97 protein-coding genes (2 of these 97 running past the window's edge) are annotated in these 115,343 nt (G+C 56.7%); 53 read left to right on the top strand and 44 right to left on the bottom strand.

Annotated features, from left to right (window positions below; genetic code table 11):
• From V6L79_RS11760 to mtnA, 18 genes are all read right to left on the bottom strand, one after another.
• Positions 1-880: the 5' portion of a glycosyltransferase gene (locus V6L79_RS11760; RefSeq protein WP_338580263.1), read on the bottom strand. The gene continues 218 nt to the left of window position 1, outside the view; only the first 880 of its 1,098 coding nucleotides appear in the window; the start codon lies at positions 878-880; its stop codon lies beyond the left edge, outside the window.
• Positions 873-1,667, bottom strand: a complete 795-nt coding sequence (locus V6L79_RS11755; RefSeq protein WP_321836756.1) for a glycosyltransferase family 2 protein — start codon at positions 1,665-1,667, stop codon at positions 873-875. The genes V6L79_RS11760 and V6L79_RS11755 overlap by 8 nt, the downstream gene beginning before the upstream one ends.
• Positions 1,668-1,680: 13 nt before the next feature.
• On the bottom strand, positions 1,681-2,898 hold the full coding sequence (locus tag V6L79_RS11750) for an oligosaccharide flippase family protein (protein WP_338580262.1): 1,218 nt from the start codon (positions 2,896-2,898) through the stop codon (positions 1,681-1,683).
• Position 2,899: 1 nt separating this feature from the next.
• A complete protein-coding gene (locus tag V6L79_RS11745) occupies positions 2,900-4,144 on the bottom strand; it encodes a hypothetical protein (RefSeq protein ID WP_338580261.1) in 1,245 nt (414 codons plus the stop codon).
• 114 nt (positions 4,145-4,258) lie between these two features.
• Positions 4,259-4,807 (bottom strand): dTDP-4-dehydrorhamnose 3,5-epimerase, encoded by a 549-nt coding sequence (gene rfbC / locus V6L79_RS11740; protein ID WP_338580260.1) that lies wholly within the window; start codon positions 4,805-4,807, stop codon positions 4,259-4,261.
• Positions 4,804-5,700 (bottom strand): glucose-1-phosphate thymidylyltransferase RfbA, encoded by an 897-nt coding sequence (gene rfbA / locus V6L79_RS11735; protein WP_261741675.1) that lies wholly within the window; start codon positions 5,698-5,700, stop codon positions 4,804-4,806. The genes rfbC and rfbA overlap by 4 nt, the downstream gene beginning before the upstream one ends.
• 161 nt (positions 5,701-5,861) lie before the next feature.
• Positions 5,862-6,389 (bottom strand): transcription/translation regulatory transformer protein RfaH, encoded by a 528-nt coding sequence (rfaH, locus tag V6L79_RS11730; RefSeq protein WP_321836097.1) that lies wholly within the window; start codon positions 6,387-6,389, stop codon positions 5,862-5,864.
• A gap of 108 nt (positions 6,390-6,497) precedes the next feature.
• Entirely contained in the window at positions 6,498-7,955 is a 1,458-nt protein-coding gene (locus tag V6L79_RS11725) for an MBL fold metallo-hydrolase (protein ID WP_338580259.1), read from the bottom strand.
• A gap of 530 nt (positions 7,956-8,485) precedes the next feature.
• Entirely contained in the window at positions 8,486-8,737 is a 252-nt protein-coding gene (locus V6L79_RS11720; RefSeq protein ID WP_261741672.1) for a LapA family protein, read from the bottom strand.
• Between the two features lie 24 nt (positions 8,738-8,761).
• Positions 8,762-9,058 carry an integration host factor subunit beta gene (ihfB, locus tag V6L79_RS11715; RefSeq protein ID WP_003447108.1) on the bottom strand — a complete coding sequence of 99 codons (297 nt, stop codon included), beginning with the start codon at positions 9,056-9,058 and terminating at the stop codon, positions 8,762-8,764.
• A 325-nt stretch (positions 9,059-9,383) separates the two neighbouring features.
• Positions 9,384-11,078: a 30S ribosomal protein S1 gene (gene rpsA, locus V6L79_RS11710; protein WP_019826775.1), complete on the bottom strand. Its 1,695-nt coding sequence runs from the start codon at positions 11,076-11,078 to the stop codon at positions 9,384-9,386.
• Between the two features lie 123 nt (positions 11,079-11,201).
• Positions 11,202-11,888 carry a (d)CMP kinase gene (cmk, locus tag V6L79_RS11705; protein ID WP_395247222.1) on the bottom strand — a complete coding sequence of 229 codons (687 nt, stop codon included), beginning with the start codon at positions 11,886-11,888 and terminating at the stop codon, positions 11,202-11,204.
• A complete protein-coding gene (locus V6L79_RS11700) occupies positions 11,888-14,119 on the bottom strand; it encodes a bifunctional prephenate dehydrogenase/3-phosphoshikimate 1-carboxyvinyltransferase (RefSeq protein WP_261741670.1) in 2,232 nt (743 codons plus the stop codon). The genes cmk and V6L79_RS11700 overlap by 1 nt, the downstream gene beginning before the upstream one ends.
• Positions 14,120-14,123: 4 nt before the next feature.
• The gene (gene hisC / locus V6L79_RS11695; RefSeq protein ID WP_261741669.1) at positions 14,124-15,236 is read right to left on the bottom strand and encodes a histidinol-phosphate transaminase; all 1,113 of its coding nucleotides are present in this window, start codon (positions 15,234-15,236) and stop codon (positions 14,124-14,126) included.
• A gap of 11 nt (positions 15,237-15,247) precedes the next feature.
• Positions 15,248-16,342 (bottom strand): prephenate dehydratase, encoded by a 1,095-nt coding sequence (gene pheA / locus V6L79_RS11690; RefSeq protein ID WP_016780245.1) that lies wholly within the window; start codon positions 16,340-16,342, stop codon positions 15,248-15,250.
• Entirely contained in the window at positions 16,342-17,427 is a 1,086-nt protein-coding gene (gene serC, locus V6L79_RS11685) for a 3-phosphoserine/phosphohydroxythreonine transaminase (protein ID WP_261741668.1), read from the bottom strand. The genes pheA and serC overlap by 1 nt, the downstream gene beginning before the upstream one ends.
• A gap of 203 nt (positions 17,428-17,630) precedes the next feature.
• Positions 17,631-20,294: a DNA gyrase subunit A gene (gyrA, locus tag V6L79_RS11680; RefSeq protein WP_261741667.1), complete on the bottom strand. Its 2,664-nt coding sequence runs from the start codon at positions 20,292-20,294 to the stop codon at positions 17,631-17,633.
• Positions 20,295-20,637: 343 nt separating this feature from the next.
• The gene (mtnA, locus tag V6L79_RS11675; protein WP_338580258.1) at positions 20,638-21,714 is read right to left on the bottom strand and encodes an S-methyl-5-thioribose-1-phosphate isomerase; all 1,077 of its coding nucleotides are present in this window, start codon (positions 21,712-21,714) and stop codon (positions 20,638-20,640) included.
• Positions 21,715-21,821: 107 nt separating this feature from the next.
• Between mtnA and V6L79_RS11670 the strand changes: the two genes are divergently transcribed.
• From V6L79_RS11670 to V6L79_RS11655, 4 genes are all read left to right on the top strand, one after another.
• On the top strand, positions 21,822-23,153 hold the full coding sequence (locus V6L79_RS11670; protein ID WP_338580257.1) for a TRZ/ATZ family hydrolase: 1,332 nt from the start codon (positions 21,822-21,824) through the stop codon (positions 23,151-23,153).
• Between the two features lie 63 nt (positions 23,154-23,216).
• The gene (ubiG, locus tag V6L79_RS11665; protein ID WP_261741664.1) at positions 23,217-23,915 is read left to right on the top strand and encodes a bifunctional 2-polyprenyl-6-hydroxyphenol methylase/3-demethylubiquinol 3-O-methyltransferase UbiG; all 699 of its coding nucleotides are present in this window, start codon (positions 23,217-23,219) and stop codon (positions 23,913-23,915) included.
• A gap of 3 nt (positions 23,916-23,918) precedes the next feature.
• Positions 23,919-24,590 (top strand): N-acetylmuramic acid 6-phosphate phosphatase MupP, encoded by a 672-nt coding sequence (mupP, locus tag V6L79_RS11660; protein ID WP_261741663.1) that lies wholly within the window; start codon positions 23,919-23,921, stop codon positions 24,588-24,590.
• 42 nt (positions 24,591-24,632) lie between these two features.
• Positions 24,633-25,373 (top strand): YciK family oxidoreductase, encoded by a 741-nt coding sequence (locus tag V6L79_RS11655; RefSeq protein ID WP_261741662.1) that lies wholly within the window; start codon positions 24,633-24,635, stop codon positions 25,371-25,373.
• Positions 25,374-25,455: 82 nt separating this feature from the next.
• Here V6L79_RS11655 and V6L79_RS11650 read toward each other — a convergent pair whose 3' ends face one another.
• The 7 genes from V6L79_RS11650 to V6L79_RS11620 form a co-directional block, all read right to left on the bottom strand.
• Entirely contained in the window at positions 25,456-26,241 is a 786-nt protein-coding gene (locus V6L79_RS11650) for a TenA family transcriptional regulator (protein WP_261741661.1), read from the bottom strand.
• Positions 26,242-26,287: 46 nt separating this feature from the next.
• Complete coding sequence (locus V6L79_RS11645; RefSeq protein WP_338580256.1) at positions 26,288-28,747, bottom strand: EAL domain-containing protein; 2,460 nt, start codon at positions 28,745-28,747, stop codon at positions 26,288-26,290.
• A gap of 155 nt (positions 28,748-28,902) precedes the next feature.
• A complete protein-coding gene (locus V6L79_RS11640; RefSeq protein WP_338580311.1) occupies positions 28,903-30,699 on the bottom strand; it encodes an ABC transporter ATP-binding protein in 1,797 nt (598 codons plus the stop codon).
• Between the two features lie 10 nt (positions 30,700-30,709).
• Positions 30,710-31,345 (bottom strand): DsbA family protein, encoded by a 636-nt coding sequence (locus V6L79_RS11635; protein ID WP_321836094.1) that lies wholly within the window; start codon positions 31,343-31,345, stop codon positions 30,710-30,712.
• 1 nt (position 31,346) lies between these two features.
• The gene (locus V6L79_RS11630; RefSeq protein ID WP_261741658.1) at positions 31,347-32,285 is read right to left on the bottom strand and encodes a rhodanese-related sulfurtransferase; all 939 of its coding nucleotides are present in this window, start codon (positions 32,283-32,285) and stop codon (positions 31,347-31,349) included.
• A gap of 99 nt (positions 32,286-32,384) precedes the next feature.
• Positions 32,385-32,681: a BolA family protein gene (locus tag V6L79_RS11625; RefSeq protein ID WP_338580255.1), complete on the bottom strand. Its 297-nt coding sequence runs from the start codon at positions 32,679-32,681 to the stop codon at positions 32,385-32,387.
• Between the two features lie 11 nt (positions 32,682-32,692).
• The gene (locus tag V6L79_RS11620; RefSeq protein WP_261741656.1) at positions 32,693-33,208 is read right to left on the bottom strand and encodes a DUF2059 domain-containing protein; all 516 of its coding nucleotides are present in this window, start codon (positions 33,206-33,208) and stop codon (positions 32,693-32,695) included.
• A gap of 192 nt (positions 33,209-33,400) precedes the next feature.
• Here V6L79_RS11620 and V6L79_RS11615 point away from each other — a divergent pair, with 192 nt between their 5' ends.
• Positions 33,401-34,792: a class II fumarate hydratase gene (locus V6L79_RS11615; RefSeq protein WP_261741655.1), complete on the top strand. Its 1,392-nt coding sequence runs from the start codon at positions 33,401-33,403 to the stop codon at positions 34,790-34,792.
• A gap of 173 nt (positions 34,793-34,965) precedes the next feature.
• Here the strand turns inward: V6L79_RS11615 and pap are convergent, their stop codons facing one another.
• On the bottom strand, positions 34,966-36,471 hold the full coding sequence (gene pap, locus V6L79_RS11610; protein WP_338580254.1) for a polyphosphate:AMP phosphotransferase: 1,506 nt from the start codon (positions 36,469-36,471) through the stop codon (positions 34,966-34,968).
• Positions 36,472-36,610: 139 nt separating this feature from the next.
• On the opposite strand from pap, the gene mnmC reads away from it, so the two are divergent.
• A complete protein-coding gene (gene mnmC, locus V6L79_RS11605; RefSeq protein WP_338580253.1) occupies positions 36,611-38,590 on the top strand; it encodes a bifunctional tRNA (5-methylaminomethyl-2-thiouridine)(34)-methyltransferase MnmD/FAD-dependent 5-carboxymethylaminomethyl-2-thiouridine(34) oxidoreductase MnmC in 1,980 nt (659 codons plus the stop codon).
• 528 nt (positions 38,591-39,118) lie between these two features.
• Here the strand turns inward: mnmC and V6L79_RS11600 are convergent.
• Entirely contained in the window at positions 39,119-40,366 is a 1,248-nt protein-coding gene (locus V6L79_RS11600; RefSeq protein ID WP_338580252.1) for an NEL-type E3 ubiquitin ligase domain-containing protein, read from the bottom strand.
• Here V6L79_RS11600 and V6L79_RS11595 point away from each other — a divergent pair.
• The 7 genes from V6L79_RS11595 (at position 40,365) to V6L79_RS11565 (ending at position 47,370) form a co-directional block, all read left to right on the top strand.
• Positions 40,365-40,607: a hypothetical protein gene (locus V6L79_RS11595; RefSeq protein ID WP_338580251.1), complete on the top strand. Its 243-nt coding sequence runs from the start codon at positions 40,365-40,367 to the stop codon at positions 40,605-40,607. The two genes, V6L79_RS11600 and V6L79_RS11595, sit on opposite strands and share 2 nt — an antisense overlap.
• Positions 40,604-40,774: a hypothetical protein gene (locus V6L79_RS11590; protein ID WP_338580250.1), complete on the top strand. Its 171-nt coding sequence runs from the start codon at positions 40,604-40,606 to the stop codon at positions 40,772-40,774. Before V6L79_RS11595 ends, V6L79_RS11590 begins: the two co-directional genes overlap by 4 nt.
• Complete coding sequence (locus V6L79_RS11585; protein ID WP_338580249.1) at positions 40,771-41,163, top strand: hypothetical protein; 393 nt, start codon at positions 40,771-40,773, stop codon at positions 41,161-41,163. Before V6L79_RS11590 ends, V6L79_RS11585 begins: the two co-directional genes overlap by 4 nt.
• 254 nt (positions 41,164-41,417) lie before the next feature.
• On the top strand, positions 41,418-42,602 hold the full coding sequence (locus V6L79_RS11580; protein WP_261741621.1) for a site-specific integrase: 1,185 nt from the start codon (positions 41,418-41,420) through the stop codon (positions 42,600-42,602).
• Between the two features lie 35 nt (positions 42,603-42,637).
• Positions 42,638-44,410, top strand: a complete 1,773-nt coding sequence (locus V6L79_RS11575; protein ID WP_338580248.1) for an N-acetylglutaminylglutamine amidotransferase — start codon at positions 42,638-42,640, stop codon at positions 44,408-44,410.
• A gap of 3 nt (positions 44,411-44,413) precedes the next feature.
• Positions 44,414-46,159, top strand: a complete 1,746-nt coding sequence (gene ngg / locus V6L79_RS11570) for an N-acetylglutaminylglutamine synthetase (protein ID WP_261741619.1) — start codon at positions 44,414-44,416, stop codon at positions 46,157-46,159.
• 23 nt (positions 46,160-46,182) lie between these two features.
• Positions 46,183-47,370 carry an osmoprotectant NAGGN system M42 family peptidase gene (locus V6L79_RS11565; RefSeq protein WP_261741618.1) on the top strand — a complete coding sequence of 396 codons (1,188 nt, stop codon included), beginning with the start codon at positions 46,183-46,185 and terminating at the stop codon, positions 47,368-47,370.
• Between the two features lie 110 nt (positions 47,371-47,480).
• On the opposite strand, the gene cysG is transcribed toward V6L79_RS11565, so the two are convergent.
• From cysG to ftsK, 6 genes are read right to left on the bottom strand one after another with little or no spacing between them, the layout of a single operon-like run.
• Complete coding sequence (gene cysG / locus V6L79_RS11560; protein ID WP_261741617.1) at positions 47,481-48,875, bottom strand: siroheme synthase CysG; 1,395 nt, start codon at positions 48,873-48,875, stop codon at positions 47,481-47,483.
• A complete protein-coding gene (gene serS / locus V6L79_RS11555) occupies positions 48,876-50,156 on the bottom strand; it encodes a serine--tRNA ligase (RefSeq protein WP_261741616.1) in 1,281 nt (426 codons plus the stop codon).
• A gap of 16 nt (positions 50,157-50,172) precedes the next feature.
• A complete protein-coding gene (gene crcB, locus V6L79_RS11550) occupies positions 50,173-50,547 on the bottom strand; it encodes a fluoride efflux transporter CrcB (protein WP_261741615.1) in 375 nt (124 codons plus the stop codon).
• On the bottom strand, positions 50,544-51,869 hold the full coding sequence (locus tag V6L79_RS11545; RefSeq protein ID WP_261741614.1) for a replication-associated recombination protein A: 1,326 nt from the start codon (positions 51,867-51,869) through the stop codon (positions 50,544-50,546). The genes crcB and V6L79_RS11545 overlap by 4 nt, the downstream gene beginning before the upstream one ends.
• A gap of 28 nt (positions 51,870-51,897) precedes the next feature.
• Entirely contained in the window at positions 51,898-52,518 is a 621-nt protein-coding gene (lolA, locus tag V6L79_RS11540) for an outer membrane lipoprotein chaperone LolA (RefSeq protein WP_133078174.1), read from the bottom strand.
• Positions 52,519-52,568: 50 nt separating this feature from the next.
• A complete protein-coding gene (gene ftsK, locus V6L79_RS11535) occupies positions 52,569-55,013 on the bottom strand; it encodes a DNA translocase FtsK (protein ID WP_395247450.1) in 2,445 nt (814 codons plus the stop codon).
• 351 nt (positions 55,014-55,364) lie between these two features.
• Here ftsK and aat point away from each other — a divergent pair, with 351 nt between their 5' ends.
• From aat to V6L79_RS11505, 6 genes are all read left to right on the top strand, one after another.
• Positions 55,365-56,045 (top strand): leucyl/phenylalanyl-tRNA--protein transferase, encoded by a 681-nt coding sequence (aat, locus tag V6L79_RS11530; protein ID WP_261741612.1) that lies wholly within the window; start codon positions 55,365-55,367, stop codon positions 56,043-56,045.
• A gap of 54 nt (positions 56,046-56,099) precedes the next feature.
• Positions 56,100-56,807 (top strand): arginyltransferase, encoded by a 708-nt coding sequence (locus tag V6L79_RS11525; protein ID WP_261741611.1) that lies wholly within the window; start codon positions 56,100-56,102, stop codon positions 56,805-56,807.
• Between the two features lie 98 nt (positions 56,808-56,905).
• On the top strand, positions 56,906-57,124 hold the full coding sequence (infA, locus tag V6L79_RS11520) for a translation initiation factor IF-1 (RefSeq protein WP_002553999.1): 219 nt from the start codon (positions 56,906-56,908) through the stop codon (positions 57,122-57,124).
• Positions 57,125-57,660: 536 nt separating this feature from the next.
• A complete protein-coding gene (locus tag V6L79_RS11515; protein WP_321836084.1) occupies positions 57,661-57,900 on the top strand; it encodes a hypothetical protein in 240 nt (79 codons plus the stop codon).
• Between the two features lie 228 nt (positions 57,901-58,128).
• A complete protein-coding gene (gene mgtA / locus V6L79_RS11510) occupies positions 58,129-60,843 on the top strand; it encodes a magnesium-translocating P-type ATPase (RefSeq protein WP_338580247.1) in 2,715 nt (904 codons plus the stop codon).
• Positions 60,844-60,938: 95 nt separating this feature from the next.
• Positions 60,939-62,585, top strand: coding sequence for a Na/Pi cotransporter family protein (locus V6L79_RS11505; protein ID WP_338580246.1), 1,647 nt, complete (start codon positions 60,939-60,941; stop codon positions 62,583-62,585).
• 52 nt (positions 62,586-62,637) lie between these two features.
• Here the strand turns inward: V6L79_RS11505 and clpA are convergent, their stop codons facing one another.
• Positions 62,638-64,908 (bottom strand): ATP-dependent Clp protease ATP-binding subunit ClpA, encoded by a 2,271-nt coding sequence (gene clpA / locus V6L79_RS11500; protein WP_261741607.1) that lies wholly within the window; start codon positions 64,906-64,908, stop codon positions 62,638-62,640.
• 29 nt (positions 64,909-64,937) lie between these two features.
• Positions 64,938-65,300: an ATP-dependent Clp protease adapter ClpS gene (clpS, locus tag V6L79_RS11495; RefSeq protein WP_261741606.1), complete on the bottom strand. Its 363-nt coding sequence runs from the start codon at positions 65,298-65,300 to the stop codon at positions 64,938-64,940.
• 226 nt (positions 65,301-65,526) lie between these two features.
• Here clpS and V6L79_RS11490 point away from each other — a divergent pair, with 226 nt between their 5' ends.
• Positions 65,527-65,805: a cold shock domain-containing protein gene (locus V6L79_RS11490; RefSeq protein ID WP_261741605.1), complete on the top strand. Its 279-nt coding sequence runs from the start codon at positions 65,527-65,529 to the stop codon at positions 65,803-65,805.
• A 75-nt stretch (positions 65,806-65,880) separates the two neighbouring features.
• Here V6L79_RS11490 and icd read toward each other — a convergent pair whose 3' ends face one another.
• The gene (icd, locus tag V6L79_RS11485; RefSeq protein ID WP_261742398.1) at positions 65,881-67,137 is read right to left on the bottom strand and encodes an NADP-dependent isocitrate dehydrogenase; all 1,257 of its coding nucleotides are present in this window, start codon (positions 67,135-67,137) and stop codon (positions 65,881-65,883) included.
• Between the two features lie 463 nt (positions 67,138-67,600).
• Between icd and V6L79_RS11480 the strand changes: the two genes are divergently transcribed.
• The 22 genes from V6L79_RS11480 (at position 67,601) to nuoN (ending at position 93,567) form a co-directional block, all read left to right on the top strand.
• Entirely contained in the window at positions 67,601-69,826 is a 2,226-nt protein-coding gene (locus tag V6L79_RS11480) for an NADP-dependent isocitrate dehydrogenase (protein WP_261741604.1), read from the top strand.
• 196 nt (positions 69,827-70,022) lie between these two features.
• Positions 70,023-70,469: an NUDIX hydrolase gene (locus V6L79_RS11475; protein WP_261741603.1), complete on the top strand. Its 447-nt coding sequence runs from the start codon at positions 70,023-70,025 to the stop codon at positions 70,467-70,469.
• A 59-nt stretch (positions 70,470-70,528) separates the two neighbouring features.
• Positions 70,529-71,662, top strand: a complete 1,134-nt coding sequence (mnmA, locus tag V6L79_RS11470; RefSeq protein WP_261741602.1) for a tRNA 2-thiouridine(34) synthase MnmA — start codon at positions 70,529-70,531, stop codon at positions 71,660-71,662.
• A complete protein-coding gene (hflD, locus tag V6L79_RS11465) occupies positions 71,659-72,282 on the top strand; it encodes a high frequency lysogenization protein HflD (RefSeq protein ID WP_261741601.1) in 624 nt (207 codons plus the stop codon). The genes mnmA and hflD overlap by 4 nt, the downstream gene beginning before the upstream one ends.
• A gap of 126 nt (positions 72,283-72,408) precedes the next feature.
• Positions 72,409-73,779, top strand: a complete 1,371-nt coding sequence (gene purB, locus V6L79_RS11460) for an adenylosuccinate lyase (protein WP_261741600.1) — start codon at positions 72,409-72,411, stop codon at positions 73,777-73,779.
• A gap of 83 nt (positions 73,780-73,862) precedes the next feature.
• Entirely contained in the window at positions 73,863-75,029 is a 1,167-nt protein-coding gene (locus V6L79_RS11455; protein ID WP_261741599.1) for a cupin domain-containing protein, read from the top strand.
• Positions 75,022-75,444 carry a GNAT family N-acetyltransferase gene (locus V6L79_RS11450; protein ID WP_338580245.1) on the top strand — a complete coding sequence of 141 codons (423 nt, stop codon included), beginning with the start codon at positions 75,022-75,024 and terminating at the stop codon, positions 75,442-75,444. The genes V6L79_RS11455 and V6L79_RS11450 overlap by 8 nt, the downstream gene beginning before the upstream one ends.
• A 207-nt stretch (positions 75,445-75,651) precedes the next feature.
• The gene (locus V6L79_RS11445; RefSeq protein ID WP_338580244.1) at positions 75,652-76,395 is read left to right on the top strand and encodes a secretin N-terminal domain-containing protein; all 744 of its coding nucleotides are present in this window, start codon (positions 75,652-75,654) and stop codon (positions 76,393-76,395) included.
• Between the two features lie 231 nt (positions 76,396-76,626).
• Entirely contained in the window at positions 76,627-77,952 is a 1,326-nt protein-coding gene (gene aceA / locus V6L79_RS11440; protein ID WP_003446991.1) for an isocitrate lyase, read from the top strand.
• Positions 77,953-78,625: 673 nt separating this feature from the next.
• The gene (locus V6L79_RS11435; protein WP_003446990.1) at positions 78,626-79,039 is read left to right on the top strand and encodes an NADH-quinone oxidoreductase subunit A; all 414 of its coding nucleotides are present in this window, start codon (positions 78,626-78,628) and stop codon (positions 79,037-79,039) included.
• Between the two features lie 10 nt (positions 79,040-79,049).
• Complete coding sequence (locus V6L79_RS11430) at positions 79,050-79,724, top strand: NADH-quinone oxidoreductase subunit B family protein (RefSeq protein ID WP_019828514.1); 675 nt, start codon at positions 79,050-79,052, stop codon at positions 79,722-79,724.
• A gap of 73 nt (positions 79,725-79,797) precedes the next feature.
• Positions 79,798-81,582, top strand: coding sequence for an NADH-quinone oxidoreductase subunit C/D (gene nuoC / locus V6L79_RS11425; protein ID WP_261741596.1), 1,785 nt, complete (start codon positions 79,798-79,800; stop codon positions 81,580-81,582).
• Between the two features lie 2 nt (positions 81,583-81,584).
• The gene (gene nuoE / locus V6L79_RS11420) at positions 81,585-82,082 is read left to right on the top strand and encodes an NADH-quinone oxidoreductase subunit NuoE (RefSeq protein ID WP_261741595.1); all 498 of its coding nucleotides are present in this window, start codon (positions 81,585-81,587) and stop codon (positions 82,080-82,082) included.
• Entirely contained in the window at positions 82,079-83,434 is a 1,356-nt protein-coding gene (nuoF, locus tag V6L79_RS11415; RefSeq protein ID WP_261741594.1) for an NADH-quinone oxidoreductase subunit NuoF, read from the top strand. Before nuoE ends, nuoF begins: the two co-directional genes overlap by 4 nt.
• 132 nt (positions 83,435-83,566) lie before the next feature.
• Positions 83,567-86,281: an NADH-quinone oxidoreductase subunit NuoG gene (gene nuoG / locus V6L79_RS11410; protein WP_338580243.1), complete on the top strand. Its 2,715-nt coding sequence runs from the start codon at positions 83,567-83,569 to the stop codon at positions 86,279-86,281.
• Positions 86,278-87,285 (top strand): NADH-quinone oxidoreductase subunit NuoH, encoded by a 1,008-nt coding sequence (nuoH, locus tag V6L79_RS11405; RefSeq protein WP_060691357.1) that lies wholly within the window; start codon positions 86,278-86,280, stop codon positions 87,283-87,285. Before nuoG ends, nuoH begins: the two co-directional genes overlap by 4 nt.
• 12 nt (positions 87,286-87,297) lie before the next feature.
• Positions 87,298-87,846, top strand: a complete 549-nt coding sequence (gene nuoI, locus V6L79_RS11400; RefSeq protein WP_016780194.1) for an NADH-quinone oxidoreductase subunit NuoI — start codon at positions 87,298-87,300, stop codon at positions 87,844-87,846.
• A gap of 9 nt (positions 87,847-87,855) precedes the next feature.
• A complete protein-coding gene (nuoJ, locus tag V6L79_RS11395) occupies positions 87,856-88,359 on the top strand; it encodes an NADH-quinone oxidoreductase subunit J (RefSeq protein ID WP_261741592.1) in 504 nt (167 codons plus the stop codon).
• A gap of 1 nt (position 88,360) precedes the next feature.
• Positions 88,361-88,669, top strand: a complete 309-nt coding sequence (gene nuoK / locus V6L79_RS11390) for an NADH-quinone oxidoreductase subunit NuoK (protein ID WP_019412103.1) — start codon at positions 88,361-88,363, stop codon at positions 88,667-88,669.
• Positions 88,666-90,519 (top strand): NADH-quinone oxidoreductase subunit L, encoded by a 1,854-nt coding sequence (gene nuoL / locus V6L79_RS11385; RefSeq protein WP_261741591.1) that lies wholly within the window; start codon positions 88,666-88,668, stop codon positions 90,517-90,519. Before nuoK ends, nuoL begins: the two co-directional genes overlap by 4 nt.
• Before the next feature lie 38 nt (positions 90,520-90,557).
• Complete coding sequence (gene nuoM, locus V6L79_RS11380; RefSeq protein ID WP_261741590.1) at positions 90,558-92,090, top strand: NADH-quinone oxidoreductase subunit M; 1,533 nt, start codon at positions 90,558-90,560, stop codon at positions 92,088-92,090.
• 7 nt (positions 92,091-92,097) lie between these two features.
• Positions 92,098-93,567, top strand: coding sequence for an NADH-quinone oxidoreductase subunit NuoN (gene nuoN / locus V6L79_RS11375; protein ID WP_261741589.1), 1,470 nt, complete (start codon positions 92,098-92,100; stop codon positions 93,565-93,567).
• A gap of 554 nt (positions 93,568-94,121) precedes the next feature.
• Here nuoN and V6L79_RS11370 read toward each other — a convergent pair.
• A complete protein-coding gene (locus tag V6L79_RS11370) occupies positions 94,122-94,391 on the bottom strand; it encodes a short-chain dehydrogenase (RefSeq protein ID WP_338580242.1) in 270 nt (89 codons plus the stop codon).
• A 432-nt stretch (positions 94,392-94,823) separates the two neighbouring features.
• Here V6L79_RS11370 and V6L79_RS11365 point away from each other — a divergent pair, with 432 nt between their 5' ends.
• Positions 94,824-96,911 (top strand): TonB-dependent receptor domain-containing protein, encoded by a 2,088-nt coding sequence (locus tag V6L79_RS11365; RefSeq protein ID WP_338580241.1) that lies wholly within the window; start codon positions 94,824-94,826, stop codon positions 96,909-96,911.
• Here V6L79_RS11365 and V6L79_RS11360 read toward each other — a convergent pair.
• Positions 96,908-97,990, bottom strand: coding sequence for an AI-2E family transporter (locus V6L79_RS11360; protein ID WP_338580240.1), 1,083 nt, complete (start codon positions 97,988-97,990; stop codon positions 96,908-96,910). The two genes, V6L79_RS11365 and V6L79_RS11360, sit on opposite strands and share 4 nt — an antisense overlap.
• A 180-nt stretch (positions 97,991-98,170) precedes the next feature.
• Between V6L79_RS11360 and V6L79_RS11355 the strand changes: the two genes are divergently transcribed.
• From V6L79_RS11355 to yegQ, 9 genes are all read left to right on the top strand, one after another.
• On the top strand, positions 98,171-99,466 hold the full coding sequence (locus V6L79_RS11355) for an OprD family porin (protein WP_261741585.1): 1,296 nt from the start codon (positions 98,171-98,173) through the stop codon (positions 99,464-99,466).
• 178 nt (positions 99,467-99,644) lie between these two features.
• Positions 99,645-100,472 carry an NAD(P)-dependent oxidoreductase gene (locus tag V6L79_RS11350; protein ID WP_321836076.1) on the top strand — a complete coding sequence of 276 codons (828 nt, stop codon included), beginning with the start codon at positions 99,645-99,647 and terminating at the stop codon, positions 100,470-100,472.
• Positions 100,473-100,520: 48 nt separating this feature from the next.
• Entirely contained in the window at positions 100,521-101,408 is an 888-nt protein-coding gene (locus tag V6L79_RS11345; RefSeq protein ID WP_338580239.1) for an SMP-30/gluconolactonase/LRE family protein, read from the top strand.
• A gap of 63 nt (positions 101,409-101,471) precedes the next feature.
• On the top strand, positions 101,472-102,455 hold the full coding sequence (locus V6L79_RS11340; protein ID WP_261741582.1) for a TRAP transporter substrate-binding protein: 984 nt from the start codon (positions 101,472-101,474) through the stop codon (positions 102,453-102,455).
• 61 nt (positions 102,456-102,516) lie between these two features.
• Positions 102,517-103,044 carry a TRAP transporter small permease gene (locus tag V6L79_RS11335; RefSeq protein WP_338580238.1) on the top strand — a complete coding sequence of 176 codons (528 nt, stop codon included), beginning with the start codon at positions 102,517-102,519 and terminating at the stop codon, positions 103,042-103,044.
• Complete coding sequence (locus V6L79_RS11330; protein WP_261741580.1) at positions 103,045-104,325, top strand: TRAP transporter large permease; 1,281 nt, start codon at positions 103,045-103,047, stop codon at positions 104,323-104,325.
• A gap of 147 nt (positions 104,326-104,472) precedes the next feature.
• On the top strand, positions 104,473-105,387 hold the full coding sequence (locus V6L79_RS11325; RefSeq protein WP_261741579.1) for a DMT family transporter: 915 nt from the start codon (positions 104,473-104,475) through the stop codon (positions 105,385-105,387).
• A gap of 26 nt (positions 105,388-105,413) precedes the next feature.
• The gene (locus V6L79_RS11320; protein ID WP_338580237.1) at positions 105,414-106,280 is read left to right on the top strand and encodes an aldose 1-epimerase; all 867 of its coding nucleotides are present in this window, start codon (positions 105,414-105,416) and stop codon (positions 106,278-106,280) included.
• Positions 106,281-106,345: 65 nt separating this feature from the next.
• Positions 106,346-107,686, top strand: coding sequence for a tRNA 5-hydroxyuridine modification protein YegQ (gene yegQ / locus V6L79_RS11315; protein WP_261741577.1), 1,341 nt, complete (start codon positions 106,346-106,348; stop codon positions 107,684-107,686).
• Between the two features lie 182 nt (positions 107,687-107,868).
• On the opposite strand, the gene V6L79_RS11310 is transcribed toward yegQ, so the two are convergent.
• Both V6L79_RS11310 and htpG read right to left on the bottom strand, forming a co-directional pair.
• Entirely contained in the window at positions 107,869-108,597 is a 729-nt protein-coding gene (locus V6L79_RS11310; RefSeq protein ID WP_261741576.1) for a dienelactone hydrolase family protein, read from the bottom strand.
• A gap of 58 nt (positions 108,598-108,655) precedes the next feature.
• Positions 108,656-110,560 (bottom strand): molecular chaperone HtpG, encoded by a 1,905-nt coding sequence (gene htpG / locus V6L79_RS11305; protein ID WP_338580236.1) that lies wholly within the window; start codon positions 110,558-110,560, stop codon positions 108,656-108,658.
• A 233-nt stretch (positions 110,561-110,793) separates the two neighbouring features.
• Here htpG and V6L79_RS11300 point away from each other — a divergent pair, with 233 nt between their 5' ends.
• The gene (locus V6L79_RS11300; protein ID WP_261742397.1) at positions 110,794-111,063 is read left to right on the top strand and encodes a hypothetical protein; all 270 of its coding nucleotides are present in this window, start codon (positions 110,794-110,796) and stop codon (positions 111,061-111,063) included.
• Positions 111,064-111,203: 140 nt separating this feature from the next.
• On the opposite strand, the gene brnQ is transcribed toward V6L79_RS11300, so the two are convergent.
• From brnQ to lpdA, 4 genes are all read right to left on the bottom strand, one after another.
• On the bottom strand, positions 111,204-112,517 hold the full coding sequence (gene brnQ, locus V6L79_RS11295; protein ID WP_261741574.1) for a branched-chain amino acid transport system II carrier protein: 1,314 nt from the start codon (positions 112,515-112,517) through the stop codon (positions 111,204-111,206).
• 367 nt (positions 112,518-112,884) lie between these two features.
• Entirely contained in the window at positions 112,885-113,766 is an 882-nt protein-coding gene (gene sucD / locus V6L79_RS11290) for a succinate--CoA ligase subunit alpha (RefSeq protein WP_048358600.1), read from the bottom strand.
• The gene (gene sucC, locus V6L79_RS11285) at positions 113,766-114,932 is read right to left on the bottom strand and encodes an ADP-forming succinate--CoA ligase subunit beta (protein WP_261741573.1); all 1,167 of its coding nucleotides are present in this window, start codon (positions 114,930-114,932) and stop codon (positions 113,766-113,768) included. The genes sucD and sucC overlap by 1 nt, the downstream gene beginning before the upstream one ends.
• Before the next feature lie 226 nt (positions 114,933-115,158).
• On the bottom strand, positions 115,159-115,343 hold the end of the coding sequence (gene lpdA / locus V6L79_RS11280; protein ID WP_261741572.1) for a dihydrolipoyl dehydrogenase. The gene runs 1,252 nt beyond the window's last position; 185 of the gene's 1,437 nt are visible here — the last part of the coding sequence; its start codon lies beyond the right edge, outside the window — the gene reads right to left on this strand; it ends in the stop codon at positions 115,159-115,161.

Genomic DNA, 115,343 nt, shown 5'->3' with positions numbered 1-115,343 from the left:
CCACGATCTTTTCTGAGGCCATTGCCTCGGCAACAACCAAACCAAATCCTTCCCATGCTGAAGAGAGCACATATAAATCAGCTGCATTGTAAACTTCATTAACATCAGATCTGATGCCTAGAAATCTGACGAGGTGAGAAAGAGCCAAAGAGTCAACCAGCTTTGTCAATTCAAGCCTCTCCAGACCCTCCCCCACGATCCACAGCTTTGCGTTCGACCTGCTGTTGGAGAGCACCTTGAAAGCCTGTAACAGGTTCTTATAGTCTTTGGCATCAACCAGTCGGCCAACCGCAAGTACTAATTCATCTTGATCGTCAATACCTTCCGAATGTCTTATCATCGCTCGGGCAACAGGATCAGGCTTAAAGCGCTCAGTATCAATACCATTGGGTATGGCCAACATTGAGCCTACCGGGCAAGCTCTTTTTTGCTCGAAAACACGAACAGCCTCAAGCGTCACATTGGTTGTGACATCAGCTAAAGAGTGCGTTAAACGATAAGCAAGCATTCTTGCCTTGCCACCTTCATTCGTATTATGAGCGGTATTAATCAGCCTTTTAATTGAACAAAAAGGCCTGATAATCCGCGAAAGCAAATTAGCATGAACCATATGAGCATGCACCACATCAGGCGCAAAAGACTTGATGATATGCCTAAGCCTGAAAACACCTTTGATTAAACCAGGAATTGTTTTTACAATATTCAGCCCCAAAAGTTCAATATTTATATTTTCAGGATGTACTAGCGCCGAGCCTGTAAGGTAACAAATTTTGACATCATGCCCTTGCCGCTGAAAACTTTCGGCGAGATCAAGCACCTGTCTTTCAGCCCCTCCGACTCCAAGACCAGTGATGACATATAAAATTTTCATATCAAACATTTCGCCTGTTTTTAAAACCAAAAAACAAACACTGCACATACCGAATTGCGCACTTTAGTTTTCTGATTAAATTTGTTTCTCGACCCATTTGATCTTTATAAAAAACACCAAACCCAACGGGATTTCTCTGCAGATTCTTATAAAAATTAGCAGAATAACCATCCGCTAAATATTCACACAAATAGATCGCTCGATGATGAAAATACAAAACCCCGCCTTCATCAGATACCTTGTTCCAAATCAAGAGTTCAGGTACGAAATTTTCCCCTTCAAATCTAGGGAAAGGGCACTTAATCAAGACGTCTTTTTTGAATATATACGCCAGGTCTCCCCTATACAGCGGGCCTGCCTGAACAGGACTCATTATTGCCGAACTCTCTGGCTCACCAGAGACCACATTACCTATCAGGCGCCCTGAAAAATCAGCCCTCCTGTAACAATAACCTACTAGATCTTTGGAACCGGTATTAGTTAAGTCACTTAAAAAAACCTCAACCGCATCAGGAGTAAGGGCGTCATCACTATCAACCAGAAAAATCCAGCCACGGGTTTCAACAGAGACCCCAGTATTGATTGCCACATGCTTACCTGAGTTTTCCTGCTGTAAAAATCTGATGGGGAACGTCGATTTTTTTTGAAAACCGGCTAATAACTCTAAAGTCTCGTCGGCACTCCCATCGTCAACAACCACCCACTCAAACGATTTATTTGTTTGGCGCTCCAGGCTCTCATATAATCGACTCAATGTGTAAGCACGATTATAAGTCGCCGTGAGTACAGTCAGCATAAACTCCGCCCATCTATTTTATTTTAAAAGCCATAAAAACCAACGATATTGAAAATAGAACCTCAGTCAGCACCAAGCCATAAACAATACCTGCCAAATCATACCAATACGACAAAAAAGCAGCCATACACAAAGAAAGTACAGAAAAAAACATCAGGCACATGCTCAATATTCTATCTTTGCCTAGCGGCATAAATATGGTGAGCCCAATCGATTGATTCATCATACGAAAAGGTATGATCCATACAAAAACCTGCAATATGGGAATAGCCTCTTCGAAGCCGACTCCTAACATTAGATGGATTAAAAAATCACCTGCGAAATAAATTATTGAGGCTCCAGATACACCTGCGAAAAACATAAAAGCAATAATAATACTTGACAGCTTCAAACTATTTCCTGAGGAACTCAACAGCCGCCTACTTAAATAAGGGTATAAACCTATCAGTACCGGACCTACCAGGCCTACTGACGCTTTTATAATTTTCTCAGCAGGAGCAAACTTAGCTACCGACGCCTGCCCACACATAACGCCTACAAGAGCAGGCCCCGCACTCAACATAATATTATTTGAGCTTTTGTATATAAACCCGTGAAACCCTTTTCTAATCTGTTCGATACCAGATTTAAAATCTACAGAAAAGTGACCAACGATTCTATAAGCCAAGTACAGACCCACCAAGGTATTCAATAGCGCGAACGACGACATGATCATCAGCGCCGAATTGATTTCCGCAGAGACAGTCAAAAACTGATATAAAATAAACAGGCCCAAAAATCTTAACAACAGCTCAAACACGACAACAAACGTGACTTTCTCCAACCCCTGAAACAACCAAATATTGCTAAAACTAAACGCCAGGAAATACAGATACCCCCACACAATGGCCTGCGAACTCACCTTCAGATCAGAGAATGAAAGTAACAGCACTGACAAACCAACAATAGAAGCTGCTAACAATATTTTTGCCGACGTAACACCATTATATATATTCGCGAGCAGTGTTTTGTTCTCCACACCACAGACTGCAACCTGCCTGGCCCCACTGAGCGAAAAACCATACTCAACTACTAAAGAGCACAATAGAGCAGTAGCCTGAATGAGCAACACTTGACCGTACTGGTCTACACCGAGGGCTCTGGCCAGAATGGGAATTTCTAAAATAGGTATTAAATAGCTGACCAGTTGAGCCACAAATAGCAAACTTACATTTTTGAATTGCAATCTCATTTTAAACGCCGCTCTCTAGCCTTTCGACTTGTGTGTTAACAGCCAATTGATGCGACACAACCGTGAGCGCGGACGTCATGACTATCCAAATACCCCACTCGGACAACTCAGTACTGAACGGATGGAGCATCAACAACAAAGCAAAACCTAGCGAACCACCATATGCAGCAATCGAATACACGAAAATTTGTTTGACTTTATGCTCACATAATATATAGCGCCCAATCCTTACTGCGTACACTAACAACGGAGAAAACACAAGTACGAACAGGCCTACAAATCCAAGAACCCCCAAATCCCCACCCGATGCAAGAAATGCATTATGCACCACCATGGTTTCGCCATGTGCTTCAGTGGTAGTTGACCCAAAACCACACCCAAAAGGCATACATACTTTAAGCTGTACCAATCCGTCTGCTAACATTTGTACTCTCACTGGATCTCCAGAGAGAAATCTGCCCAGCACAAGAGGACTGTTATCTACGTTCAAAAAAACATAACTGGAACCATAAAAAAATAGCACTACTGTCATCAGTATCAAACAAAGAAAACACAACCACAAAGTCACTCTCGGCCTGATATACAAACTCAATATAAATACAAAAGCCAACTGAAGTAAAAAAACCATAAAACCCGTACGACTTGAGTCCATGACAAGAACATACACAGCCGCCATCAGTACGAACACACTCACCACTTTACTTTTCCCATCAAACAGCATACCCACCATCACAAAACCCGCGAAAAAAGCACATGTCTTCCACAGAACGCCAGGATAGGCAAGCTGACTGCCTTGTCTTCCATCGTCCAACACAACATGCCAGCGTATAAGGTAGTATTTAGTCAAACAAAAAACGAAAAATCCAACACATATTGAAACAGCACTAATGGAGTAATAGTCCCCCTGCGCCAAGCGCAAAGAGTGCATATACACACATAAAAAAACCACACCAATACATAAAATTTTTATCGCTTGGTAGAAAGTACGGAAATCAAAATTAACAATCGAAGACAACAAAAAAGCGACAAACAAAACTAAAAAACCAACAACATAAACATTTAGCTCTCGAGCTAATTTAATTGTCATCTTATCGAAAGCAGATACAAACCCGAGAAAGGTGACCACTCCCCAGAGCATCCAATAGCCTGACGGAGTAATCAAATTTCGCAAATCGCCCAGCACCACCAACACACAAGCAGCTAATACGACGCCATAAGAAACCGTTCTACTTTTGAAACTCTCCATTCGCACCGCCTTTCCCACCATTCGCTTAACAGCTGCAGCTCTCTTAGTTAAATACCAAACCACTAACTACGGATACATGATGGAAAATGTTTTTTACTGCATTTAATTTATATTTTACAACTGAAGCAAAGGCGCGATCTGATCTTTATCATTGACGATATAGGCACCCATATCAGGCCATCTGATAGCCAGTCTATCGTCACTCCAACGCAAACTTCGTTCAGATTCTTTATTATAGTAATTTGTCGTTTTATAAGAAAATCTTGTATTATCTTCAAGCGCAAGAAAGCCATGGGCAAAACCTACAGGGATCCATAGCATCTTTTTATTTTTCGCGCTGAGCTCAAGACCAAACCATTCGCCATATGTAGGCGACTCCAAACGGATATCGACGGCGACATCAAAAGCGGCCCCCTGGCTTACGCTCACCAACTTTCCTTGTGCAAAAGGCTCGAGTTGGTAATGCAACCCACGTAGCACACCTTTACTGGAGCAAGACTGATTATCTTGTACAAAAAACGCAGGTACAGGCAGTCCTAACTGTTGTAAACCGTCTTCGAACTTTCGATGATTAAAGCTTTCCATGAACCAGCCACGTTCATCTTCATAAACGTCCGGCTCAATGATCACGACACCTGGAAGTTGAGCTTCAGTAAATTTCATGGTCCGACTCGCTCAGTCGACAACAGCTTGGCAAGGTATTGCCCATACCCTGTTTTCTTCAACTTTTCAGCCTGCTCTCCCAAGATCTCAGGTGAAATCCAGCCGCTGTTAAAAGCTATTTCTTCCAGGCAAGCCACTTTCAAGCCTTGGCGCTGCTCGATGGTATGCACAAAATGACTGGCTTCCAGCAAGGACTCATGGGTGCCTGTGTCCAGCCAGGCAAAACCGCGGCCCAACATTTCAACAGTTAGAGTCTTTTGCTCAAGATAGGCTCGATTGACATCGGTGATTTCAAGTTCTCCTCGATCGGATGGCTTGATATTTTTTGCAATTTCAACCACCTGATTGTCATAGAAATACAAACCGGTCACTGCATAGTTGGATTTTGGCTTTGCGGGTTTTTCTTCAATACTCAACGCGCGCCCACTGCCATCGAACTCAACCACACCAAAACGCTCAGGGTCTGAGACGTGATAACCAAAAACAGTGGCACCTTTCTCTTGAGACATGGCTGAGCGCAAGTTGTCCGAGAAGTGTTGACCATAAAAGATGTTGTCGCCAAGGATCAGGCAGACCGGGTCTTTGCCAATGAACTCTTCGCCAATGATAAAGGCTTGCGCCAGTCCATCGGGGCTAGGCTGTTCAGCGTAGCTCAACTCAATGCCGTACTGGCTGCCGTCACCCAGCAGTTTTTTGAAGCAAGGCAAGTCTTCTGGCGTTGAGATAATCAAAATTTCGCGCATCCCCGCCAGCATCAATACTGACAGCGGGTAGAAGATCATGGGCTTGTCGTAGATTGGCAGCATCTGCTTGGATACGCCCAGCGTGAGGGGATGCAAGCGTGTTCCCGAACCGCCAGCGAGGATGATGCCTTTACGTTTGAAGGGGGTCATGTTTCAAGCACTTCCTTAACTATTGGGGTGCATCACCCACAACGTCGGCCGGTGATGGCTGAATTCTATTTTAATCAGACACGCTACCGCCCCAGGATTCATCGTCAATTTCCTGAGAACGCGGTTTGCTTTTGTCGCTCTGGCCGTGACCAGAGTTTTACTTAACGATTGGTGATACTCGCCAAAGGCAAACTGATCTCTTGCTGGCGATTCATTAAATTGATAAGCAGAATGACTCTTTCTTCGCCGTCCATGGTCATGAAAATGGACTCAATACCTGCGAAGCCTTGATCAAGGATGGTGACTTTTTCGCCTGGCTTAAACGCAGTGATGATGTGGGTGTCAGCACGAGCCTGGAGTTGCGCTACCAGTTCATGACTGACTGCCAGTGGACGCCCCCCAAAGGCCACAACCCTTGCTACGCCACGAGTTGAGCGCAAGGGAGCCCAATTGGCACCTTGTGGCATGTGTATAAACAGATAGCCCGGAAACAGGGATTCCTGTACATGCTGCATCTGGCCGCGCAGCAGTCGCTCGCGTCGACACGCTGGCCGTGCGCACTCATAACCCTGACGCAGGAGGTTTTCCTCTGCACGCTCGTCCTGTCTTGGCTTGCATTGCACCAAGTACCAGTCACCGGACTTCGATGCGCCTGGTTCCTGGGTGTCTGAGCCGCTTGTTATGTGCATGGGTAGTTCATTTATAGGTTCGTCCGTGTTTTGCCATCGCGCTACGCATGCGCCAATGGCAGCAATTGGGTTCGATCGTAGCTGCTATATAGAGTCGCAGCGGGGCTATTAGTCCGCAGGTATTAGTACCTCGACAGATCTATTGTGTGCTTGATACAGCCCCAGTAGCTTTTTCGCTAATACTCGTTTCGCCTCTATATCGCCATGCACCAAACATATTTTTTCAGGCCAGTGCGCCATACCCGAAACGAAGTTGAGCAAGTCCTGTTGATCAGCATGGGCCGAATAACCGCCCAAAGTGCTAACGCCAGCGCGAATGATACAGCGCTCCCCCTCCATTTCAACAAAACCGCCTTGCGGACCGTACTTTTGTATTGCCGCGCCCGGCGTTCCTCGGGCCTGATAACCGGTAAAAAGCACATTATGCCTTCGGTCACCCAGCAGGGCCTTGAGGTAGTTGACTATGCGACCACTGGCGCACATCCCACCGGCGGCAATTACAATCGCAGGACGGCCTGTACTGGCGAGATAACGTACCGTTTGCATGTGTTGCACATGACTGTCTATGGTGATCATCTGCTTGAAGTGCAGTGGCTTGCGCCCACCTTGAAGGCGACTTTGCGCTGGAGCATCCCAGTAGTCATCCAGTTCACGATAGACACCGGTGAGTCTGCCGGCCAAGGGAGAGTCCAGGATAATCGGCAACTGCGGCCAGTTAACCGGCAACACCTGATCCTTGACGGACAGACCAGGTGGAGGACCCGCAAGCGCCTTGCGATGAAGAATGTCTTCGATTTCGTAGAGCAATTCCTGGGTTCTACCAATGCTGAAGGCTGGAATCAGCAGCGTGCCGTGATCCGCCAGTGCTTTATCAATGGCGTGCTCAAGCCGTGCCTGACGGGTCGTGCGATCTTCATGCACACGATCACCATAGGTGCTTTCAAGGATCAGTACATCGGCACGCTCAGGAGAAACAGGGGCTGGCAACAAGGGCGTATGTGGAGCGCCCAGATCCCCCGAGAAAACGATTCGGCGGTTCAAGCCCTTTTGCGGGTAGTCAAGATCGCACTCCACATATGCGCTACCCAGTATGTGCCCTGCCCTTTGCAAGCGGACGCGTGCATGCAGCGTTTCGGTTTGCTCAATACGAAACCAATGATCAAACGGTAGCGCAATCAGCTGCCGCTTTAAACGCTGCAAGTAGAGTTCGATATGTTTCTTCTCGCGGCTTAACTCAAGCTTGAATGCATCCTCCAGCACCAACGGCAATAACTTTGCAGTCGGCTCACTGCATAAGATCGGCCCTTTAAAGCCAGCAGCAAGCAAATAGGGAATACGGCCAACATGATCCGCATGGGAATGAGTGACGAGCAGAGCTTTAATGCCGCCAAGCGAAAAGTTGATTTCAGGATGCAGGGCGCCAATGGTGCCTTTAGCCGTCAGCTCACTGCCCTGAAACAGTCCACAATCGATTAAAAGGCTGCTATGGGCATTCATCTGTAATTGATGGCATGAACCAGTGACGCCGCTCACGGCGCCATGGTGAATGATGCGGGGATAAGACATCGCCAACTCTCGCTACAGCTCCGTGAGGAAGCTATTAGCCCATAACTCTGGACAGGACAGCACCCCATCATTCGTCAAATTGGCGCCGATTACTTTGCAAGGTTTTTCCGCACTATCTCAGAGCTATCACCCTGTGCGACCCCAACCGCGACACATGGCCAAATACAATCAGAACTACAGCACCGTAATCGCAATATATTTCGGCGTGAACATGAGCGTTACTGCTTGGTAAGCGGGCATGTCTTATAAAGAAGCACAGAAATCTACTTACACAGGCACCTGTTGATTCCAGCCATTAGACGTTACATCAATGCACACCCGAAAAAGCACTAAATAACGGGCAAAGCAAATTGCCAGCTATATGCCATCACGGTAAAAAATCCAAGCTTTCAACTTGTGGGAATTATCCTGAATCACAAGTAAATTTTGATAGCGTACTTTGATTTATCTAGAACACGCATCGCAATCTGGCTGCGCTCTCGTATGGACAGAGGAGGCCTTTCAAATAAACCCAAGAAAGGCCGCCTATCTTAAGACTCGGCCAGCAACTTACGCTTGAGCCTGGCTGCTTTGCGCCTGTAGGCCACAAAACCCATGACAGGTCCAATCGCCATGCCAACCAATAAAGCAGCTATGAGAAACAACGATTCCGGCAGTTCGGGGGAGCGCCAGCCCAAAAATATCAATGCGGTGGGCTGCTGGTTTTCGAGGATAAAAATCACGATCCCGAAAATGACGATCAGAGCAAACACCACTAACACTGCACGTTTGATGCTATGCATCGGCAACTCCTGTTCCCTGAAGGATTAAATGTCGTCTTCCTCATCTTCATTCACTCGGTCCCGCAGCTCTTTGCCCGGTTTGAAATGAGGAACGAATTTTCCATCAAGACTGACCGACTGGCCTGTCTTGGGATTGCGACCTACCCGAGGGGCACGGTAATGCAGCGAGAAACTGCCAAAACCACGGATTTCGATTCGATCTCCGGTCGCCAGACATTGAGACATTTGTTCAAGCATAGTCTTGATGGCCAACTCTACATCCTTGGATGAAAGTAGCCCTTGATGGGTGACAATTCGTTCGATCAACTCCGACTTCGTCATATTTTTCCCTTCTTTTTCAAGCAGCTAGATCAGCGCTCCAAAGGTTTTAGCATGATCGAAAGAATTTGAACAGCCCAGGGATTGACTTATATTTACGAGTCTCCCTACCAGGCAATACACCGTAGAGACGTGATGATAATCACGACCAGCAGGCAGCAGGCATCCACGAGCTCGCTCAGAGATAATGAGCGCTCTGGCGCAGGCTTGGTATCTCGCAACATGAAGCACAAGCAAGCGCGCAACACAGGCGCTTTGCCGCCCCACTCAAATTGCAGGCACAAAAAAGGGCGACCGAAGTCGCCCTTTTTCTATGGTCAATCAGAACTTAGTTCTGTTTTTCCATTTGTGCACGCAGCAGGTCGCCCAAAGTGGTCGGACCAGCAGCGATCTCAGAGGTAGCTGGCTTGTCGCGCAGGCTCTGGATTGCTTCTTTCTCGTCTTCAACGTCTTTCGACTTGATGGACAATTGGATTACGCGGCTTTTACGATCAACGCTGATGATCTTGGCTTCTACTTCTTCGCCTTCTTTCAGAACGTTACGTGCATCTTCGATGCGGTCACGGCTGATTTCGGACGCTTTCAGAGTAGCTTCGATATCGTTGGCCAGAGTGATGATGGCGCCTTTAGCGTCAACTTCTTTCACGATGCCCTTAACGATTGCGCCTTTGTCGTTCTCTTGTACGTACTCGGAGAACGGATCGCTTTCCAGCTGCTTGATACCCAGGGAGATGCGCTCACGCTCTGGATCAACAGACAGGATAACGGTGTCAAGCTCGTCGCCCTTCTTGAAACGACGTACGGCTTCTTCGCCAACTTCGTTCCAGGAAATGTCGGACAGGTGAACCAGGCCGTCGATGCCGCCGTCCAGACCAATGAAGATACCGAAATCGGTGATCGACTTGATGGTGCCGGAGATTTTATCGCCCTTGTTGAACTGGCCAGAGAAATCTTCCCATGGGTTAGATTTGCACTGCTTGATGCCCAGGGAGATACGACGACGCTCTTCGTCGATGTCCAGAACCATAACTTCCACTTCGTCGCCGACTTGTACGACTTTCGAAGGGTGGATGTTTTTGTTGGTCCAGTCCATTTCGGAAACGTGTACCAAACCTTCAACGCCTTCTTCCAGCTCAGCGAAGCAGCCGTAGTCGGTCAGGTTGGTTACACGAGCGGTAACGCGAGTGCTTTCTGGGTAACGGGCTTTGATAGCAACCCATGGATCTTCGCCCAGTTGCTTGAGGCCCAGGGAAACACGATTGCGTTCGCGATCGTACTTCAGAACCTTGACATCGATCTCGTCGCCAACGTTGACGATTTCGGAAGGATGCTTGATACGCTTCCAAGCCATGTCGGTGATGTGCAGCAGGCCATCGACGCCACCCAGATCGACGAATGCGCCGTAATCGGTGAGGTTTTTGACGATACCTTTGACTTGCTGGCCTTCTTGCAGGGATTCCAGCAGAGCTTCACGCTCAGCCGAGTTCTCTGCTTCAAGAACGCTGCGACGCGAAACAACAACGTTGTTGCGCTTCTGGTCAAGTTTGATGACCTTGAATTCCAGCTCTTTGCCTTCCAGGTGCGTGGTGTCGCGCACTGGACGAACGTCAACCAGAGAACCTGGCAGGAACGCACGGATGCCGTTAACGTCGACAGTGAAGCCGCCTTTAACCTTACCGTTGATAACGCCCTTGACCACTTCTTCTGCTGCGAAGGCTGCTTCCAGAACGATCCAGCATTCAGCGCGCTTGGCTTTTTCACGGGACAGTTTGGTTTCGCCAAAGCCGTCTTCGACCGCGTCCAGCGCAACGTGAACTTCATCACCGATGTTGATGTTCAGTTCGCCAGCGTCGTTGTGGAACTGCTCCAGCGGGATGAGGCCTTCAGACTTCAAACCAGCGTGAACGGTAACCCAACCAGCTTGGTAATCGATATCAACGATGATCGCGGTGATGATCGAGCCAGCCTGAAGATTCAGGGTTTTTAGGCTTTCTTCAAAGAGTTCTGCAAAGCTTTCGCTCATTTTAATTCCTGTTAATCAAGGGCGAAGGAATACGCCCATCTGCCACATTCCAGACAATGTGGGTTACGTTCATATAAAAGAAGGCATGCAGGACTATTTCTGGTCTCCTGCACGCTTTCTTGGTCATCCAGCAATATCGCGAAGCGCGATTTCACTCATGATGCGTTCAAGCACCTGGTCGATGGACAACTCCGTAGAGTCCAGCTGTATGGCATCAGCCGCCGGTTTGAGCGGGGCTATTGCACGCTGCGTGTCACGTTCATCACGGGCACGAATCTCATCTAGCAGACCCGAGAGACTAACATCATCGCCCTTGGCCTTCAACTGCAAGTAACGGCGGCGGGCCCTTTCCTCGGCGCTAGCCGTCAGAAATACCTTCAACGGAGCCTCAGGAAATACCACCGTGCCCATATCACGACCGTCCGCAACCAAGCCCGGCGACTCCTGAAACGCACGCTGACGCTGCAGCAAAGCATCACGAACAGCTGGCAAAGCCGCGACTTTCGAGGCTCCAGCAGCCACACCCTCACTGCGGATGGCGTGAGTCACTTCGTCGCCTTCCAGAATAATGCGCGCAGACTTGCCATCCGTCGCCCCGATGAACTGCACATCAAGATGCGCAGCCAATTTTGCCAGCAAGGCTTCGTTATCCAGAGCAACACCATGGTTAACCGCCGCGAAAGCCAGCAAACGGTACAAAGCACCGGAGTCCAGCAAATTCCATCCCAGACTCTTGGCCAGGATGCCCGCAACGGTGCCTTTCCCGGAACCGCTAGGACCATCGATGGTAATAACCGGCGCTGAAATCATCACGAGTTAACCTCTTGAGCAACGCGCATGCCCACTTGCTTGCACAATGCCAGGAAGTTCGGAAACGATGTCGCTACGTTGGCGCAATCGTGAATACGGATCGGAGCAGTTGCCCGCAACGAAGCCACACTGAAAGCCATCGCAATACGGTGGTCGCCGTGCCCATGGACTTCACCACCGCCAATCGTGCCGCCATCAATGATGATGCCGTCCGGTGTCGGCTCGCACTTGACGCCAAGTGCCAACAAGCCGTCAGCCATCACCTGAATCCGGTCAGACTCCTTCACACGCAGCTCTTCTGCACCACGCAGGATCGTACGACCCTCAGCCACAGCTGCCGCCACGAACAGTACCGGGAACTCGTCAATTGCCAATGGCACCAGCTCTTCGGGAATCTCGATACCCTTGAGTTTGGCAGCCCGCACACGCAAGTCAGCCACCGGCTCGCCGCCCACTTCGCGCTGGTTCTCAAGGGTGATATCCGCCCCCATCAAACGCAAAATATCGATAACGCCAGTACGGGTCGGGTTGATACCCACATGCTCAAGCAGCAGATCCGAACCTTCAGCGATCGAAGCCGCGACCAGGAAGAACGCCGACGAAGAAATATCGCCCGGCACTTCAATATGAGTCGCAGTCAGCTTGTGACCCGACTCAACCGAAGCTGTAGGCCCCTCAACTGTAACCGGGTAGCCAAAGCCTTGCAGCATGCGCTCGGTGTGATCGCGGGTCGGTGCAGGCTCGGTGACCGAGGTCTTGCCTTGTGCATACAAGCCCGCCAGCAACAGACAGGACTTAACCTGAGCACTGGCCATCGGCAAGGTGTAGCTCATGCCTTTAAGCGTGTGACCACCGCGAATGGTCATCGGCGGGCGACCTTCAGCAGCGGTCTCAATCACAGCACCCATTTCGCGTAGCGGATTGGCCACACGATTCATCGGGCGCTTGGTCAGGGAAGCGTCGCCGGTCAACGTGGTATCGAAGCTCTGCGCGGCCAACAGGCCAGACAACAGACGCATCGAAGTCCCCGAGTTACCCAGGTAAATAGGACCCGGTGGCGCCTTCAAACCATGCAAACCAACACCATGAATGGTCACGCGACCATGATGCGGGCCTTCAATCACAACGCCCATATCACGGAATGCTTGCAAGGTTGCCAGAGCGTCTTCGCCCTCAAGGAAACCTTCCACCTCGGTCGTGCCTTCGGCCAATGACCCCAGCATGATCGAACGGTGAGAAATGGATTTGTCGCCTGGTACGCGAATTCGGCCAGTTACTTGACCACCAGGATTTGCCAAAAAAATCAGATCGTTGGAATTCATAGTGTCCACATATGCCCGGCGGGCCAGGATTTTACTGAAATGCTCGCGGGCAACCCGGGCGCGCGTAAAGACGCCCAGCAATTGATGCCCATCCCCTGCATCGACCGCGTCGCGCAAAGCGTCGAGATCGCTGCGAAATGTATCCAATGTGCGCAGCACCGCCTCACGATTCGCAAGAAAAATGTCATGCCACATTACCGGGTCGCTGCCAGCGATTCTTGTGAAATCACGGAAGCCACCCGCAGCGTAACGGAAGATATCCAGATTCTCGTTGCGCTTGGCAAGAGAGTCCACCAACCCGAAAGCCAGCAGATGAGGCAAATGGCTGGTTGCAGCCAACACCTCGTCATGGCGTTCGACCTGCATGTGCTCGACGTCTGCGCCCAGGGCGCGCCACATCGCATCAACCAGGGCCAACGCGTCGGCATCAGTTTCAGCCACCGGGGTCAAAATGACCTTGTGCCGTTCGAACAAACTGGCATTCGATGCCTCGACACCGCTTTGCTCAGATCCGGCAATGGGATGCCCCGGCACAAAGCGCGCGGGCATACCACCAAAGGCCTGCGCCGCAGCACGCACGACATTGCCTTTGGCGCTACCCACATCCGTCAACACTGCCGAGCCAAGAGCCATGCCCGCCAGAAGGCCGAGCATTTTCTCCATGGCCAGAATCGGCACTGCCAACTGAATCAAATCAGCGCCTTCACAGGCCACTGCCAGATCGGCTTCGCAGCGATCAACCACACCCAATTCCACAGCCAAAGCACAGGAATCGGGATCAAGGTCAACACCTACCACTTCCGCACACAGACCGCTTTGGCGCATCCCCTTGGCGAAAGAGCCGCCAATCAGGCCCAGCCCGACAACGACCAAACGACCGATAACCGGTTTTACAGAGTGCACAGACATCACATCAACCACGAGCAAGAACCTTGGTCAGCGCCTCAAGCAGGCGAGTATTTTCCGCCGGCAAACCAATAGTGATACGCAGATGGTTCGGCATCCCGTAGTTGGCCACCGGACGCACGATTACGCCTTCACGCAACAACCCCTGATAGACCGGAGCCGCCACTTGACCGAGGTCCAGCGCAATAAAGTTGCCCTTGGACGCAATCCAGCCCAGGCCCAACTCTCGAAAGCCGTCCTGCAACTGCTGCATCCCGACCTCATTAAGGCGCCGGCTTTGAGCCAGGTAATCCGTATCTTTCAGCGCCGCACAAGCAGCAGCCAAGGCCAGGCTGTTGACGTTGAATGGCTGGCGAACACGATTCAACACATCCGCAACCACTGCCGTCGACAGGCCGTAACCCACGCGCAAGGCCGCTAAGCCGTAGGCCTTGGAGAACGTGCGCGAAACCAGCAGATTAGGATAAGCCGACAGGAACTCCAGCCCATCGGGCAGCTCACCGCCCTCGGCATACTCGATATAGGCTTCATCCAGCACGACCAGCACGTGCTCCGGAACATCCTGCAAGAACTCGTTCAGCGCATCGACGCCAAACCAGGTCCCGGTAGGATTGTTTGGGTTAGCAATGAAAACCACACGAGTATTGCTGTCGATGGCCTCAAGCATGGCAGGCAGGTCATGCCCCCAGTCCTTGGCCGGCACTACCCGCGCCTGCGCGCCCACAGCCTGGGTGACAATCGGATAAACCGCAAACGCATGCTCACTGAACACGGCATTCAGGCCTGGCGCCAGATAGGCACGCGCCACCAGTTCCAGAATGTCGTTAGAACCGTTACCCAACGTCACCTGATCCAGCTGCACAGCGCACTGTTCAGCCAGCAGACTTTTAAGCGCGAAACCATTGCCGTCCGGATAGCGCGTCAGCTCAGCCAGCTCGGCACGAATGGCTTCCAGCGCCTTAGGGCTCGCACCCAAAGGGTTTTCGTTGCTGGCCAGCTTCACGATCATGGCCGGATCCAGATCCAGCTCGCGCGCCAGTTCGTCCACAGGCTTGCCCGGGACGTAAGGCGAAAGTTGTTGCACGCCCGGCTGCGCCAGGGCGAGAAAGTCACCGCTCATGTTTTATCGCCTCAGAGAACCGCTTTCGGGTATGAGCCCAATACTTTAAGTGCTACGGCTTCTTGACTGATTTGCTCCAGGACACTTTTGACCAACGGGTCGCGGTGATGGCCAGCAAAGTCGATGAAAAACACATAGGTCCATTTACCGCTACGCGAGGGACGCGTCTCGATGCGCGTCAGATCGATCCCGTTTTCATGGAACGGCACCAGCAACTCATGCAATGCACCAGGACGGTTGCTCATGGAAACAATGATCGAGGTCTTGTCATCACCGGTCGGCGGCACTTCCTGGCTGCCAATCATCAAGAACCGCGTGGAGTTGTCCGGACGGTCTTCAATTTTCTCGGCCAGTCGGGTCAAACCGTACAAGCCTGCAGCCATATCACCGGCAATGGCGGCAGAGTTCCACTCACCCTTGACCCGCTTGGCGGCCTCGGCATTGCTCGATACGGCAATACGCTCGACGTTCGGGTAATGCGCATCCAGCCACTTGCGGCACTGGGCCAGCGACTGCGCGTGGGAGTAGATACGGCTGATACTGTCAGTCTTGGTGTTTTCACCCACCAGCAGGTGATGGTGGATACGCAGCTCAACTTCGCCACAGATCACCATGTCATGCTCGAGGAAGCTGTCGAGCGTATGGTTGACAGCGCCTTCGGTGGAGTTCTCCACTGGCACCACACCAAAATTCACCGCACCCGCTGCAACTTCACGGAACACTTCGTCAATCGCAGCCATTGGCTTGCTGATGACGGCGTGACCGAAGTGCTTCATGGCAGCCGCTTGGGTGAAGGTGCCTTCCGGGCCGAGGTAAGCCACTTTCAGCGGCTGCTCCAGCGCCAGGCAGGAAGACATGATTTCGCGGAACAACCGCGCCATCTCTTCGTTCCCCAACGGGCCTTTATTGCGCTCCATAACGCGCTTGAGCACCTGAGCCTCACGCTCAGGCCGGTAAAATACCGGCACTTCGCCTTCAGCCAGCGAAGCCATTTTGACTCGCGCCACTTCCTGGGCGCAGCGCGCCCGCTCACTGATCAGCTCCAGGACCTTTTCGTCCAGACTGTCGATACGCAGACGCAGCGCCTTGAGCTCTTGTTCGGACATTAGCCGTGTTCCTTTTCGAACTCTGCCATGTAAGCCACCAGCGCGTTGACCGCATTGATGTCTACCGCGTTATAGATCGAAGCCCGCATGCCGCCCACCGAGCGATGCCCTTTGAGGTTCAGCAGCCCACGCGCTTCGGCTCCTGCCAGGAATGGCTTGTCGAGACGATCGTCCGCCAGACGGAACGGTACGTTCATCCAGGAGCGGTCAGAGATATTGATCGGGTTGCTGTACAAGCCGCTGGCGTCAATAAAGTCGTACAAGGTACGTTTCTTGACTTCATTGAGCTTGCCAATAGCCTCAACGCCGCCCTGCTCTTTCAGCCACTCGAACACCAGGCCAGACAAATACCAGGCCAGCGTCGGCGGCGTGTTGTACATCGAGCCATTATCGGCCGCGACTTTGTAATCCAGCATGGTCGGGCAAATCGAACGTGCCCGGCCCAGCAGGTCTTCACGAATGATGTTGACCACGATACCGCTCGGACCGATGTTTTTCTGGGCGCCAGCGTAGATCATGCCGAAGCGGGAAACATCAACCGGACGCGACAGAATGTCCGAGGACATGTCAGCGATCAGCGGCACATCGCCAGTTTGCGGAATCCAGTCGAACTCCAGGCCACCGATGGTTTCATTTGGCGCGTAATGAACGTAGGCCGCATCTTTCGACAGGTTCCACTCATTCTGACCAGGAATTGCAAAGTAATCGTAGGGCTTGGCGGTAGCTGCCACGTTGATGTGACCGAAACGCGAACCTTCTTCAATAGCCTTCTGCGACCAGATACCGGTATCGATGTAATCCGCCTTGCCATTTTCAGGCAGCAGATTCAGCGGGATCTGAGCAAATTGCTGGCTTGCGCCGCCTTGCAGAAACAGGACTTTGTAGTTCGAGGGAATAGACAGCAGGTCACGCAAATCCTGCTCAGCCTTGGTCGCTATGGACACGAACTCATCGCTGCGATGGCTCATCTCCATGACCGAGAGGCCCTTGCCATGCCAGTCGAGCAACTCGGACTGGGCACGCAACAGGACAGCTTCAGGTAGCGCAGCAGGACCTGCGCAGAAGTTATAGGCTCGTTTGCTCACTTCCACTCTCACTCTGATTTGGTGGTCACGCAATAAAACAACACTCGACACGTTCTTGGCTTGCATCGCAATGCGGGCAGCAAGGTCTATCTGATATACCGTGCTGACGCCATCGCGAACAGGCTCGCTCCCACAGTGTCGCAAACTTTCATACCGGACATACAACAAGGGGGCGAATTCTCATCCGCCCCCTCTGTGTCCGCTTATTCCTGCGGTTCTTCTTCGTCAGCGCCAGCCTCTAGCGGTTGCTCGCCGTCGCCACCATCGATGATGGCCTCGTCGTTGAGCTCTGCACCGCCTTCGCCCTCACCTTCGAGTTCCTCGCCTTCAACTTCCGAAGGCTCCTGAACCCGCTCAAGTCCGACCAGCGTTTCATCGCTGGCAAGCTTGATCAAGGTAACGCCCTGGGTGTTACGGCCCAAGCTCGAGACTTCGTCGACACGGGTACGCACCAGAGTGCCCTGATCCGAAATCAACATGATCTCTTCGCCGTCCTGCACCTGGACTGCTCCGACCAGACGACCGTTACGCTCGTTGCTGACCATGGCGATAACGCCCTGACCGCCACGCTTGTACTCAGGGAACTCACTGATTGCCGTACGCTTGCCATATCCACGCGCCGAAGCGGTAAGGATCTCGCTGCCTTCTTCAGGGATCAGCATCGAAATCAGCTTCTGACCTTCTGGCAGACGCATGCCGCGAACGCCGCGAGCAGTACGACCCATGGCACGCACATCGGACTCTTTAAAGCGGGTTACTTTGCCGCCATCGGAGAACAACATCACTTCGCGTTCGCCATCGGTGATCGCGGCGCTGATCAATACGTCGCCTTCGTCCAGCTCCAGCGCGATCAAACCTACGCTGCGCTGACGACTGAAGGATTCCAGCGGGGTCTTCTTCACGGTGCCGTTGGCAGTTGCCATGAAGATGAAGTGACCTTCGGTGTATTCCTCGACCGGCAGCATGGTGGTGATGTATTCACCCTCACCCAGCGGCAACAGGTTCACCAGTGGGCGACCACGGGCAGCGCGGGACGCTTCAGGGATTTCATAAGTCTTGAGCCAGTACACCTTGCCCTTGCTGGAGAACAGCAGCAGCGTGGTGTGGCTGTTGGCAACCAGCAGGTGAGCAATGTAGTCCTCATCCTTGACGCCAGTAGCCGATTTACCTTTACCACCACGACGCTGGGCCTGGTACGCAGCCAAAGGCTGGGTCTTGGCATAGCCACCGTGGGAGATGGTCACAACGCGTTCTTCTTCCGGGATCATGTCGCCCAGCGTCAGATCAAGGCGGTGATCCAGGATTTCAGTACGACGCACATCACCGTATTCGGCACGAATGACTTCCAGTTCCTCGCGGATCACTTCCATCAAGCGCTCAGCGCTGTTGAGGATGCGGATCAGCTCACCAATCTGGTTGAGGATTTCCTGGTACTCGGCCAGCAGCTTCTCGTGCTCAAGACCGGTCAAACGGTGCAAGCGCAATTCAAGAATGGCTTGCGCCTGTTCTGGCGACAGGAAGTACTTGCCCTCGCGCAGACCGTACTGCGGATCAAGGTTGTCCGGGCGGCACGAATCGGCACCGGCACGTTCAACCATCGCCACTACTGCACTGGACTCCCAAGGGGTGCTGATCAGCGCTTCCTTGGCTTCCGACGGCGTTGGCGAGGCCTTGATCAACGCGATAACCGGGTCGATGTTGGACAGGGCAACTGCCTGGCCTTCAAGGATGTGACCACGTTCACGGGCTTTACGCAGTTCGAAAACGGTGCGACGGGTAACCACTTCACGGCGGTGACGAACGAAGGCTTCCAGCAGATCCTTGAGGTTCAGGATACGTGGACGACCGTCGATCAACGCAACGATGTTGATACCGAAAACGCTTTGCAGCTGGGTCTGGGCGTACAGGTTATTAAGAATAACCTCCGGCACTTCACCACGGCGCAGTTCGATCACCACGCGCATACCGTCTTTATCAGACTCGTCGCGCAGTTCAGTGATGCCTTCGAGCTTCTTCTCTTTAACCAGCTCGGCGATCTTTTCGATCAGACGCGCCTTGTTCAACTGGTAAGGAAGCTCGGTGATGACGATCTGCTGACGACCACCGACCTTGTCGATGTCTTCGATCATGGAGCGGGCGCGCATGTAAATACGGCCACGACCGGTACGATAGGCTTCGATGATGCCTGCGCGACCGTTGATGATCGCAGCAGTAGGGAAGTCCGGACCCGGGATGAACTGCATCAGTTCATCGATGCTCAGCTCCGGGTTTTCGATCAGCGCCAGGCAACCATCGATGACTTCACCCAGGTTGTGCGGCGGGATATTGGTGGCCATGCCCACAGCGATACCGCTGGAGCCGTTGACCAACAAGTTGGGAATTCGTGTCGGCATGACGGCCGGGATCATTTCCGTGCCGTCGTAGTTCGGCACCCAGTCCACGGTCTCTTTGTGCAAGTCGGCCAGCAGTTCGTGGGCCAGCTTGGTCATGCGAACTTCGGTGTATCGCATGGCAGCAGCGTTGTCGCCGTCGACCGAACCGAAGTTACCCTGACCGTCTACCAGCAGGTAGCGCAGAGAGAATGGCTGAGCCATTCGAACGATGGTGTCGTAAACAGCGGTATCACCATGCGGGTGATACTTACCGATTACGTCACCGACCACACGGGCAGATTTCTTGTACGGCTTGTTCCAGTCGTTGTTCAGTTCGCTCATCGCAAACAGCACACGCCGGTGCACGGGCTTCAAGCCATCGCGTGCATCAGGCAGTGCCCGCCCGACAATTACGCTCATCGCGTAGTCGAGGTAGGACTGTTTCAGCTCGTCTTCGATATTGACCGGGAGGATTTCTTTGGCCAGTTCGCCCATGAGAAGCCTGATTCCTTTTTCGGGTGAAACTTCGCCACATCCATTCGGGACGAACGAAGCTCGTCGCCGCTGGCCACGTGCCATGCAACGACTTACGACAAATCAACAAGTTATGTCACGGATTTGCGCAGTAAGGGCAACCTTTGCGGGCCACCCTGGAAACCGCCGAATGTTATCACAATCGCCGCCACGCACCTATCCCTCAGATGCGCAAGGCACATAGTAATTGGGTCAGTGATCGGCCTGAGCGTGTTCAGGAGGGCTCTGAGGGCAAATCGAGGACTGCAGGACAGACTGAATCCGGCATAAAACCTGCGCGAACCGAGTCAGCGCAGCACAACTTTTAATGCAATCGCTTGCGACACATCAATTGAGCCAGTTTTGCCGCATCCGGACGTTCAATCACACCCTTCTCGGTCACGATTACGTCAATCAGGTCGGCCGGGGTTACATCAAAGACCGGATTAAACACCTGCACATCGGCACCCACCCGCTTGCCGCCCACTTCCAGTAACTCGCGACCGTCGCGCTCTTCAATCGGAATGTCATCGCCCGTAGCCAGGTCCATATCAATGGTCGAACTCGGGGCCACCACCATAAAGCGCACGCCGTGGTGCATGGCGTTTACCGCCAACTGGTACGTCCCGATCTTGTTCGCCACATCGCCATTGGCGGTGATTCGGTCAGCCCCCACGATCACCCAGGTCACGCCCTTGGTTTTCATGATGTGTGCCGCTGCCGAGTCGACATTAAGCACCACCGGGATACCTTCATTGGCCAGCTCCCACGCAGTCAGGCGCGAGCCCTGCAGCCAAGGACGGGTTTCGTCGACATAGACTTGCTCGATCATGCCCTCCAGCCAGGCGGCACGAATAACGCCCAACGCCGTACCAAAGCCACCTGTGGCCAGCGCTCCAGTGTTGCAGTGGGTCAGTACGGCCTGAGCGTTGCCTTGGTGGCGGCGGATTACATCAACCCCCAATTGCGCCATCGTCATATTGGCCTCACGATCACTCTCATGAATAGCCACAGCCTCAGCTTCAAGCACCTGTAAAACATCAGCCCGAGTCTTGCTTCGGGCCAATCGATCTCGCATGCGATTCAAAGCCCAAAACAGATTCACCGCCGTTGGGCGCGAACCTGCCAGCAGGGTGAAGTCCTCCTCCAGCGCCGCTACCCAGTCGCCGCCAACAGCTTTGCGCGCACGTGCGGCCAGCACCACACCATAGGCCGCCGTGATACCGATCGCCGGAGCACCCCGCACGACCATATCGCGGATCGCTTGAGCCACATCTTCGGCGCCGGTGTAAGCCAGCCATGTTTCTTCAAGGGGCAAGCTGCGCTGATCCAGCAGGTATAGGGCGTCATCCCGCCAATCGATGGCCTTAACTTTTTCCGCAGCCAACAGTCGATCGCGCATGCCTTCCCCTATTACCCAGAAACAAAGCTGCCGATTATAGCGAGCCCACCCTTAAGACGCTCGGGTATACTTCGCCTCCTTTTAAAACGCACTGGAAACTGTTTTCGATGCCGATCCCGACCGTGCCCCTGGACTTATTGCTGCTACCCACCTGGCTGGTGCCTGTCGAACCGGCCGGTGTCGTACTCAAGGATCATGGGGTTGGCATTCGCGACGGTCGCATTGTATTCATTGGGTCTCGCCAACAAGCCCTGAAGCTGGCTGCCAGCGAAACCCGCGAGTTGCCAGACATGCTGCTCAGCCCCGGGCTGATCAATGCCCACGGTCATGCCGCGATGACATTGTTCCGCGGCATGGCCGATGATCTGCCATTGATGACCTGGCTGGAGCAGCACATCTGGCCCGCTGAGACCAAGTGGGTCGATGAAGACTTCGTGCGCGACGGCACCAATCTGGCGATCGCCGAACAGCTCAAGGGCGGCATCACCTGTTTCAGCGACATGTACTTCTTCCCCAAGGTCGCCAGTGAGTGCGTTCACAACAGCGGCATTCGCGCTCAGATCGCAATTCCCGTTCTCGACTTTCCGATTCCCGGCGCCAGCAGCGCAGATGAATCCCTGCGTCAGGCCATCGAGCTTTTCGCTGATCTGAAGTACCACCCGCGGATCAAAATCGCCTTTGGGCCCCATGCGCCTTACACTGTCGGCGACGATAACCTGGAAAAAATCCGGGTAATCGCCGATGAGTTGGATGCAGCTATTCATATGCACGTACACGAAACCGCTTTCGAGGTGCATCAGGCTGTCGAGCAACATGGCGAGCGGCCCGTCGCCCGTCTCGCGCGCCTGGGCCTGCTGGGCCCGCGTTTCCAGGCCGTGCACATGACCCAGATCAGCGATGACGACCTGACAATGCTGGTAGAAAGCAACTCCAGCGTGATTCATTGCCCGGAGTCCAACCTGAAACTGGCCAGCGGTTTCTGCCCGGTGGAGCGTTTGTGGCAAGCCGGAGTCAATGTAGCGGTCGGCACCGACGGTGCAGCCAGCAACAATGACCTCGACCTGCTAGGCGAAACCCGCACCGCAGCCTTGCTGGCCAAAGCCGTTGCTGGCTCTGCCACCGCGCTGGACGCCCACCGCGCGCTGCGCATGGCAACGCTCAATGGCGCCCGCGCCCTGGGCATTGAAAGTGACACCGGCTCGATTGAAATCGGTAAAGCCGCCGACATGGTTGCATTTGACCTCAGCGGGCTGGCCCAGCAACCGGTCTACGACCCCGTCTCACAGCTGATCTACGCCACCGGCCGCGATTGCGTGAAGCACCTGTGGGTTGCAGGCAAGCAACTGCTCGATGATCGATGCCTGACCCGCATGGACGAGCAACAGCTCAGCGCCACAGCCAAGGCCTGGGGTGAACGCATAAGCGGCCATACTCATTGATTCAGTACCTTCGGGCCTGAGCCCGGAGTTTCACCAGATTATTAAGCTTTAGAGGATTTACCCATGAGCAACGTTGACCACGCCGAGATCGCTAAATTCGAAGCGCTAGCCCATCGCTGGTGGGACCGTGAAAGCGAATTCAAGCCGCTGCACGACATCAACCCACTGCGCGTCAACTGGATTGACGAGCGCGTGCAACTGGCTGGCAAAAAAGTCCTCGACGTCGGATGCGGCGGCGGCATTCTCAGCGAGTCAATGGCTCAACGCGGCGCCACCGTCATGGGCATCGACATGGGCGAAGCACCGCTGGCCGTGGCACAACTGCATCAGCTTGAGTCCGGCGTGAGTGTTGAATACCGCCAGATCACCGCCGAAGACCTGGCAGACGAAATGCCCGAGCAATTCGATGTGGTGACCTGTCTTGAGATGCTGGAGCACGTACCTGATCCAGCTTCCGTGATTCGCGCCTGCTATCGCATGGTCAAACCCGGCGGCCAGGTGTTCTTCTCGACCATCAACCGCAACCCAAAATCCTATCTGTTCGCGATTATCGGCGCTGAATACATCATGAAGCTGATCCCGCGCGGGACCCATGACTTCAAGAAGTTCATCCGCCCTTCCGAACTCGGTGCCTGGAGCCGCCAGGCCGGTCTGAGCGTTAAAGACATCATCGGCCTGACTTACAACCCGCTGACCAAACACTACAAACTGGCCAGCGATGTAGACGTCAATTACATGATCCAGACCCTTCGCGAGGAGTAACGCATGCGTTTAAGAGCAGTTCTTTTTGACATGGACGGCACCCTGCTCGATACCGCGCCGGACTTTATTGCCATCTGCCAGGCCATGCGCGCCGATCGTGATCTGCCGCCCATTGGCGACAAACTGATCCGCGATGAAATTTCCGGCGGTGCCCGCGCCATGGTGGCCGCGACTTTCAGCATGGACCCGGACGCACCCGGCTTTGAAGAACTGCGCCAGGAGTTCCTGGAGCGCTACCAGCGTGATTGCGCAGTACACACCAAGCTGTTTGATGGCATGGAAGAGTTGCTGGCCGATATCGAAAAAGCCCATTTGGTATGGGGCGTCGTCACCAACAAGCCAGTGCGCTTCGCACAGCCGATCATGGAGCGCCTGGGCCTGGCCGAACGCTCGGCGCTGCTGATCTGCCCGGACCACGTAACCAACAGCAAGCCTGATCCCGAGCCGTTGATTCTGGCCTGCAAGATGCTTGACCTAGACCCGGCCAGCGTCCTGTTTGTAGGCGATGACCTGCGCGACATCGAGTCCGGCCGAGACGCCGGGACTAAAACCGCAGCCGTGCGTTTTGGCTACATACACCCCGACGACAACCCTGATCACTGGGGTGCCGACGTGGTGGTCGATCACCCGGGCGAACTGCGCAAAGTGCTGGATAACGCAATGTGCAGCTGCTGACAAACGTCCGCTAACGATCTTCGATTTTTGTTGAGGTTTTTTATGTTTGATTATTCCGCCCGCCCCAACCTGCTTCAGGACCGGGTCATTCTGGTCACCGGCGCCGGTCGCGGCATCGGCGCTGCGGCTGCCAAGACCTATGCCGCCCACGGCGCAACCGTACTGCTGCTGGGCAAGACCGAGGCCAACCTGAGCCAGGTTTACGACGAAATCGAAGCCGCCGGTCATCCGCAACCGGCCGTCATCCCGTTCAATCTCGAGACCGCCCTGCCGCATCAATACGATGAACTGGCTGCCATGATCGAAACCGAGTTCGGCCATCTTGACGGACTGCTGCACAACGCCTCGATCATTGGCCCGCGTACGCCTCTGGAGCAGTTGTCAGGCGAGAATTTCATGCGCGTGATGCAGATCAACGTCAATGCCACGTTCATGCTCACCAGCACCCTGCTGCCCCTGCTCAAACTGTCGCAGGACGCCTCGGTGATCTTCACCTCCAGCAGCGTCGGACGCAAAGGTCGCGCCTACTGGGGCGCTTATGGCGTATCGAAATTCGCAACCGAAGGCCTGATGCAAACCCTGGCCGATGAAGTCGACAGCGTCTCTGCAGTACGCTCCAACAGCATCAACCCAGGCGCGACTCGCACCAGCATGCGCGCCCTGGCATATCCGGGTGAAAACCCCGAGAGCAATCCAGAGCCGGACGCGATCATGCCGGTTTACCTGTACTTGATGGGCCCGGACAGCACCGGAATTAACGGCCAAGCCTTCGACGCCCAGTAACATAGCGACAAACAAAAACCGCAGCCTGCATGTGAATGCAGCCTGCGGTTTTTTATGCGCTCAAAAAACGGCTAGCGGGGCTTCAGCTCTCAACCAGCTCCCTGCGCTCACGCACAACGGGGGCCTTGTCGAGCTGCAAGCAGCTTTGTAAAAACAAGTACATGTAATCGTAGCTCTTGCAAATTGCCTTGCGCAGCTCGGCAATCAGCTCCTGGCTCGGGTTCATCCCCGCCAGGGTACACACGATTTCCAGCGCTTCCCAAGGATGCTCATCATCATACTGAGCATGCATCTTCAGCCACTTCATCGTGCGTTTACGCCCCTCCAGCGGGAACGACTCTTCGTAGACAGTTTTTGAACACACCGCAGCCGCCCACTCACCCACGGCACCTTCAATCGCGTAGTTGGTAGCCGCCATGGCCACAGCCAGTGAGTCCGTCGCACAGGTATGCCAGCACCAATCGTTCAATGCCTGAAATTCCGCAGGTATGTCCTGTGCGTTCAACTCTTCAAGGCTCACGCCATGTGCCCGGGCCCAATATACCCAGTAGTCGGCATGGTTAAGTTCAACCCGGATATTGCGAATCAGCCAGCGGCGCGCCATGTCTTCACCCGGATGTTGCCCATAACGGGTTTTGCCAAGGTTACGACCCATATACAGCGAAAACTGCTCAACCACCGGCCAGCCGCCAATCAGGTACGCTCGCATGGCTCTGGGGCTTAGCGTGTTATCCCGCATGCGCCTGTAAATTTCGTGCCCGACTGCCCGGCGCTTGCTCTCGCTGCAGTCGCGAATCAGTTGCTGAGCCCACTGCGGGTAACTCGTCTCCTCCATTAGAGGCCCAGTACGGTTAAATACATCAATCACAATCCAAGTCCTTTTCGAGAGATGACTTTAAAGAATATGTAACCTGTCAACGCAGATTACCCGGCGACCTCAACGTCAAGGCTCTGGACCGTTTGGGCCGGTGCAACAAGCTATCAAAGGTAAACGGCTGTGGGCGTTGAACTATATAGCCTTGCGCATAATCAACCCCGATCTCGATCAATGCCTGTTCAATTTGTGTCGTTTCCACAAACTCGGCAATTGTGCGTTTTCCCATCACATGGCCAATATGATTAATAACTTCAACCATAGCCCGATTGATCGGGTCGTCCAGCATATCCTTGACGAAGCTCCCATCAATCTTCAAAAAATCGACAGGAAGATGTTTTAAGTATGCAAACGAAGACATGCCGGCACAAAAGTCATCCAAAGAGAACATACAACCCAATGACTTGAGATCATTGATAAACCGAATAGCACTGCCCAGGTTAGCGATCGCGCTGGTTTCGGTAATTTCAAAGCAGATCAGTTTGGGCGAGACGCCATAACACTTGAACTGCTCATGCAAAAATTCCAGGAAATCATCATCACCAATGGTCGATCCTGACAAGTTGATGGCACACATGGCCATCGGCTGCGCCCCTACCTGGGCCGTACACTCAGAAATGATTTTGAACACGTTTTCGACCACCCAGCGGTCTATCGAACTCATCAACCCATACCGCTCAGCAGCCGGAATAAAGCTGTCTGGATAAACTATTCGCCCGCTCTCATCCTGCAACCGCAACAGAATTTCGATGTGCCCGCCCCCCTCCGGCTCAGCCCCCAAGGGGGTGATTTCCTGCGAGTAGAGACAAAAACGGTTTTCTTCCAGCGCTACATGCAGACGCTGCACCCAAGCCATTTCACCAAATCTCAATGACAGTTCCGTGTCATCCAGATGATAGACCTGCACCCGGTTGCGCCCCTTTTCCTTGGCCATATAGCAGGCCATGTCCGCTGCACGCATCAGCGACTCAAGGGTTACCGGGGTTTGATGGATATGTACAAGACCAATACTGATGGTGCTCATGAACGGCCGCCCTTTCCAGGCGAAATGCAGGTTTTGCACCGCCTGACGCAGGCCTCCGGCGATTCTCTCGGCCATATCCACCGGGCAGTTTTCCAGCAGGATCCCGAACTCATCGCCTCCCAGGCGAGCTAACGTATCGCCTTCGCGCAACCCGGTTCGCAGCAGCACACAAACATGGCGCAACAGCTCATCACCCGCCGCGTGACCGCAAGTGTCATTCACCAGTTTGAACTGATCCAGATCGAGGAACATCAATGCATGCCGACCCTGTTGTCGCCCCAGGTTCTTCAGCACTGTCTCCAGGCGATATTCAAATTCGCGACGATTGGCCAGGCCCGTCAGTGCATCATGGGTCGCCTGCCAGGACAGATTGGCAATGTACCGGCGCTCTTGGGTCATGTCATGCAGCACCAACACCGCCCCACTCACCTCTCCAGCATGGACAATCGGCGCGCCCACCAACGTGACAGCAACCGTACTGCCATCCATGCGCTGGATCTGTCGTGAGTGATCGCGGCTATTACCCAATTGGCCACTGAGAAGCCGATCAATCAGTTTGAAGCCATCATCCTGGTCATTGTCGTCGAGCAACTTGAACAACGCCGCCAGAGTAACGCCGTGGGCCTGCTCGGACTTCCATTGAGTCAGTTGCTCGGCCGCCGGGTTCATGTAAGCAATCGCGCCCTTCTCGTCGGTCGCTATAACGCCGTCGCCAATAGACGCAAGAGTGATTTGTGCCCGTTCTTTTTCCAACTGCAAGGCTTGGGCAAATGCACGACTCTGGGCCAGAACTTTATGAGTACGCTTGAGCACCAGAAGAATCAGCCCCAGCGCCGTGACCAGGTTGATAACAACCAGTAACCGCCAAACAAAGCGTGAGCCTTCTCCCAGGGCATCACTGAAGGCCTTGGCTGCAGGCGCAATACCTTCATTGATGGCAAAAATACCGTCCGCCCAGCGTTTTGAGTCCGCATCAGTGACGTGACCGCCAAGCAGTGTACGGTGCATCTCTTGAGCCAGATTATCGAGCTGAACCAGGTAAGCATCGCCCACGGACCACTTCTCAATGGCCGTTTCCATATAACTTACGTGACGAAAGTAGCGATAAAACCAAATAATGCTGTCGGCATCTTCCGGGCTGTTGCCGCCTTGCAAAATACCTTCGCGAGCAGCTACCTCATCAGAGGGGGACTGATCCATCGCCAGACGCAACTTCTGATCGCCCTGAGGGATGCTTCTAGCCTGCTGATATTTATCGAAATAAGCTGGATCATGCGTATCGGAATACACATAGAGGAAGTAGATAGCGTCTTTTTGGGCCTTGGACCACAAACTTTCGCCCCCGACATAACTTCTTACTGCCGAGAGCATATACAGACTCACGCACCCCAATAACGCCTGGAAAAGCACGACTGCAATAAAGGGCCAAACAATACCCAACAAGCGTGGTGTCCCGTGGGGGTGTTTTGATTTCATGAGTTTCCTTGCTTCATGGCGTCAGATGAAAACCAGAGAGAAAATCTCACTACAGCTCAGCCTAGGCCAATTTTCGACGGCTTGAGCAACCACACATGCTCAACATCGTCAAAAAGCCTTCGCCCGAGCAATTCACCTCACTTAATACAAACCCATCAAGTTTGCTGAAGGTGCCCGTAGAGTTTGGCGTAAAGCCCGCCGTCTGCAATCAACTGCTGGTGATCACCCTCTTCGGCAATACGCCCGCCATCAAACACCAACACTCTGTCTGCCTGTTTTACCGCAGACAAGCGGTGGGCAATGATTAAAGTTGTACGCCCGCTCAAAAATTTTCCCAAAGCGTGATGCAGGTTGTATTCGGTGGCTGCATCCAGGGCACTGGTGGCCTCGTCGAGGATCACTACCTTGGGTTCGGCCAGCACCATCCGCGCAATTGCCAGGCGCTGACGCTGGCCACCCGACAAACGCACACCTGAACGTCCGACAATACTGTCCAGGCCCTGCGCCAGCGCACGAATGGTGCCATCCAGCTGTGCGATTTCCAGAGCATGCCAGCACGCCTCATCGGTCCGCTCACGGCCCATGGTCAAGTTAGCGCGCACGGTATCGTTGAACAGCGCCGGGTGCTGCAGCACCACCGCAACATGCTCGCGTATGGTTTGCAGGCCAATCTCGGGCTGGCTCGCGCCGGCAAAGCGGATGCTTCCCGACTGGGGCGTATACAACCCCAGCAGAAGTTGCACCAGCGTGCTTTTACCGCCGCCACTGGTGCCCACAATGGCCACTTTTTCCCCCGGCGCAATGGTCAGGTTCAAATGATCCAGGACCTTTTCCTCACCATAACTGAAGCTCAGGTCACGCACTTCAATACCGACTGTCTGGTTCCCGACAAACGGATTGGCTCCACCGGGATATTGCGGCTCGTCGCATCGCGCCAATAGTTGGTTGATCCGGGTCACGGCACCATCGGCGGCATAGAAGGCATATTGCAAATTAAGCAACTGCTCGACCGGTCCAATCATGAACCACAGGTAACTGAACACCGCGAGCATTTGGCCAATCGACAGGTCCGAAAACAGCACTGTCAGCATCGCCGCAGCGCGAAAAATATCGATACCGAACTGGAACAACAAACCGCTGGCACGATTTGATGCATCGGTCTTCCATTGCGAGGCCACAGCAAAGTCTCGAACTTCTCGCGCCCGCAGCCCCAAACGACCAAGGAAAAAACCCTGGCGATTACCTGCACGAACTTCCTGAATCGCGTCCAGGGTCTCGGTCAGGGCTTGGGTAAAACGCGCAGTGCTATCGTTTTCGAGTTTTTTAAGGTGTTTGACCCGCTTGCCCAGTTGCACCGTGGCGTAGATCACCAGCGGGTTAAACAGCAAGATCAACAGTGCCAACTGCCAGTGCATCCACAGCAAAATCGCCGAAGTCCCCACCAGTGTCAGCATCGCCACCAAAAACCGGCTCAGGGTTTCACCGACAAACTTGTCCAGGGTTTCGAGATCGGTGACCAGATGCGTGGTCACGGTGCCGCTGCCAAGGTTTTCATACTCGGCCAGCGAAATTCGCTTCAAGCGCTCAATCAAGCGCAAGCGGATGCGAAACACAATGTCCTTGGCCAACCGCGAGAACAGCCGAGCTTGCAGCACGTTAAACAACAGCGCCCCGCAACGCAGCATCAAGGTAATAACCAACATCAGGCCAATGTAGCCCGCTGCACTTTGCCAGGCAGCCGGTAGCCAGTGATTCATGATTTTCAGCGCAGCATCACCGTTGCCCAGCAACACTTCGTCCACCAGCAAGGGCAGGAGCAGGGGAATAGGGACACTGCACAGCGTAGCCAGCACGGCCACGCCGTTGGCAATCCACAGGGCTCTTTTATGACGCAGGGCCAGGCGACGTATCTCGGCCCACGTCAGACGGTCCGCCTTGGGGCCGGGCGGCACAGCAGCAGGATCAAACACGCGTGGCGCGTTCTAGCCAGCGAGCGAGCAGGTCAGATAACGGTCCAAGCGGCTGATAGCCATTAGTCAGCAACGCCAGTTGACCATTGCGCTCGGCGAGCAAGGTCGGAAACCCGGCAATCCCCAGGTCTTGCACCCAGGTAAAGTCGGCGGCGGTCGCTGCATGCTGCTGCGCCGTGTCAAACACGGCAGAAAACTCGATACGCGGCAACCCTGCTGTCTCAGCCAGTTCAACCAGCACACTGGCTTGGGTGACATCACGCCCCTGCTCATAGAAAGCCTGTTGAATCAGCTTCACCAGCTTCCAGGCGCAATCGGGGGCCAAGCTGCGAGCCGCCACCACGGCCCGACAGGCGGGCTCGGTGTCATAGACAAAACCGTCAGGCAAGGCGCCGTCGAACTTGAATGGCTGCCCGGTGGCGTCTGTAACTGCCTGCCAGTGTTCGAGGATATAGCGCCGGGTAGCAGGCTCAAGCGCCGAGCCACTGCCGGTGCGCAAACCGCCCACCACCAGATGCAACTCAACGCCTGCGGCCTGCGCCTGCTCAACCAGCGCCTCGGCGATGGGCGAGAAACCCCAGCACCATGAGCACATCGGATCCATCACATAGAGCAGACGTGCACTCATCTCAAACCTCGGCAGGTTTACGGTAGTTGTGGCCAATCGGGTGCGGCTGGTTACGCGCCTTGGCCAGATCGATCTGCTTTTGACGATCAATGGCGCTGCGACGGGTTTTTTCGCTCAGGGTGTCCCAGCAATGCGGACAGCTGATACCGGCCTGATAGTGTTCCGACTCGCGGTCCGCGATGCTGATCGGGGTGCGGCACGCATGGCACTGGTCGTACTCACCGGCAGTCAGATCGTGGCGTACGGTAACCCGGTTATCGAATACAAAGCAGTCGCCCTGCCACTTGGTTTCTTCCTGCGGCACCTCCTCGAGGTACTTCAGGATGCCGCCCTTGAGGTGGTAAACCTCGTCAAAACCCTGGCTGAGCATATAGCTCGAAGCCTTTTCACAGCGAATACCGCCGGTGCAGAACATTGCGACTTTCTTGTGCTTGGCCGGGTCGAAATTGGCTTTGATGTAGTCAGGAAATTCGCGGAAGCTGGTTGTTTTCGGGTCAATAGCGCCCTCAAACGTGCCGATCGATACTTCATAGTCGTTACGGGTGTCGATCAACAACACCTCCGGATCGCTGATCAGCGCATTCCAGTTCTCGGGGTCGACATAGGTTCCGACTTTCTTGTTCGGGTCTACGCCTTCTACGCCAAGGGTAACGATTTCTTTCTTGAGCTTGACCTTGGTCCGATAGAACGGCTGGTCATCGCAGTAGGATTCTTTATGGTCGATATCAACCATGCGTGGATCGGTCTTGAGCCAGGCCATCAGCCCGTCAATGCCTTCACGGCTACCGGAAACCGTGCCGTTAATCCCCTCTTCGGCAATCAGTAACGTGCCTTTGATGCCGTTATCGACCATTGCCGCGAGCAACGGCTCACGCAGGGCTACGTAATCTTCAAGGGTGACGAATTTGTACAGTGCAGCTACAACAACAGGCGCAGTCATCGTGTTTCTCCAGGTGGCTACCCTCGTAAAGGGTGAACCGGATGCAAAAAAAAACGCGCCGACTATGCGGCGCGCTGCGGATTCTAGCAAAAAGACGACTTAGTGCCCACCGCCGGCACAGGTCGGCGAAGCCGGGGGCGTGCCGATTTTTGCCCATTCATCAGGCGTATACGTGTGCAAAGCCAGCGCATGGAACTCGCCCATCAGATCACCCAAAGTGGCGTAAACCTTCTGGTGACGCTTGACGCTGTTGAGCCCGGCAAATTGCTCGCTGACCACCACTGCCTTGAAGTGGGTCTGTAACCCGCGACTGTGCATATGGCTTTCGTCCAACACGCTCAAGTGCTCGGGTTGCAATGCGCCAAGCGCCGATTCAATACGGTGTTGCATGCTCATTCAGGCTCCGCTTACTTCTTCTTGGCCGGGGCCGCTTTTGGCTCCAGCTCGGTAGTCATGTCTTCCAGCAGCTTGTTGACCACCGGCACTGCGCTTTCCAGCTTGGCCTGGGTCATTTGCGCCGATTGCTGAGTCAGCTGCGGCATTTTTTCCAGGACTTTCTTGCCCAGTGGCGACTGGTAAAACGCTACCAGATCCTTGAGTTCGGATTCGCTGAAGTTGGTGGTGTACAGCTTGACCATATCAGGCTTCAGCTTGTCCCAGCCAATGGCTTGGTCCAGAGCAGTGTTGGCCTTGGCCTGGTAGGTTTCCAGCAGGGCTTTCTTGGAGGCTGGCGCTTTGGTTTGCTCAAAACGCTGGGCAAACATCTGCTGTACTTGCATGTAAACCGGGGTACCCAGCTTGTCGGCATGAGCCAGTTTGAGGAACGTTTCAGCACTGGCAGCGTGACTGGCGGTATCGGCGAAAACCTGGCCGCTGGCGCAAACCAGAGCAACCGCTGTACAGATGGCGCGAAGACGGGTCATCGAGTTTCCTTTTCTAGCAAGCGAGGTTGAACCCCAAGGGCGGCCATTCTGCGCCTATTAAAGTCTGTCACTCAACCCCGAGTCTGATAGACGTTCTCATCATCTGACCAAAAGCATTAAAAACACCAGATTGAACCCCGGACGCAAACCAGCGCCTAAGCTGTCTGGTCAGACCTTTAGGAGAAAGAGCCGATGAGCCGTATCGAAACCGACAGCCTGGGTGAAGTCAGCGTGGCCGACGAGGCCTATTGGGGGGCGCAAACCCAACGATCGTTGATCAACTTCGCCATCGGCAATGAAAAGATGCCGTTGGCCGTGTTGCACGCTCTGGTACTGATCAAAAAAGCTGCTGCCCGGGTCAACAACCGCAATGGTGACCTGCCCGCTGATATTGCCCGCCTGATCGAGCAGGCCGCCGATGAGGTGCTTGATGGGCAGTACGACGATCAATTTCCGCTGGTGGTATGGCAGACCGGCAGTGGCACGCAAAGCAACATGAACGCTAACGAAGTTATCGCCGGGCGCGCCAACGAACTGGCAGGTAAAGGTCGTGGCGGCAAATCACCCGTCCACCCAAACGACCACGTCAACCGTTCACAAAGCTCCAACGACTGCTTCCCGACCGCCATGCATATCGCCGCCGCCAAAGCGGTGCATGAACACTTGCTGCCAGCAATTAGTGAGTTGGCTGGCGGATTGGCAGAGCTGTCGGCCCAGCACATGAAACTGGTCAAGACCGGCCGCACCCACATGATGGACGCGACTCCGATCACATTTGGCCAGGAGCTGTCGGCCTATATCGCGCAACTCGATTACGCCGAGCAAGCCATACGCTCGGCCATACCGGCGGTATGCGAACTGGCCCAGGGCGGCACGGCCGTAGGGACCGGGCTCAACGCGCCCCACGGTTTCGCAGAAGCGATAGCGGCTGAAATCGCGGCATTGTCGGGCTTGCCATTTGTCACGGCGCCGAACAAATTTGCTGCGCTGTCAGGTCACGAACCATTGACCACCCTCTCGGGTGCACTCAAAACCCTGGCCGTTACCTTGATGAAACTGGCCAATGACTTCCGCCTGCTGGGCTCTGGCCCACGTGCCGGGTTGGCCGAAATCAAACTGCCAGCCAATGAGCCGGGCAGCTCGATCATGCCAGGCAAGGTCAACCCGACCCAATGCGAAGCGCTGTCGATGCTGGCCTGCCAGGTAATGGGCAATGATGTCGCCATCGGCTTTGCCGCAAGCCAGGGCCACTTGCAACTGAACGTCTACAAACCGGTGATCATTCATAACCTGTTGCAGTCGATCAAGTTGCTGGGCGACGGTTGCAGCAACTTCCAAAAACACTGCGTGACCGGCCTTGAGGTTGACGCCGAAAAAATGGCCGAGCACCTGGAGCGCGGCCTGATGCTGGTGACTGCACTCAACCCGCACATTGGCTACGACAAGTCTGCCGAGATCGCCAAAAAGGCTTATGCAGAAGGTCTGACCCTGCGCGAAGCCGCATTGGAACTGGGTTATCTGACCGATGCAGAATTTGATCAGTGGGTACGCCCGGAGAACATGCTGGGGCCTGGCAAGCACTAAGAAAACTGTAGCAGCTGCCGAAGGAACGAGGCTGCGTTCGGCGGCGAAGCCGTCGTAAAACCTAAACTGGCGTTCTATCGGCTAAACCGCAGACTCAGGTTTTACGATTGCTTCGCAATCGGACGCAGCCTCGTTCCTTCGGCAGCTGCTACGCAAGATGAGAAGGTCTTTGTTTACTTCTTGTGCTTTTTGTCGCTCTTCTCGAAGGCGGCTTCCAGCGCTTCGTTGATGGTGCGCAACACCTTTACCCGCGCCCAGCGTTTGTCATTGGCTTCTACCAGCGTCCAGGGTGAAATCTCGGTGCTGGTACGGTCCACCATGTCGCACACCGCCTTGCGATACACATCCCACTTTTCGCGGTTACGCCAGTCTTCTTCGGTGATTTTGAAGCGTTTGAACGGAATCTCTTCGCGTTCATGAAAGCGTTCAAGCTGTACATCTTTATCAATCGCCAGCCAGAACTTGACGACAATCACCCCCGCATCGCGCAACTGTTCCTCGAAGTCATTGATTTCACCGTAGGCGCGCATCCAGTCAGCCGGAGTACAAAAGCCTTCAACCCGCTCAACCAGCACCCGCCCGTACCATGAACGGTCAAAAATGGTGAACTTGCCGCGCCCCGGAATCTGTCGCCAGAAGCGCCACAGATAAGGCTGTGCACGCTCATCTTCAGAAGGTGCAGCAATCGGCACGATACTGTACTGACGCGGGTCGAGTGCCGCCGCCACGCGCTTGATCGAACCGCCCTTGCCTGCCGCATCGTTACCTTCAAACACCGATACCAACGCATGGCGGCGCATCCGTTTGTCGCGCATCAACCCCGACAGGCGTGCCTGCTCGGTAATCAACTGCTCCTGGTAATCGTCTTTTTCCAGCTGCTGTGTCATATCCAGACAATCGAGCAGGCTCAAACCGTCCTGGACTTCAGCCAACGGCGCGACATGAGTGGCCCGGACTTTGGTCTTGGGCTCATTCAGCGCGGCTTGCAGACCTTCGAGCAAGATCTTGCCCACTGTCAGACTGCGGTAGTACGGATCGACACCCTCCACGATGCTCCAGGGAGCGTAGTCACGGCTGGTTCGACGAATCACACGCTCGCCAAATCGCACAAAGCGATCGTAAGTTTCTGACTGCTGCCAATCCAATGGACTGATACGCCAGCTATGCAACGGGTCATCCTTGAGTGCCTTGAGCCGGGCTTTCATCTGTTTCTTGGACAAGTGGAACCAGAACTTGAAAATTACCGCCCCTTCGTTGCACAGCATCTTCTCCAGACGCTCCGCACCATTGATCGCCTGATCGAGCACGGCATCCTTGAAGCGCCCATGAACCCGACCCTGAATCATCTGGCTGTACCAGTTGCCGAAGAGCACCCCCATGCGGCCCTTGGCCGGCAATTGCCGCCAGTACCGCCATGCAGGCGGGTGCGCCAGCTCCTCATCGGTCTGGCTATCGAAAGTACGCACTTCGATCAGCCGCGGGTCCATCCACTCATTCAGCAGTTTTACCGTCTCGCCTTTACCGGCGCCCTCAATGCCATTGATCAATACGATTACGGCAGAACGCTTCTGCTGATGGAGATCGTATTGCGCTTCAAGCAAAGCTTCGCGTAAGGCGGGAACTTCTCTGTCGTAGGTTTCTTTATCGATTACATGACCGATTTCAGCAGATTCGAACATGGAAAGCTCCCTGGCAAGATTTCACAAGCCTAGCGGATTGCACCCGAACGTGTAGGAACAACACTCACAAAACTGTCTTGGATCAATCGTGTCGTGACTGATCGGCTAGAATGGCCGCCTTGCCGATGCCGAGCCACACATGAATACTGAAATGCCCAATGCCCAGATTGACTGGGATGACCAAGGCCGCCCCCGTTCGCGGGTGTTTGATGACGTGTATTTTTCGGACAAGTCGGGTCTCGAAGAAACCCGTTATGTCTTTATCGAACAAAACGCCCTCGCAGAGCGCTTCGCCGCCCTCCCCGCTAACGGCCAGATGGTTATTGGCGAAACCGGCTTCGGCACCGGCCTGAATTTTCTTTGTGCCTGGCAGTTATTCGAAGAAACGGCGCGACCCGATGCGCGCCTGCACTTCATCAGTGTCGAAAAATACCCGCTGACCCGCGAAGACCTGAAGCGCGCCTTGGCTCTCTGGCCCGAACTGGCTACCTGGAGTGAACAATTACTGGCAGCCTGGTTTGCCATTCATCCGGGGTTTCAAACCCTGAGCCTGGCCGATGGCCGTGTGACGCTGACCCTGATGATCGGTGACGCGCTGGAGCAACTGCCGCAACTGGATGCACAGATTGACGCGTGGTTTCTCGACGGTTTTGCACCGGCGAAAAACCCGGACATGTGGACACCAGAGCTGTTCGCGCAATTGGCTCGATTGGCGGCCCCCGCCTCCACTATCAGTACCTTCACCAGCACCGGCTGGGTACGCCGGGCGCTGAATGAGGCTGGTTTCAAGATGCGGCGCACGCCGGGCATCGGCCACAAGTGGGAAATTCTACGCGGCGCCTTTATTGGCTTGCCTGAAAACACACCCGCCAGCACCGATACCAAACCCTGGTTTGCTCGCCCGCCTCGGCACACCGACGAGCGCAAGGCGATTGTGATTGGCGGCGGCCTGTCGGGTTGCGCCAGCGCTAACAGCCTGGCGCGACGTGGCTGGCAAGTCACGTTAATGGAGCGCCACGAGCGCCTGGCCAAAGAAGCCTCGGGCAACCCGCAAGGCATCTTGTACATGAAGCTTTCGGCTCACGGCACCACTCTGTCGCAATTGATTGTCAGTGGTTTCGGGTACACCCGTCGCTTGCTGGAGCAACTGCAACGCGGTCGTGACTGGGACGACTGCGGTGTCCTGCAGCTGGGCTTCAACGAAAAAGAGGCTGAACGCCAAGCGCAATTGGCATCCGCGTTCCCGGCAGCGCTGGTGCATTTGCTTGATCAGCCTGCGGCGCAGGCCTTGGCAGGGGTCGAACTGGCTCACGGCGGCCTGTTCTACCCCGAAGGTGGCTGGGTGCACCCGCCTGCGTTGTGCCATTACCAGGCGCTGCACGCCAACGTTCAGATCATGACTCACCATGACGTATTGCAATTGAACAAGGTTGGCGACCAATGGCACGCCTGCCAGGGCGATCAGTTGCTGGCCAGTGCGCCCGTGGTAATCCTGGCGGGTGCCGCCGAAGTCAAACGTTTCCCGGCCAGCAGCGGTCTGCCACTCAAGCGTATTCGCGGGCAAATCACTCAACTGGCCGAAACCCCAGCCAGCTCTGTGCTCAAAACCGTGGTCTGTGCCGAAGGTTATGTTGCGCCCGGTCGGCTCGGCGAGCACACCCTGGGCGCCAGTTTCGACTTCCACAATGAAGACCTGTCCACCACCCCCGCCGGACATCAGAGCAACCTTGACCTGCTTGAGGAGATTTCACCGGACCTGAAGCAGCGTCTCGGCAATGAGCAGTTGGATCCCCAGACCCTGCAAGGCTGGGCCGCTTTCCGCTGCACCAGCCCGGACTACTTGCCGATTGTCGGGCCACTGTCAGACCCGGAGCAGTTTGCGAGCGCCTATGCGGTACTGCGCAAGGATGCGCGACAAACGCCCGACACGCCTTGCCCATGGTTGAGTGGTCTGTACGTCAACAGTGGCCACGGCTCACGCGGGCTGATTACCGCCCCGCTGTCGGGCGAAATACTGGCGGCGTGGATCAACAACGAAGCGCAGCCCGTGCCCCGAGCGGTTGCAGAGGCCTGTCATCCTAATCGCTTTGCGCTGCGCGCCCTCATACGCGGGCAGTGAACAAACCCGGATTCTGGCCAATGGCGGAGGGGTGCGGCGGCAATAATGCCGAAAACTCGACTTTGTTTTTTTAATCAGATAATCGCGCCAAAAGCACGACTACTGACAAAAGCCGGTGATTGCACCGACCTTTCTGCCACTTCGACAAGCAGCCTGGCCGATGGCAGATCGACCTCACTGACCCCGCCCAACACATTGAAGTGCATGTTTTCCGGCTGGCTGGGCAGCCCTAGTACTCTCCCCGGCCGACCCGGTAGGCCAGGTGCACATCCAATTCATCTGGCGCCGGGCCACCTTGCGCCGCAAGTGCCAGCAGGGGCCGGTCAGCAACCCCCGTGGCCACTCATCAAGCCCGGTGCGACGCAGCGATACCCGGCGCAGCTTGGGCAACCTACTTAGATCGAGCATTGGCCCCAGCAGGTTGCCATTGAGGTTCAGTACTTCGAGATTGCCCAGGTTCGCCAGTACGTAGATATCTATCGTCGCAAACGAAGAACGCTAAGCTGCAGCCCAACATATTGGCCTTGATTACAGGGCTGTAGACCACTCTCCGGGGCTATCCTTGGCGATCAACGCCTGGGTTTTTTCCAGGTTCCAGGCATCGACAGCTGCATCCATCTCGTTGCGCACCTGCGCGACACTGCGTAAATAGCGCGCACTGTTCATCTCTGGCGATCGTCTCAATAACCCATGCAATGCCTCGAAGTAAGGCTCGGTCAAAACGGTGTACTCCACCTTGTGGGTACTGGCCATGTAGGTTTTCCAGAACTCGAGTGTCGTAATAAATACCGCCATGGAACCCGAGCTTTCAGCGTTCTGGACTTCCACCCTGGCCATGTCCAAATCCGCTTCAGTCACTCCGGCCAACCCTCGGAACGACATGCTCTTGGGCTGGCCGGGCAGCTCCAGTGCCTGAGACAAGCCGATTCTGTACGCCAGGTTAACCTCAAGCTCATCTACTGTCGCCCTGCCTTGTGCCAAACGCTCCTCGCATGTCTCAGCCGCAATACTTGCCAACTTATCGAGCCGGAACAGTCCCTTGGCCAAATGCAACAACTGGGTTTGCTGAAATGAGGCGCCGCGTGAGATTTCTGCCAGCAACACCTGGATTTCCATCGCGCTGAAAGTCACCGCTACACTGTCACTGCAACTACGCGGGGAGGCGGCAATATTCAGCAAATCACTGCGCAATTGGCTGTTCTGACTGGCCGCTTCAATCATTTCCCAGACCCGCCGACTCAAATCCTGGCGAACCGTATGGGCATCCGCCGTGGTGGTCAAACGACTGATCACGATGAAAAAGTCTTCGGAAGCCGGATTGGCTCGCAAGTTGTTCCATAACAACTCGCGCTGGCTGAGTTCGTTGCTGGTAATGCCCGCTGTCCAAAACTCGAACGCCAGCATCTCACTGAGCAACTCCTCACTGCTGATTCCCATACTGCTGCCGCCCTGCATGACATACCGCCCTAACTGCAAACGGCTTGAGGGCGACAGCGGGTTATTGGATAACGTGATATTTCGAATGATCTTGGGCGAGGCCTGAAACACCTGTTCAGGAATTTCAAGAATCTGGTTCTCTCTGAGGTCGGCAGCTTCCAGAAATGGTCTGGAAAGCAGCCCTTCAGGCCAAACCTGGATCCAGGTGCGGCGTAAATACACGCGCCGCAAGTGCGCGTGATTATTGAAACTCAACAAAGGCCCCAACAGGTTGTCATTGAGATTCAACACTTCCAGGCTGCTCAACGCGTTCAGCACCGATGCGTTGCTGGTGGTCATGTACAACAAGTTTCGCGCCAGCGATAAACGTCGCAGGTTGGGCACCCTCAAGAACCTGGCCGGTTCTATCGGTGCGTTCGTACTGAGCGGGAAGACGATGCGCTACGGATATTTCCAGCCAACCATGGATAACGGCTTCGAGAATCCTTGGGGCTATGGCGACGACATATTGATTGTTCGCGATGAAGGCGTTCGCCTTGGACTGATCCGAAAGCCGGATGTCCAGCAGGAGGCGGCATGAACGCCCTGCGCCGAAAAGTCAGGATCAACAGCGGCCCCATGCGCCCGCTGGACTTAAACGTCATGTGCGACCAATGCAACAGGTCACGCGCCCACGGCAACCACACCAAATGCAGCGAGTTGCGCCAGACCGAAGCGGCTGAGCGACGCGTACGGGAGAAGTCATGAGCAAGCATGCCGTGAAAGATGTTCTCGGCGAGATGACAAAGGATGACCTGGTGGCCTGGATTAGGAATCAGCATTTCTACCAGCCCAAACTAAGCGAAGTTCTGTACATCCGCTGGCAGAGGCAGTCGGCTGAAGTACTCGAGGAAATGCAAAAAGAAAATCGAGCACTCGATGGTGTTGATTTTAAAGAGCGTGATCGGCTAGCCGTTAGGTTCAACGAATCGAAAAACACTGCTGAAAAACTGCGGCTTCTTGAGCTGATGCAGCCCTATAACAAGGCAATGCAAGATCACATCAAGCGATCCCAGGCTCTCGACAGGAAAAGCAAAAGGGTCGATGCCCTGTATGAGCAGATCGATGTGGCGCGCAAGAAAGAGCGCAGCTTCTGATCCGCATCGCGACACATCCCACAAGATAACTCACCTTCTGCCGCCAAACGCGGCATCCAGAGGTCCGCCATGGCAGCAGCACAACTTCTGTCCGATGACTCCGGGCACGACAAAATCACCGAAAAAAGACTGGCCGAACTCATTGGCACAACCGCAAAAGCCCTTCAGCGCAAGCGCGAGCGGAACATTATCCCGCTTGGGGTGTGGTCAAAGATCGATGGGCGAATTATGTACAGCAAGTGGAGATACGACGAATGGCTAGAAAGCCAATGGGACTCCCCGCCGGGGTTGAGTTCATCGGTAAGTCGATCCGAATCCGGTTCACTTGGAACAAGAAGCGGTGTTGCGAAACGCTCCCTTTCCCGCAGACCACCAAGGGAATCGCGGCAGCTGAGGGTCTACGTTCTCAAGTAAAGCAACTCGACCGACTGGGCGCCCTCACCACTGAAAAGTACATTGAGCTGTTTCCGACCACTCGCAGCGGGGCGGTCAGCCAGATGCCGATTTTCTTTGATTATGCTCAGGAGTGGCTAAACAGCCTCCAGATTGTGGAGAGCACCCGGAAAAACTACCGCAGCACCATGCAAAACTACTGGGTACCGCACCTGGCGCACTTGCCAATTGATGCGATCTCTCCGGTACTGATGCGCAAGATTGTGAACGGCATTGAGTGGACTTCCCCTGTCCGCCGAAAGAATGCTGTAAGGCTAGTGACCAGTCTTTTCAATCAGGCGGTCAGCGATGAGCTGATTCAGAGAAACCCGGCACGCTCGATCCCCGCAACGAGAGTCGTAAAGCGTGAGCTGGATCCTTTTTCGCGAGCCGAAGCCGATGCTGTCATTGCCAAACTTTACGAAGTGACGAGCGGGCTTCAGGCCATTTATGCATGCTTTTTTGAGTTTTCTTTCTATACAGGAATGCGTCCAGGCGAGGCTATGGCCCTGCGCTGGAGCGAAGTGGACACACGCAATCGAACTGCACGCGTTTGCCGTATCAGGCTTTACGGGAAGATCCAGGAAAGAACTAAAACCAAAACCTCTCGTGAAGTTTTATTGAACGATCAAGCTTTGCAGGCACTCGAAAAAGCCAGGTCACTTACAGCGGCGCGCTCTGACTATGTATTCGCGCCGGAAGGATCGGGAGACAGGTCAGAGCTTTATGTCCGATCCGAAACAGGGCCTAAGCGCTACTGGTTGTTAGCATTACGAAAGCTGGGGATGAGGCATCGCAGGATGTACGACACCAGGCACACCTATGCAACGATGTGCTTGATGTCCGGCATGAACCCTGCGTTTATTGCGGCTCAGCTCGGACACAGCATTCAGATACTGCTTTCGACCTATGCCCGGTGGATCAGCTCACCCAATGATTGGAGCGAGCTTGAGAAGCTGAATACGCTGCAAAACGGTACAAATTTGGTACTTGAAAAGCAGGCGTAGCGCGAAAGGCCCGGATTCAATAGGGTTTAAGCACCATGTGCGGATTAGCTGGCGAGTTACGTTTTGATCAACAACCTGCCGACCTGGCAGCCATCGAACGCATCACCCACCACCTCGCTCCACGTGGCCCCGATGCCTGGGGTTTTCACAGTCAGGGCCCCGTCGCCCTCGGCCATCGGCGCCTGAAAATCATGGACTTGTCCGATGGTTCCGCCCAGCCAATGGTCGACGGCCAACTTGGCCTGTCGCTGGCCTTCAATGGCGCGATCTATAACTTCCCCGAACTACGTACCGAACTTGAAGCCCTGGGCTACAGCTTTTATTCCGATGGCGACACCGAAGTGCTGCTCAAGGGGTATCACGCCTGGGGCGAAGCACTGCTGCCCAAGCTCAATGGCATGTTTGCCTTTGCCATCTGGGAGCACGATACCCAGCGCCTGTTTATCGCCCGCGACCGTTTGGGGGTTAAACCGCTGTACCTGTCGCGTACCGATGCCCGCCTACGCTTTGCCTCGACCTTGCCAGCGTTGCTCAAGGGCGGTGATATCAACCCGATGCTCGACCCGGTGGCGCTCAACCATTACCTCAACTTCCATGCCGTAGTGCCCGCGCCCCGCACGTTGATTGCCGGGATCGAAAAACTGCCACCGGCGACATGGATGCGCATCGACGCCAACGGGCGTACCGAACAGAAAACCTGGTGGACTCTGCCCTACGGCCCCCATGTCGACGAGGTCAATTTGACCCTCGAAGACTGGCGCGACCGTGTACTCGACAGTACCCGCGAGGCTGTGGCCATTCGCCAACGGGCGGCGGTGGATGTCGGTGTACTGCTTTCGGGCGGCGTTGATTCAAGCTTGCTGGTGGGGTTGCTGCGGGATGTGGGCGTACAGGATCTGTCGACCTTTTCCATCGGTTTTGAGGACGCAGGTGGCGAGCGCGGTGATGAATTCCAGTACTCGGACTTGATCGCCAAGCACTACGGCACGCGCCATCACCAACTGCGCATTGGCGAACACGAAATCATCGAGCAATTGCCAGCGGCCATGCGCGCCATGAGCGAACCGATGGTCAGCCACGACTGTATTGCGTTTTACCTGCTGTCACGGGAAGTGGCCAAGCATTGCAAGGTGGTGCAAAGCGGCCAGGGCGCGGATGAACTGTTTGCCGGTTATCACTGGTACCCGCAGGTCGACGGCGCCAGCGACCCATATGCCGCTTACCGCGAAGCGTTCTTCGATCGCAGCTATGACGAATACAAGGCGACGGTGCAACCGCAGTGGCTGACGGCCAATGATGCGGCCGGAGATTATGTCCGTGAGCATTTTTCCCAGCCGGGCGCTAGCGCAGGGGTGGACAAGGCCTTGCGCCTGGACAGTACGGTGATGCTGGTGGATGACCCGGTAAAACGGGTCGACAACATGACCATGGCCTGGGGCCTTGAAGCGCGCACACCGTTCCTCGACTACCGGCTGGCCGAGCTCTCGGCGCGGATTCCGGCCCGTTTCAAACTGCCGGACGGCGGCAAGCAAGTGCTCAAGGAAGCCGCCCGACTGGTAATCCCCAGCGAAGTGATCGACCGCAAAAAAGGCTACTTCCCGGTCCCTGGCCTCAAGCACTTGCAGGGCAACACCCTCAATTGGGTGCGCGACCTGCTGCTGGACCCCAGCCAGGATCGCGGCCTGTTTCAACCGGCGATGCTGGATCGATTGCTGAGTAACCCGCAAGGCCAACTGACGCCCCTGAACGGTTCCAAGCTGTGGCAATTGGCAACCTTGAACATGTGGCTGAGCGAACAAGGAATCTGACCGATGAAACCCCTCGCTACGGCTTATAGCCAACGTTTGTTACGTGGCCAGACGCCTTCATATGAACGCCTGCAGGCACGCTTTGCCGAAGACGGCAGCGAACTCGACGCCCAGCCCGTCGCCGTGCATTGCGGCTGGGGCCGGTTGCTGATCGGGCATACGTTCCCCGACCCTGGCAGCCTGGCCGATGAGCTGCTCAACGAGCAGCCCGGCGAGCGCGATATTGCGCTGTACGTCGCCGCACCTCAGCGCGTACTGGCGCAATCTCCGCAACAACTGTTTCTCGATCCGTCGGACACCTTGCGCCTGTGGTTTACCGATTACCGCCAGGCCACCCGCGTATTTCGCGGCTTTCGCATCCGCCGAGCACAAAGCGAGGCAGACTGGACCGCGATCAACACGCTGTACCAGGCGCGCTCAATGCTGCCCATCGACCCGGCATTGCTCACCGCCCGTGATCAAGGCGGTCCGGTGTACTGGATGGCCGAAGATGAGGACAGCGGCGCGGTGATTGGCAGCGTCATGGGCTTGAATCATCACACCGCCTTTCACGACCCCGAAAACGGTAGCAGCCTCTGGTGCCTGGCGGTCGACCCGCAGTGTTCGCGTCCCGGCGTCGGTGAAGTGTTGGTAAGGCATTTGATCGAGCACTTTATGAGCCGAGGCCTGAGCTATCTCGATCTATCGGTGCTGCACGACAATGCCTCGGCCAAAAATCTCTACGCCAAGTTGGGTTTCCGTACCCTGTCGACTTTTGCCATCAAGCGTAAAAACGGCATCAACCAACCCCTGTTTCTGGGGCCAGGCCCTGAAGCCGGGCTCAACCCCTATGCCCGGATAGTGGTCGAAGAGGCTTACCGGCGCGGAATCGATGTGCAAATCGATGATGCGCCTGCCGGGCTGTTCACCCTCAGCCACGGCGGGCGGCGGATTCGCTGCCGCGAATCACTGAGCGACTTGACCAGCGCCATCAGCATGAGCCTGTGCCAGGACAAATGCCTGACCCACAAGGTCTTGAGCCAGGCAGGTTTGAACGTGCCCAGCCAGCAACTGGCCGGTAATGCCGATGACAATTTGGGCTTTCTTGAGCAGCACACCCGGGTGGTGGTCAAACCTGTGGATGGCGAGCAAGGCAATGGCGTGGCGGTGGACCTGGACAACATCGAACAGGTGCAACAGGCCATCGAGGCAGCACGGGCGTTCGATAGCCGGGTGCTGCTCGAAAGCTTCCACGAAGGGCTCGACCTGCGGGTGGTGGTAATCGGCTTTGAAGTGGTGGCTGCGGCCATCCGCCGACCCGCGCAGGTGATGGGCGATGGACTGCACAATATCCAGCGCCTGATAGAAGCCCAAAGCCGCCGCCGTCAAGCCGCCACCGAAGGCGAAAGCCGTATCCCGCTGGATGCTGAAACCCTGCGCACCGTGCAGGCCGCAGGCTACGAGTACGACAGTATCTTGCCAGCAGGGCAGATACTTGCGGTGCGCCGCACCGCCAATCTGCATACCGGCGGTTGCCTCGAAGATGTAACCGACGTGCTGCACCCGGTGCTGGCCGACGCGGCCATTCGCGCAGCCCGGGCGCTGGATATTCCTGTGGTCGGGCTGGACCTGATGGTGCCTGCTGCCGACCAACCGGACTATGTGTTTATCGAAGCCAATGAACGCTGCGGCTTGGCCAATCATGAGCCACAGCCCACTGCCGAACGTTTTGTCGACTTGCTGTTTCCCCACAGTCAGCCTGCTCTGTAGCTGACTGCCCCTCAGGAGTTTTTATGAATCGTACCCTCCCTGAACCTGACCTCGACTACCTGCAACGGGTATTGCTGGAAATGCTCGCCATCCCCAGCCCCACCGGTTTTACCGACACCATCGTGCGCTATGTCGCCGAACGCCTGGACGAGTTGGGCATTCCCTTTGAGCTGACCCGGCGCGGCACCTTGCGCGCCACCCTCAAGGGCCAGCAAAGCAGCCCGGATCGCGCGGTCTCTGCACACCTGGACACCATTGGCGCCAGCGTGCGGGGGATCAAGGACAATGGCCGACTGATACTGGCCCCGGTCGGTTGCTGGTCCAGCCGCTTCGCCGAAGGCAGTCGCGTTAGCCTGTTTACCGACAATGGCGTGATTCGCGGCAGTGTGTTGCCGTTAATGGCCTCAGGTCATGCATTCAATACCGGGGTGGATGAACTGCCGATCAGCTGGGACCATATCGAGTTACGCCTGGACGCTTACTGCGCCACGCGGGCCGACTGCGACTCGCTGGGGATCAATATTGGCGATTTCGTGGCATTTGACCCGCTGCCCGAGTTCACCGAAAGCGGTCATATCAGTGCCCGGCATCTGGACGATAAAGCCGGGGTCGCGGCCCTGCTCGCAGCCTTGAAAGCCATCGTTGAAAGCGGCGAACAACCACAGATCGATTGTCATCCGCTGTTCACCATCACCGAGGAAACCGGCAATGGCGCGGCAGCCGCCTTGCCCTGGGATGTCAGTGAGTTTGTGGGCATTGATATTGCCCCGGTGGCACCGGGCCAACATTCCAACGAGCACGCGGTGAGTGTGGCGATGCAGGATTCGGGCGGGCCGTACGACTATCACTTGTCGCGGCATTTGCTGCGCCTGGCCAGCGAAAACGAACTGCCGGTACGACGTGACATGTTCCGTTATTACTTCAGCGATGCTCATTCTGCGGTAACGGCCGGGTACGATGTTCGGTGCGCCCTGCTGGCATTCGGCTGTGATGCGACCCACGGTTATGAGCGTACCCATATCGACAGCCTGGCGGCGTTGAGCCGTTTACTGGGCGCCTACATCCTCAGCCCGCCGGTCTTTGCCAGCGATGCGCAGCCCGCACAAGGGTCACTGGATCGCTTCAGTCATCAGATCGAGCACGATGCACAGATGGAGAGCGACACGCGGGTGCCGTCGGTGGAGAGTCTGGTGGGGGATAATCGGGGCTAAAAAGGACCCTGAGACAAATGTGGGAGCGGGCTTGCTCGCGATGCTGGCGACGCGGTCTGTCAGGCAAACCGCAGTGCTACCATCGCGAGCAAGCCCGCTCCCACAAAACCCTAGTCCTGCGACTGAGCGCCTTCGAACCACTTCAGCTTCTCACGCAGCAGCACTACCTCACCCACGATCACCAGTGTCGGCGCATGAACTTCATGCTCCGCCACCAACGTCGGCAAGTCCTTCAAAGTGCCAGTGAAGACACGCTGATTGGATGTAGTACCTTGCTGGATCAACGCCGCCGGGGTGTCTGCTGAACGACCGTGCTTGATCAGTTGCTCACAGATGATCGGCAAACCTACCAGGCCCATGTAAAACACCAGCGTCTGCGCCGGTGCCACCAGGTCATTCCAGGGCAGATTGCTGGTGCCGTCTTTCAAATGGCCCGTCACGAAACGCACAGACTGCGCGTAATCACGATGGGTCAGCGGAATCCCGGCATAGGCCGCGCAACCACTGGCAGCGGTAATCCCTGGCACCACCTGGAACGGAATCCCGTGGGCAGCCAGTTCTTCGATCTCTTCGCCGCCACGGCCAAAGATAAACGGATCGCCACCCTTGAGCCGCACCACGCGTTTGCCTTGCTTGGCCAGGTCGACCAGTTGCTGGTTGATCTGGTCTTGCGGCACCGCATGCTCGGCACGACGCTTGCCCACATACACCCGCTCGGCATCGCGACGGCACAGTTCAAGAATCGCCGGGGCCACCAAGCGGTCGTAGAGCACCACGTCAGCTTGTTGCATCAGGCGCAGCGCGCGGAACGTCAGCAAATCCGGATCACCCGGCCCGGCACCTACCAGATAAACCTCACCGGTGGTTTCAGCCGCCTGACCATTGATCTTGGCCAACAGCAAACGCTCGGCTTCAGCGCCCTGCCCGGCCAATTGACGGTCGGCAATCGGGCCCTGGAACACGTCTTCCCAGAACCCGCGACGCTGCTGCACATCAGGGAACAGGCCTTTGACCTGGCTACGAAAGCGCGCCGCGAGGCCCGCCAACTGACCGTAGGTCGAAGGGATCCAGGTTTCAATCTTGGCCCGGATCAACCGCGCCAGCACCGGCGCATCGCCGCCACTGGATACGGCAATGATCAACGGCGAACGGTCGACAATCGCGGGGAAAATCACGCTGCACAGCGCAGGCGCATCCACCACATTGACCGGCACACAGCGGCGACGGGCGTCGGCGGAGACCTGGGCGTTGAGTGGCTCATCGTCGGTGGCGGCGATGATCAGCACACAACCTTCAAGGTCAGCTTCAACATAGCCGCGCAGCACCTGTTCGCCACCGCTGCTGTTTATCAACTCGCACAACTGGGGCTCTATGGCGGGTGCGACCACCCGCAGCACCGCACCGGCATCGGCCAGCAGCCGGGATTTGCGCAAGGCAATCTCCCCACCACCGACCACCAGTACACGGCTGCCACGCAGGTTATGAAACAGCGGCAGAAACTCCATTTAGCCGATGACCTCAATGCCGCCCATGTAAGGCTTGAGCACTTCAGGCACACGGATCGAGCCGTCAGCCTGCTGGTAGTTTTCCAACACGGCTACCAGGGTGCGGCCTACAGCCAGACCGGAACCGTTAAGGGTGTGAACCAGCTCTGGCTTGCCGGTTTCCGGGTTACGGAAACGCGCTTGCATGCGGCGGGCCTGGAAGTCTCCGCAGTTGGAGCACGACGAAATCTCGCGGTACTTGTCCTGGCTCGGAATCCACACTTCCAGATCGTAGGTTTTGACCGCGCTGAAACCCATGTCGCCGGTGCACAGCGCCAGGGTACGGTATGGCAGTTCAAGCAGCTGCAAAACCTTCTCGGCGTTGCCAACCAGGCCTTCCAGTGCATCCATCGAGGTGGAAGGCTCAACGATCTGCACCATTTCAACCTTGTCGAACTGGTGCTGACGGATCATGCCGCGGGTATCACGGCCCGACGCACCGGCTTCACTGCGGAAGCACGGCGTGTGCGCCACAAACTTGATCGGCAGGGCTTTGTGCTCAACAATTTCGCCGGCGACGATGTTGGTCAGCGACACTTCGGCAGTCGGGATCAGGTACAGATCGGCTTCGCCTTCACGGCTGATCTTGAACAGGTCTTCCTCGAACTTCGGCAACTGGCCAGTACCCTGCAGCGCTGGCGCCTGAACCAGATAAGGCGTGTAAGCCTCTTCGTAGCCGTGCTCGTTGATGTGCAGGTTGATCATGAACTGCGCCAGTGCACGGTGCAGGCGTGCGATTGGCCCACGCAGCAAGGCAAAGCGGGCACCGGACAATTTGGCGGCGGTTTCGAAATCCAGCCAGCCGTATTGTTCGCCCAGCGCAACGTGGTCCTTGATTTCAAAATCGAAGGCAGTAGGCGTGCCCCAGCGACGGATCTCGACGTTGTCGTCTTCGTCAGCGCCAACCGGCACGGAAGCATCCGGCAGGTTCGGCAGGCTCAACAGGATCGAGTCCAGTTCAGTCTGGATGGTTTCCAGCTCAACCTTGCCATTGGCCAGATCGCTGCCCATGGTTTCGACACTGGCCATCAGTGGCGCGATGTCTTCACCGCGAGCCTTGGCCTGGCCAATGCTTTTTGAGATGGCATTGCGCTCGGCCTGCAGCTTCTCGGTCAGGGTCTGAACTTCTTTACGCTTGGCTTCCAGCGCGTCGATGCGTGCCACATCCAGCGTGTAGCCACGGGATGCCAGGCGATCCGCTACGTCCTGCAGGTTGCCACGTAACAGTTTGGAATCGAGCATGTCGGTTTCTCGTTTATCAAAGTTTGGTCAGGGACAGGCCAGCCCAGGTTGCGAGCAGCCCGCCGAATACGCTGAGGGCCGCATAGCCCAGTGCCAATGGCACTTGCCCGGTTTCAAGCAGGCGCACCGTATCCAGTGAAAAGGATGAAAAAGTAGTCAAACCACCCAGGAAACCGACCATTAGTCCGGCTCGGACTTCAATCGGTACTTCCGGGCGCATCAAAAAAAGTCCGTAAAGGAGGCCAATCAGCAGGCAGCCCACGATATTAACGGCCAATGTCGCGGTATAAAAGTGCCGCGGCCAATTGGCGTTGATCCAGTTTCCCGTGGCGAAGCGCAACAATGTGCCTGCAACACCGCCCACTGATACAGCAACGATCACTGGGATCACGGTTTTCTCCGCTGTTTGGGGCTGGCACGATCCAGTGCAGCAAGATGTTTGAGCTTCTCGCCGATCTTAAGCTCCAACCCCCGCGGAACTGGCTGATACAGCTGTAACGGCTCCAGCTCATCCGGATAGTAGTCTTCGCCAGCAGCATAGGCGTCAGGTTCGTCATGGGCGTAGCGGTATTCGTCGCCATAACCCAGTTGTTTCATCAGCTTGGTCGGCGCGTTGCGCAAATGCAGCGGCACTTCAAGCGAGCCGTATTCGGCGGCGCTGCGCAGTGCGGCCTTGAAGCCCATATACACCGCGTTGCTTTTTGGCGCACACGCCAGATAGGTGATGGCCTGGGCCACCGCCAACTCGCCCTCCGGGCTGCCGAGACGTTCTTGCACATCCCAGGCCGACAGGCACAGGCTCAGCGCGCGCGGGTCGGCGTTGCCGATGTCTTCGCTGGCCATGCGCACCACCCGCCGGGCGATATACAACGGGTCGCAGCCGCCGTCGATCATTCGCGCGAACCAGTACAGAGCACCGTCCGGGTTGGAGCCACGCACCGACTTGTGCAGGGCCGAGATCTGGTCGTAAAAGGCTTCGCCACCCTTGTCGAAGCGCCGCTGGGTATCGCCCAGCAGGTTATGCAGCAGGTCGGTGCCGATTTCGCTGTGATCTTCGGCCAGGTCAGAGGCGTTTTCCAGCAGGTTGAGCAGGCGCCGACCATCACCGTCAGCCGCCCGCAGCAAAATCTGGAAGCCTTCATCGCTCAGGCTCAGGCAGCGCTTGCCCAGCCCCTTGTCTTCCGTGAGGGCTCGTTGCACCAGCTTGTGCAGGGCCGCCTCATCGAGGCTTTTGAGCACATAGACACGCGCCCGCGACAGCAGTGCGTTGTTCAGCTCAAAGGAAGGGTTTTCAGTGGTGGCACCGATAAAAATCAGGGTGCCATCTTCGACATAGGGCAAAAATGCATCCTGCTGCGACTTGTTGAAGCGATGCACTTCGTCAACAAACAGGATGGTGCGGCGCCCGTACTGGCCCGCCTGCTGCTTGGCAATTTCGACCGCCTGACGGATCTCCTTGACCCCGGCCAGTACCGCCGAAACGGTTTCAAAGTGTGCATCCGAGACTTCTGCCAGCAACCGCGCCAGGGTGGTTTTACCCACGCCCGGCGGCCCCCAGAAAATCATCGAATGCAGCGCGCCCTGCTCCAGCGCTTCACGCAAGGGCTTGCCGCGAGCGAGCAGGTGTTCCTGACCGACGTACTCATCCAGATTGGCTGCACGTAAACGGGCAGCCAGGGGCTGGGCAATCGGGGCACTTCGAAACAGATCCATGGGCAGCGTTTGAAACCTCTTCCAGGGCTTATTCCTGGATGACATCAGCCCCTTTCGGGATATCGAACTTGAACTTGGAAGCAGGAATCGGCTCGTTGACCTTGACCCCGGTGAACAGGATGTTGGTGCGTTGGCCCACGCTGTCGATCAACTGCATATCGTTGATCTTGCCACCGCGAAACGACAGGCGCAGGGAGTCGAACAGCGTGTCCTTGGTCTTGGGCTTCAAGGTGAAGTCCATCACATCACCGGCCTGCTTGGAGGTGATATCGAAACTGTCGCTGATTTTCGACACATCACCCGACAGCAACAGGGCCGGGGTCTGGGTCAGGCGCTGATCAAGCTTTTTGATCGTGACCTGCTCCAGATCCGGGTCCCACAGCGAAACCTTCTGGCCATCGGAGACCATCAGTTGCTCTTGTGGCGCATCGGTGTGCCAGTAGAACAGGCCCGGACGTTTAACCGACATTTCACCGGCAGTTTCCTGCAATTGAGTGCCACTGCCATCGAGCGTCAGCTGTGAAAAGCGCGCCGTGATGGTGTCGGAGCCGAGCAATTGACCAAGACGTTTCACACTCTCGGCATCGGCATGGGCCGACAGCGAAGAAAAAGCCAGTACCGGTAGCAACAGCATGCTGACAAAACGCATGGACATCCTCATTGATTAGTTAGAACCCGCCCGATACAGCCCTGGGCAGATCAATCGCGCATCGGGGCCGGCGCCAGTACTTCGCGCGAGCCATTAGTGTTCATCGAGGTGACAACCCCGGCCATTTCCATGGATTCGATCATTCGGGCAGCGCGGTTGTAACCAATCTTCAATTTGCGTTGAACCGCAGAGATCGAGGCACGACGGCTCTCAAGTACGAACTGTACGGCCTCGTCGTAGAGCGCATCGGTTTCAGCGTCATCACCGCCATCGCTGCTGCCGCCGTCAAAGCCGCTGCCAGGTTCTTCAACCCCGGCAAGGATGTCTTCGTTGTAGTCCGGCGAGCCGCGAAGCTTCCAGGCTTCGACCACACGGTGAACTTCATCGTCTGAAACAAACGCACCATGTACCCGGATTGGCAGGCTGGTGCCGGGCGGCATGTACAACATGTCACCGTGGCCCAGCAGTTGCTCGGCGCCACCCTGATCGATGATGGTGCGCGAATCGATCTTGCTCGACACCTGGAACGCCATACGGGTCGGGATGTTGGCCTTGATCAGACCCGTGATCACGTCCACCGACGGACGCTGGGTCGCGAGGATCAAGTGAATCCCTGCGGCCCGTGCTTTCTGGGCAATACGGGCAATCAGCTCTTCGACCTTCTTGCCGACGATCATCATCATGTCGGCGAATTCGTCGACCACCACCACGATGGTTGGCAACTTCACCAGCAGCGGCGCTTCGTCGTGAATGCTTTCACGCTTGTACAGCGGGTCGACCAGTGGCTCGCCAGCGTCCTGGGCGTCCTTGACCTTCTGGTTGAAGCCGGCGAGGTTACGCACGCCCATCTTGGCCATCAACTTGTAACGGCGCTCCATCTCGGCAACGCTCCAGCGCAGGGCGTTGGCAGCGTCTTTCATGTCCGTAACCACCGGGCACAGCAAATGCGGGATGCCTTCGTAGATCGACAGTTCAAGCATCTTCGGGTCGATCATGATCAATTTGGCGTCTTCGGGGCCAGACTTGAACAGAATCGACAGGATCATGGCGTTCACGCCCACGGACTTACCGGAACCGGTTGTACCGGCTACCAGCAAGTGCGGCATTTTCGCCAGATCGGTGATCACCGGTCGCCCACCGATGTCATGGCCCAAGGCCAGAGTCACGGGAGACTTGGCGTTGTCGTACTCAGGGGTCGACAACACCTCGGAGAACCGCACGATCTGCCGGTCTTCGTTAGGAATTTCGATACCGACCGTGGTTTTGCCCGGGATAACTTCAACCACCCGCACACTGGTCACAGCCAGCGAACGCGCCAGGTCTTTGGCCAGGTTGGAAATACGGCTGACCTTGACCCCGGCTGCAGGCTGGATTTCGTAGCGGGTAATCACCGGGCCCGGATGAATCGAGTCCACCGACACTTCTACGCCGAACTCCTTGAGCTTGATTTCAAGCAGGTGACCAACGGCCGCCAGAGATTCAGGGGAGTAGTTGAGCTGTTTTTTCTCGGCCGGATCCAGAATCGAGATCGGCGGCAGCGTGCCTTCAACCGCGCTGTCCACAAACAACGGGGCCTGCTTCTCTTTCTGCACTCGCTTGCTCGGCTCAGGCGCCTTGGGCGGTGCCGGAGCGATAACTGCCGGCACGTGCTTTTCACGCTCGGACATGTGCTTGGTCAACGCCTGCTCACGCTCGATCAGGCGCTCTTTGGCCTTGGCCTGCTCACGCTTGTCGGAAACGCTAGGCGCGACCACGTCATTGACCCGGTTATCAACCTCTCGCAGTTGGGCCACAAGCTGCTTGCGCTCGTTGCGCTCTGACCACCAGCGATTGGCCGCCCCCTGGATCAGCTCAAACAGGTCAAGGGTGATTTTGCCCGTCACGTCCATGACCTTGAACCATGACAGGTCAGTGAATACGGTGAGGCCAAACAGGAACAACGCAATCAGCAACAGGGTACTGCCCTGGATATTCAGCGCATTCTTGGCCAGATCACCCAGGCTTTCGCCCAGAGCACCGCCCGCGCCTGCCGGCAGGCCCACGGCGGAGTGAAAGTGGATATGGGCCAGTGCCGCCCCCGAAATCACCAGAAACACCAGGCCTACCAGGCGCCATGAGAACAACCAGCCACTCCACTGCCAGGGCTGATGCCGTTCGCGGAAGATCTGGTACGCCTTGACCGCCAGCAGCAACGGGAAAATATAGGCAAAGTAACCGAGCACCATAAACAGGATGTCAGCACTGTAGGAGCCCGCAGGGCCGCCGAAGTTCTGCACATCCACGACACGGCTGTTATGGCTCCAGCCGGGATCGTCCTTGCCATAGGTCAACAGGGCCATGATCAGGAACAGGCATAGGGCGCCGATAGCGATCAATGCACCTTCCTTGAGCCGGTAGTGCAACTGTTGACGCCAGAGAGGAACTGCTTTGGGTGCTACTGTGGATTTCTTCAAAACGGGTCTTTTCCTGCGCCTGTGGCGCGCCCAACTATTAATTGACTAAGGTGACTGCAAAATACTGCTCATATCGAGCAGGCGACAAATTCAGACTTTAAATGAAACCAGCCTTGTATTATTCCCTGCAGCAACGTTGGTGCAGTCTAGATCAGCGTAAACAGGCAGGCCATTGTACGGGTTTAAGCCGTTGATGCCACGCTGGCTCAAGCGACGATCAGATTCCACTTGCGCCTGGCTGAGAAGCGCCAATTTGAGCATGTATTACCTTTTGTGACAAAGACTTATACCGCCGTTAAAACAGAGCTTACATTTCGCTGGCAGATCGACTGAGACCGCATTTGCGTGACAGAGTTGCAGCCGCCCTCCCCTTCTTCTGTAAGACCCAAAGCCATGCTGACCTGGTTAAAACGCGACACTCTGACATTCCCGCCCCTGGCAAAAGCCATGCGCGAGCCCAACGGGCTCCTGGCCGCAGGCGGCGACCTGTCGGCAGACCGGCTGATCCAGGCCTATCGCCACGGCTGCTTTCCGTGGTTCAGCGAAGGCCAGCCGATCCTCTGGTGGTCGCCCGACCCGCGCACAGTGCTGTTCCCCGAAGAGCTGCACGTGTCCCGCAGCCTGGGCAAACTGTTACGCCAGCAACGCTATCAGGTCAGTTTTGACCGCGACTTTGCAGCGGTGATTCAGGCATGCGCAGCACCGCGCGACTATGCGGACGGCACGTGGATTACCGACAACATGCAAAACGCCTACATCGAACTGCATGCTCGCGGCCATGCCCATTCGGTTGAAGTCTGGGATAACGGCGAACTGGTGGGCGGACTGTATGGCCTGGCAATGGGGCAGCTGTTTTTTGGCGAGTCGATGTTCAGCCGCGCCGACAACGCTTCAAAGTTCGGCTTTGTCACATTAGTCAGACAGCTGCAGGCTTGGGGTTTTGTCCTGATTGACTGTCAAATGCCTACTGACCACCTCGAGAGCCTCGGCGCCCGCTCAATCCCGCGAACGCAATTTGCCGAGTATTTGCGCAATCATCTCGACCAGCCCACACCTGCACAGTGGGTTTTGTAGGCGCACTTTTGCACGCTGGCTTACACTTAATTTAAAGATTTGCGAGGGCCCATCATGACCGAGCTGGCGCGTTTGAAGTTTTATGCCACTCAACCTCACGCTTGCAGCTACTTGCCTGACGAACAGGCCACTACGCTGTTCCTCGACCCCAGTCAGCCGATGGATGTGCAGGTGTATGCCGATTTGTCCGAGATGGGTTTCCGGCGCAGTGGCGACCATCTCTATCGCCCGCATTGCCTGAAGTGCGATGCCTGCACCCCGGCGCGCATTCCTGTTGCGCGCTTTATGCCCAATCGTCAGCAAAAACGCATTTTCAAGCGCAACGCCGATTTACAGGTACAGCCTGTCAAACCAGGGTTCAGCGAAGAAAATTTTGACCTTTATCAACGTTATATCGAGCAACGCCATGCCGATGGCGACATGTATCCGCCCAGCCGCGATCAATTCTCGACGTTTCTGGTACGCGATCTGGCGTTCTCGAGATTCTATGAGTTCCGCCTCGATGGCCGCTTGCTGGCGGTCGCCGTCACTGACGTGCTGCCCAATGGTCTGTCTGCGGTGTACACCTTCTACGACCCTGACGAGGAACGCCGCAGTCTGGGGCGCTACGGGATTCTCTGGCAAATTGCCGAAGCCCGGCGCATGGGGCTGGATGCCCTGTACCTGGGATACTGGATCAAGAACTGCAAAAAGATGAATTACAAGACCGAATACCGGCCCATTGAGCTGCTGATTAATCAGAGATGGAGCTCTCTTGATTGAACCCTTGGCTTAAACCCCATTTTTCGGGCACAATGCACGCCGCTTTTGCCTGGCGCAGTTGCACCGGGCCATTCATTGGACACCGAGGGCTTTACTGCATGTCGAAAGAAGACAGCTTCGAAATGGAAGGCACTGTCGTCGACACCCTGCCCAACACCATGTTTCGTGTGGAGTTGGAAAATGGGCACGTCGTAACCGCGCATATTTCCGGCAAGATGCGCAAGAACTACATTCGTATTCTTACCGGTGACAAAGTGCGCGTCGAGCTGACGCCCTATGACTTGAGCAAAGGGCGTATCACTTACCGCGCTCGCTAATCAAGTCAATACAAAACGCCCGGCTCTGCCGGGCGTTTTTGTTTGCCCGGGATTTGCCTGACACCCACAACATCAGAGGGAGCGAGCCTGCTCGCGATACAGACGACACCGTCTGCCAAACGAACCGCAGTAATGCCATCGTGAGCAGGCTCACTCCCACTGATTTAGCTGCACTACTAAACTTTGCTCGCCTGTAACTTTTTTGTCTTATTCATTACATATCAAACACTGCACTTTCATAACTTCCAAACTTCCTGAACCGTTGCTGTACCACCGTCACTTGCCAGGCGTTAACATTGACTTACCCCTGCAGTCTAAGTAGATTGCACAGGCCGGTCATTCAGGCCGCCTATAAACTTCACAAAAGAAGCCAATGGACACAGTATCTAGTCGCTGTCCGGTCACCGTAATTACGGAGATCCGGGCGCTAAACCCAGACATTGACGGGACTCGCCTGCACGGCGGGGTCAACTGCGCTAGAGCCTGATGCTCCAACGTAACGACCTCACCGGCGCCGTCCGGTCACGAGGTGTGTTATGACCTTTCAAACCCCTGTACTACCCGGCGTTCGCGCCTTTACCTCGAGCATGCGTGTGAAACTGTCCCGCGAGCCCACTTATGCTCGCTCGACCAAATCACCCTTCTCCACTCCGGTTCCCGGCATAAAACCTGCGCACCGCCAGGTGCATTGGCGCGTCAATCCTGCCACAGGCCAACTGGAGCAACGCTGGAGCATGGCCGACTCTCAGGACCCGCAGAGTCGCGCTTGGCGCTGATTATCCATTAACTGAAAACAACTTTAATTCACTGGAGTTCCCCATGGAAGAAGCCAGTAGTTACCCGCTGCGTGGGCATTAACAACTTAATTGCAGCGGGACTTTAAAGCGCACTTAACACTTCATTAAAACCGATTGCGAAGTTTGCGACTCGGCATACATTGGCTCGCCTTTAAATAGGTAAGCCAACGTATGTTTGGTCAAGAGTTGGCGACAGGAGTTCTCATCATGAGCGCCGTAAAAAACACTAAAGTTCGAGACAAGAACAGCACCAGCGACAGCAACAAACTGTCCATGCGTGCCGCTCGGGAAGCACAAAACGGTCTCTCGGCCACTCTGGCCAATGTCCGCGCCACAACTGCCGGCCTGACCGAGCAAGACGCCGCCGAACGCCTGCAGACAGATGGCTACAACGAGGTGGCTCACGACAAACCGCCTCACGCCATCGTGCAGTTCATGCTGGCCCTGCATAACCCGTTCATCTATGTACTGCTGACCCTGGCCGTTATCAGCTTTTTCACCGACTACTGGCTGCCAGAGCGCGATGGCGAAGAAAGCGACCTGACCAAAGTCATCATCATTGGTTTGATGGTTGGCCTCAGCAGCTTGCTGCGGTTCTGGCAGGAACATCGCTCGGCCAAGTCCGCCGAAGCCCTCAAAGCCATGGTCCGCACCACCGCCACCGTTGTACGGCGGGATAAAACCGGCGGCAAGACTTCGGTGCATGAAGTGCCGATGCGCGAGCTGGTGGCCGGGGATATCGTTCAGCTGTCGGCTGGCGACATGATTCCGGCGGATATTCGCCTGATCGAATCCCGCGACTTGTTTATCAGCCAGGCAGTCCTCACCGGCGAAGCCTTGCCCGTGGAGAAATACGACACCTTGGGGGATGTCACACAAAAGTCCGCCTCCAGCACCGCTGCCGATCAGAGCAACCTGCTGGACTTGCCCAACATCTGCTTTATGGGCACCAACGTGGTCAGCGGCACCGCCCGCGCCGTAGTGGTCGCCACCGGCCCGCGCACCTACTTTGGCTCACTGGCCAAGGCAATCGTCGGCTCTCGCACGCAAACCGCGTTCGACCGTGGGGTCAACAGCGTCAGCTGGCTGCTGATCCGCTTCATGCTGGTCATGGTGCCGATCGTGTTTTTCCTCAACGGCTTTTCCAAGGGCGATTGGGGCGATGCCTTTATGTTTGCCCTGGCAGTGGCGGTCGGCCTGACCCCGGAAATGCTGCCAATGATTGTCAGCGCCAACCTGGCCAAGGGCGCAACCGCCATGGCCAAGCGCAAAGTGGTGGTCAAGCGCCTGAATGCGATCCAGAACCTGGGCTCCATGGATGTGCTGTGCACCGACAAGACCGGCACCCTGACCCAGGATCACATCATCCTTGAGCATCACGTCAACCCCAGCGGCAAGCGTGATGAATCGGTACTGGCTCTGGCCTGGCTCAACAGCCACTTCCAAAGCGGCATCCGCAACCTGATGGATCAGGCGGTGGTGCAATTTGCCCAACAGGACTCCAGGTTCAACGCTCCGCTCAACTACAGCAAGGTGGATGAGCTGCCCTTTGACTTCGTCCGTCGGCGCCTGTCGATCATCGTCAAGGACACCCAAGGCGACCACCTGTTGGTGTGCAAGGGCGCTGTTGAAGAAATGCTCGGCATTGCCACCCATGTGATGGAGGGTGATACCACCGTCGCCCTGGACCCTGCACGCCGCGAGCAACTGCTGGCACTGACCACCGAATACAATGAGGACGGTTTCCGGGTATTGCTGGTCGCCACCCGCGACATCCCCAAGACCCAGACGCACAAGCAATACAACACCGCTGACGAGCGGGATCTGGTAATCCGCGGCATGCTCACCTTCCTTGATCCGCCAAAAGAAACCGCAGGCCCGGCGATTGCCGCCCTGCGGGACATCGGCGTAGCGGTCAAGGTGCTGACCGGCGACAACGCCGTGGTCACCAGCAAGATTTGCCGTCAGGTCGGCCTGGAACCAGGCGCGCCATTACTCGGCCCGGAAATCGAGGCGATGGACGACGCCGCGCTGCAACTGGAGGTCGAGCAACGCACCGTATTCGCCAAGCTCACCCCGCTGCAGAAGTCCCGTGTACTCAAAGCACTGCAAGCCAACGGCCACACCGTAGGCTTCCTTGGCGATGGCATTAACGATGCCCCAGCCCTACGTGATGCCGACGTGGGTATCTCGGTGGACAGCGGCACGGACATTGCCAAGGAATCGGCCGACATCATCCTGCTGGAAAAGAGCCTGATGGTGCTGGAAGAGGGTGTGCTCAAAGGACGCGAGACATTCGGCAACATCATGAAGTACCTCAACATGACCGCCAGCTCCAACTTCGGCAACGTGTTCTCGGTACTGGTGGCCAGCGCCTTTATTCCTTTCCTGCCGATGCTGTCGATTCACCTGCTGCTGCAAAACCTGATGTACGACATCTCCCAGCTGGCATTGCCGTGGGACAAGATGGACAAGGAATACCTGCAAAAACCACGTAAGTGGGACGCGAAAAATATCGGGCGTTTCATGATCTGGATCGGGCCAACTTCGTCGATCTTCGACATCACCACATTTGCCCTGATGTGGTACGTGTTCTCGGCCAACAGCGTGGAAATGCAGACCCTGTTCCAGTCCGGCTGGTTTATCGAGGGGCTGCTCTCGCAAACCCTGGTCGTACACATGCTGCGAACCCGCAAGATCCCGTTCATCCAGAGCACCGCCGCATGGCCGGTGACCATGATGACCATCATTGTGATCGTGCTGGGGATCTACGTGCCGTTCTCGCCGCTGGGTACATTGGTTGGCCTGGAGCCGCTACCGCTGTCGTACTTCCCTTGGCTGGTAGCCACCCTGTTCAGCTACTGCTGCGTCGCGCAACTGATGAAGACCATCTACATCCGCCGTTTCAAGCAGTGGTACTGACTTGAATCGCCATGGGCTGGCGCCTTATCGCGCCAGCCCATGCCTTCGTATTACGACCTCGTAAGACATGAATGCTTGTTTTGTGGAGATTCCTTATGTCGGGAACCACTCTGTTACTCAACCTCGCGGGCGCCATCGCACTTTTGCTCTGGGGCACCCATATGATTTCCACAGCCCTGCTGCGCGGATTTGGCACCCAACTGCGCAACTGGATGGGGCGCAACCTGAATAACCGCTGGATGGCACTGATTTCCGGAATCGGTATTACCGGCGTATTGCAAAGCAGTACAGCGGTCAGCCTGATGGCAACCTCGTTTACCGCAGCTGGCACCCTGAGCCTGGCACCCGCCCTGGTGGTGATGCTGGGGGCCAATATCGGCTCGACTCTGGTGGTGCAACTGCTGAGCTTCGACACCTCGCTGGCGATGCCGATCATCCTGCTGGTGGGCTTTGTTGTGTATCGCTTGCGCGATGATTCGCGCTACGAAAGCGTCGGCTGCGCGCTGATCGGCCTGGGCCTAATGTTGCTGGCCCTGAGTTTGCTCAGTGCTACCCTGGCCCACATGGAGGCGACTTCGGTGTTTCGCGCCATCATGCAAAGCCTGGAAGGCGACTTGATCATAGCGGTGATCGCCGCAGTACTACTGACCTGGATCTGCCACTCCAGCGTCGCAGTGGTGCTGCTGATCGCCTCTTTGGCAGGCGCAGGCATGATGACACCCGTGACCGCCATTGCCCTGATGCTCGGTGCCAATATCGGCGGCGCCTTGCCATCGGTGTTCAGCGCCAGCTCGCCTGTTGCACGCCGCCTGCCTGTGGGCAACCTGCTGATCCGCCTGCTGGGCACCGTAGTGTTGCTGCCATGCCTGGCGCTGATTGCCAACTATCTGGCCCGAACTGATATCGGCCCGGCGCACATGGTGGTGTACCTGCACACCGCGTTCAATCTGGTGCTGGCAGTGGTGTTTATCGGTTTGACCGAGCCCTGCGCACGCCTGCTGACCCGCATGTTTCCTCAGCAAGATCCGCCAGCGGATCCTGGCATGCCACAGTATCTGGACGAAGCCGGGCTGGAAGTGGCCAATATAGGCCTGTCCAATACCGTGCGCGAAGCCTTGCGCCTGGCGGACATGACTTCACTGATGCTCAATCAGGTCCTGCAACTGTTTGAGAAGGTCGATCAGCAGACCATGAACGAGGTGCGGCAACTGGATCACTCCATCGACCTGCTAAGTGCAGCGATCCGCGCTTATCTTGCCGATATCGGCCACGACGGCCTGAGCGATGACGATGCCGATCGCGCCCAGGAAATCCTGATGTTCGTAATCAACCTGGAACATGCCGGGGACATTCTCAACAACCTGGCGCAACTGGCCGTACGCAGGACACGCCGAGGGGAGCGCTTTTCATCTTTCGAGCTGATGCATATCCAGGCCATGCACCTGGCCCTGCTGGAGAGCCTGAACCTGGCCATTACCGCGTTTTTAAGCGAAAACGCAGCCGCAGCCGAGGCCTTGATCAACCACAAGGAAACCGTACGCAAGCTGGAGGCCAGGGCTAGCCGCGAGCACTTTCGCAAGTTGCAGAATGACAAGACGGCCTGGGCCGAGTCCGGGGATATTTTCCAGCGGGTGCTGCGCGACTACCGTCGTGTCCATCACCATATTGCCGCTTTGGGCTACCCGGTGCTGGAGCGCCACACCGAGCACAACCCAGCGGCGAGCCTGAGCCCGACCAGCTAGCTGCAGACAGCAAAAAGGCGCCCGAGGGCGCCTTTTTTACTGCCGTGTTACATCAAGCCATTTCGACTGCGGTTTCATACTCGAAGGTCAACTCGCCATTCTCCAGGTCGATGTGTACCACACCGCCATGGTCGGCCAGTTCGCCAAAGAGGATTTCCTCGGCCAGCGGACGCTTGATCTTGTCCTGAATCAAACGCGCCATCGGACGAGCCCCCATCAGTGCGTCATAGCCACCCGCGGCCAACCAGCCACGCGCCGCGTCCGACACCTCAAGCTGCACGTGCTTGTCTTCCAGCTGCGCCTGCAGTTCGGTAAGGAACTTGTCCACCACATGTTTGATGACCTCGTGACTGAGGCGACCAAACTGAATGATGGTGTCCAGGCGGTTGCGGAACTCGGGAGTGAAGCTCTTCTTGATCGCTTCCATCGCATCGGAAGCATGATCCTGATGAGTAAACCCGATCGAAGCCCGAGAAGCTGTTTCAGCACCCGCGTTGGTGGTCATGATGACGATCACGTTGCGGAAGTCCGCCTTGCGCCCGTTGTTATCGGTCAGCGTGCCGTGGTCCATGACCTGCAACAGCAGGTTAAAGACCTCGGGGTGCGCCTTTTCGATTTCATCGAGCAACAACACACAATGCGGCTGCTTGGTGATGGCTTCAGTCAGCAAACCACCCTGATCGAAACCGACATAGCCCGGAGGTGCACCGATCAGACGCGATACGGTGTGGCGCTCCATGTACTCGGACATGTCGAAACGGATCAGTTCGATGCCCAGGGCCTTGGCCAATTGGCGCGCAGCCTCGGTTTTACCGACACCGGTCGGCCCTGCGAACAGGAACGAACCCACAGGCTTGTCTGGCGACTTGAGCCCGGCACGGGACAACTTGATCGCGGTGGACAACGAATCAATCGCAGCATCCTGACCGAACACGGTCAAACGCAGGTCGCGCTCAAGGTTGCGCAACAGTTCCTTGTCCGAGACAGAGACGTGTTTTGGCGGAATACGTGCGATTTTCGCAACGATGTCTTCAACTTGCGCGACTTCGATGCGTTTGACCCGTTTCTCGACCGGCTGCAGACGCTGATAAGCACCCGCCTCGTCGATCACATCAATGGCCTTGTCCGGCATGTGCCGGTCGTTGATGTAGCGCGACGCCAGCTCAGCCGCCGCACGCAGGGCCTCATCGCTGTACTCGATGCCGTGATGCTGTTCAAAGCGACCTTTAAGCCCGCGCAGAATGCCAATGGTGTCTTCAACCGAAGGCTCGGACACGTCGACTTTCTGGAAGCGGCGCGCCAAGGCGCGGTCCTTCTCGAAAATTCCGCGAAATTCCTGGAACGTAGTGGAGCCGATGCAGCGAATGTCGCCCGAAGACAACAAAGGCTTGAGCAGGTTGGAGGCATCCATCACGCCGCCAGACGCAGCGCCCGCACCAATAATGGTGTGGATTTCATCGATAAACAGAATCGCCTGCGGGCGTTTTTTCAGCTCACCGAGCAGCGCCTTGAAACGTTTCTCGAAATCGCCGCGGTACTTGGTACCCGCCAGCAAAGCGCCGAGATCAAGGGAGTAGACGATGCTGTTCGCCAGCAGGTCAGGCACCTGATTGTCGACGATGCGCTTGGCCAGGCCTTCGGCAATTGCGGTTTTACCCACACCGGCCTCACCGACCAGCAACGGGTTATTTTTACGCCGACGCGCCAGAATCTGGGCAACGCGCTCAACTTCCATCTCGCGCCCTACCAGCGGATCGATCCGACCCTGGCGGGCCAACTCGTTCAGGTTGCTGGCGTAGGCGTCCAGAGGATTGCTTGAAGATGACGATTCGCCGCCCTCTTCATCCTGCATTTCATGTTCGCCATCAGAGTGATCACCATGCCCCGGCACCTTGGAGATGCCGTGGGCAATAAAGTTGACCACATCAATACGGGCAACGCTCTGCTGCTTGAGCAGGAACACGGCCTGGCTTTCCTGCTCGCTGAAAATCGCAACCAGCACATTGGCGCCAGTCACTTCACGCTTGCCGGAGCTTTGCACGTGGAATACAGCACGCTGCAAGACCCGCTGAAAACCCAGGGTTGGCTGAGTTTCGCGGTCTTCGTCGTGGACGGGAATCAGGGGAGTCGTGGAATCAATAAACTCTTGCAGGTCATGCTTGAGTTTGTCGAGGTTTGCGCCACAGGCGCGTAGAACGGTTGCGGCTGCCTCATTATCCAAAAGCGCTAAAAGGAGGTGCTCAACCGTCATGAACTCATGACGTTTGGAGCGCGCTTCCTTGAAGGCAAGATTGAGGGTGACTTCGAGCTCGCGATTTAACATGGCTTCACCTCATACCCAAGTGGTCGGCGTTAACCGTCCTTCTCGATTTCACAGAGTAGCGGATGCTGGCTTTCACGCGCGTACTGGTTTACCTGCATGGCCTTGGTCTCGGCGATATCGCGGGTAAAAATGCCGCACACGGCCCGTCCTTCTGTATGGACGGCCAGCATGACCTTGGTCGCCAATTCGCGATTCAAGTTAAAAAACACCTCAAGTATTTCGACAACGAAATCCATGGGTGTGTAGTCATCGTTAAACAAAACCACCTTGTACATCGGCGGCGCCTGAAGCGCAGGCTTAGCCTCTTGCACAGCCAAGCCAGCGGAGTCTTCGTGATCAAAATCGGACTGATCCTGATTGAATGTTAGTCGAGTCTGGCTGATTGCATGCATGGAAAAAAAGGTTCGTCGTAGGTTGTGCAAATACAGTGATGGAGGCGAAGGTGTCAAATTGCAACAGCGCCGCCGCGTGACCTTGACTATCGGTAAAACGGTGTTACAACCATTAATGCCCACAGTGGGAAAAATGGTCCGCACAGTCAACCATATTTACTGGTTTCTGTGCGAGTGAACTGGATGATACTCCAGTGATGGAGTTTTGCAGCAGAGGGATATGAGTATGCAAGGCAAGGTCAAGTGGTTCAACAACGCCAAGGGCTTCGGCTTCATTAATACGCAGGCCAAGGAAGGCATCGATGAACACGGAAACCCGATTGACTTTTTTGCGCATTTTTCGGCAATCCAGATGGACGGTTACAAGACGCTCAAGGCTGGCCAGCCCGTGAGCTTCGAAATAATCCAGGGGCCCAAAGGCCTGCATGCCGTTGAGATCACTAACGCCCAGGGCCCCGTCACCGCCCTTGCGAATGCGCCAGAGGTAACCAGCCTCTCAGTCTGACCCCCCGGACTCGCCGCAAAAAAAACCGGCCGATTCAAACACTCGAATCGGCCGGTTTTTTTATGCCTGCTCAGTTCACATATGAGCGATCAGCGCATCGCCGAAGCCCGACGACGAAACCAGCGTTGCACCTTCCATCAATCGTTCAAAATCGTAGGTCACGGTTTTGGCCGAAATCGCGCCATTAGTCCCCTTGATGATCAGGTCGGCAGCCTCGATCCAGCCCATATGCCGCAGCATCATTTCCGCAGACAGGATCAAGGAACCCGGGTTGACCTGATTCTTGCCCGCGTACTTGGGTGCCGTGCCGTGGGTGGCCTCGAACATGGCAATGGTGTCCGACAGGTTGGCGCCCGGCGCAATACCAATACCGCCCACTTCGGCGGCCAAAGCGTCGGACAGGTAATCACCGTTCAGGTTGAGCGTCGCAATCACGTCATATTCCGCAGGACGCAACAGGATTTGCTGGAGCATGGCATCAGCAATCGCATCCTTGACGATTACATTGCGTCCGGTTTTAGGGTTCTTGAACTGCATCCACGGCCCGCCATCGAGCAAGGTCGCGCCGAATTCTTCAGCCGCCACTTCATAGGCCCACTCCTTGAAGGCACCTTCGGTGAACTTCATGATGTTGCCTTTATGCACGATGGTCAGCGACTCACGGTCGTTATCAACCACGTATTGCAGCGCCTTGCGCGCCAGGCGCCGGGTGCCTTCCCTGGATACCGGCTTGACCCCGATCCCGCAGTCCTGGTCAAAGCGGATCTTGGTCACGCCCATTTCTTCTTTCAGAAACTTGATCACCTTGATTGCTTCAGGCGAGCCAGCCTTCCATTCGATTCCGGCATAAATGTCTTCGGAGTTTTCGCGAAAGATCGTCATGTCGACGTCGCCCGGCTTTTTAACCGGGCTAGGCACACCTTCAAACCAGCGCACCGGGCGCAAACATACATACAGATCGAGCTGTTGGCGCAGGGCCACGTTCAGCGAGCGAATGCCTCCGCCCACAGGGGTTGTCAGCGGGCCTTTGATCGAGACCACGTAATCCTTTACCGCATCCAGGGTTTCCTGAGGCAGCCAGGTGTCCTGGTCGTAGACCTGGGTGGCTTTCTCCCCTGCATAGACTTCCATCCAGGAAATCTTGCGCTTGCCGGCGTAGGCCTTGTTCACTGCCGCATCGACCACCTTGATCATCACCGGACTGATGTCGACACCGATGCCATCCCCTTCGATATAGGGAATGATGGGGTTGTCGGGAACATTGAGCGAGTGATCGGCGTTGACGGTGATTTTTTCACCTGCGGCTGGAACCTTGATCTTGTTGTATCCCATGCTGAACTCCATTTGTGGGTGGAACATCATGCCGATCCCGAGCGTAACCCAGTTAAATCAGCACGCAAACCGAATGTTCAGAACGCATGATTGCAACCTCGACCGCCCCCCTTTGCAACCCCGTAAACACTGGGTAAAACGCCAAAAACAAGGGCATTTTGACGCAGGGTCTTAGACCAATGGATGATTCGTGATAGGCCGCACCCCTCGCAGGAACATTAGTGACCTATGTATACTGCGTCGGTGACCACGGAGTCACTGTGAAACACCTACTGGAATGAGTCTTTCAGGCCTAGAAAGGCTGAGCCGTTACCCCGGCTCGACCGCTTGACGCTCTACTGATGCATTCACATCACCGCGAAGAACCTCGACTTTCGGCTCATTGTTCACTGTGAACGAAAGCGCCTACCCTGCGCATCTCGAGAATCTGAGCACGCTCAGCAAAGAAGAGAGTTAATCCGAAATGCCCAACCGTTCGAAGATCATCTATACCTTCACCGACGAAGCTCCGGCGCTCGCCACCTATTCACTGCTGCCTATCATCGAAGCCTTCACTGCGCCCGCTGATATTGCTGTTGAGACGCGTGACATCTCTCTTGCAGGTCGCATCCTTGCCAGCTTCCCCGAGCAATTGGGTGCCAAGGCTGTAGCTGACCACCTCGCCGAACTGGGCGCTCTGGCCGTTACTCCTGAAGCCAACATCATCAAGCTGCCTAACATCAGCGCCTCGGTCCCGCAATTGCAGGCCGCGATCAAGGAACTGCAAGCGCAGGGCTTTGATATCCCGGACTACCCGGAAACCGTGACCACTGACGCTGACAAAGAAGTCAAAGCGCGTTACAGCAAAGTCATGGGCAGCGCCGTAAACCCGGTTCTGCGCGAAGGCAACTCTGACCGCCGCGCACCGCTGTCGGTCAAGAACTACGCTCGCAAGCACCCGCACAAAATGGGCGCCTGGGCTGCCGACTCCAAGTCGCACGTTGCTCACATGAGCGAAGGCGACTTCTACGGCAGCGAAAAAGCCGCCCTGATCGAAGCACCGGGCAGCGTTAAAATCGAACTGATCGCTCAAGACGGCACCACTACCGTCCTGAAAGAAAAAACCGCCGTTCAGGCCGGTGAGATCATCGATTGCTCGGTCATGAGCAAAAAAGCCCTGCGCGAGTTCGTAGCGGCCGAAATCGAAGACGCCAAAAAACAGGGCGTGCTGTTCTCGGTTCACTTGAAAGCCACCATGATGAAGGTCTCCGACCCGATCATGTTTGGCCAGATCGTGGCCGAGTTCTACAAGGATGCGCTGGAAAAACACGCAGACATCCTGAAAGAAATCGGTTTCAACCTGAACAACGGTATCGGCGATCTGTACGCTCGCATCAAGGCGCTGCCAGCCGAGAAGCAAGCTGAAATCGAAGCCGACATCGAAGCCGTATACGCCAACCGCCCTGCACTGGCGATGGTCAACTCGGACAAGGGCATCACCAACCTGCACGTGCCGAGCGACGTTATCGTCGACGCCTCGATGCCAGCCATGATCCGTGACTCCGGCAAAATGTGGAACACGCAAGGCCAGCTGCAAGACACCAAGGCCCTGATCCCGGATCGCTGCTACGCCACGATCTACCAGGCGACCATCGAACACTGCCAGAAGCACGGCGCGTTCGATCCGACCACCATGGGCAGCGTGCCAAACGTTGGCCTGATGGCGCAAAAAGCCGAAGAGTACGGTTCCCACGACAAGACCTTCCAGATCAAGGCCCCTGGCGTTGTTCGCGTAACAGACAGCAACGGCAACGTGCTGATGGAACAGAAGGTTGAAGAAGGCGATATCTGGCGCATGTGCCAGGCCAAAGACGCGCCGATCCGCGACTGGGTCAAACTGGCCGTCAACCGTGCTCGCGCCAGCAACACCCCGGCCATATTCTGGCTGGACCCACAGCGCAGCCACGACGCCGAAATGATCAAAAAGGTAGAAACCTACCTGAAGGACCACGACACCAGCGGTCTGGACATTCGCATCATGGCGCCAGTAGATGCCATGAACTTCACCCTGGAACGCACCCGTGCGGGCCTGGACACCATCTCGGTGACCGGCAACGTACTGCGCGACTACCTGACCGACCTGTTCCCGATCATGGAACTGGGCACTAGCGCCAAGATGCTGTCGATCGTTCCACTGATGAATGGCGGCGGTCTGTTTGAAACCGGCGCAGGCGGTTCGGCTCCAAAGCACGTGCAACAACTGCTGGAAGAAAACTTCCTGCGTTGGGACTCGCTGGGTGAATTCCTGGCACTGGCTGCTTCCCTGGAGCACTTGGGCACGACCTACAACAACCCGAAAGCGTTGGTGTTGGCCAAGACTCTGGACCAGGCCACCGGCCAGTTCCTCGACAACAACAAATCGCCATCGCGCAAAGTCGGCAACATCGACAACCGCGGTAGCCACTTCTACCTGGCGCTGTACTGGGCTCAGGCCCTGGCTGCCCAGACTGAAGACAAAGAACTGCAAGCCCAATTTGCTCCTGTAGCAAAAGCCATGGCCGAGAACGAGGCAAAAATCGTTGCCGAACTCAACGCCGTGCAGGGCAAGCCGGTCGACATCGGTGGTTACTACCACGCCGACGCCGACAAGGTGAGCAAAGTAATGCGCCCTAGCGCCACGCTGAACGCGATCATCGCCTCACTGGTGTAAGAGCAACAGAGCAACACCACAGACCCCGGCCCACGATGCCGGGGTTTGTGTTTTTACGGCCCACACAAACCCTGTGGGAGCGAGCCTGCTCGCGAATGTCGTGAACGACCGAGTATTTAGTGGATAATCGCAGCGCTCTTGAAAATTTCGCGAGCAGGCTCGCTCCCACAGATTAATCACCCTCGAGACCCACCCCATGGAATGGAAACCCCACATCACCGTCGCCACAGTCGTTGAAGACAATGGCCGCTTTCTGATGGTTGAAGAGTTAAAACGCGAACAGGTCGTACTTAACCAACCGGCCGGGCATCTGGACCCGAACGAGAGCCTGATCGACGCCGCCATCCGCGAAACCCTCGAAGAAACCGGCTATGACGTGGAACTGACCGGCGTAATCGGCATTTATTTGTACACCGCCCCCAGCAACGGCGTGACCTACCAGCGCATCTGCTTTGCCGGCAAGGCCGTCAAGCACCACCCGGAATACCAACTGGACACTGGCATCATCGGCCCGCTCTGGCTAACCCGTGACGAGCTGCTGGAGCAGCGCGAACGCTGGCGCAGCGAGATGACCCTGCAGTGCATCGACGATTATCTGAGCGGTAAATTGTTCGACCTGTCGTTAATCCGCCCTTCGGTTTAGCCTTGAGCGCCTGGGCCTGCTAGAATCGCGTCCTTTTTCAAGACACTCATTGAAACCTTATGCGTGATCCAGCCTTAGTCGCCCCCGAAAAGCAGCGCGTCATTGTCGGTATGTCCGGCGGTGTCGATTCTTCCGTGTCCGCCGTTCTGCTCATGGAGCAGGGCTACCAGGTGGAAGGCCTGTTCATGAAGAACTGGGAGGAAGACGACGGAACGGATTACTGCACCGCCATGGATGATCTGGCAGACGCCCAGGCCGTGTGCGACAAAATTGGCATCAAGCTGCACACTGCCAATTTTGCCGCCGAGTACTGGGATAACGTGTTCGAGCACTTCCTGGCCGAATACAAGGCCGGTCGTACGCCGAACCCGGACATCCTGTGCAACCGTGAAATCAAGTTCAAGGCGTTCCTCGACTACGCCCTGATGCTCGGCGCCGATCTGATCGCCACCGGCCATTACGTGCGCCGTCGGGACATTGATGGCCGTACCGAGCTGCTCAAGGGCCTGGATCCGAACAAGGACCAAAGCTACTTCCTGCATGCCGTCGGCGGCGAGCAAATCGCCAAGACCCTGTTCCCGGTCGGCGAGCTGGAAAAACCCGAAGTGCGCAGAATCGCTGAAAAACACGATCTGGCCACGGCGAAGAAAAAAGACTCCACCGGAATCTGCTTTATCGGCGAGCGCCGCTTCAGCGACTTCCTCAAGCAATACCTGCCGGCACAGCCCGGTGAAATCAAAAACACCGAAGGCGAAGTCATCGGTCGCCACCACGGCCTGATGTACCACACCATCGGTCAGCGTCAGGGCCTGGGCATTGGCGGCTTGAAAGACGCCAGCGACGAGCCGTGGTACGTGCTGATCAAAGACCTGGAGCACAACGAGCTGATCGTCGGCCAAGGCAATGATCACCCGTGGCTGTTCTCCGGCGCCCTGCTCGCCTCCGAGATTTACTGGGTCAACCCGATTGATCTGAGCACCCCGCTGCGCCTGACAGCCAAGGTTCGCTATCGCCAAGGCGATCAGCCCTGCACCCTGGAAAAAACCGCCACCGGCTATCGCGCAACTTTCGATGACCCGCAGCGCGCAGTCACTCCTGGCCAGTCCGTGGTGTTTTACGATGGCGAAGTCTGCCTGGGTGGCGGCGTGATCGAAGTGGCCGAGCCCTGGTCCAGCAAGGGCAAGCGCCCATGAACCCGACTCAGGAGCAACTGGTAGCCCTGGGCGGCGTGTTTCTCGCAGCCGTACTGGTGGACAAGATTGCCAAGACCGGACAGGTCAGCGAAGCCGATCTGAGCTGCATGCTCGGCAGTCTGCTGGTGCGCGACCCTAAAGACACCCTGGAAGTGTTTGGCGGTGACGACATCAACCTGCGCGAAGGCTATCGTGCCCTGATCGGCGCCCTTGAGCGCGATCCCAACACCTTGCAGCGCGAGCCTTTACGCTATGCGCTGTCGATGCTCGGCCTTGAACGTCAACTGGCCAAGCGCAACGACATGCTGGAACTGATCGGCAAACGCTTGCCGCAGATCCAGTCCCAGGTCGAGCATTTCGGCCCGGCCCACGAAAACGTGGTCGCTGCCTGCGGCGCACTGTATCAGGACACCCTGAGCACCTTGCGCCAGCGGATCCAGGTGCATGGCGACATGCGCAACCTGCAGCAACCGAACAACGCCTCAAAAATTCGCGCTCTGCTGCTGGCCGGTATCCGCTCAGCACGGCTTTGGCGCCAATTGGGTGGCCACCGCTGGCAGCTGGTCATCAGCCGCCGCAAGCTGCTCAAAGAGCTTTACCCGATGCTGCGCGGCAACTGAAGCACGCAGCAGGCACAGGTTTAAATTCGATACGCGTATGACGCCGGTCACTTGGCAACGGACCGGCCGTTTTTTTCATGTATGATACGCGCCCCATTTCGTTGCCCGACTGTCCGAGAACACCCCATGAAGCTCTCTTCGCTCACTGCGGTTTCCCCTGTTGACGGCCGCTACGCCGGCAAAACCCAGGCCCTGCGCCCAATTTTCAGCGAATACGGCTTGATCCGTGCTCGCGTTCTGGTTGAAGTTCGCTGGCTCCAGCGCCTGGCTGCTCACGCTGCCATCCCTGAAGTCCCGGCCTTCTCCGCCGAAGCTAACGCCGTTCTCAACGAACTGGCAGAAAACTTCGCTCTGGAGCACGCCGAGCGCGTCAAAGAGATCGAGCGCACCACCAACCACGACGTAAAAGCCATTGAGTATCTGCTCAAGGAACAGGCCGCCAAGCTGCCTGAACTGGCCAACGTCAGCGAATTCATCCACTTTGCATGCACCAGCGAGGACATCAACAACCTGTCCCACGCCCTGATGCTGCGCGAAGGCCGTGATGACGTGATGCTGCCGCTGATGCGTCAAACCAGCAACGCCATCCGCGAGCTGGCAATCAAGTTCGCCGACGTGCCAATGCTGTCGCGCACCCACGGTCAGCCGGCTTCGCCGACCACTTTGGGCAAGGAACTGGCCAACGTGGTTTACCGTCTTGAGCGTCAAATCGCTCAAGTGGCTGCTGTACCACTGCTGGGCAAAATCAACGGCGCCGTGGGCAACTACAACGCCCACCTGTCGGCCTACCCCGATATCGACTGGGAAGAAAACGCCCGCGCCTTTATCGAAGACGAACTGGGCCTGGGTTTCAACCCGTACACCACCCAGATCGAGCCGCACGACTACATCGCCGAACTGTTCGACGCCATCGCCCGTTTCAACACCATCCTGATCGACTTCGATCGCGATATCTGGGGCTACATCTCCCTGGGCTATTTCAAGCAGCGCACCATCGCTGGCGAAATCGGTTCCTCGACCATGCCGCACAAGGTCAACCCGATCGACTTCGAAAACTCCGAAGGCAACCTGGGTATCGCCAACGCCCTGTTCCAGCATTTGGCCAGCAAGCTGCCAATCTCTCGCTGGCAGCGCGACCTGACCGACTCCACCGTACTGCGCAACCTCGGCGTGGGCTTTGCTCACAGCGTGATCGCGTACGAGGCAAGCCTCAAAGGCATCAGCAAACTTGAGCTGAACGCTCAGAAAATCGCTGCCGACCTGGATGCTTGCTGGGAAGTCCTGGCTGAGCCGATTCAGACCGTAATGCGCCGCTACAACATTGAAAACCCGTACGAAAAGCTCAAAGAGCTGACCCGCGGCAAGGGCATCAGCCCTCAAGCGCTGCAAACTTTCATCGACGGCCTTGAAATGCCGGAAGCGGCCAAAGCCGAGCTGAAACTGCTGACCCCTGCCAACTATATTGGCAACGCGGTCGAGCAAGCCAAGCGCATCTGATCGCTGCAACGACCTATTAACGCCCGGCCGTGCCGGGCGTTTTTATTCCCGATTACAAAGTGCATTTTTTCAATAGGTTACACATGAATCCTGATATTCCTCTTCAACTTCTGGGCGGCATCACTGCACGCGAGTTCATGCGCGACTACTGGCAGAAGAAGCCATTGCTGGTCCGTCAGGCCATTCCTGACTTCGAAAGCCCGATCGACGCCGACGAGCTGGCCGGTCTGGCACTGGAAGAAGAAGTCGAATCGCGCCTGATCATCGAACACGGCGAGCGCCCATGGGAATTGCGCCGCGGCCCGTTCGCCGAAGACGAGTTCGGCAAACTGCCAGAGCGCGAGTGGACCCTGCTGGTGCAAGCGGTTGACCAGTTCGTGCCGGAAGTCGGCGAGCTGCTGGAAAACTTCCGCTTCCTGCCAAGCTGGCGCATCGACGACGTGATGATCAGCTACGCCGCCCCCGGTGGCAGCGTGGGTCCGCACTTCGACAACTACGATGTGTTCCTGCTGCAAGGCCACGGCCAGCGCCACTGGCAGATCGGCCAGATGTGCGACTCCGAAAGCAAGCTGCTGGAACATGCCGACCTGCGCATCCTGGCCGACTTCCAGGCCACCGACGAGTGGACCCTGGAGCCTGGCGACATGCTTTACCTGCCACCGCGCCTGGCTCACTGCGGCGTTGCCGTGGACGACTGCCTGACGTACTCGGTAGGTTTCCGCGCCCCGAGCGCCGCCGAAGTGCTGACCCACTTCACCGACTTCCTCAGCCAGTACCTGCCGGATGAAGATCGCTACACCGACGCCGATGCACAGCCGGTAAGCGACCCGCACCAAATCCAGCATGACGCCCTTGGCCGCCTCAAGAGCCTGCTGACCGAGCACATGAGCGACGAGCGCATGCTGCTGACCTGGTTCGGCCAGTTCATGACCGAGCCGCGCTACCCGGAACTCGTGGTCGGCCCTGAACTCGAAGAAGAAGACCTGCTGGGCAGCCTGGAACAGGGCGCCATCCTGATTCGCAACCCGAGCGCACGCCTGGCCTGGTCTGAAGTGGATGAAGACCTGCTGTTGTTCGCCAGCGGTCAAAGCCGCCTGCTGCCAGGCAAACTGCGCGAGCTGCTGAAAATGATCTGCGCCGCTGACGCGCTGCACACCGACAACCTCGGCGCATGGCTGGCCGATGAAGACGGACGCAACCTGCTCTGTGAGCTGGTCAAACAAGGAAGCCTGGGGTTCGCTGATGAATAGCATTCACGTACGTGTCGCCGACTGGCAAAAGGACAACGCCGAACTTCGACGCATTCGTGAGGCGGTGTTTATTGCCGAACAATCTGTACCTCCAGAACTGGAGTGGGATGCAGACGATGCCGATGCTGTGCATTTTCTGGCTTATGAAGGCGACTTTCCGATTGGTACTGCCCGGCTGTTGCCGGACGGCCATATCGGTCGTGTATCGGTCCTCAAGGACTGGCGCGGCCTGAAAGTCGGCGATGCGCTGATGCAAGCCACGATCGAAGAGGCTGAAAAGCGCGGCCTGAAGCAGCAAATGCTCAGTGCACAAGTGCATGCCACGCCGTTCTATGAGCGTTTGGGCTTCAAGATCGTCAGCGCAGAATTCCTCGAAGCAGGGATTCCCCATGTTGATATGGTGCGTGTGAGCTGATTTGCGTAAACCTGTGTAGCCGCTGCCGCAGGCTGCGATGGGTTGCGAAGCGACCCTGATGTTGAAGGGCCTTCGGCCCTTATCGCAGCCTTCGGCAGCGGCTACAAAAGCCTATTCCAAAACGCCCTGCCATCCCCGGATCGCAGGGCGTTTTGCTATCTGGCACACTCACGCTCAGTTCTTTCAAGCATTGCGGAGATAACGGACATGTCCCTACGCCCCTTCATCGCGGGCCTGCTGATGCTGGCAAGCCTTGGCGCCCTTGCCGACACTCAAGTGATTACCCTGCAAAACCGTACCAGCACCGATCTGCTACCCATCGCGCAGAACTTTATTGGCAAAAACGGCAAAGTCAGCGCCTACGGCAACCAACTGATCGTCGAGGCATCCACCTCAAAGATTCAAAACCTCGAAGACCTGCTCGCACAACTCGACAAACCTGCCAAACGCCTGCTGATCACTGTCGACACCCGCGACAGCAACCTGTCGAACACCGCCCCGAACACCCGCGTCATCAGCACCGCCAGCCGCGACGGCGGCGTTCAGCAAATCCAGACCACCGAAGGCACTCCGGCATTTATCCAGACCGGGCACAGCGTGCCGCTCACCAGCACCCAGACAGACGCCTACGGCCGGGTCCTGACACAGACCGACTATCGCAACGTCACTCGGGGTTTTTATGTCACCGCCAGCGTCACAGGTGAAACGGTACACCTGGCGATAAGCACGACCCGTGACCGTATGAGCCAGGAGCAGCCGGATGTAGTGAACACACAGAGTACCGACACACAGGTCAGCGGCCCTCTCGGCCAGTGGATCACCCTGGCAGGCATCAACGGCCAAAACCAGACCGATAATCAGGCGCAAACCCGCAGCTACTCTACTCAAGGCCGGGATGACCTGACGCTGCGGGTTAAAGTCGACGCACTCGACCAAAAGGGCCAAAACTGACCGGCAAGTCGTTTTTACGCAATTATGTAGTGTTATAAAAAAAGCACTACAAAACATTTGACGCCTCAAAAATGCAAAGGCATGATGGCCCCGCTCCCGCTGATCAGAGACCCCGCAAAGGCTCTGGAGCCTGTACCGGCAGCGAGTAGCCATTCACGCCAAACAACATTGTTGTGTGCCTGGTGGAGCAAATATTTTTCAACCCAGACCTATGCGACGAGGTTTATCTCCATGGCACTGACACGCGAACAGCAAATTGCAGCCCTTGAAAAAGACTGGGCCGAAAACCCACGCTGGAAAGGCGTGACTCGCGATTATTCCGCTGCTGACGTGGTCCGCCTGCGCGGCTCGGTTCAACCCGAGCACACCTTTGCAAAAATGGGCGCTGACAAGCTGTGGAAACTGGTGACACAGGGCGCACACCCGTCCTTCCGTCCTGAGAAAGATTTCGTCAACTGCATGGGCGCCCTGACCGGGGGCCAGGCAGTACAACAGGTAAAAGCCGGTATCCAGGCTATCTACCTGTCGGGTTGGCAAGTGGCGGCAGACAATAACTCTGCCGAATCCATGTACCCGGATCAGTCGCTGTACCCGGTGGACTCCGTTCCAACCGTGGTCAAGCGCATCAACAACTCGTTCCGCCGTGCTGACCAGATCCAGTGGAAAGCCGGTAAAAACCCGGGCGACCAAGGTTACATCGACTACTTCGCCCCAATCGTGGCTGACGCTGAAGCCGGCTTCGGCGGCGTACTGAACGCTTACGAGCTGATGAAAAGCATGATCGAAGCAGGCGCCGCTGGCGTTCACTTCGAAGACCAGCTGGCATCGGTTAAAAAATGCGGGCATATGGGCGGCAAAGTACTGGTCCCTACCCAGGAAGCCGTACAAAAGCTGACCGCTGCTCGTCTGGCAGCTGACGTTGCAGGCACACCGACCATCATCCTGGCCCGCACCGACGCCAACGCGGCTGATCTGCTGACCTCTGACTGCGACCCATACGATCAGCCGTTCGTCACTGGCGAACGCACCAAGGAAGGGTTCTACAAAGTGCGCGCTGGCCTGGATCAAGCCATCGCTCGCGGCCTGGCCTACGCTCCATATGCCGACCTGATCTGGTGCGAAACTGCCAAGCCGGATCTGGACGAAGCCCGCCGCTTTGCTGAAGCGATCAAAAAGGAATACCCGGACCAACTGCTGTCGTACAACTGCTCGCCTTCCTTCAACTGGAAGAAAAACCTGGACGACGCGACCATCGCCAAGTTCCAGCGCGAACTGTCGGCAATGGGCTACAAGCACCAGTTCATCACCCTGGCTGGCATCCACAATATGTGGCACAGCATGTTCAACCTGGCGCACGACTACGCCCGCAACGACATGACTGCCTACGTAAAACTGCAAGAGCAGGAATTTGCTGACGCCGCCAAAGGCTACACCTTTGTTGCGCACCAGCAGGAAGTGGGCACTGGCTACTTCGACGACATGACCACCGTAATCCAGGGTGGCTCGTCTTCGGTAACCGCCCTGACCGGCTCGACTGAAGAAGAACAGTTCCACTGATAGTGGAACCACGGCCATTGCCCAGCCCGTAAAGCAAAAACGCAATGCCTTTTACATGACGCCCCGACTGGTTCGGGGCGTTTTTTTGCCTGCGGGGTGACTTACATCCCTGCGTAGCAGCTGCCGTAGGAACGAGGCTGCGTTCGGTTGCGCAGCGACCGTAAATCCTTCGTCCCGGGTTTGTCTGACCCACTGCGGTATCAGGTTTTACGACGGCTCCGCCGCCGAACGCAGCCTCGTTCCTTCGCCAGCTGCTACAGAACCTCCTCACCTTCGACAAAAACTTGACCCAGATCCATGCCTCAAAATAAAAACCGCGCTACAAAGCCAAGTTCAAAACTTGCTAACTGCGCATATATAAGCCAACTTCAACCAACCCGACGCAAGGCAACACACTTAAACAGTATTGATTATCATTTAGAGTTGCTGTTGTTGATTACCAGCCCTGTAAAAGATATTCCCTGAAACACGCTGTAATGCCCGGACCACAAGGCCTACAGCACATTCAAGGAAGGCCATACCACTAAAGGACTGAATTAATTCATCTTAGAAAATTTACTTGCTGGGTGTTTAGCCATAAAATCCCGGCAATCAATAGCACTGCGACATAACGTCACTGCTTTATTACCTTTTCAAGCTCAGAGACCTTTGCTCTCTGTTAAGGATTTCCAGCATGCCCGAAGCGACAGGACTCATAGCCCACAACTGGGGCTTTGCCATTTTCCTTCTCGGTGTTGTCGGCCTTTGTGCCTTCATGCTCGGTGTTTCCAGCCTCCTCGGGTCAAAAGCCTGGGGGCGCAGTAAAAACGAACCGTTCGAGTCCGGCATGCTACCTACCGGTGGCGCCCGCTTGCGGCTCTCAGCCAAATTCTATCTGGTCGCGATGCTGTTCGTGATCTTCGATATCGAAGCCCTCTTTCTCTTTGCATGGTCTGTGTCTGTTCGCGAAAGCGGCTGGACCGGATTCGTCGAAGCTCTCGTTTTCATAGCAATTCTGTTGGCAGGCCTTGTCTACCTATTTCGGGTGGGTGCTCTTGATTGGGCACCGGAAGCTCGTCGTAAGCGGCAGGCCAAGCTGAAACAATGAGGCTTTGGCAATGCAATACGAACTCACCAGGATCGACCCGGATGCTCCTAACGAGCAATACCCGATCGGCACACGGGAAACCGTTGCCGATCCGTTAGAAGATCAAGTCCACAAAAACATTTTCATGGGCAAACTCGAAGACGTGCTGAACGGCACGGTCAACTGGGGGCGTAAAAACTCCCTGTGGCCGTACAACTTCGGCCTTTCGTGCTGCTACGTGGAAATGACCACCGCCTTCACGGCGCCCCACGACATCGCGCGCTTTGGCGCCGAAGTTATCCGGGCATCGCCGCGTCAGGCGGATTTCATGGTTATTGCCGGTACTTGCTTCATCAAGATGGCGCCGATCATTCAGCGTCTGTATGAGCAAATGCTTGAGCCTAAATGGGTTATCTCCATGGGTTCTTGCGCCAACTCCGGCGGCATGTACGACATCTACTCCGTGGTTCAAGGGGTCGACAAGTTCCTGCCCGTGGACGTTTACGTGCCAGGCTGCCCACCCCGCCCAGAGGCTTTTCTGCAAGGCTTGATGCTCTTGCAAGAGTCGATTGGCCAGGAGCGTCGCCCACTTTCCTGGGTTGTCGGTGACCAAGGCGTTTACCGCGCCGAGATGCCGTCCCAAAAGGAACAGCGCCGCGAACAGCGTATTCAGGTAACCAACCTGCGCAGCCCCGACGAAGTTTGATCCAGCGCCGTTTCTATCCATAGAACGAAACCCTGGCTTCATTCTTTACGTTGACCGAAAGCGATAAAAAACCATGACTACAGGCTCCGCTCTGTACATCCCGCCTTACAAGGCTGACGACCAAGATGTGGTTGTCGAACTGAACACCCGTTTTGGCCCTGAAGCGTTCACCGCCCAGGCCACACGCACCGGCATGCCGGTGCTTTGGGTTACCCGCGCAAAACTGGTTGAAGTCCTGACCTTCCTGCGTAACCTGCCAAAACCTTACGTCATGCTCTATGACTTGCACGGTGTAGACGAACGTCTGCGCACCAAGCGTCAGGGCCTGCCATCGGGTGCAGACTTCACCGTCTTCTATCACCTGATGTCGCTTGAGCGTAATAGTGACGTAATGATCAAGGTCGCCTTGTCCGAGAGCGACCTCAGCGTACCGACCGTGACCGGTATCTGGCCGAACGCCAACTGGTACGAGCGCGAAGTCTGGGACATGTTCGGCATCGACTTCAAAGGCCACCCGCACCTGTCGCGCATCATGATGCCGCCGACCTGGGAAGGTCACCCGCTGCGCAAGGACTTCCCGGCCCGTGCCACCGAGTTCGACCCATACAGCCTGACCTTGGCCAAAGTGCAACTGGAAGAGGAAGCTGCGCGCTTCCGTCCTGAAGACTGGGGCATGAAGCGTTCCGGCGAGAACGAGGACTACATGTTCCTCAACCTGGGTCCGAACCACCCTTCGGCTCACGGCGCCTTCCGTATCATCCTGCAGCTGGACGGTGAAGAAATCGTCGACTGCGTGCCAGACGTCGGCTACCACCACCGTGGCGCCGAGAAAATGGCCGAACGCCAGTCCTGGCACAGCTTCATCCCGTACACCGACCGTATCGACTACCTCGGCGGCGTGATGAACAACCTGCCGTACGTGCTCTCGGTTGAGAAACTCGCCGGGATCAAGGTGCCGGACCGGGTCGATACCATCCGCATCATGATGGCCGAGTTCTTCCGTATCACCAGCCACCTGCTGTTCCTGGGGACTTACATCCAGGACGTGGGCGCCATGACTCCGGTGTTCTTCACCTTCACCGACCGTCAGCGCGCTTACAAAGTGATCGAAGCCATCACCGGCTTCCGTCTGCACCCGGCCTGGTACCGCATCGGCGGCGTTGCACACGACCTGCCGAACGGCTGGGAACGCCTGGTCAAGGAATTCATCGACTGGATGCCAAAGCGTCTGGACGAGTACCAAAAAGCCGCTTTGGACAACAGCATCCTGCGTGGTCGTACCATCGGCGTTGCCGCCTACAACACCAAAGAGGCCCTGGAATGGGGCGTCACCGGTGCTGGCCTGCGTTCGACCGGTTGCGATTTCGACATCCGTAAAGCACGCCCGTACTCCGGCTACGAGAACTTCGAATTCGAAGTCCCGCTGGCGGCCAACGGTGATGCCTACGATCGCTGCATCGTGCGTGTCGAAGAAATGCGCCAGAGCCTGAAAATCATCGAGCAGTGCATGCGCAACATGCCAGCTGGCCCGTACAAGGCGGATCACCCGCTGACCACGCCGCCACCTAAAGAGCGCACGCTGCAGCACATCGAGACCTTGATCACGCACTTCCTGCAAGTTTCGTGGGGCCCGGTAATGCCGGCCAACGAATCCTTCCAGATGATTGAAGCGACCAAGGGTATCAACAGTTATTACCTGACGAGCGATGGCGGCACCATGAGCTACCGCACCCGGATTCGTACTCCAAGCTTCCCGCACCTGCAGCAGATCCCTTCGGTGATCAAAGGTGAAATGGTCGCGGACTTGATTGCGTACCTGGGTAGTATCGATTTCGTTATGGCCGACGTGGACCGCTAAGCATGAACAGCACGCTTATCCAGACAGACCGTTTCGCCCTGAGCGAAACCGAGCGCTCGGCCATCGAGCACGAGATGCATCACTACGAAGATCCACGCGCAGCGTCGATCGAAGCCCTGAAGATCGTTCAGAAGGAACGCGGCTGGGTGCCGGACGGTGCCATTTACGCCATCGGCGAACTGCTGGGCATCCCTGCCAGCGACGTTGAAGGCGTGGCCACGTTCTACAGCCAGATCTTCCGCCAGCCCGTTGGCCGCCACGTCATTCGTGTGTGCGACAGCATGGTCTGCTACATCGGCGGCCACGAATCAGTGGTCGGCGAAATCCAGAACAAGCTGGGCATCGGCCTGGGCCAGACCACTGCTGACGGCCGCTTCACGCTGCTGCCAGTGTGCTGCCTGGGCAACTGCGACAAGGCGCCGGCGTTGATGATCGACGACGACACATTCGGTGATGTGCAGCCTGCTGGCGTCGCCACGTTGCTGGAGGCCTACCCATGAGTCTGACTTCTTTCGGCCCTGCCAACCTGATCAAGCGTTCGGCAGAAACCCACCCCCTGACCTGGCGTCTGCGTGACGACGGCGAGGCCGTTTGGCTCGACGAGTACCAGGCCAAGGACGGTTACACAGCCGCTCGCAAAGCCTTCGCTGACATGTCTCAGGACGATATCGTCCAGACCGTGAAAGACGGGGGCCTCAAGGGTCGCGGCGGCGCGGGCTTCCCCACGGGCGTGAAGTGGGGGCTGATGCCTAAAGACGAATCCATCAACATCCGTTACCTGCTGTGTAACGCCGATGAAATGGAACCCAATACCTGGAAAGACCGCATGCTGATGGAGCAACTGCCCCATCTGCTGATCGAAGGCATGCTGATCAGTGCCCGTGCACTGAAAACCTACCGCGGCTATATCTTCCTGCGTGGCGAATACACCACCGCTGCCGTGCACCTGCGCCGTGCTGTCGAAGAAGCCAAGGCAGCAGGCCTGCTGGGCAAGAACATCCTCGGTTCGGGCTTTGACTTCGAACTGATCGTTCACACCGGCGCCGGGCGTTACATCTGCGGTGAAGAAACCGCACTGATCAACTCCCTCGAAGGCCGTCGCGCCAACCCGCGTTCCAAGCCGCCTTTCCCGGCCGCTGTGGGCGTATGGGGCAAGCCGACCTGCGTGAACAACGTTGAAACCCTGTGCAACGTACCGGCCATCATTGGCAACGGCGTTGACTGGTACAAATCCCTCGCCCGCGAAGGCAGCGAAGACCACGGCACCAAGCTGATGGGCTTCTCCGGCAAAGTGAAGAACCCTGGCCTGTGGGAACTGCCGTTCGGCGTCACCGCTCGCGAGCTGTTCGAAGACTACGCCGGTGGCATGCGTGACGGCTTCAAGCTCAAGTGCTGGCAGCCAGGCGGCGCCGGTACGGGCTTCCTGCTGCCGGAGCACCTGGACGCACAAATGTACGCCGGTGGCATCGCCAAGGTCGGCACCCGTATGGGTACTGGTCTGGCCATGGCCGTCGACGACAGCGTCAACATGGTGTCTTTGCTGCGCAACATGGAACAGTTCTTTGCTCGCGAATCGTGCGGTTTCTGCACCCCTTGCCGTGATGGTCTGCCATGGAGCGTCAAGCTCCTGATGGCGATCGAACACGGCGAAGGTCAGCCCGGCGATATCGAGACCCTGCTGGGTCTGGTCGGTTTCCTCGGCCCTGGCAAGACGTTCTGTGCTCACGCACCGGGTGCCGTGGAGCCATTGGGCAGCGCGATCAAGTATTTCCGTCCAGAGTTCGAAGCCGGTATTGCGCAAGCAAAACCTGGGGTTCCACCTCTGGCACGCCCGATTGTTATCGGCGCGTAACGTTCTGAAGGAGAGCGGTCCGTGCCGCTCTCTGATCGTTCGATAACGCCGTAAGGCTGAGTTGTTTCGAACACATAACAAGATTCCATTAGCCACGCCCGCTGACACCGGGCCAACGAAGACCTTTGAACCATGGCCACTATCCACGTAGACGGCAAAGATCTCGAAGTCGATGGGGCAGACAACCTGTTACAGGCGTGTCTGTCGCTAGGCCTCGATATCCCGTATTTCTGCTGGCACCCTGCCTTGGGCAGTGTTGGCGCTTGCCGCCAATGCGCCGTCAAGCAGTACACCGACGAGAACGACAAGCGTGGTCGGATCGTCATGTCGTGCATGACCCCGGCCACCGACGGTAGCTGGATCTCCATTGACGACGAAGAAGCGAAAGTGTTTCGCGCCAGCGTCGTTGAATGGCTGATGACCAACCACCCGCACGACTGCCCCGTGTGCGAAGAAGGCGGTCACTGCCACCTGCAAGACATGACCGTGATGACCGGCCACAACGAGCGCCGTTATCGCTTCACCAAGCGTACCCACCAGAACCAGCAACTGGGCCCGTTCATTTCCCACGAAATGAACCGCTGCATCGCCTGCTATCGCTGCGTACGCTTCTATAAAGACTACGCTGGCGGCACTGACCTCGGTGTATTTGGCGCCCATGACAACGTGTACTTCGGTCGCGTTGAAGACGGCGTGCTTGAAAGCGAGTTCTCGGGCAACCTCACCGAAGTCTGCCCGACTGGCGTGTTTACTGACAAAACCCACTCCGAGCGGTACAACCGCAAGTGGGACATGCAGTTCTCGCCAAGCATCTGCCACGGTTGCTCCAGCGGCTGCAACATCAGCCCGGGCGAGCGTTATGGCGAGCTGCGCCGTATCGAAAACCGCTTCAACGGTTCGGTTAACCAGTACTTCCTGTGTGACCGTGGCCGTTTCGGCTATGGCTATGTCAACCGCACAGATCGCCCACGTCAGCCATTGCTGGCAGACGGCACCAAGCTGAGCCTCGACGCTGCACTGGATAAAGCCGCTGACCTGCTGCGCGGTCGCAACATCGTCGGTATCGGTTCGCCACGCGCCAGCCTCGAAAGCAACTATGCGTTGCGCGAACTGGTCGGCGCCGAGCACTTCTACTCCGGCATCGAAGCCGGTGAGTTGGAGCGCATCCGTCTGGTGCTGCAAGTTCTCAAAGACAGCCCACTGCCAGTGCCGAACATGCGCGAGATCGAAGATCACGACGCTATTTTCGTCCTCGGTGAAGACCTGACCCAGACCGCTGCCCGTATGGCGCTGTCGCTGCGTCAATCGGTCAAGGGCAAGGCTGAAGACATGGCTGACGCCATGCGCGTTCAGCCTTGGCTCGACGCCGCGGTGAAAAACATCGGCCAGCACGCGCTGAACCCGCTGTTTATCGCCAGCCTGGCTGAAACCAAGCTCGACGACGTGGCTGAAGAATGCGTTCACGCCGCTCCAGACGACCTGGCCCGCATCGGTTTCGCCGTGGCCCACGCCATTGATGCCAGCGCACCTGCCGTTACCGGTCTGGATGCTGAAGCACTGGAACTGGCCAAGCGTATCGCTGACGCGTTGCTCGCGGCCAAGCGCCCACTGATCATTGCCGGTACTTCGCTGGGCTCCAAAGCCCTGATCGAAGCCGCAGGCAATATCGCCAAGGCCCTGCACCTGCGCGAGAAAGCCGGTTCCATCAGCCTGATCGTGCCGGAAGCCAACAGCCTCGGCCTGGCCATGCTCGGCGGCGACTCGGTAGACGCCGCCCTGCAAGCGGTGATCGACGGTAAAGCCGACGCCATCGTGGTACTGGAAAACGACCTGTTCACTCGCGTTGACGCCGTCAAGGTCAATGCTGCTCTGGACGCTGCCAAAGTAGTCATCGTTGCTGACCACCAGAAGACTGCCACCACCGACCGTGCCGATCTGGTGCTGCCGGCTGCCAGCTTCGCTGAAGGCGACGGTACTCTGGTCAGCCAGGAAGGCCGCGCCCAGCGCTTCTTCCAGGTGTTCGACCCGACTTACCTGGACGCCAGCATCCTGGTTCACGAAGGCTGGCGCTGGTTGCATGCCCTGCGCAGCACCCTGCTGAACAAGCCGGTTGACTGGACTCTGCTCGACCACGTGACTCAAGCCACTGCTGCGAGCACACCTGCACTCGCCCGCATCGTTGATGCCGCGCCGTCTGCTGCGTTCCGTATCAAAGGCATGAAGCTGGCTCGCGAACCGCTGCGTTACAGTGGCCGTACCGCAATGCGCGCCAATATCAGCGTGCACGAGCCACGTACCCCACAAGATCCGGACACCGCGTTCGCCTACTCCATGGAAGGTTACTCAGGCTCTGTCGAACCGCGCCAACAAGTGCCGTTCGCCTGGTCGCCGGGCTGGAACTCGCCACAAGCGTGGAACAAGTTCCAGGACGAAGTCGGTGGTCATATCCGCGCTGGCGACCCAGGCACCCGCCTGATCGAAAGCAAAGGTGATTCGCTGAACTGGTCCGCCAACATTCCGGGCGCTTTCAACCCGGCACGCGGCACCTGGCAAGTCGTGCCGTTCTTCCACCTGCTGGGCAGCGAAGAGAACTCTTCCAAGGCCGCGCCGGTTCAGGAACGCATTCCAGCCGCTTACATCGCATTGGCCAAAGCCGAAGCCGACCGCCTGGGTGTGAATGATGGCGCCCTGCTCAGCCTCAACGTTGCCGGTGTGACCCTGCGTCTGCCGCTGCGCATCAATGAAGAGCTGGGTTCAGGCCTGGTGGCATTGCCTGCTGGCCTGGCAGGTATTCCGCCTGCGATCTTTGGCCTTACCGTTGACGGTTTGCAGGAGGCAGCCCAATGACCTGGTTTACGCCTGAAGTGATCGACGTGATTATCTCGGTGCTCAAAGCCGTGGTAATCCTGCTCGCCGTAGTGGTTTGCGGCGCGCTGCTGAGCTGGGTTGAACGTCGCCTGCTGGCCCTGTGGCAAGACCGTTACGGTCCGAACCGCGTGGGCCCGTTCGGCGCGTTCCAGATCGCAGCCGACATGATCAAGATGTTCTTCAAGGAAGACTGGACCCCTCCGTTTGCCGACAAGGTGATTTTCACCCTGGCACCGGTCGTGGCCATGAGCGCCTTGCTGATCGCCTTCGCGATTATCCCGATCACCCCGACCTGGGGCGTGGCGGATCTGAACATTGGCATCCTGTTCTTCTTCGCCATGGCCGGTCTTTCGGTCTATGCGGTGCTGTTCGCAGGCTGGTCGAGCAACAACAAGTTCGCGTTGCTGGGTGCCTTGCGTGCCTCGGCGCAAACCGTGTCCTACGAAGTGTTCATGGGCCTGGCGCTGATGGGCATCGTGGTGCAGGTTGGCTCGTTCAACATGCGCGACATCGTTGAATATCAAGCGCAGAACCTGTGGTTCATCATTCCGCAGATCTTCGGTTTCCTGACCTTCTTCATCGCTGGCGTCGCCGTGACTCACCGTCACCCGTTCGACCAGCCGGAAGCAGAACAGGAACTGGCCGATGGTTACCACATTGAATACGCCGGCATGAAATGGGGCATGTTCTTCGTCGGTGAATACATCGGGATCGTGTTGATCTCGGCGTTGCTGGTGACTTTGTTCTTCGGTGGCTGGCACGGGCCTTTCGGCATCCTGCCGCAGATCCCGTTTATCTGGTTCGCCCTGAAGACCGCGTTTTTCATCATGATCTTCATCCTGCTGCGCGCTTCTATTCCGCGCCCACGGTATGACCAAGTGATGGACTTCAGCTGGAAGTTCTGCCTGCCGCTGACCCTGATCAATTTGCTGGTGACCGCTGCAGTCGTGTTGTTAAACACGCCTGCCGGCGCGGTTCAGTGAGGATAGAGACCCATGTTCAAGTACCTGTTTGACATCGTGCATGGCACCTACACCCAGCTTCGCAGCTTGGTGATGGTGTTTGGCCATGCCTTCCGCAAGCGTGACACGCTGCAATACCCGGAAGAACCGGTCTATCTGCCACCGCGTTACCGTGGCCGAATTGTCCTGACCCGCGACCCGGACGGTGAAGAGCGTTGTGTAGCCTGTAACCTGTGCGCCGTAGCGTGCCCGGTTGGCTGCATCTCGCTGCAAAAAGCCGAAACCGAAGATGGCCGTTGGTACCCGGAGTTCTTCCGCATCAACTTCTCACGCTGCATTTTTTGCGGTTTGTGTGAGGAAGCCTGCCCGACCACCGCAATCCAGCTGACTCCGGATTTCGAGATGGCCGAGTTCAAACGTCAGGATCTGGTGTACGAGAAAGAAGATCTGCTGATCTCCGGTCCCGGTAAGAACCCTGATTACAACTTCTATCGTGTTGCTGGTATGGCCGTTGAAGGCAAGCCGAAAGGCGCTGCCCAGAACGAAGCCGAGCCGATCAACGTGAAGAGCTTGCTGCCTTAAGGAAGAACGATGGAATTCGCTTTCTATTTCGCATCGGGTGTCGCTGTCGTGTCCACGCTACGCGTGATCACCAACACCAACCCTGTGCACGCCCTGCTCTACCTGATTATTTCGCTGATTGCCGTGGCGATGACGTTCTTTAGCCTGGGCGCACCGTTTGCCGGTGTGCTCGAAGTGATCGCCTACGCCGGTGCCATCATGGTGCTGTTTGTGTTCGTGGTGATGATGCTCAACCAAGGCCCTGCCTCGGTGACGCAAGAACGCCATTGGCTCAAGCCGGGGATCTGGATCGGGCCAACCATTTTGTCCGCCCTGCTGCTGGCCGAACTGCTGTACGTGCTGTTCGCTCACCAGAGCGGTGCTGCAATCGGTCAAACCACCATCGATGCTAAAGCCGTGGGCATCAGCCTGTTCGGTCCGTATCTGCTGGTGGTCGAACTCGCCTCGATGCTGCTGCTTGCTGCAGCTGTGACGGCGTTCCACTTGGGCCGTACTGAGGCGAAGGAGCAATAAGATGCCAGGAATACCTCTCGAACATGGACTGGCAGTGGCCGGCATCCTGTTCTGCCTCGGTCTGGTTGGCCTGATGGTACGTCGCAACATTCTCTTCGTATTGATGAGTCTGGAAATCATGATGAACGCCGCTGCACTGGCCTTCATCGTTGCCGGTGCACGCTGGGCGCAGCCGGATGGGCAAGTCATGTTCATCCTGGTGATCACCCTGGCAGCCGCTGAGGCCAGTATTGGCCTGGCGATCCTGCTGCAGCTGTATCGCCGCTTCCATACGCTTGATATCGATGCTGCCAGTGAGATGCGCGGATGAACCTTCTCTTTCTGACTTTCGTATTCCCCCTGCTCGGCTTTTTGCTGCTGTCGTTCTCCCGTGGACGCTTCAGCGAAAACCTCTCGGCCGTGATCGGCGTCGGCTCCATTGGCCTGTCGGCCATCGTGGCCGCGTTTGTGATTTGGCAATTCAACGTGTCGCCGCCTGAAGGCGGTCAGTTCACGCAAGTGCTGTGGCAGTGGATGTCGGTGGGTGATTTCAAACCCAACTTCGCCCTGCACCTGGACGGCTTGTCGGTGACCATGCTAGGTGTGGTCGTCGGTGTGGGCTTTCTGATCCACGTATTTGCCTCCTGGTACATGCGCGGTGAAGACGGCTACTCGCGTTTCTTCGCCTACACCAACCTGTTTATCGCCAGCATGCTGTTCCTGATCCTGGCCGATAACCTGTTGTTCGTGTACTTCGGCTGGGAAGGCGTGGGCCTGTGCTCGTATCTGTTGATCGGTTTCTACTACAGCAACCGCAACAACGGTAACGCCGCACTTAAAGCCTTTATCGTGACCCGTGTCGGCGACGTGTTCCTGGCCATCGGCCTGTTTATCCTGTTCCAGCAACTGGGCACGCTGAATATTCAAGAGCTGCTGGTTCTGGCACCGCAGAAGTTCCAGGCCGGTGATTTCTGGATCGTGCTGGCCACCCTGATGCTGCTGGGCGGCGCTGTGGGTAAATCTGCACAACTGCCGCTACAAACCTGGCTGGCAGATGCGATGGCCGGTCCTACACCGGTTTCGGCATTGATCCACGCCGCGACCATGGTAACGGCAGGTGTTTACCTGATTGCACGTACCCACGGCCTGTTCACTCTGGCGCCTGACGTACTGCACCTGGTCGGCATCGTCGGCGGTGTGACCCTGGTACTGGCCGGTTTTGCCGCACTGGTACAAACCGACATCAAACGTATCCTTGCCTACTCGACCATGAGCCAGATTGGCTACATGTTCCTGGCATTGGGCGTGGGTGCCTGGGACGGCGCGATCTTCCACCTGATGACCCACGCCTTCTTCAAGGCCCTGCTGTTCCTTGCTTCCGGTGCGGTGATTGTTGCCTGCCATCACGAGCAGAACATCTTCAAGATGGGCGGCCTGTGGAAAAAACTGCCATTGGCCTACGCCAGCTTTATCGTCGGTGGCGCGGCACTGTCTGCCTTGCCATTGCTGACGGCCGGTTTCTACTCCAAGGACGAAATTCTTTGGGAAGCCTTCGCCAGCGGTAACAACGAACTGCTGTATGCCGGTTTGGTCGGTGCGTTCATGACCTCGCTGTACACCTTCCGCCTGATCTTCATCACGTTCCACGGTGAAGCCAAGACTGAAGCCCACGCGGGCCACGGCGTTACCTACTGGCTGCCACTGAGCGTGCTGATCGTACTGTCGACCTTTATCGGCGCCATGATCACTCCGCCACTGGCTGGTGTTCTGCCACAAAGCGTTGGCCATGCTGGCGGTGAAGCCAAGCACAGCCTGGAAATCGCCTCGGGTGCCATCGCCCTTGCCGGTATCCTGCTCGCCGCCCTGCTGTACCTGGGCAAGCGTCGCTTTGTAACCGCAGTCGCCAACAGCGGCATCGGTCGCTTCCTGTCGGCCTGGTGGTTCGCTGCCTGGGGCTTCGACTGGCTGTACGACAAACTGTTCGTCAAACCGTATCTGTTGATCTGCCGCTTGCTGGCCAAAGATCCTCTGGACCAGACCATTGGTTTGATCCCGAAGATGGCCAAGGCCGGGCATAACGCCCTGAGCCGCAGCGAAACCGGTCAACTGCGTTGGTACGCTGCATCCATGGCCGCCGGTGCTGTACTGGTCATGGGCGCCATCGTACTGGTAGCGGTCTGATATGAACCTTCGACTTTGCGAAAGGAATTGAGCCCGTCATGATTCTGCCTTGGCTAATCCTGATCCCCTTTATCGGCGGCCTCCTGTGCTGGCTGGGTGAGCGTTTCGGCTCCACCCTGCCCCGCTGGATTGCATTGCTGACCATGTCCCTTGAGCTTGCCCTCGGCCTTTGGCTGTGGTCTCAGGGGAACTACTCATTTGCGCCACAGCCTGGCGCCGATCCGACCTGGGCGCTTGAGTTCCAGCACACCTGGATTGCACGCTTCGGTATCAGCGTGCACCTGGCGCTGGACGGCCTGTCGCTGCTGATGATCCTGCTGACCGGCTTGCTCGGTGTGCTGTCGGTCCTGTGTTCCTGGAAAGAAATTCAGCGTCACGTGGGCTTCTTCCACTTGAACCTGATGTGGATCCTGGGCGGCGTGGTTGGCGTGTTCCTCGCCATCGACCTGTTCATGTTCTTCTTCTTCTGGGAAATGATGCTGGTGCCGATGTACTTCCTCATCGCGCTCTGGGGTCACAGTTCGTCTGACGGCAAGAAAACCCGTATCTACGCCGCGACCAAGTTCTTCATCTTCACTCAGGCTTCCGGCCTGATCATGCTGGTGGCGATCCTGGGTCTGGTGCTGGTCAACTTCAACAGCACCGGCGTGATTACCTTCAGCTACGCCGAGTTGCTGAAAACCAAGATGTCACTCACCACCGAGTACATCCTGATGCTGGGCTTCTTCATTGCCTTTGCCGTGAAGCTGCCGGTTGTACCGTTCCACTCCTGGTTGCCGGATGCTCACGCACAGGCACCGACCGCAGGTTCGGTCGATTTGGCCGGTATCCTGTTGAAGACCGCTGCTTATGGTCTGCTGCGTTTCGCCCTGCCGCTGTTCCCGAATGCATCTGCCGAGTTTGCGCCGATTGCAATGACCCTGGGTCTGATCGGGATTTTCTACGGCGCGTTCCTGGCCTTCGCACAAACCGATATCAAGCGTCTGATCGCATTCTCCAGCGTTTCGCACATGGGCTTCGTGCTGATCGGTATCTACTCCGGCAGCCAGCTTGCACTGCAAGGTGCGGTGATGCAGATGCTGGCTCACGGTGTTTCGGCAGCGGCGCTGTTTATCCTCAGCGGCCAACTGTACGAACGCCTGCATACCCGTGACATGCGTGAAATGGGTGGCTTGTGGTCCAAGATTGCTTACCTGCCGGCCATCAGCCTGTTCTTTGCTGCCGCGTCGCTGGGCTTGCCGGGCACCGGTAACTTTGTCGGCGAATTCCTGATCCTGATGGGCTCGTTCGCCAGCTTCCCTTGGGTTACGGCGATTGCAACGACCGGTCTGGTGTTTGGTTCGGTCTACTCGCTGATCATGATTCACCGCGCCTATTTCGGCCCATCCAAGTCCGACGCTGTACTGGCCGGCATGGATGCACGTGAACTGATCATGGTGCTCGGTCTGGCGGTATTGCTGGTGTTTATCGGCGTGTACCCACAACCGTTCCTCGATACCTCCGCTGCGACCATGCATGGTGTGCAGCAATGGCTCGGCACCGCCTTCACTCAACTCGCTTCGGCCCGGTAAGAGCGCTATGGAATTCACGATCCAACACTTTATCGCGCTTGCTCCACTGCTGATTACCAGCCTCACCGTTGTTGTGGTGATGCTGGCAATCGCGTGGCGCCGCAACCACTCACAGACCTTCCTGCTTTCGGTGGCGGGTCTTAACCTGGCACTGCTGTCAATCTTCCCGGCGTTGAAAGTTGCTCCACTGGCTGTCACCCCGCTGTTGATGATGGACAACTTCGCCTATCTGTATATCGGGCTGATCCTGGCTTCCACCCTGGCTTGCGTCACCCTGGCTCACGCCTATCTGGGTGAAGGCGGCACGGGTTACCCCGGTAACCGTGAAGAGCTGTACCTGCTGATGCTACTGGCTGCGACCGGCGGTATCGTGCTGGTCAGCGCGCAACACCTGGCTGGCTTGTTTATCGGTCTGGAGCTGCTCTCTGTACCGGTTTACGGTCTGGTGGCATATGCCTTCTTCAACAAGCGTTCGCTGGAAGCCGGCATCAAGTACATGGTGCTGTCGGCCGCTGGCTCTGCGTTCCTGTTGTTCGGTATGGCGCTGCTGTACGCCGAAGCTGGCAGCCTGAGCTTCAGCGGTATCGGTCACGCCCTGGCAGCCACTGGCGTACCTGCGCCACTGGCACAGCTGGGTCTGGGCATGATGTTCGTCGGCCTGGCATTCAAACTGTCGCTGGTGCCTTTCCACCTCTGGACTCCAGACGTGTACGAAGGTGCTCCGGCGCCGGTTGCCGCGTTCCTGGCTACTGCGTCAAAAGTAGCGGTGTTTGCGGTGATGGTGCGTCTGTTCCAGATCACGCCTTCGGCGACTACCGGCGTGATGAGCGACGTACTGAGCGTGATCGCGATTGCCTCGATCCTGTTCGGTAACTTGCTGGCCCTGACCCAGAACAACCTCAAGCGCCTGCTGGGTTACTCGTCCATCGCCCACTTCGGCTACCTGCTGATCGCCCTGGTGGCGAGCAAAGGCATGGCCATGGAAGCGATTGGCGTGTACCTGATCACCTACGTGCTGACCAGCCTGGGTGCATTTGGTGTGATCACTCTGATGTCCTCGCCGTACAAAGGCCGTGACGCTGATGCGCTGTACGAGTACCGCGGCCTGTTCTGGCGTCGTCCGTACCTGACGGCGGTGATGACCGTGATGATGCTGTCGCTGGCGGGTATCCCGCTGACCGCTGGCTTTATCGGCAAGTTCTACATCATTGCGACCGGTGTTGAAGCTCATCAATGGTGGCTGGTTGGTTCCCTGATCCTGGGTAGCGCCATTGGCGTGTTCTACTACCTGCGTGTGATGGTGACCCTGTACCTGGTTGAGCCGAAACTGCATCGCCACGATGCTCCGCTGAACTGGGAACAAAAAGCCGGCGGCGTAATGTTGCTGGCGGTTTCGGTAATGGTGTTCTTCCTGGGTGTCTACCCGCAGCCAATGCTGGAACTGGTACAACGTGCAACGCTGGGCCTGGTTGGCTAAGCGCTAGTTGCTGTACCCAAAACCCCGTGAAGGCCTGGCCTTCACGGGGTTTTTTGTTGATCCTTCGCCCGGTGTTACAGACGTAAAGCAACTGGCCCAGCGCGTACATATCCGGCATTTGTGTCGAACTGAAATATTGGTTTCGGCCTTCTGTGAGGGGCATTCGCGTTGTTTGGACAACCGTGTGGCTACAGCAAAAGCAAAAGCAAAAACCACAGAACCTTGCGCAAAACCCTGTAGCAGCTGCCGAAGGAACGAGGCTGCGTTCGGCGGCGCAGCCGTCGTCAAAGCCGGACACTGCGCTCATTCAGGTAAATCCCGGACTCAGGTTTTACGGTCGCTTCGCAACCGAACGCAGCCTCGTTCCTTCGGCAGCTGCTACAGGAGATTGCGCAGTACACGTGAACAAAACAGGGAGGCCGTACGCCGGGGCAAGCCTTTTTGGGTACTTTTTCGGCGTCTGGAAAAAGTGCCTCGCCGTAAGGGCGAAACCGATATTCCAGTTAAACGCGAATGCCGGATATGTACTCAACACATCTGTTAAACAGACAAGATCAAGCAGGCCGCAAACGCCAACCCAGTACATCCAACAGGTCACACCCATCACGCAGCAATTGCGCCGCAACCGTGGCCAGATGTTTGAGGTCAATAGAGTCGGCCTGCTGCATTTCGCGGCTGGAGAACATTTCCATCAGTTGGGTCACAGCCAGAACACGGGCGGCTGCGCTGGCATGAAGTACATCGAGTGGGGCATTACGATCAATCAATAAGGCGGGGATGGTGCAGTCGATGGCTGTGAGCGGAATAAACGATGAACCAGTCATTAATCAAACTCCTAAATGTCGAATTTGAACCAACTGTTTTCGTCGCCAAACAAAAAAAGGTGGCCACTGTACGCGGGTTGGCGAACCGGTAACATTTAGGAAAACCCGGCAGACCCGAAGATCTCCCACGTACAGCTGCCATATAGCAACGAGAGCAAAATACACGCTCTGCCATATATAACAACCGCATGCTAACTAAATGCTATTCCAGGTCGCCAAACCCGGTCGCCTTATCGGCGAGCACCGACTATAGGCCCTCACCAGGCCCCAGCAATTGCCAAACCTGTGCGAAAAATCCCGAAAAAACGTGAGCTTGTAGCATCGCGAGCAGGCTCGCTCCCACAACTGGATTGCAGCCCGTGACAGTTGCGAGTGATTCCGGGCTTGTATAGGCTGGCGCGCCGCCCGCCCATCGATCTGGAAGTTCCATTAATGCGTCCTGCCCTTTCTTCACTTTTACCTTTGGCGCTGATCTGCACCGCCCCCGCCTACGGCAGTACCCTGGAGCTGGGCGAAGTGCAGGTGCGCAGCGAAGAAAGCAGCGAGCTGCAAGCCGCTCAAAACGCGCTCAATGAGATCCCAGGCGCCAGCAACCTGATCGACATGACCCGCGTCGAGAGCGGCCGCACTGCCAGCAATGCCGATGTCCTGGCCTACCAGCCGGGGATCTATGCGCAATCAGCAGGCAATGACGGGGCCAAGGTCTCGGTGCGCGGCTCGGGTATCAATCGTGCCCCCAGCGCCCACGGCTCCGGGCTGTATGTGATGTTCGACGGCCTGCCGCTCACCGGCCCCGGCGGCACCCCATACGAGCTGTTCGAACCCTTGTGGCTGAGCCGCGCCGAAGTACTGCGCGGTGCCAACGGTTTTGAAACCGGCTCGCTGGCCCTGGGCGGGTCAATCAACTACGTCACTCACACCGGCTACGACGCAGCACCGCTGCAAGTGCGCTACGAAGCAGGTAGTTACGGCTATCAAAAGCGTCAGATCAGTTCCGGGCAAGTGTTGGGCGACCTCGACTACTACGTGTCGTTGACGGACTCTGACACCGATGGCTATCAGGATCACACCCGAGGCAGCAGCAAAGGCATCGCCGCCAACGTCGGTTATCGCTTCAGCCCGCAATTGGAAACCCGCTTCTACCTGCGCTATCGCGAAACGGACAACGAACTGGCCGGGCGCGTGACCAAAGAACAGATCAAGCATCACCCCCGCGCAGCCAACCCGGCCTATGTAAGCGGTGACTACACCCGCCCGCAACCCGGCAGTACATGGCTGGGCAACAAGACCACGATGTACCTGGATGACGACTCACAACTGGAAGTGGGCCTGGTCTATCACGACTACCCGATGGATCTGCGCGAAGGTCCGAATCGTCTCAAAGTGGCTTATACCGATGTCAGCGGCACGCTGAACTACAAGCGCCGCGACACCCTGTTCGGCCTCGAAAGCAAAACCACGGTGGGGCTGCGCAATACCAAACACTTGCCCAATAGCGGGGCATCGGAATTTGTACGTATTTCGACTAAATACCCGGTCGGCACCAAGACTCGTGACTTCAGCTACCAGGGTTCGGACAGCGTGCTGCACGCCAGCAACGATCTGGAGCTGATCCCCGACCTGTGGCTGACCACCGGCATGGCCCTGATCTATACCCGCCGCGAAAGCGATGTGAGTTACCCCGAGAGCGGTGGCAAAGTCAGTCAGCATGATTGGGACTACGCGCCCCGTGTCGGCCTGCGCTATGAGTTCAACCCGAACCTGCAGGTGTACGGCAACCTGAGCCGTTCGGTTGAGCCGCCGCACCCTTGGTCGATGATCTGGAGTTCGCCGTACCGCTTCCCGGACTCAAGCGGTCCGTCTGCTGGCCGTCAAAGCACGCCGATAGCCATGCAAAACCAGACAGCTACCACGTTTGAACTGGGCACACGTGGCGAGTCATGGATAGGGAAATGGGATCTGGCCTGGTATTACTCGGCCGTGCGCCATGAGTTACTGACCGTTGAGATCGAAGCACCCATCGTCGGTGAATACAACGCCAGCCCGACCGTGCACCAAGGTTTCGAAGCGGGCCTGAACAGCCTGCTGTGGGAGCGTGACGCAATCGGTAAGGTCTCGCTGCGCCAGGCCTACACCTTCAGCGATTTCCATTACCGCGATGACGCGCGCTTTGGTGATAACAAACTACCGGGCATCCCGCAGCACTACTACCAGGGGCAAATCCGTTACGACCACCCGCAAGGCTTCTATGCCGGGGTAAACACCCAGGTGGCTTCGCGCATGGCGGTGGATTACGCCAACTCGTACTACGCCTCGTCCTACATGCTGTTTGGCGCAACGCTGGGCTACAACTCCCCCAAGCAGGACTGGCAAACCTGGCTCGACCTGCGCAACCTGACTAATCAGCACTACGCAGCTACGGTGACACCGGGTTATGACGACGCTGGCAAAGATGCTGCACGCTCTACACCCGGCGAAGGCATGGGTGCCTACGTCGGGGTCTCGTACAGTTTCCGTTAATCACCGGGCTGGATATCGGCAGGCAATCGCACCTTGCGGCGAGTGCCGCTGAACAATCCCCAACTGGACAGGAACAGGGCGGCAATCAATGGCCCGATCACAAAGCCATTGAGGCCGAAGATCGCCATGCCGCCCAAGGTCGAGATCAAAATCAGGAAATCCGGCATTTTGGTGTCTTTGCCAACCATGATCGGGCGCAGCACGTTATCCACCATCCCAATCACAAAGACTCCGTACAGCGCCAGCACCACCCCTTCCCAAACCATACCCGTGATCAGGAAGTAAACCGCCACCGGCGCCCAGACGATGCCTGCACCCACGGCTGGCAGCAAGGACAGGAACATCATCAGCACCGCCCAGAACAGCGCGCTATGGATGCCCAGCAGCCAGAAGATCAGCCCGCCCAACGCACCTTGTGTGACGGCTACTGCCAGGTTGCCTTTGACCGAAGCCCTGACCACGCGCCGCAATGTGACTTGCAACAAGCGCTTGTGCTGCTCGGCCATTGGTATGGCATTGCGGATCATGCGCACCATGGACTGACCGTCGCGGATAAAGAAGTACAGCAGGTAGAGCATGATGAAAAAACTGACCACCAGCTCAAAGGTACTCTGCCCAAAGTTGAATACCTGAGTAGCAAAGAACTGACTGCCCTCCAACGCGCCTTTGGCGATTTTCTCGCTGAGCCCGTCGATGCTGCTCAGGCCAAAGCGGTCAAGCCACTCCTGCAGATGAACCGGCAGAATATTTTCGAACTGCATGACATAGCTGGCGACGTTGATCTTGCCACTCTGAACATCGCTGTAAAGCATCGCCACCTCTTGCACCAGCAAGGCGGTGGTGACGATCACAGGCAAGATTGCAATCAGCGTACAGACACTCAAGGTGGTAAAGGTGGCCAGATTTCGCCGTCCCTTGAACTTGAGCAGTACCTTGCGTTGCATGGGGGCAAACAGAATGCCCAGCGCTACTGCCCAAAAAATCGCGCCGTAAAACGGCAGCAAAATCCAGATAAAGGCAATCGTGACCAAGGTCAGCAACAGCAGCAGGGTTTTGCGTTGAAGACTTGTTTCGTTCATGTGCCGTCCATGTCAGTAAGCCGCGAGTGCCTGGAATGGACGCAGTGTAGCTGTCTACGCCCGTGGCCACCAAAAACGCCGTGCCTGCAGCATTGACAACCCTGTGCACACTCTGTAAAAAATCCATGCAGTTGTATGACAACAGATAACAAAAATAATAATGTCCAAGGAGCTCCACGGATGATCACACCTACCTGCGCCCCCGACCTTCACGTTCGCCAAAAAAATCCTAGAAACACCCGATCGCTGGTTTTGCTCGGACTCGGCAGCATGGGCCTGGCCCTGCCGCTGAGCGGTATGGCCGAAGGTTTTGTGGATGACACCAAAGCCACGCTGACCCTGCGTAACGCCTACATCAATCGCAACTACACCAACCCGGACTATCCGCAAAGCAAAGCTGAAGAGTGGACACAAAACTTCATTCTCGACGTCAAGTCCGGGTTTACCCAGGGCACCGTCGGTTTCGGGGTGGATGTGCTGGGGCTCTACTCGCAGAAGCTTGACGGCGGTAAAGGCACTGTCGGTACACAGTTGTTGCCGACCCATAGCGATGGCGAACCGGCCGATAACTTTGGCCGCCTGGGCGTCGCGGCCAAAGCCAAAATCTCCAATACGGAGCTTAAAATCGGCGAATGGATGCCAGTACTGCCGATTCTGCGCTCGGACGATGGTCGTTCCTTGCCGCAAACCTTTCGTGGTGGTCAGATCACCTCCAAAGAGTTCGCCGGTCTGAACCTCTATGGCGGCCAGTTCCGCGCCAACAGCCCGCGTAACGACGCGAGCATGGAAGACATGTCGCTCAACGGCAAAGGCGCCTTTACCTCCGACCGCTTCAACTTTGCCGGCGGTGATTACAGCTTCAACGAAAAGCGCACACAAGTCGGTGTGTGGTACGCCCAGCTGGAAGATATCTACCAGCAGCAATTCCTCAACGTCCTGCACAGCCAGCCCATCGGCGATGTGACCCTGGGCGCGAACCTGGGTTATTTCTGGGGCAAGGAAGACGGCAACAAACTGGCCGGCGATCTGGACAACAAAACCGCCTACGCCCTGCTTTCGGCCAAATACAAAGGCAACACCCTGTATGTCGGCCTGCAGAAAATCAGCGGCGACGATGGCTGGTTCCGCGTCAACGGCACCAGCGGCGGCACCTTGGCCAACGATAGCTACAACTCCAGCTACGACCTAGCCAAGGAACGCTCCTGGCAAGTGCGCCACGATCTGGACTTTGCAGTGCTTGGGGTGCCTGGCCTGACCATGATGAACCGCTACATCAGCGGCAGTAACATCCACACCGGCACCATCACGGACGGCAAGGAATGGGGCCGCGAATCAGAACTGGCCTACACCGTGCAAAGCGGCACATTCAAAGACCTGAACATGCGCTGGCGTAACGCGAGCATCCGTCGCGACTACAGCGCTCACGAGTTTGACGAAAACCGCATTTTCATCAGCTATCCGTTGTCGTTGCTTTAAGCGGCCCTCTCGGACTGTGGGAGCGAGCCTGCTCGCGATGGCATCACTGATTGAAACCATCGCGAGCAGGCTTGCTCCCACAGCGGATTTTGCATTGACAAGCACCGCAATGGCTGTGAATAATCCAATCAAGTCATACGACAACAGATGACAATAACAAGAAAGACAGGGATATCTGATGCCAACTACTCGCACCGCCCAAATTCCCTTTAATCGCCTTCTTCTCACCGGTGCCGCTGGCGGTCTGGGGAAGGTACTGCGCGAAAGCCTGAAGCCCTATGCCAAGGTTTTGCGCCTCTCTGATATCGCCCAAATGGCACCTGCTGTCGACAGCCATGAAGAAATACAGCTCTGCGACCTCTCAGACAAACACGCTGTTCACCAACTGGTTGAAGGCGTAGACGCAATTTTGCACTTCGGCGGGGTCTCGGTAGAACGTCCGTTCGAAGAAATCCTCGGCCCGAATATCAGCGGCATCTTCCATATCTACGAAGCGGCACGCCGGCATGGCGTCAAGCGCGTGATCTTCGCCAGTTCCAACCATGTGATCGGGTTCTATAAACAGGATCAAACCCTGGATGCCCACTCCCCGCGTCGCCCGGACGGCTATTACGGGCTGTCCAAGTCCTATGGCGAAGACATGGCCACTTTTTATTTCGATCGCTATGGCATCCAGACCGTCAGTATCCGCATCGGCTCCTCGTTCCCCGAGCCGCAGAACCGCCGAATGATGAGTACCTGGCTGAGCTTTGCCGACCTTACGCAATTGATCGAGCGCTCGCTGTACACGCCGAATGTTGGTCATACCGTGGTCTATGGCGCCTCAAACAACCTGAAGGTGTGGTGGGACAACCGTTTCGCCGCGCACCTGGGCTTTGCGCCCAACGACACCTCAGAAGTATTCCGCGAAAAGATCGAGGCCCAGCCGATGCCTGCGGCCAATGATCCGAGCATGGTTTACCAGGGCGGAGCCTTCGTTGCGGCAGGTCCGTTCGGGGACGAGTAAACCGCGCCCCCGCTCATAACACTGAATACGGACAAGGATCGAGACGCCATGACTGCTGAACTGATTCTCGATGCACGCAACGCCACCGGCGAAAGCCCGGTCTGGAGCACTGCGCAGCAGGCACTTTACTGGGTGGATATCCCGGCAAAGCGCTTGCATCGCTGGAGCCCCGCCGATGGCAAAAGCCAAAGCTGGCAAACCTCGCAAATGCTCGCGTGCATTGCTCAGGCAGGTAATGGCAGCTGGGTCGCCGCGATGGAGAACGGCCTGTTTGCTATCACGCCACACGCCGATGGCAGCCTCGACAGCCGCCTGTTGGCCAGCGTGACCCACACCCTGCCAGAGATGCGTTTTAACGATGGCCGCTGCGACCGCCAAGGGCGTTTCTGGGCGGGCACCATGCTCATGAACATGGCCGCAGGGGCACCGGTGGGCGCTATGTACCGCTACAGCGCAGGCCAGGTCGAACCGCTCAAAGCGCAACTTGATGGTTTTATTGTGCCCAACGGGCTGGCCTTTAGCCCTGACGGCAAAACCATGTACCTCTCGGACTCACACCCCGATGTGCAGAAAATCTGGGCCTTCGACTATGACACCGATACCGGTATCCCCCATGACCGCCGCCTGTTTGTCGACATGACCGAACACCCGGGTCGCCCCGACGGCGCTGCTGTCGACGCCGATGGCTGTTACTGGATTTGCGGCAACGATGCCGGGTTGATCCACCGCTTTACGCCGGACGGCAAACTTGATCGCTCACTGTCCGTCCCCGTGAAAAAACCTGCGATGTGTGCCTTTGGCGGCGCAGATCTGGACACCCTGTTTGTCACCTCGATTCGTCCTGTGGGCGATACCAGCGACCAACCGCTGGCTGGGGGCGTGTTCGCTCTCAGCCCGGGGGTCAAGGGGCTGCCGGAGCCCGAATTCAACAATTGACTGCCTTGCCGACACTGCTGATCCAACACCTTGATATAAAAAAAACAATATTTGGAGTGACCCATGGATTTCAAACGCACCCTGCTTATTGCTGCACTCCCGCTGGCCTTCTGCTTGTCAGGCGTAGCCCAGGCCGAAATCAAAATCAAATTTGCCGAAGTACACCCCACAGGCTACCCGCCTGTGGTGGCTGAGCAGGAAATGGGCAAGAAGCTTCAAGCCCAGAGTAACGGCGATATCTCCTTCAAGATGTTTGCCGGAGGGGTACTGGGTTCAGAGAAAGAAGTGGTCGAACAGCTCCAGTCCGGTGCCGTGCAGATGACCCGTGTCAGCCTCGGCATCCTCGGCCCCGTGGTGCCGGAAACCAACGCCTTCAACCTGCCGTTCGTGTTCCGCGATCAGGCCCATATGCGCAAAGTCATCGACGGTGAAATCGGCCAGGAGATGCTGGATAAAATCACCAACTCCGAATTCAACATGGTCGCACTCGCCTGGATGGATGGCGGCACCCGCAACCTGTACACCAAGAAACCAGTACGCGCGATCGGCGACCTCAAGGGCATGAAAATTCGCGTCCAGGGCAACCCGGTATTTATTCAAACCATTAACGACATGGGCGGTAATGGCATCGGCATGGCGACCGGCGAAATCTTCAGCGCCTTGCAGACAGGCGTCATCGATGGCGCAGAGAACAACCCGCCCACCTTTCTTGAACACAACCACTACCAGAACGCCAAATACTTCACCTGGACCGATCACCTGATCCTGCCCGAGCCCATCGTGATGGCCAAGTCCACCTGGGCAAAGCTGACCCCGGAGCAGCAAGCCCTGGTGCAGAAACTGGCCCGAGAAGCGCAGTTTGAAGAACGCGTGCTTTGGGACAAGAAAACCGCCGACAGCATCACCAAGCTCAAGGCCGGTGGAGTTGAGTTCATCACCCTCACCCCAGAACAGAAAAAAGCCTTCTACGACGCGACTCAGCCAGTGCGTGACAAATATGGTGCGGACTACAAAGACCTGATCTCGCGTATTGAAGCCGTTCAATAAGTCAGCCCGATAATGCCGCGGTGACGGGCGCCAGCCCGTTTTCCGCCGCGTGGTGAGCCCCATGAAAAATACCGTACTGCGCTTGAACGACATGTTGTACCGGGTTTGTATCGGGATTGCCGGCCTGTCGGTACTGACCATGACCCTGATCATTCCATGGGGCATTTTTGCCCGCTACGTGCTGGGTACTGGCTCCAGCTGGCCCGAGCCCACCGCCATTTTGTTGATGGTGGTATTTACCTTCTTTGGTGCCGCCGCCAGTTACCGTGCCGGGGCCCACATGGCCGTGGCGATGGCCGTGGAGCGCATGCCCAAGCACCTGCGCTCCACGGTTGCTGTGCTGGTGCAAATACTGATGGTGATCGTCTGCCTGTTCATGACCGTGAAGGGTTTTAAATTGTGTGCGACCACCTGGAATCAATTTATCGGTGAGATGCCGTCCGTGAGGGTAGGCATCTCCTATTTACCGATCCCTATAGGCGGTCTGGTGACTCTTTCCTTCGTCCTGGAAAAACTCTTCCTGGGTGACCAAAGCCACCGCCGTGCCGTGCGGTTCGACATCGTAGAAGCCAGCGAAGAGGCCGTATAAATGGACGCTTTCGTACTGTTGGGCAGCTTTATCGCCCTGATCCTTATTGGCATGCCGGTCGCCTATGCGCTGGGCCTGTCGGCATTGGTCGGGGCCTGGTGGATCGATATCCCGTTCGATGCCCTGATGATTCAGGTTGCAGGCGGCGTAAACAAATTCTCCCTGCTGGCGATACCGTTTTTCGTACTGGCGGGTGCGATCATGGCCGAGGGCGGCATGTCGCGCAGGCTGGTGGCATTCGCCGGGGTACTGGTGGGTTTTGTGCGCGGCGGCCTGTCGCTGGTCAACATTGTGGCCTCGACCTTCTTCGGCGCGATTTCCGGTTCATCGGTGGCCGACACCGCCTCTGTAGGTTCGGTACTGATTCCAGAAATGGAACGTGCAGGCTACCCCCGCGAGTTCTCTACGGCGGTGACGGTCAGCGGCTCGGTACAAGCGTTGCTCACCCCTCCGAGCCACAACTCGGTGCTGTACTCCCTGGCTGCTGGCGGCACGGTGTCGATTGCTTCGCTGTTTATGGCCGGGATCATGCCCGGGCTGCTACTCAGTGCGGTAATGATGGGCCTGTGCATGATCTTCGCGCGCAAGCGCAATTACCCCAAGGGCGAAGTGATCCCGCTGCGTCAGGCACTGAAAATCGCCGGTGACGCGATGTGGGGCCTGATGGCCATGGTCATCATCCTCGGCGGTATTCTGTCGGGCATTTTCACCGCCACCGAGTCGGCCGCCATCGCCGTGCTCTGGTCGTTCTTCGTCACCATGTTTATCTACCGCGACTACAAATGGCGCGACCTGCCCAAGCTGATGCACCGGGCGGTACGGACCATTTCCATCGTGATGATCCTGATCGGTTTCGCCGCCAGCTTCGGTTACATCCTGACGCTGATGGAAATCCCGATGAAGATCACCACAGCGTTCCTGACGCTGTCGGATAACCGTTACGTGATCCTGATGTGCATCAACGTCATGTTGCTGCTGCTGGGCACCGTGATGGACATGGCACCGCTGATTCTGATCCTGACCCCGATCCTGCTGCCCGTGATCATCGGCATCGGTGTCGACCCGGTGCACTTCGGCATGATCATGCTGGTCAACCTGGGGATCGGCCTGATTACACCGCCGGTGGGCGCAGTGCTGTTCGTGGGGGCTGCCGTGGGCAAGGTGTCCATCGAAAGCACCGTCAAGGCACTGCTGCCATTCTACGTGGCGCTGTTTATGGTGCTGATGCTGGTGACCTACGTTCCGGCCATCTCTCTGTGGCTGCCAAGCATGGTGCTGTAAACCACACCCTGCCCGTGGGAGCGGGCTTGCTCGCGATGCAGACGACGCGGTGTCGCTGATACACCGCAGCGATTCCATCGCGAGCAAGCCCGCTTCCACAAAGGTTATCCAAGAGGTTTTATTTCCAGCCAAGGAGGCTGGTTGCTTATGTCTGCTCCTGCTTTGTTCCCCCGTCATATCGCGGTATTGATCCTGGTACTGTTGGCCTGTGCATTTGCGGGCAACCATATCGCCGCCCGGATAGCCTTCGACCACGACACCGGCCTGTTATTGGCCATTCTATGCCGCGCCGGCGTGACCTTGCTGGTATTGACCAGCCTGGTGTTGTGGCAGCGCGAACGTCCTCGCTTGACCCCCGCCAACTGGCGTTGGCAATTGCTGCTGGGGCTGCTGATCGCGGCGCAAAGCTTCTTTATCTATTCGGCGGTGGCGCGGATTCCCGTGGCACTGGCGCTGTTGATTGCCAACGTGGCGCCCATTCTGCTGGTGCTCCTGACCTGGGCTCTGGGCGGCGCCGCACCTACCCGGCGGGCTGCGCTGCTGATGGGGCTGATCATGTGCGGTCTGGTATTTGCCCTGGATGTGCCCGAACGCCTGTCCAGCCAGGGCACTACCGAAGCGCAATGGCTTGAAGGGATCCTCTTCGGCTTTGCCGCCGCCTCTGTATTCGCCTGTGCGCTCTGGATCACCGATCACAAACTCTCGAGCCTACGCGGCACGGTGCGCAGCATGCTGACCATGCTGATTGTGTTTTGTGCCGCAGCCCTGGCCGGGGTCAGTGGCGTGCTACCGGGCGGCGTGTCGCTACCCGCCTCGTCCACCGGCTGGACGGCTCTGGCCTGTCTGGTTGCGCTGTATGGTCTAGGGTTCTGCCTGCTGTTTATCTGCATGACGCGCCTGAACATGGCCCGCAACGCACCAGTAATGAACGTTGAGCCCGTGGCGAGCCTGCTGTTTGGCTGGCTGATCCTGGATCAACTGCTCAGCAGCGGCCAAATAATCGGCGGCCTGATCGTGGTCGCGGGTATTGTGATGCTCACCTGGCGCCGTACCGCCGATTGAACTGTCCTCCTTAACGGTAGAGTCCCATGCCCCAAGTGCTATTGACCCTTGAAGACGGCCTGACCCGGCTGACCCTGGCCCCGCAAGTGGGTGGCAGCATCCTGGACTGGAGCATCATCGCCAGCGGCTTGCCACTGTTGCGCCCAAGTGCCAGCGACGCCCTCAGCACCCACTCGGCCAACGCATTGGCCTGTTATCCGCTGGTGCCCTGGTCGAACCGGATAGGGAGTGGAGGCTTCGATGGCGCCGGCCATTGGTTTGCCTTGGAGCCCAACAACCCTCCCGGCCCCCTGCCCATTCATGGCAGCGCCTGGCAGCAGGCCTGGAGCGTGATCGAGCACAGCCCGCGGCATGCCTGCTTGCAACTGGACAGTTCCAGCCCTTTTGCGTACCGCGCCCAGTTGCGCTACACCCTGAGTGACGGCCAGCTATGTATCGAACTGAGCGTTACCCATCAGGACGAGCGCGCCGCCTGGCATGGCCTGGGTCTGCACCCGTATCTGCCACGCACCGCCAACACCCGGTTGCAGGCAAAGACCGCACAAGTCTGGCTGTGCGATACCCAGGGCCTGCCCACGGAGCTTGCAGCGCTGCCAGCGCAATGGGATTTCAACCAGAGCAACCGCTTGCCGCAAACCCGACTCGATAACTGCTTTACCGAGTGGGATGGCAGTGCAATGATCAGTCAGCCGGATCTGGGTTACTCGCTGGAGTGTCAAGCAACAGATAGCCGTTACTGCCTGGTGTATTGCCCGCCGGGAGAGGACTTCTTCTGCTTCGAACCCGTCAGCCATCCGGTCAATGCCCACCACCTGCCGGGCCACCCAGGGCTTACGCTGCTGCATAAGGGACAGTCCACCCGCATGAGTGTCAGCTTCAAGCTCAACCTATAGACCCAGGTCAATAATCAGGCAGTCAGGCTCGACTACCATCGCGCCTTTTTGCGAACGACCTGACTATGCACCTTGCCCCGCCCGAACTTCTCGCCCCAGCCGGCACCCTGAAAAACATGCGTTATGCCTTCGCTTATGGTGCCGACGCGGTGTACGCAGGCCAACCACGCTATAGCCTGCGGGTGCGTAACAACGAATTCGACCACGCCAACCTGGCTATTGGGATCGCCGAGGCCCACGCCCAAGGCAAGCGCTTTTACGTAGTGGTCAATATTGCCCCGCACAACGCCAAGCTGCGCACCTTCCTCAAGGATCTGGAACCGGTAATTGCCATGGCCCCGGACGCGCTGATCATGTCTGACCCGGGCCTGATCATGCTGGTGCGCAAAAACTTCCCGCAGGTGCCGATTCATTTGTCGGTCCAGGCCAATACGGTGAACTGGGCCAGTGTCGAGTTCTGGCAGCAGCAGGGTTTGAGCCGGATCATCCTGTCGCGCGAACTGTCGCTGGAAGAGATCGAAGAGATTCGCCAGCAAGTACCGGACATGGAGCTGGAGATTTTCGTGCATGGCGCGCTGTGCATGGCCTACTCCGGGCGCTGCCTGTTGTCCGGCTACATGAACAAGCGCGACGCCAATCAGGGCAGTTGCACCAATGCCTGCCGCTGGAAGTACGACACCAAACCGGCCACGGAAAACGAGCTGGGCAATATCGTCAATGTGGTTGAGCCAACCCTGGGTGTAGGCGCACCCACCGATGAAGTGTTTGTGCTGCACGAATCCCAACGCCCGGATGAACCGATGACCGCGTTCGAAGACGAGCACGGCACTTACATCATGAACTCCAAGGATCTGCGTGCCGTGCAGCACGTGGCGCGGCTGACCGAGATGGGCGTGCACTCGCTGAAAATCGAAGGCCGGACCAAGTCCCACTTCTACTGCGCACGGGCCACTCAGGTGTATCGCAAGGCGATTGATGATGCAGTGGCGGGCCGTGAGTTTGACCGCAGCTTGATGACGGATCTGGAGTCACTGGCCCAGCGTGGCTATACCGAGGGCTTTTTACGTCGGCATGTACACGATGAGTACCAGAACTACCTGCATGGCAGTTCGTTATCGCACCGCCAGCAGTTTGTCGGGGAGTTGACCGGCGAGCGGCGCAACGGTCTGGCCGAGGTCAAGGTGAAAAACCGTTTTGCCCTGGGCGACCATCTGGAGCTGATGACACCCAAAGGCAACTACCACTTTGATCTGGACCGACTGCACAACAGCGCAGGCTTGCCGACCCAGGTGGCACCGGGTGACGGTCACACGGTGTACCTGCCGATTCCCGAGCAGGTGGATTTGCAGTATGGGTTGCTGATGCGGGATTTGACCGTGAGCGAAACCATGACGCGATCCCTGTAGATACTCTGTTCCAGTTCAAGCCCCAGTGGGAGCGAGCCTGCTCGCGAATGATCTTCGCGAGCAGGCTCGCTCCCACACTTGAAGTATCTCTGTAGCCGCTGACGAGCAGCGCGAGGCTGCGCAGCAGTCGTCAAGGTTAACGACCTCGTGCCTCGACAGCGGCTACATGAACAGCCCTGATATCAATCGCGAAACACTTCATCCAGCAGGTTGTGCATGGCGGTAAACGCCCGGCTGGAGGTTTTGGCGTCGTACATCATCTTGCCCGGCACGTTGGCGTGCGGGTCGGTGAAGGAATGCACTGCGCCGCCGTAGCTGGTCAACTGCCAGTCCACACCCGCTGCATTCATCTCGGCCTCAAACACCGGTAGCTGTTCGCTTGGCACCAATGGATCAGATGCGCCGTGCAATACCAGCACCGAACCCTTGATGCTCTTCGCATCGACAGCGTTAGGCGTATCGAGCGAGCCGTGGAAAGACACAGTAGCCTGCAGCGGTGCACCGCTACGTGCCAGCTCCAGCGAGCAGCAGCCGCCAAAACAGAAGCCAAAGGTTGCCAGCTTGCTGCTGTCGACCTGGGCCAGTCCCTGATTTTTCAGCATGTCATAGGCGGCCCACATCCGTTTGCGCAGCAAGGCACGGTCATTCTTGAGCGGCATCATTGCAGCGCCCGCCTCGTCAGCGTTGGTTGGGCGGATGGCCTGGCCGTACAGGTCGGCGATCAACACCACATAGCCTTGCTCGGCTACCGACTTGGCGATCTCTTCGGCGCCCTCGCTGATGCCCATCCAGTTGGGCGCCATCAGCAAACCCGGCAGCGGATCTTCTCGGCTCGGGTCAAAAGCGAGGCGGCCTTCGTAAGGTTGGCCGTCGATTTGATAGGCCACTGAACTGACCGTAATTGATTTCATTAAAAACTCCTGAACTCAAAACAAAAAAAACCCGCCGAAGCGGGTTTTTATAGCGCGGTTAGACCGACAACTCTACTAACAATTTGTTCAGCCGACGGACATAAGCCGCAGGGTCTTTCAAGCTGTCACCGGCTGCCAGGGCTGCCTGATCAAAGAGGATGTGCGACAGGTCGCCAAAGCGCTCTTCACTCTGCTCTGCATCGAGTTTCTCGATCAGCGGGTGAGCCGGGTTGAATTCGAAGATCGGCTTCGATTCAGGCACTTTCTGACCGCTGGCTTCGAGGATCTGGCGCATTTGCATGCCCAGGTCCTGCTCACCGATAGCCAGAATCGCTGGAGAGTCGGTCAGACGGTGCGATACACGCACTTCGCTGACGCTTTCGCCCAAGGCTGCCTTGATCCGCTCAACCAGACCTTCTTTGGCCTTGGCCACTTCTTCTGCGGCTTTCTTGTCCTCTTCGGAGTGCAGGTTGCCCAGATCGAGGTCGCCACGAGCCACGTCGACAAAGCTCTTGGCGTCGAAGTCGCTGAGGTAGCTCATCAGCCACTCGTCGATACGGTCGGTCAACAGCAGTACTTCGATGCCTTTCTTGCGGAAGACTTCGAGGTGCGGGCTGTTCTTGACCTGTGCGTAGGTTTCGCCGGTCAGGTAGTAAATCTTGTCCTGACCTTCCTTGGCGCGAGCCAAGTATTCGGTCAGTGAAACGTTTTGCTCACCGTCGTCACCGTGGGTCGAAGCGAAACGCAGCAGACCGGCGATTTTTTCCTTGTTGGCGAAATCTTCAGCCGGGCCTTCTTTCATCACCTGGCCGAAGTTTTTCCAGAAGCCCTGGTATTTCTCAGGGTCGTTCTTCGCCAGTTTTTCCAGCATGTCGAGCACACGCTTGGTCAGCGCCGTTTTCATCGAGTCGATGATCGGGTCTTTTTGCAGGATTTCCCGCGACACGTTCAACGACAGATCGTTGGAGTCGATCACGCCTTTGATAAAGCGCAGGTACAGCGGCAGGAACGACTCGGCCTGATCCATGACAAATACACGCTGTACATACAGCTTCAGGCCTTTAGGCGCTTCACGCTGGTACAGGTCGAACGGAGCGCGGGCCGGTACGTAGAGCAAGGAGCTGTACTCGAGCTTGCCTTCAACCTTGTTGTGGCTCCAGGCCAGCGGGTTCTCGTAGTCATGGGCAATGTGCTTGTAGAACTCCTGGTATTCCTCGTCCTTGACTTCAGTACGAGGACGGGTCCACAGAGCACTTGCACGGTTAACGGTTTCCCACTCCAGTGCCGGTGCTTCTTCGCCTTCGGCAGCGGCCTGCTCTTTAGGCAACTCGATCGGCAAGGCGATATGGTCGGAGTACTTTTTAATGATGTTGCGCAGGCGCCAGCCGTCAGCGAACTCGGATTCGCCGGACTTCAGATGCAGCACGATTTTGGTGCCGCGATCGGCTTTTTCAACGGTCGCGACTTCAAACTCGCCTTCGCCCTTGGAGGACCAGTGCACGCCTTCGCTTGCAGGGCTTCCGGCACGGCGGCTGTAGACGTCAACCTTGTCGGCGACGATAAAGGCCGAGTAGAAGCCCACGCCGAACTGACCGATCAGGTGCGAATCCTTTTTCTGGTCGCCCGAAAGGTTTTTCATAAAGTCAGCAGTACCGGACTTGGCAATCGTACCCAGGTGGGTGATCACGTCGTCACGGTTCATGCCGATACCGTTGTCTTCGAGGGTGACGGTGTTGGCGTCCTTGTCGAAGCTCACACGGATTTTCAGATCCGAGCCGCCTTCGAGCAGCTCAGGCTTGGACAGTGCTTCAAAACGTAATTTGTCGACAGCATCAGAGGCGTTCGAGATCAATTCGCGAAGGAAGATTTCCTTGTTGGAGTACAGCGAATGGATCATGAGGTGCAGCAGTTGCTTGACCTCGGTCTGGAAGCCCAGGGTTTCCTTTTGAGTTTCCACGCTCATTGTTATCAAACTCCGATTAGATGGCATGAGCCACGCCCTGATGGGTTGGTGGCGGGATGTGATGAAAGTTGGGGCCCTAGGTTAAGATTTCAAGGCCTGTTGAGGTTGCATCGGTTTTTTACCAATACTTTCAACGGACGATGCCTTACTTATATATGTGTACGAGCATGGAACTTAAGCTATCGGACAACGCTCAAACGCCCCGTAGATCTACTCATAAGGAGAAACACCCCATGCGTAATACTTTTGCTGTTGCCTTGATGCTGGCTGCTTCGCTTGGCCTCGCTGCCTGCGATAAAAAATCCGAAGACAAAGCTCAGGACGCTACTCAGCACGCTGAGCAAGCTCAAGAAAAAATGTCTGAAGCCCAGGACAAAGTGAACGACGCGGCGAAAGAAAATGCCGAAGCGGCCAAAGCTCAGGCCGAGTCCAACAAAGCTGCTGCTGAAGAAGCCGCTCCAGCTGTTCCTGCAGCTCCAGTGGCAACTCCAGAAAGCAAGTAACAGCGCTTTTTGTGATGCAAAACAAAGCCCGCGCTATGCGGGCTTTGTTGTGTTTGAACACACAGCCATAAAAAAAGCCCTGCATCCGTTAGATGCAGGGCTTTTTTATGTATCCGGTAACGCTTTTGGCGATCCGGATATTACGCGAGTGCTTCTTGACGCTTGCCCAGCAGACGGTCGCAGACAACTGCGCCCAGCAGGGTCACAAGGCACGGCACCAACCACGCCAGGCCCTGATCGCTGAATGGCATGTTAGCCAGTTGGGCCGGAATCCAACCGCCCAGGCCAGCGCCTTTAAGCGCATCGATCGAACCGAAAAGGAACGAAACCAGCATTACCGGGCCAACGATGCGCGCCTGCGCATGCCACAGGCCTTTGCAGAAGCTCAAGGCCACCAGCACGATGCACGGCGGGTAAATCGCCGTCAGCAGCGGGATGGAGAACGCGATCAACTGCGTCAAACCGAGGTTCGACACGGCCAGCGAGAACACGGCAAGGATAATCACCAGCGTCTTGTAAGACAGTGGCAATACCTTACTGAAGTATTCAGCGCAGGCACACGTCAGGCCAACAGCCGTTACCAGGCAGGCCAGAGCGATCAGCACCGCCAGGAAACCGCTGCCCAGCGAACCGAAGGTGTGCTGTACGTAGGCATGCAGTACTGCCGCGCCATTGGTTGCGCCCGCTGCCACTTCATGGCTGCCCGCGCCCAGGCGGAACAGGCTGATGTACACCAGCGCCAAACCAACCCCGGCGATCAGGCCGGCAATGATTGCGTAACGGGTAATCAGCTTCGGCGACTCAACCCCACGGGAACGAATGGCGTTCACGATCACAATGCCGAACACCAGTGCACCCAGTGTATCCATGGTCAGGTAACCATTGATAAAACCTTGGGAGAACGGTGCAGCGACGTATTCAGGGGTCGCAACGCCAACATCACCTGCAGGCAAGGCAACGGCAGCAATGCCGAGAATGGCCAGCGCGATGATTTTCAGCGGAGCAAGGAAGCGCCCTACCGTGTCCAGCAAACGACCCGGGTACAGCGAAACGAAGAACACAATCAGGAAGTACACCGAGCTGTACAGGAACAGCGCCAGCGGGCTCTCACCGGTCAACGGTGCCAGGCCGACTTCAAAGGATACAGTGGCGGTACGCGGGGTCGCGAACAGCGGGCCAACAGCCAGATAGGCCACAGCCGCCAGCAAGCCACCAGCCACTTTGCCGATCGGGCTGCTCAGTGCATCCATGCCGCCGCCAACTTTGGCCAGCGCAATAACAGTCACCACCGGCAGACCTACTGCGGTGATCAGGAAGCCCAATGCGGCCATCCAGACATTAGGCCCGGCTTGCAGGCCAACGATTGGCGGGAAAATGATGTTACCCGCCCCAACGAACAGGGCAAAAGTCATAAACCCAAGTGCCAGAATGTCCTGGCCTTTCAATACTTTCATTACGGAAATACCACACTACTGAATCGGAATTTAGAGGGGAATTTCCCGTACGGATGTGGGAAATGCTGTCGGTCTGTATAAGTCCAACCCGTCTAGCGCGCGGCTTCCTTTTGGGATGCTCACGCAGAACTGCGGAATGGCGGCAAGATTACCGATTTTTTTCCTACAACGCACTGTTAGAGGGCGGACTGTCCGATGAACGAACGCAGTTGTCGCATGAATGACATCGAAAAATGGTTTGGTGTGGTTTTTCTTCGCTGGGATAGGCATTACTTCGTAGCAGCTGCCGTAGGTGCATACCCCAGAACGCACAAAGGCCACCCGAAGGTGGCCTTTGCCTGGTGTAGCAGTCAGTTAAGCGCGAGGCTTATTTGACAGCCCAGCCAGTCAGCTCAGACAGAGCCTTGCCGATATCTGCCAGCGAACGCACGGTTTTAACGCCTGCGTCTTCCAGGGCAGCAAACTTCTCGTCTGCAGTACCCTTGCCGCCAGAGATGATTGCGCCAGCATGGCCCATGCGCTTGCCTGCAGGGGCAGTCACACCAGCGATGTAGGAAACAACTGGCTTGGTCACGTGTGCCTTGATGTAGGCAGCCGCTTCTTCTTCAGCCGAACCGCCGATCTCACCGATCATTACGATCGCTTCGGTCTTCGGGTCTTCCTGGAACAACTTCAGGATGTCGATGAAGTTGGAACCAGGGATCGGGTCACCGCCGATGCCTACGCAAGTCGACTGACCGAAACCGGCATCAGTAGTTTGCTTCACAGCTTCGTAAGTCAGGGTGCCGGAACGCGACACGATGCCTACTTTGCCTGGCAAGTGAATGTGACCTGGCATGATGCCGATCTTGCATTCGCCTGGGGTGATAACGCCTGGGCAGTTAGGGCCGATCAGGATTACACCCAGCTCGTCGCACTTAACTTTAGCGTCCAGCATGTCCAGGGTAGGAATGCCTTCAGTGATGCAAACGATCAGCTTGATGCCGCCGAAAGCTGCTTCAAGGATGGAATCCTTGCAGAAAGGAGCTGGTACGTAGATAACGCTGGCGGTTGCGCCAGTGGCAGCTACAGCTTCTTTCACGGTGTTGAAAACAGGCAGGTCCAGGTGAGTGGTACCGCCTTTGCCCGGAGTAACGCCACCAACCATCTTGGTGCCGTATTCAATGGCTTGCTGGGTGTGGAAGCTACCCTGCGAACCAGTGATGCCCTGGCAGATAACTTTGGTGTCTTTATTGATCAGGACGCTCATTACTTGCCCTCCGCAGCTTTAACAACTTGTTGAGCAGCGTCGGTCAAGCTGGTAGCAGCGATGATGTTCAAGCCGCTTTCTGCCAGTACTTTAGCGCCCAGTTCAGCGTTGTTGCCTTCAAGGCGAACAACCACCGGGATTTTCACGCCGACTTCTTTCACTGCACCGATGATGCCTTCGGCAATCATGTCGCAACGAACGATGCCGCCGAAGATGTTGACCAATACTGCAGCGACATTGCTGTCGGACAGGATGATCTTGAACGCTTCGGTTACGCGTTCTTTGGTAGCACCGCCGCCAACGTCGAGGAAGTTGGCTGGCTTGCCGCCATGCAGGTTAACGATGTCCATGGTGCCCATCGCCAGACCAGCGCCGTTTACCATGCAGCCGATGTTGCCTTCCAGTGCTACGTAGTTCAGTTCGAACTTGGCAGCGTGCGCTTCGCGCGGATCGTCTTGCGACGGATCGTGGAAAGTTTTCAGCTTGGCCTGACGGTACATGGCGTTTGCGTCGATGTTGATTTTCGCATCGAGGCAGTGCAGATCGCCGTCAGTCTTGATAACCAGCGGGTTCACTTCCAGCAGAGCCAGGTCGTGATCCTTGAACAGCTTGGCCAGACCTACGAAGATCTTGGCGAACTGAGTAACTTGCTTGCCTTCCAGACCCAACTGGAAAGCCAACTCGCGACCCTGGAATGGCTGAGCGCCAACCAGTGGATCGATAGTTGCTTTCAGAATTTTTTCTGGAGTGTCGTGAGCGATTTTCTCGATGTCCACGCCACCTTCGGTGGAAGCCATGAACACGATACGGCGGCTCGAACGGTCAACGACAGCGCCCAGGTACAGCTCTTTAGCGATATCAGTGCACGATTCAACCAGGATCTTGGTGACCGGCTGACCAGCGGCATCAGTCTGGTAAGTCACCAGACGCTTGCCCAACCACTGTTGTGCGAATGCTTTAGCGTCTTCTTTGCTGCGAACCAGCTTTACGCCGCCCGCTTTACCGCGACCACCTGCGTGAACCTGGGCTTTAACAACCCATTCAGTTCCGCCGATTTTGTCGCAAGCTTCTGCGGCTGCTTCCGGGGTATCTACTGCATAACCCTTGGATACTGGCAGGCCGTATTCAGCGAACAGCTGCTTACCCTGATACTCGTGAAGATTCATGCTTTTTACCGTCTTCGTTAGGTACTGCGCATTCGGCGCTGCACTTTTATTAGTGCCGCACCACCTGTGACTGCTGCTTGTGCTGCTTCAACAAACCCGACACACGCGTGAGCGGAGTCGGGCCTGGGTCAAACAAGACAAGACTGCGTCCGGCGGAAGTTCCGCGGTGAGGCTTGCTAGCAAGGCTCACGACGGGCAAACCGCCGTGGTTTCTTATTGTCTGGTATTAACGTTTCTTACGGTTGGCAATGTGGATGGCACCGCCATTCACAGCCAGCGCTGCTTCGTGCAACGCTTCGGACAGGGTTGGATGGGAGAAAACCATCATGCCCAGATCCTCGGCACTAGTGCCGAATTCCATACCGATAGCGCCCTGCTGAACCAGCTCTGCAGCGCTCGGGCCAATCACGT

The organism is Pseudomonas sp. ML2-2023-6, assembly GCF_037055265.1.
GTDB classification, from domain to species: Bacteria; Pseudomonadota; Gammaproteobacteria; order Pseudomonadales; family Pseudomonadaceae; genus Aquipseudomonas; species Aquipseudomonas kulmbachensis.
Note: the sequence above shows the minus strand (reverse complement) of the source record. Positions and strands in the feature narration are given on the sequence as shown.

Coding starts and splice junctions, on each gene's coding strand:
- V6L79_RS11430 (WP_019828514.1), top strand. CDS start 79,050: ATGCAATACGAACTCACCAGGATCGACCCGGATGCTCCTAACGAGCAA.
- purB (WP_261741600.1), top strand. CDS start 72,409: ATGAAGCTCTCTTCGCTCACTGCGGTTTCCCCTGTTGACGGCCGCTAC.
- V6L79_RS11580 (WP_261741621.1), top strand. CDS start 41,418: ATGGCTAGAAAGCCAATGGGACTCCCCGCCGGGGTTGAGTTCATCGGT.
- V6L79_RS11725 (WP_338580259.1), bottom strand. CDS start 7,955: ATGTCTTATCCCCGCATCATTCACCATGGCGCCGTGAGCGGCGTCACT.
- rfbA (WP_261741675.1), bottom strand. CDS start 5,700: ATGACCCCCTTCAAACGTAAAGGCATCATCCTCGCTGGCGGTTCGGGA.
- gyrA (WP_261741667.1), bottom strand. CDS start 20,294: ATGGGCGAACTGGCCAAAGAAATCCTCCCGGTCAATATCGAAGACGAG.
- V6L79_RS11585 (WP_338580249.1), top strand. CDS start 40,771: ATGAGCAAGCATGCCGTGAAAGATGTTCTCGGCGAGATGACAAAGGAT.
- V6L79_RS11455 (WP_261741599.1), top strand. CDS start 73,863: ATGAATCCTGATATTCCTCTTCAACTTCTGGGCGGCATCACTGCACGC.
- V6L79_RS11565 (WP_261741618.1), top strand. CDS start 46,183: ATGAATCGTACCCTCCCTGAACCTGACCTCGACTACCTGCAACGGGTA.
- V6L79_RS11645 (WP_338580256.1), bottom strand. CDS start 28,747: ATGAAATCAAAACACCCCCACGGGACACCACGCTTGTTGGGTATTGTT.
- pap (WP_338580254.1), bottom strand. CDS start 36,471: ATGTTCGAATCTGCTGAAATCGGTCATGTAATCGATAAAGAAACCTAC.
- V6L79_RS11670 (WP_338580257.1), top strand. CDS start 21,822: ATGCCGATCCCGACCGTGCCCCTGGACTTATTGCTGCTACCCACCTGG.
- V6L79_RS11655 (WP_261741662.1), top strand. CDS start 24,633: ATGTTTGATTATTCCGCCCGCCCCAACCTGCTTCAGGACCGGGTCATT.
- V6L79_RS11345 (WP_338580239.1), top strand. CDS start 100,521: ATGACTGCTGAACTGATTCTCGATGCACGCAACGCCACCGGCGAAAGC.
- V6L79_RS11370 (WP_338580242.1), bottom strand. CDS start 94,391: ATGACTGGTTCATCGTTTATTCCGCTCACAGCCATCGACTGCACCATC.
- V6L79_RS11750 (WP_338580262.1), bottom strand. CDS start 2,898: ATGAGATTGCAATTCAAAAATGTAAGTTTGCTATTTGTGGCTCAACTG.
- sucD (WP_048358600.1), bottom strand. CDS start 113,766: ATGAGCGTCCTGATCAATAAAGACACCAAAGTTATCTGCCAGGGCATC.
- V6L79_RS11615 (WP_261741655.1), top strand. CDS start 33,401: ATGAGCCGTATCGAAACCGACAGCCTGGGTGAAGTCAGCGTGGCCGAC.
- V6L79_RS11720 (WP_261741672.1), bottom strand. CDS start 8,737: ATGCATAGCATCAAACGTGCAGTGTTAGTGGTGTTTGCTCTGATCGTC.
- aceA (WP_003446991.1), top strand. CDS start 76,627: ATGGCACTGACACGCGAACAGCAAATTGCAGCCCTTGAAAAAGACTGG.
- V6L79_RS11360 (WP_338580240.1), bottom strand. CDS start 97,990: ATGAACGAAACAAGTCTTCAACGCAAAACCCTGCTGCTGTTGCTGACC.
- V6L79_RS11300 (WP_261742397.1), top strand. CDS start 110,794: ATGCGTAATACTTTTGCTGTTGCCTTGATGCTGGCTGCTTCGCTTGGC.
- nuoK (WP_019412103.1), top strand. CDS start 88,361: ATGCCAGGAATACCTCTCGAACATGGACTGGCAGTGGCCGGCATCCTG.
- V6L79_RS11545 (WP_261741614.1), bottom strand. CDS start 51,869: ATGGATCTGTTTCGAAGTGCCCCGATTGCCCAGCCCCTGGCTGCCCGT.
- nuoC (WP_261741596.1), top strand. CDS start 79,798: ATGACTACAGGCTCCGCTCTGTACATCCCGCCTTACAAGGCTGACGAC.
- infA (WP_002553999.1), top strand. CDS start 56,906: ATGTCGAAAGAAGACAGCTTCGAAATGGAAGGCACTGTCGTCGACACC.
- nuoH (WP_060691357.1), top strand. CDS start 86,278: ATGACCTGGTTTACGCCTGAAGTGATCGACGTGATTATCTCGGTGCTC.
- V6L79_RS11625 (WP_338580255.1), bottom strand. CDS start 32,681: ATGAGCATGCAACACCGTATTGAATCGGCGCTTGGCGCATTGCAACCC.
- nuoG (WP_338580243.1), top strand. CDS start 83,567: ATGGCCACTATCCACGTAGACGGCAAAGATCTCGAAGTCGATGGGGCA.
- mgtA (WP_338580247.1), top strand. CDS start 58,129: ATGAGCGCCGTAAAAAACACTAAAGTTCGAGACAAGAACAGCACCAGC.
- brnQ (WP_261741574.1), bottom strand. CDS start 112,517: ATGAAAGTATTGAAAGGCCAGGACATTCTGGCACTTGGGTTTATGACT.
- V6L79_RS11590 (WP_338580250.1), top strand. CDS start 40,604: ATGAACGCCCTGCGCCGAAAAGTCAGGATCAACAGCGGCCCCATGCGC.
- ihfB (WP_003447108.1), bottom strand. CDS start 9,058: ATGACGAAGTCGGAGTTGATCGAACGAATTGTCACCCATCAAGGGCTA.
- V6L79_RS11435 (WP_003446990.1), top strand. CDS start 78,626: ATGCCCGAAGCGACAGGACTCATAGCCCACAACTGGGGCTTTGCCATT.
- V6L79_RS11340 (WP_261741582.1), top strand. CDS start 101,472: ATGGATTTCAAACGCACCCTGCTTATTGCTGCACTCCCGCTGGCCTTC.
- V6L79_RS11325 (WP_261741579.1), top strand. CDS start 104,473: ATGTCTGCTCCTGCTTTGTTCCCCCGTCATATCGCGGTATTGATCCTG.
- nuoI (WP_016780194.1), top strand. CDS start 87,298: ATGTTCAAGTACCTGTTTGACATCGTGCATGGCACCTACACCCAGCTT.
- V6L79_RS11310 (WP_261741576.1), bottom strand. CDS start 108,597: ATGAAATCAATTACGGTCAGTTCAGTGGCCTATCAAATCGACGGCCAA.
- V6L79_RS11365 (WP_338580241.1), top strand. CDS start 94,824: ATGCGTCCTGCCCTTTCTTCACTTTTACCTTTGGCGCTGATCTGCACC.
- mnmC (WP_338580253.1), top strand. CDS start 36,611: ATGAATACTGAAATGCCCAATGCCCAGATTGACTGGGATGACCAAGGC.
- mtnA (WP_338580258.1), bottom strand. CDS start 21,714: ATGCGCGATCGACTGTTGGCTGCGGAAAAAGTTAAGGCCATCGATTGG.
- V6L79_RS11445 (WP_338580244.1), top strand. CDS start 75,652: ATGTCCCTACGCCCCTTCATCGCGGGCCTGCTGATGCTGGCAAGCCTT.
- lolA (WP_133078174.1), bottom strand. CDS start 52,518: ATGCGTTTTGTCAGCATGCTGTTGCTACCGGTACTGGCTTTTTCTTCG.
- V6L79_RS11505 (WP_338580246.1), top strand. CDS start 60,939: ATGTCGGGAACCACTCTGTTACTCAACCTCGCGGGCGCCATCGCACTT.
- V6L79_RS11515 (WP_321836084.1), top strand. CDS start 57,661: ATGACCTTTCAAACCCCTGTACTACCCGGCGTTCGCGCCTTTACCTCG.
- V6L79_RS11525 (WP_261741611.1), top strand. CDS start 56,100: ATGACCGAGCTGGCGCGTTTGAAGTTTTATGCCACTCAACCTCACGCT.
- nuoN (WP_261741589.1), top strand. CDS start 92,098: ATGGAATTCACGATCCAACACTTTATCGCGCTTGCTCCACTGCTGATT.
- serS (WP_261741616.1), bottom strand. CDS start 50,156: ATGCTCGATTCCAAACTGTTACGTGGCAACCTGCAGGACGTAGCGGAT.
- ngg (WP_261741619.1), top strand. CDS start 44,414: ATGAAACCCCTCGCTACGGCTTATAGCCAACGTTTGTTACGTGGCCAG.
- V6L79_RS11335 (WP_338580238.1), top strand. CDS start 102,517: ATGAAAAATACCGTACTGCGCTTGAACGACATGTTGTACCGGGTTTGT.
- V6L79_RS11630 (WP_261741658.1), bottom strand. CDS start 32,285: ATGACTGCGCCTGTTGTTGTAGCTGCACTGTACAAATTCGTCACCCTT.
- V6L79_RS11450 (WP_338580245.1), top strand. CDS start 75,022: ATGAATAGCATTCACGTACGTGTCGCCGACTGGCAAAAGGACAACGCC.
- V6L79_RS11350 (WP_321836076.1), top strand. CDS start 99,645: ATGCCAACTACTCGCACCGCCCAAATTCCCTTTAATCGCCTTCTTCTC.
- ubiG (WP_261741664.1), top strand. CDS start 23,217: ATGAGCAACGTTGACCACGCCGAGATCGCTAAATTCGAAGCGCTAGCC.
- nuoF (WP_261741594.1), top strand. CDS start 82,079: ATGAGTCTGACTTCTTTCGGCCCTGCCAACCTGATCAAGCGTTCGGCA.
- nuoJ (WP_261741592.1), top strand. CDS start 87,856: ATGGAATTCGCTTTCTATTTCGCATCGGGTGTCGCTGTCGTGTCCACG.
- V6L79_RS11600 (WP_338580252.1), bottom strand. CDS start 40,366: ATGACCACCAGCAACGCATCGGTGCTGAACGCGTTGAGCAGCCTGGAA.
- pheA (WP_016780245.1), bottom strand. CDS start 16,342: ATGTCCGAACAAGAGCTCAAGGCGCTGCGTCTGCGTATCGACAGTCTG.
- rpsA (WP_019826775.1), bottom strand. CDS start 11,078: ATGAGCGAAAGCTTTGCAGAACTCTTTGAAGAAAGCCTAAAAACCCTG.
- V6L79_RS11745 (WP_338580261.1), bottom strand. CDS start 4,144: ATGGAGAGTTTCAAAAGTAGAACGGTTTCTTATGGCGTCGTATTAGCT.
- cmk (WP_395247222.1), bottom strand. CDS start 11,888: ATGATTTCAGCGCCGGTTATTACCATCGATGGTCCTAGCGGTTCCGGG.
- V6L79_RS11330 (WP_261741580.1), top strand. CDS start 103,045: ATGGACGCTTTCGTACTGTTGGGCAGCTTTATCGCCCTGATCCTTATT.
- sucC (WP_261741573.1), bottom strand. CDS start 114,932: ATGAATCTTCACGAGTATCAGGGTAAGCAGCTGTTCGCTGAATACGGC.
- htpG (WP_338580236.1), bottom strand. CDS start 110,560: ATGAGCGTGGAAACTCAAAAGGAAACCCTGGGCTTCCAGACCGAGGTC.
- V6L79_RS11700 (WP_261741670.1), bottom strand. CDS start 14,119: ATGTCTGTGCACTCTGTAAAACCGGTTATCGGTCGTTTGGTCGTTGTC.
- V6L79_RS11480 (WP_261741604.1), top strand. CDS start 67,601: ATGCCCAACCGTTCGAAGATCATCTATACCTTCACCGACGAAGCTCCG.
- nuoL (WP_261741591.1), top strand. CDS start 88,666: ATGAACCTTCTCTTTCTGACTTTCGTATTCCCCCTGCTCGGCTTTTTG.
- rfaH (WP_321836097.1), bottom strand. CDS start 6,389: ATGCACATAACAAGCGGCTCAGACACCCAGGAACCAGGCGCATCGAAG.
- mupP (WP_261741663.1), top strand. CDS start 23,919: ATGCGTTTAAGAGCAGTTCTTTTTGACATGGACGGCACCCTGCTCGAT.
- V6L79_RS11620 (WP_261741656.1), bottom strand. CDS start 33,208: ATGACCCGTCTTCGCGCCATCTGTACAGCGGTTGCTCTGGTTTGCGCC.
- aat (WP_261741612.1), top strand. CDS start 55,365: ATGCTGACCTGGTTAAAACGCGACACTCTGACATTCCCGCCCCTGGCA.
- V6L79_RS11595 (WP_338580251.1), top strand. CDS start 40,365: ATGTACAACAAGTTTCGCGCCAGCGATAAACGTCGCAGGTTGGGCACC.
- V6L79_RS11755 (WP_321836756.1), bottom strand. CDS start 1,667: ATGCTGACTGTACTCACGGCGACTTATAATCGTGCTTACACATTGAGT.
- rfbC (WP_338580260.1), bottom strand. CDS start 4,807: ATGAAATTTACTGAAGCTCAACTTCCAGGTGTCGTGATCATTGAGCCG.
- hisC (WP_261741669.1), bottom strand. CDS start 15,236: ATGAGCGGTGACTTTCTCGCCCTGGCGCAGCCGGGCGTGCAACAACTT.
- clpA (WP_261741607.1), bottom strand. CDS start 64,908: ATGTTAAATCGCGAGCTCGAAGTCACCCTCAATCTTGCCTTCAAGGAA.
- yegQ (WP_261741577.1), top strand. CDS start 106,346: ATGCACCTTGCCCCGCCCGAACTTCTCGCCCCAGCCGGCACCCTGAAA.
- V6L79_RS11635 (WP_321836094.1), bottom strand. CDS start 31,345: ATGAGTGCACGTCTGCTCTATGTGATGGATCCGATGTGCTCATGGTGC.
- V6L79_RS11320 (WP_338580237.1), top strand. CDS start 105,414: ATGCCCCAAGTGCTATTGACCCTTGAAGACGGCCTGACCCGGCTGACC.
- mnmA (WP_261741602.1), top strand. CDS start 70,529: ATGCGTGATCCAGCCTTAGTCGCCCCCGAAAAGCAGCGCGTCATTGTC.
- V6L79_RS11575 (WP_338580248.1), top strand. CDS start 42,638: ATGTGCGGATTAGCTGGCGAGTTACGTTTTGATCAACAACCTGCCGAC.
- cysG (WP_261741617.1), bottom strand. CDS start 48,875: ATGGAGTTTCTGCCGCTGTTTCATAACCTGCGTGGCAGCCGTGTACTG.
- V6L79_RS11490 (WP_261741605.1), top strand. CDS start 65,527: ATGCAAGGCAAGGTCAAGTGGTTCAACAACGCCAAGGGCTTCGGCTTC.
- V6L79_RS11475 (WP_261741603.1), top strand. CDS start 70,023: ATGGAATGGAAACCCCACATCACCGTCGCCACAGTCGTTGAAGACAAT.
- clpS (WP_261741606.1), bottom strand. CDS start 65,300: ATGCATGCAATCAGCCAGACTCGACTAACATTCAATCAGGATCAGTCC.
- nuoE (WP_261741595.1), top strand. CDS start 81,585: ATGAACAGCACGCTTATCCAGACAGACCGTTTCGCCCTGAGCGAAACC.
- icd (WP_261742398.1), bottom strand. CDS start 67,137: ATGGGATACAACAAGATCAAGGTTCCAGCCGCAGGTGAAAAAATCACC.
- V6L79_RS11355 (WP_261741585.1), top strand. CDS start 98,171: ATGATCACACCTACCTGCGCCCCCGACCTTCACGTTCGCCAAAAAAAT.
- hflD (WP_261741601.1), top strand. CDS start 71,659: ATGAACCCGACTCAGGAGCAACTGGTAGCCCTGGGCGGCGTGTTTCTC.
- nuoM (WP_261741590.1), top strand. CDS start 90,558: ATGATTCTGCCTTGGCTAATCCTGATCCCCTTTATCGGCGGCCTCCTG.